The following is a 112874-nucleotide window of genomic DNA, read 5'->3' as shown; positions in this document are numbered from 1 at the left end:
ATCTCGTCCGTCCTCGTCCTCACCACCACGCGATCGCCCTTGCGGATCGGTGCATCGGGCGAGACCAGGATGATGTCACCGTGGCGATAGGCCGGCAGCAGCGCATCGCCGGAAATCTCTAGCGCGAAAGCGTGGCCGTCCTCGGCGCTCGGCAGCGTGATCTCGCTCCAGCCCTTGCCGGATGGATGGCCGGCTTCGTCGAAAGCGCCACTGGTGGCGGCCAGCGCGAAGCCGAGCAGCGGTATCGAGCGGCCGTCGACGGCGTCGTCGTCGATCAGCCGCGCAAAGCTGTCGATCGAGCAATCGGCCGCGGCCAGCGCCTTCGCGATCGATTCGGTCGAGGGCCAGCGCTCGCGGCCGTCGGCGGTGACGCGCTTCGACCGGTTGAAGGTGGTGGGATCGAGCCCGGCGCGCTTGGCAAGGCCCGATGGCGACAGACCGGCGCGCGCCGCCAGCCGATCCAGCGCGATCCAGATCTGGTCGTGGGTCAGCATCCTCGGCGCATTGGCCTGTTTGACCATGGAAGGTCCAGCCCGTCGCAACTCAGGAAAACTGTCCTCAAATCAACCGGTTTTCCGTTTTTCGCGCAAGAGGCGGTGGCTAACTCTTGAGTTCGGCAGGGGCCGCCTTTACGGTCGCGCCAGGGCTTTTCGAGACCCGCACGAGACGAAAAAACCCAAAAGACTCAAAGAGCAAACAGGGCTGCGGAAGCGGTGGTCAAGATCTACAAAATCTGTCCGGCCTCGGCCTGGCGCGAGGCGGAACGGCAGGGTGTCTACCGCGGCAGCGCGGATGATGCGCGCGACGGTTTCATCCATTTCTCGACCGCCGCCCAGGTTCCCGAGACCTTGCGCAAGCACTATTCCGGACAGCGCGCGCTGTTCCTGGTCGAGGTCGAGGGCGATGCGCTCGGCAGCGAGCTGCGCTGGGAGCGCTCGCGCAACGACGAGCTGTTTCCGCATCTCTATGGCGAGCTCGATCTCGGCGCCGTGCTCTCGGTGATGAATCTCAACATGCGTTCCGACGGCAGCCACGACGTTCCGGAGCTTGCCCCGTGATCCGTGCTTTCGACGCCTTTTCACTGCCGGTGCTGCGCTGGCTCGATCCGGAGGATGCGCACCGTCTCGCGATCCAGGGGCTGCGCTTTCTGCCGCCGGTCAAGCCGCGTGCGGACGATCTCAAGCTCGCGGTGCGCGCCTTCGGGCTCAACTTTCCCAATCCCATCGGCATGGCCGCGGGCTTCGACAAGAGCGCCGAGGTGCCGGATGCGCTGCTGCGGCTCGGCTTCGGCTTCGTCGAGATCGGCTCGGTCACGCCGAAGCCGCAAGCCGGCAATCCGCGGCCGCGGCTGTTCCGGCTCGAGCGCGACGAGGCCGTGATCAACCGCATGGGCTTCAACAATGACGGCGCCGAGGTCGCGTTGCGCCGGCTCGCTGCGCGCGCGCAGCATGGCGGCATCGTCGGCGTCAATGTCGGCGCCAACAAGGATTCGCCCGATCGCGTCGCCGATTACGTCAAGCTGATCGAGACCTTTGCGCCGGTTGCGAGCTATTTCACCGTCAACGTCTCCTCGCCGAACACGCCGGGCCTGCGCAATCTGCAGGAAGGCGCGCTGCTCGACGATCTCCTCGCACGCGTGATCGACGCCCGCGAGCGTGTCAGGCAGAAGGCCGGCGACACGCCGGTGCTGCTCAAGATCGCGCCCGACCTCAGCCTCGCCCAGCTCGACGACGTCGTGCAGGTCGCGCGATCGCGCCGGGTCGACGGCATGATCGTGTCGAACACGACCATCGCGCGGAACAGCACGTTGCGCGAGACGACGCGGGCCAAGGAGCAGGGCGGCCTGTCCGGCAGGCCGCTGTTCCGCCTGTCGACGCGCATGGTCGCGGAGACCTATGTGCGCGTCGAAGGCGCATTCCCGCTGATCGGCGTTGGCGGTGTCGATTCAGGCGGCGCCGCGCTGACCAAGATCCGCGCCGGTGCCAGCCTGATCCAGCTCTATTCGTCGCTGGTCTACAAGGGCCTCGGCCTCGTCGACGAGATCAAGCGCGACCTCGCCTCGACGCTGCTGCGCACGGGACGGGATTCGCTCTCCGAGATCGTCGGCGCCGACGCCGCGACGCTGACGGCGGAAGACTGGCCGGGGATGTAAGACGGTCTCCTGCCCCGGACGCAGCGCAGCGCGCCACCTTCGGCGTGGTGCGCTGCAGTGCCGGGGCGCATGCTCGCCGCAAACTGGATCCCGGCTCTGCGCAGCAGCGTTTCACGCTGCAGCGCGTCCGGGACACGATCGTTAGATTTTCGAGAACGTCGCCCGGTACAGCGCCGGATACCTTGCCCCCTGCAATCCGCCGCGTGCCACATAGAACGCGATCAGCGCGCACCAAAGTCCGGTATTGCCGAACGATTGCAGTGCCAGCCAGACGCAGAAGAAGATCGCGAGCGAGGCCAACATCAGATTGCGCATCTCGCGCGCCCAGGTGGCGCCGACATAGACGCCATCGAAGCCGAACGCGAACACGCCGGGGATTGGCGCAAGCACGATGAACGGCAGGAACTCGCGCGCGGAGCGGCGGACGTCCTCGCTCGCGGTCATGAAATTGATGATATCGGGCCCGAACGTCGCGAACAGCGCCGCGACGACCGTGGCGAAGCCGAGGCCCCATGTGAGCACCAGCCGGGTCGAATCCGCAAATCCCCTGGCGTCGCGTGCGCCAAAAGTGCGGCCGCAGAGCTGCTGGGCCGCGTTGGCGAGGCCGTCGAGGAAGAAAGCGCTGACCAGCAGGAAATTGTTGAGCACGGAATTCGCGGCGAGCGTGACGTCGCCCGTGCGCGCGCCCTTGGCGGTGAAGAACAGGAACACCGTGATCAGCGCTGCGGTGCGGATCAGGATGTCGGTGTTCACCGCCAGGAGCCGCATCAGCTTGGCGCGATCCAGCAGAATTGCGCGGGGCACCTTGAAGCCGCCGACGGCATAACGGCGGCAGACGATCACGCCGAGCACGAACCCTGACGTCTCCGACAGCAGCGCCGCAATTGCCGCACCTGCGATGCCGAAGTCGTAGACCAGCACCAGCAGGATCGTGGCTGCCATGTTGATGAGGTTGATGACGACCTGGAGCGCGAGTGCCGGATTGGCGCGGGCCTGTCCCACCAGCCAGCCGAGCACGACGTAATTGGCGAAAGCGAAGGGCGAGGACCAGATCCGGATCATGAAATAGGTCTTTGCGGCGCGCGTCACGCCCTCGCTGCCGCCCATCAGGTCGAACAGCGCGGCGGCCAGCGGCAATTGCAGCACGATCAGTCCGGCGCCGATCAGGCCGGCGACGATGAAGCCGCGCACCAGGATCACGGTCTGCTCGCGCGTCTCGCCGGCGCCCATCGCCTGCGCCGTGAAGGCGAGCGTGCTCATGCGCAGGAAGCCGAACAGCCAGAACAGGCAGTCGAAGATCACGGAAGCCATCGCAACGCCGCCGAGCAGCGCGGCATCGTCGAGCCGTCCGATCGCAGTGGTCGAGACCACGCCGATCAGCGGCGTGGTGAGGTTCGCCACCATCGCAGGGCCGGCGATGGCGAACACCTGGCGGGAGCCGATCTTGAGGGGAATGGGGGCGTGCATGTCAGAACACGAGCACCATGCCGTCTTCGGCGGCGAGATGGTCGATGTCGTCGAGGCGCGACAGCACGTCGTCGCTCATATGGGTGAGGACGAGGCGCTTGGCGCCGATCTCGGGCAGATGCTGTTCCAAGGTCTTCAGGCTGAGATGGTTCTTGACCACCTTCTCGTACATATAGGCTTCCGCAATGAAAAGGTCCGCGCCATGCGCCAGCGGAATGAGCGTCTCCGTCCATTCGGTATCGGCGCTGTAGGCGAGCGTGCGGCCCTCGGCTTCGACGCGATAGGCCAGGAACGGCCCGCCGGATTCGCCGTGCACGACCGGATAGGGCGTCACCGTCACCGTGCCGAAGCTTTGGCTTTGCCGAGGCGCTAGTTCGACCACGTTGAGCTCGAAACGCTGCTTGGTCTTGGAGGAGTGCTCGAACAGCGCTTCCATCACTGCGCGGAGCCGCGTCTCGGTGCCTTGCGGGCCCGCAATCGTCAGCGGCCGCGTCCGCCGCGAGAATTGCGCATCGAGCAGAAAAAACGGCAGCCCGGCAAAATGGTCGCCGTGGAAATGCGTGATGAGGATGAGATTGATGTCGTCACAGTCGATCTCGAGCCGCTTCAGCGCCGGCAGGGCCGACGCGCCGCAATCGATCAGGAAATTGCTCTCGCGCCCCGAGATGTGGAAGCAAGTGTTGAGCCTGCCACCCGAGCCGAAGGCGTCACCGCAGCCGACAAAGCGCAGTTGCATCGGCTGCGGGCTCCCTAACTATGATCCGGAATCAGCGTCGCGGCGAACCGAACACGCGCGAGAGCAGCCAGATCGGGATCACGATGACAGCGCCGAGCAGGAAGTAGCGCCACAGCCAGTTGATGGTGTCGAAGCCGAGATCCCAGAGCCGCTGGAACAGCAGCTGGATGCTGTAGAGGATGTTCCAGGGATCGAAACCGATCGCCGCCAGCACGACGCCGACCAGGATCGAGAGCAGGACCAGGCGAAACGCGACTGCCAGCGGCGTGCCGCCGAGAAAGCGGTTCAGGCCATCGCTGCGGCCGGCCGGCAAATCTCTGACGTCTTGGACCATCTCAAACTCCTCGCGGGGATTCGTCCCCATTATAAGTCACGGCGGGGCACATGGGGAACCCGGGTCCGGCCGTCAATCGGGTTACGGGAGTTTAATTCGCGAGTCATCTCTCCCGCGGCCTGATAAGAGTGTTTTCCCGGCCGCCATGCTTCGAGACGCCGGCTTTCGGCGGGCTCCTCAGGATGAGGACGGAGTGCGCGGCAGCAGTTCAAACAGGCGCCGGCGCCGATTAGCCTCATCCTGAGGAGACCGCGAAGCGGTCGTCTCGAAGGACGAGGCGCGCGCTCAGGCGCCGCCAAAATCCGGCGCAGCACGCGCCTCACATCTCCACCTCCGCCGGCTCCGCCTTCAGCATCCGCTCCAGCGTTTCCAGCCTGTCCGCTTCCCGCGGCGGCTTGTCCCAGCGCAGGCGGCTGATGCGGGGAAAGCGCATGGCGACGCCGGATTTGTGCCGCGGCGAGCGCTGCAGCCCCTCGAACGCGACCTCCAGCACGAGACCCTTGTCCGGCTCGTGCACGACATGGCGGACAGGGCCGAACTTTTCGGTGGTGTTGCGGCGGACGAAGCGGTCGATCTGCAACAGCTCCTCGTCGGTGAAGCCGAAATAGGCTTTGCCGACCGGCACCAGCTCGTCGCCGCCATCGCCGCCGGTCCAGACGCCGAAGGTGTAGTCGGAATAATAGGACGAGCGCTTGCCGTGGCCGCGCTGCGCATACATCAGCACGGCGTCGATGATGTGCGGGTCGCGTTTCCACTTCCACCATTGCCCCTTCGGCCGCCCCGGCAAATACGGCGCATCGCGCCGCTTCAGCATCACGCCTTCGACCGCGTCGGCGTCCTCGCCGGCGCCGGCACTGGCGGGATCGGCGCGCGCGGCGGTCAGCGCCTCCCAGCTTGCGAAGGGCACGGTGGTCGACAGGTCGATGCGGGGATCGTCGAGCTTTGCGATGAAGGTCTCGAGCCTCTCGCGCCGCTCCGCGAACGGCAGCTCGCGCAGGTCGTTCTGGTCGTCGCCGAGCAGGTCGTAGGCGCGCAGATGGATCGGAAATTCCTTGATCAGCTTTGGCGAGACCACCTTGCGGTTGAGACGCTGTTGCAGCACGTTGAAGCTCTGCACGCGACCCTCGCGCAGGATCAGGAGCTCGCCGTCGATGGCGCCAGGCAGGCGCAGCGACGGCACGAGATCCGGAAAGCTGCCGGTGATGTCTTCGCCGGTGCGCGAATAGAGCCGCGCGGTAATGTGCCCGCGCTCATCGCGGCCTGCCACCGCCTGCACGCGAATGCCGTCCCATTTCCATTCGGCGATATAGTCGGCGGGATCGAGCGAAGCGAAATCCGTGTCCTCGATCGCATGCGCGAGCATCACCGGGCGGAACGGCGCGGGATCGCGATTGACCGGCTTGTCGCCGCGGCCTTCGAGCCAGGCGAACAGGTCGAGATAAGGCGGCGCAAGCCCCGGCCAGATCAGCTCAACCTCATGCGGGTCCTTGTCGCCCAATGCTGCGGCAGCAGTCTTGGCAAGGCGCGCGGAAATGCCGATGCGAAGCGCGCCGGTCACGAGCTTCAGCAGCGCCCAGCGGCCGGTCTCGTCGAGCTCGTCGAGCCAGCGTTCGAGCTGCTTTGGCAGCTCGGTCTTGCCGAGCGTACGCAGCGTGGTGACGACTTCGGTGAGGGACGGAGGCGGCGGGTTGTTATGGGCGGCCAACGGCGCCTTCGGCCACATCAGCGCCACCGTCTCCGAGAGATCGCCGACATAGTCGTAGGATAGCCCGAACAGCACCTCATCCGTGCGCGCCGCGATGAGGTCGCGGATCAATGCGGGCTTGGCATGCTTGAAGCTGAGTGCGCCGGTGAGCGCGGCCAATGCGTAGCCGCGATCGGGGTCGGCGACCTCGCGGAAATAGCCGGTGATCAGCCGCAGCTTGTTGTTGCGGCCGGGCTCGTAGGCGAGGCGATCGAGCAGCTCGGCGAAGCGGTTCATGCCTCGGCCTCGTTTTGGATCGACGTCTCGCTCTCCTCCTCGTCGCCATAGCCGACGAGATCCAGCGGCTGCGCTTTGAGGCCCTTGCTACGGCACCAATGCACCAGCGCGTCTTCCTGGCCGTGCGTGACCCAGATCTCGCCGGCGCCAGTCGCTGCGATCGTCGCGGTGAGGCCGTCCCAATCGGCATGGTCGGAGATGACGAGCGGCAGCTCGATGCCGCGCTGCCGCGCGCGGGCGCGCACGCGCATCCAGCCCGAGGCGAAAGCGGTGACCGGGTCGGGAAAGCGCCGTGTCCAGAGATCTGATGTCGCCGACGGCGGCGCCAGCGTGATGGTGCCGGCAAGCGACGCCTTCTTCATGCCCTTCGCCGGCCTGAGCTCGCCGAGGTCGATGCCGCGGGTCTGATAGTAATGCGTGATCGTCTCCATTGCGCCATGCAAGTAGATCGGCGCCTCATAGCCGGCCTGGCGCAGCAGCGCGATGACGCGCTGTGCCTTGCCGAGCGAATAGGCGCCCACCAGATGGGCGCGCTCCGGAAACAACGCGACCGAGGCCAGCAGCTTCTTCACCTCGTCGCCGGCATCGCCATGCCGGAACACCGGCAGGCCGAACGTCGCCTCGGTGATGAAGACGTCGCAGGGCACCAGCTCGAACGGCGTGCAGGTCGGGTCGGGTGCGTCCTTGTAGTCGCCGGAAGCGACGATGCAGGTGTCCTTGCAGGTCACGGCGATCTGCGCCGAGCCCAGCACATGGCCGGCCGGGTGAAACTTCACCCGGATATCGCCGAGCCGGATTTCCTCGCCGTAAGCGATCGCCTGTGTCGAGCCGGCAAAATTCTCGCCGTAGCGCAGCCGCATCATGTCGAGCGTTTCCTGCGTCGCCAGCACCGCGCCATGGCCGGCGCGGGCATGGTCGGAATGCCCGTGGGTAATCACCGCCCGCTCGACCGGGCGCACAGGATCGATGTGGAAGCCGCCCGGCTTGCAGCACAGGCCGGCAGCAGTTGGCAGCAGGATGTCTTGGGGGCGCATCGTGGTCATATAGGGAGCTATCACCTCCAATTCACCGGTCATGCGCGGGCTTGACCCGCGCATCCATCCTCTTAAAGAGTTTCATTTTTTGATGGATTGCCGGGCCTACGCCGCGCCGGGGGGGCTTCGGCCCCGCAGGCGGGTCAAGCCCGACAATGACGAGTGGTTCCCCGATGCCCCTGCGCTTGTTCCTGACCTCCGGCGATCTCATGGCCGACCGCCGCTTTGAGTTCGCGCGCGACCTCCAGCTCAAGGGCGATTTGCCTGCAGCCGCGGACCTCGTCGAACAGGCGCTCGAGCTCGCGCCCGATTTCACCTCGGCTTGGTTCACGCTCGGCGAACTCCGTCAGCAGCTCGGCGAGCGCGACAAGGCGCTTGCCGCGTTCCGGGAAGCGCTCCGGTGCGATCCGGCGGACCAGCACGGCGCCGGCCTGCATTTGATGCGGCTGGGCGATGCGCAAGTTGCGGAGATGCCCAAGGCCTATGTGCAGGCGCTGTTCGACCAATACGCGCCGCGCTTCGAGCATACGCTGATCAACGATCTCGGCTATCGCGCACCCGCGCTGATCTTCAAGGCGGTGCTGGCCGCGCGCGTCGCCGCGAAGAAGCCGGCCTACTTCAAGCGAACCATCGACCTCGGCTGCGGCACCGGCCTTGCGGCGGCCGCCTTCGCCAAGCAGGTCGACCATTTCATCGGCATCGACCTGTCGCCCGGCATGATCAAGGAGGCGCGTGCGACTGAGCTCTATGCCGAGCTCGAAGTCGCCGACATGATCGAAGGCCTGCGCGGCAAGGCGGATGCGAGCGCGAATCTCGTCGTCGCCGCCGATGCCTTCGTCTATCTCTCCGATCTCGCGCCGGTGCTCACCGAGGCAAAGCGCGTGCTCGTCTCGGGCGGCGTGCTCGCCTTCACGCTCGAGACGCATGACGGTAGCGGCGTCGTGCTCGGCGCCGGCCTGCGCTATGCCCATTCGGCGGAATATGTGCGCAGCGCGCTGGCGAAGGCCGGACTGAAGCTCCTCACGCTGGAGCCGGCCTCGCCGCGCAACGAGAACAACGAGCCGGTGCGCGGCCTCGTCGTCGTCGCCGAGAAAACTTGAGTCTAGGCGCTGCATCTGCAGCAATTTAAGCGTCATTGCGTCGCAAAGCTGCGACTTCCCACTTGCGAGCTGCGCTGCGATGTCAGCACAATGCGCGCACCAGGGAGAAAACAATAATGACCAAGAATCCATCGCGGCGCGATTTCAGCGCCGCCGCGCTCGCCACCATCGCCGCATCCACTCTGCCCGCGCCCTATGTCTGGGCCGCGGAGAAGAAATACGATGCCGGGGCCAGCGACACCGAAATCAAGATCGGGCAGACGGTGCCTCATTCCGGCCCCGGCTCGCTCTACGGCGTGCTCGGCCGCATCGGCGAAGCCTATTTCCAGATGCTGAACGAGAAGGGCGGCATCAACGGCCGCAAGGTCAAGTTCCTCACCATGGACGACGCCTACAGCGCGCCGAAATGCGTCGAGGCGACGCGGCGCCTCGTCGAGCAGGAAGAGGTGCTCGCGCTCTACGGCTCGCTCGGCACCGCGCCGCAGACCGCCGTGCACAAATACCTGAACTCAAAGGGCGTGCCGCAGCTGCTGCTCAACACCGGCGCCTCGAAGTGGAACAACCCGAAAGAGTTCAAATGGACCATGGCCGGCCTGCCGCTCTATCCGACCGAGGCGCGCATTCTCGCGCGCCACGTCGTCAGCGTGAAGCCGAATGCCAAGATCGGCATCCTCTACCAGAACGACGATTTCGGCCGCGACTTCCTCGGTCCGTTCAAGAAGGTGCTGGCTGACGCCGGCGGCACCGCGCAGGTGATCATGGAGCAGACCTATGATCTCACCGAGCCGACCGTCGATTCCCAGCTCGTCAATCTCTCGAAATCGGGCGCCGACGTCTTCTACAACATCACCACGGGCAAGGCGACGTCGCAGTCGATCCGCAAAGTGGCCGAGCTCGGCTGGAAGCCGCTGCAGCTGCTGTCGGCCGGATCGACCGGCCGCTCGATCCTCAATGCCGCGGGCATGGAGAATGCGACCGGCATCGTCGCGATCCGCTACAACAAGGAGGTCGGCCTGCCCAAATGGGAGAAGGATCCCGATGTGATGGCGTTCGAGGAGCTGCGCAAGAAATACACGCCGGCGATCGATTCCGACAACACCATCGCCTTCGCCGGCTACGGCCAAGCCGCGACCATGGCCGAGATCCTGCGCCGCTGCGGCAACGAGCTCACCCGCGCCAACGTGCTCAAGCAGGCCTCGAACCTCAACGGTTTCCACTCGCCCTATTTCCTCGACGGCGTCAGCTACAGCTACACGCCCGAGGATTACACGCCGATGAAGACGCTGTTCATCTCCACCTTCACCGGCAAGGACTGGGACATCTCCGACAAGCCGATGTCGGAGTAGGGAAGGGCATGGTGCCGTAGGGTGGGCAAAGGCGCTCTTGCGCCGTGCCCACCATCTTCCTGACGACGACCGCGGTGGGCACGCTCCGCTTTGCCCACCCTACGAGAGCATCCACCCCTCGACGAACCCGGCCCCACGGCTTACCTGTCATGCCGTGCCGCCCCGCATCCGCAAATCCCCGGCCGAGCCCGCCGCACTGCTGCCCGACCGCTTCAATGCGTGGTTCGCGGCGCGCGGCTGGTCGCCGCGCGCGCATCAAGTGGCGCTGCTGGAGAAGGCGCGCGAGGACAGGTCCGCGCTGCTGATCGCGCCGACCGGCGCCGGCAAGACGCTGGCAGGATTTCTGCCGACGCTGGTGGAGCTTTCCACGCAGGCGGCCGAGCGGAACGCAGGTGAGAAGAAAAGCCTCGTCTCCACCGGCCGCGACGTGCGGCGCGCCGGCGGCCTGCACACGCTCTACATCTCGCCGCTCAAGGCGCTCGCCGTCGATATTGCGCGCAATCTGGAGCGGCCGATCGCCGAGATGGGTCTGCCGATCAAGGTGGAGACCCGTACCGGCGATACGCCCGTCTCACGCCGCCAGCGCCAGCGGCGCTATCCGCCGGATGTCCTGCTGACGACGCCCGAGCAGCTCGCGCTGCTGCTGTCCTCCGACGACGCGCCGTTCCTGTTCTCATCGCTGAAGCGCATCGTGCTCGACGAGCTGCACGCGCTGGTGACGTCCAAGCGCGGCGATCTGCTCTCGCTCGGCCTCGCGCGGCTCTGGCGGCTAGCGCCGCATCTGCGCGCCATCGGCCTGTCGGCGACGGTCGCCGAACCCGATCAGCTCGCGCGCTTCCTGGTGCCGCAGCCCGACGGCAAGGAAGAGGCGGCCGACATCGTCGTCGCCGGCGGCGCAGCGCCGCCCGAGGTCGAGATGCTGGATACGCGCGAACGCCTGCCCTGGGCCGGCCACAGCGCGCGGCACGCACTCCCTGAGATCTACGAACTGATCAAGGCCAACAAGACCACGCTGGTCTTCGTCAACACCCGCAGCCAGGCCGAGATGCTGTTCCAGAATCTCTGGAGCATGAACGATGACGGCCTCGCCATCGCCCTGCATCACGGCTCGCTCGATGTCGCCCAGCGCCGCAAGGTCGAGGACGCGATGTCGGCGGGACGCTTGCGCGGCGTGGTCTGCACCTCCTCGCTCGACCTCGGCGTCGACTGGGGCGATGTCGATCTCGTCGTCAATATCGGCGCGCCCAAGGGATCCTCGCGCCTGATGCAGCGTATCGGCCGCGCCAACCATCGTCTCGACGAGGCCTCGCGTGCAGTGCTGGTGCCCGCGAATCGCTTCGAGGTGCTGGAATGCCGCGTGGCCATCGATGCCATCGCCGAGAATGCGCAGGACACGCCGCCCTTGCGCACCGGTGCGCTCGACGTGCTCGCCCAGCACGTGCTCGGCTGCGCCTGTGGCGAGCCGTTCTTCTCCGATGAACTCTACAATGAGGTCCGAACCGCCGCGCCTTACGCAAATCTCTCGCGCCAGGATTTCGACGATGTCGTCGACTTCGTCGCCTCCGGCGGCTACGCGCTAAAGACCTATGAGCGCTTCGCCCGCATCAAGCAGGACAAGGAGGGCCGCTGGCGCGTTGCCAATCCCAAGGTGCGGCAGAGCTACCGCATGAATGTCGGCACCATCGTCGAGGACGACATGCTGAAGGTGCGCCTGGTGCGCTCGCGCGGCGGTGGTGCGGGATCGACGGGCGTGATCGCGCGCGGTGGCAGGCTGCTCGGCGAGATCGAGGAGGCCTTCATCGAGGGCTTGAGCCCCGGCGACACTTTCGTGTTCTCAGGCGAGGTGGTGCGCTACGAGACCGTGGTCGAGGACCAGGTCTATGTTTCGCGCGCCCATGACAAGGATCCCAAGGTGCCGTCTTACATGGGCGGCAAATTCCCGCTCTCGACCTATCTTGCGGAGCGCGTCCGTCGCCTGCTCGATGACTTCAGCGCATGGGGCGGTCTGCCGGAGCAGGTGCGCGACTGGCTGTCGCTGCAAAAGGACGTTTCGCAGGTGCCCGCCGTGCGCGAGCTCTTGGTCGAGAGCTTTCCGCGCGCCAACAAGCATTATCTCGTCTGCTATCCCTTCGAAGGCCGCCTCGCGCACCAGACGCTCGGCATGCTCCTGACGCGGCGCTTGGAGCGCGCCCGCGCGCGGCCGCTCGGGTTCGTCGCCAACGAATACGCCATCGCGGTCTGGGCGCTCGGCGACATGTCGTTCATGATCCGCGATGGGCGGATCGATCTCGACGCGCTGTTCGACCCCGACATGCTCGGCGATGATCTCGAAGCCTGGCTGGCCGAGTCCGCCTTGATGAAGCGCACTTTCCGCAACTGCGCCATCATCTCCGGCCTGATCGCGCGCCGCCACACCGGCGAAGAGAAGAGCCGCCGCCAAGTGCTGTTCTCGACGGATCTCGTCTACGACGTCCTGCGCAAACACCAGGCCGACCACGTCCTCCTGCGCGCCGCGCGCGCCGATGCCGCCACCGGCCTGCTCGATCTGCGCCGCCTCAGCGACATGCTGATGCGCATCAAGGGCCGAATCTCATTCCGGGAACTCGACCGCGTTTCCCCGCTCGCGGTGCCCGTGATGCTGGAAATCGGCCGCGAGTCAGTTTATGGCGAAGCTGGAGACGAGCTGTTGGCGGAAGCCGCCGACGAGTTGGTCAAGGAAGCGATGGGATAGAGGCAGGTTTCGACGTGACGGCAGGCGCGCTGATTTCGGGAGATATCGAGGACATGCGCGTTTCCAGCGTCACCATCAACGAAGTGACGTTCGCGGCCGATCTCTCCGGCGCGCTGTTCTGGGACGAGCAGCGCCTGCTCGTCGTCTCCGACCTGCATCTGGAAAAAGGTTCCAGCTTCGCCATGCGCGGCGTGCTGCTGCCGCCTTACGACACGCTGGCGACGCTTGGCCGCCTCGCTGCTGTCATCTCCCGCCATAACCCGCGCACCGTGATCGCGCTTGGCGACAGTTTTCACGATCGCAGCGCGCATGAGCGCCTCTCCGCACAGGACCGCGACGCCGTCGCCGCGCTCCAGTCGGGCCGCGACTGGATCTGGATCTCGGGCAATCATGATCCCATGCTGCCGCGCGATCTCGGCGGCACCGTCGCCGAGGAAGTCGCGATCAGCCCGATCACCTTCCGCCACGAGCCGACCGGCGCGCATGGCGAGATCGCCGGCCATCTGCATCCCAAGGCCCGCGTCTCCGCGCGCGGCCGTTCGATGGAGCGCCGCTGCTTCGCGTCTGACGGTATGCGCGCCGTGATGCCTGCCTTCGGCGCCTATGCCGGCGGCCTCAGCATCCGCGATGCCGCGTTTGCAAGGATCTTTCCGAAGAACGGCTTCGTCGCCCATCTCCTCGGCGACCGCCGCGTCCACGCCATCGCCGCATCGCGGTGCTATTGAACGCTAGAGAGCTTTGTTGCGGCCATCCTTCGAGACGCCCGCCTTCCGGCGGGCCCTCAGGATGAGGACGGAACGCGTAGCAGCAGTTTCAACGTGCACGTCGCTCATGAGCCTCATCCTGAGGAGACCGCGGAGCGGTCGTCTCGAAGGACGAGGCGCTTGCTCGAGCCGCGACCGTGGTCGCAGATCGAAGCCGCAGTAGCAGCTTAAGCCGCCTTCGTCTGCACATTGTCGCAGAATTCGGCGAGCCGCTCGGCCAGCCGCAGCGTCGCCGGGCTGGCATCCGGCGAGGCCATCAGCGCCACCTCGGTCTTGTTGATTGGCGCAAAGCCGTCCTTGGCGGTCAGTACGCGATGGTCGGACTGGATTGCCATCTCCGACAATATGCTCAGCCCCATGCCGGCGGCGACGGCGGCCTGGATGCCGGAGAGACTGGATGACGTGTAGGCGGTGTGCCACGCGCGGCCCGCGCTTTCCAGCGCGTGGATGGCGCCGGCGCGATAGATGCAGCCGAGCGGAAAGCCGATCAGCGGCACGGACGACACGTTGACGTCGACCGGATGGCTCTTGCTGGTGACCCAGTGCACCCGCTCCGGCCACACCGCGATCGCGTCCTTTGCGCCGGCTTCGCGCTTGTACAGCGCAAGGTCGAGCTCGCCGCGTTCGAGATCGCGGGCCAGATGCTTGCTCTGGTCCGCGCGCACGTCGAGCCGCAGCCGCGGATGCGAGCGCGAGAACGCGCCCAGCAGCTTCGTCAGCCGGTAGGCCGCGAAATCCTCGGGAATGCCGAGCCGGATCGCGCCTTCGCCGCCCGGCTGCCGCAGCACGTCGCGCGCTTCTTCCGCGAGCGAGAGCAGCCGCCGCGCATAGGACAAGAGCCGCTCGCCGGCCTCGGTCGGACGCACGTCCTTGCCGTCGCGGTGCAGCAGCACCTGTCCGACATCCTCCTCCAGCCGCTTGATCTGCTGGCTCACGGTCGACTGCGTGCGGTGGACGCGCGCGCCGGCGCGGGTGAAACCGCCGGCCTCGACCACCGAGACGAAGCTGCGCAGCAGCTCGAGATCGAGCATATCAGCCTCCATTCAAAAATCCACTTATCGGCAGTTAATCATTTAATTTCCAAATGACAAGCCGTCTCCCTAGATCGAGGGTTCCAGGAGAATGCCCTCATGTCGCTCGCCCCCTCGCTTCCCGTTCCCCGCAGCCGCTTCAACACGCTGCCGCTCGCTATCGGCCTGTTCTGCCTGCTCTGGAGCTACGCCTTCGTCGCCGGCAAGATCGGCGTCACCCATTGCCCGCCGCTGATCCTGCTCGCGGCGCGCTTCTCGCTGGCGGGCATCCTGATCCTGGGCGCGACGCTGATCCGCGGCGACGGTTGGTCATTGTCCTGGCGCGATGTCGCGATCTTCGCGGTGCTCGGCATTGCCAACAACGCGCTCTATCTCGGGCTGGGCTATACCGGCCTGCAATCGGTCTCCGCAGGCCTCGGCGGCCTGATCGTCTCGGCCAATCCGGTGTTCACGGCGGCGCTGGCCGCGCTTCTACTTGACGAAGGCATGACCTGGCGCAAGGCGAGCGGCCTCTTGCTCGGCATCATCGGCGTGACCGCGATCGTGTGGCATCGCCTGTCGGTCGGCACCGACAGCCTGCACGGCATCGTCTTCACGCTGGCCTCGCTCGCGTCCATCGTTGCCGGCACCATCCTGTTCAAGCTGCTCGCACCGAAGGGCTCGTTGTGGATCGGCAACGGCGTGCAGAACCTCGCCGCGGGCATCGTGCTGACGCCGGTCGCGCTCACCTTCGCCGACGTTCATGCGATCGACTATACGCCGGGCCTGATCGGCGCCTTCGCCTTCCTCGTGCTTGGCGGATCGATCCTCGCCTATTGGCTCTGGTTTCATCTCCTGAAAGTGTGTGGCGCCACAGCCGCCAGCGCCTATCATTTCCTGATGCCGCCGCTCGGCATGCTGTTCGCGTTCCTCGTGCTCGGCGAGCGTGTGGAGGCCCGCGATCTGCTCGGCATCATCCCGGTCGCGCTCGGCATCTATCTGGTGACGCGCCCCGCAAAGCCCGTCTCGTAACAGGAGTTTGTCATGCCCGTTTCCATCACGTTGATCGGCGGCCCGACCGCGCTGATCGAGATCGACGGCTTCCGCCTACTTACCGACCCGACCTTCGATGCGCCCGGCGCCTATCAGCTGCCGCATGTGAAGCTGGAGAAGACGATCGGGCCTGCCATGCGGCCCGACGCGATCGGCCCGGTCGATGCGGTGCTGCTCAGCCATGACCAGCACTCCGACAATCTCGACAATTCCGGCCGCGAATATCTCTTCACGGTCAAACGCGTGTTCACGACCGAGGTGGGCGCAAGGCGCCTCGGCGGTCAGATCGAGGGCCTTGCGCCCTGGGACACCGCGAAGCTGAGGGACGGTGACGGCAATTCGCTGACCATCACCGCAACGCCCGCGCGCCACGGCCCGGCCGGCATCGAGCCGCTGTCGGGCGACGTCATCGGCTTCGTGGTCTCGTCGAGCCGCAAGGACACGCGTCCGATCTATATCAGCGGCGACACCACCTGGTTCGACGGCGTCGCCGAAGTCGCGCGCCGCTTCAAATGCGGCGTGGTGCTGCCCTTCGCGGGCGCGGCGCAAACGCGCGGCCCGTTCCATCTCACCATGGACACCAACGACACCATCGAGACCGCGCGCGCCTTTCCCGATGCGATGATCGTGCCTGTTCATACCGAAGGCTGGGCGCATTTCCGCCAGAACGGCGAGGACCTGCGCAAGACCTTCGACGTGCTCGGCTTCGGGACACGGCTGCGCCTGCTGGAGCCGGGCGTGCCGACGGTGATCGAGGCACCGTGAAGGAGGGTGCCGGCCTCAATCCTTCCTGAACACGATCGACGCCATCCATCCCGACATCAGCGCCATTGCGACCGTGGCGAGGCCGTAGAGCAGGCCGTGGTGGCGCGCACTGGTGGCGACGAATTGCTCGAAGCCGATCTTGACGATCTCGAACGCTGTCTCGGTCTTGCCGATGAACGCGCCGTTGGCAAACAGCTTGATCTCGATCTCGTAGGTGCCGATCGGCACCTCGCCCGGCAACGGGATGCCGGTGCGGAACAGCGTCGGCGTCAGGAACGTCACCGCGCTTGCATCCTCGCGATAGAGCCCGCGCTGGGTGCGCAGGCGGATGAAGGCGGAGCGGAACGCATCGTTCGGCACCACGTCGGCATAATCGCCGCTGACGCGCTGGGTCAGCAGCACGTTGTTGAGCCCGATCTGCTGCCGCCGCGCGATCTCGGGCGAGGTGATGGCCTCGAAGGGACGGTTGGCGAACAGCGCCAGATAGCTCGGCACCTCCAGGAACTGGCGGTAGTCCGTGTTGATCCAGATGCCGAAGGTGCGTTCCTTCCGCCGCGTCACCAGGTCGGCGCGCGGGCCCATCACGGTGACGACGAGATCGTAATTGGTTCGATCGGCCGGTGTGGACGCATCCTTCTCGACCGAGCCGAACAGCACCAGCTCCTCGCCGGAATAGTTTGGCGTCACGGTGACGCGGTGGTTGGAGACCGACACGATCAGCCGCTCGGCGCGCGCTGCGCCGCCGATCAGTAGAACGAGAAGAGCTGCCAGAAGCATGCGCGTCATCCGGTCACCCCCAGCTCACGGATGGTGAAGAGGTCCGCGGGGCGGATCACCAGCTCGACCGCGAAGCGGATTCCGACCGAGAGAATGAGAAGGCCAAGCAGCAGCCGCAACTGCTCGCCGCGGATCTTCTGGCCGGCCCTTGCGCCGAACTGCGCACCGGTGACGCCGCCGACCATCAGGATCAGCGCCAGCACGGCATCGACGAGATGATTGGTCACGGCATGCAGCATGGTCGCGAACAGCATGGTGACGACGGTCAGGACCATCGAGGTCCCGATCACGGTCGAGGTCGGCACCCGCAGCAGATAGATCATGATCGGCACCAGGATGAAGCCGCCGCCGATGCCCATGATGGCGCCGATGAATCCGATCACGGTCCCGACGACCACGACCGGAATCACTGACAGATAGATCTTGGAGCGCTTGAACCGCATCTTCAGCGGCAGGCCGTGGATCCAATTGTGGGTGCGGCGTGGCGGCAGCGCGCCGCGCCTTGTCCGCATCAGGGCGCGCAGGCCTTCGGAGAACATCAGGCTGCCCACGGTGGTGAGCAGCACCACGTAAGACAGCGCGATCATCAAATCGAGCTGGCCGAGCGCGCGAAGCTGCGTGAAGGTCCACACGCCCAGCGTCGTCCCGGTCACGCCGCCGCATAAGAGAACGCTCGCCAGCGCCGGATCGATCGCACGACGCCGCCAGTACGACAGCGCGCCGGAAAAGGAGGAGGCCGCGATATGACTTGCCACGGAGGCGACCGCGACCGCCGGTGTGATGCCGATGAAGATCAGAAGCGGCGTCATCAGGAAACCGCCGCCGATCCCGAACATGCCGGACACGAAGCCGACCGCGGCGCCCATGGCGAGCACCAGGAAGACATTGACCGGAAGGTCGGCGATCGGAAGGTAGAGCTGCATTGAACCACGCGCCGGCGGGACGGATCGATTGCCGCGTCTCTCAATAGCGGAATTCGGCGCGGTGAGGGACCGGGAATGTCAGGCGTGGTGAATGGGGCGAGAGTGTGAATGAGGCTCGATCGTTGCGATGGCAGTGGTGCGCTCCCTCCCCCGCTTGCGGGGGAGGGCCAGGGAGAGGGTTGTCTCCGCAGTGGGACTCCCCCAGAGCAGCGAACCCCCACCCGCCGCGCTTCGCGCGTCGACCTCCCCGCAAGCGGGAGAGGTGCACCGAGCGCGCGGCGCGTTCTGCCTGCCTAAAGCTGTTCGCTGCTCAATGCGCCGCGGAGGCCGAGCGCTTGGTCGCGACGGCCTTCGGCGCCGGCTTTGCGGCCGCCTGCGGCGCGCTGTCCCAGCCGCCGGGCGGGGTCATGACGTTGACGGCATCGTCGGGCTGCGGCTCGGCGCTGAAGGTCTGGATGGCGAGCTTGGCGGCGGCGAGCGATTGCGAGTCAAGGCGCTTGGCGACGTCGTCGCGCTTGCCGGACGCATCCGTGTCGCCCTGCGCGGCTGCGAGGCTGAACCATTTGTAGGATTCGGCGAGGTTCTGCTCCACGCCGATGCCACGGGCATAGAGAATGCCGAGGTTGAACTGGCTGTCGGCGACGCCGCGATCGGCGGCCTTGCGGAACCACTGCGCCGCGCTCTTGTAATTGGCGCCGCGTCCGCCGCCATCGGCATCGAGCACCGCGAGATTGTGCATCGCCTTGGCGTTGCCGCGCTCGGCGGCCTGCGTGTAGTAGCGACGGGCGATGTCGGCGTCCTTCTTCACGCCGAGGCCCTTCTCGTAGAGCGTGCCGAGGCGGAAGGTCGCGGGAACGACGCCGGCCTGCGCGGCGCGGTCGTACCATTTGGCGGCTTCGTCATAGTTCGTGGCGACGCCCTTGCCTTCCGCAAAGCGCATGCCGATCTCGTAGGCCGCCGTCGCATCGCCCTTCATCGCGGCGGTGCGCAAGGCGGGGCCGCCGATGGCCTCGGGCAGCTTCTCGCTCGGCGGCACCTGGATGAGACCGAGCTTGGCGCGGCTCGTGCCCGACAGCGCGCCGGTGACGTCGCTGGAGGCAGGCGGCGGGGCCGCGGCAGGCGCCGGCGGGATCTCGACCGAGGCCGAGTTGCCCGGAGTGGGAGCGGGCACTGGGGCGGCATTGTTCTGGGACTGCCGCCCGATCGGCGTCGGCGAGGTCATCGACGGCGTGATCTGCTCGGGCGCGGCTGGCTTGGTCTCGACCGGGGGCGGCGCCGGAGCGGGCGATACCGGGTCGCTCGGGACATTCTGCATCGCCTGCGGCGCCGGCGGGCTGCCGCCGTCGAGTAGGTTCATCGCCATCTTGAAGGTGCCGAGCACGATCACCACCACGCTCGCGCCGACCAGCAGTGAGCGGATCTTCGACGTGATGGTCGAGCCACCTTCCTGGCCTTTATCCTTGCCACCTCTCACCGACGCCTTGGCAGCGCGGCCGGCTTTCTCGGGCGGCGCTGCGGCGGCCGCCTGGGCCGCGCGACGCGCGGCGGCGATGAAGCTCGACGACGACACCGGTTCTTTCGGCGCGGCGGGAATGTCGCTGATCGCGCTCTCGGACGCCGCAATGCGCTCCGACGGCGTGGCAGCGCGCCCGCCCGGACGGGTGCCCGGCTCGAGCGGATGATCCGGCGGCAATTCCGGCGCCAGCGCAGCGCGCGCAGGCGCGGTGTGCGGCTCCAGGATTTCGCTGATCGCGCGCGGCGGCAAGGGCGGAGCGGCTTGCTGTGCCGTCGGCACCGGCGGTGGGGCGGCCGGGGTGACGGCGTGGAAGTCGCGCGGCGCTGCGACGAAGGCGGCCTGCGCCGCCTGCGCGGCGGCGGGATTGGGCAGCTCGGGCTTCGGATCGTATTTCGGCGGCTGCGGCTGCGGCTGTGCCTGCGGCCGCGGCTCGCGCGCCATCGGCGCCGGCTCCATCGGAGCGGCCATTGGCATCGGCATCGGGGCAGGGGCCAGCGGCGCGCTGCGCACCGCACGCAGATCGCCTTCGATCATCGAGAGACGATCGACGACATGGCCGAGCGCGCTATGGACCGCGTCGAGCGAGTCCTGGGTGCTGCGATTGGTCTCGGCCTGGCTGAAGCGGATGTCGGAGAGCTCGCGCTTGACCAGATCGACCATGCCGGAATCGGGCGGCGCCGAGCTGCGGCTCTCGGCCAGCGCGGAATACGTCGCCTGCTGCCGTTCCAGGTGCCTGAGGATGTCGTGCAGCCCGTCCTCGACGCGGCTGAGATTGCCGTTGCGGGGATCGGAGGCAGCTTCGATCCGTTCCAGCAGATAGGAGACGCGCTGCTCGAGATGCGCGAAGGTCGAGGCCGAGTCGTTGCCGACCTGCATGCGGTCGAAGCGGTCCGACAGCGCGCGGATCGCAGCTTCCAGATGCTCGGTGCTCTCGGCCGGCTGCGGCCGCTCGCGCGTTTCCAGCGCGGCGGTCAGCGCCGCGATGCGCTGCTCCAGCACCGCGAAGCTGTCGCTGTGCCCGGAGGCGCGGGTGATCTGGTCGACCTTGGACGACAGCAGCTGCACGTCTTCGGACAGACGCGCGAGCGCTTCGTTGGAGGCGACGTTGGAGACGATGGCGCGCAGCGCGGAGATCGCGCCTTCGAGCTGTTGCACCGTCGAGGGATCGTCATTGGCGCGCAGGATCAGATCGAGCTTGGCGCCGAGATTGCGGATCGCCTCGTCATAGCCGGTGAGCTGCTCGGCCGGCGTCAGCGTGCGCAGCACCTGCTTGATGTCGGACAGCGCGCGTTCGATGCCGGAGAGAACCTGGCCGTCGGTGCCGTTGGAGCGGGTCTCGTCGATGCGACGATGCAGCGAGCGGATCTCGTTCTCGATCGATTCGATCGCGCGCCGCGGCATCGCCTCGGTGATGGCGGCGCGGATCTCGGCCAGCTCGCTGCGGAACGCGGCGATCGCCTGCTCGGTATTGTCCGGCCGCTGCAGCGATTCGATCTGGCTCGTGATCTTGAGCAGATGGCGCTCGAGCGACGAAAAATCTGGTCCCGGTTGCTGCGCGGGCGGCGGCGCGTAGGCGGGCGCAGGTGGCGCCATCGGCGGCGCGAAGGGAGCTGGCGCGGGTGCAATCGGCGGCGCGGCGCGCGGCGGCATCTGCCTGGGCGCAAAGCCGTCAAGTTCGCTCTGCCGCGCGGTGATCTCGGCGACCGCGACGTCGAAGGATGCGGGGCTTAGAGGTGGCGAGCTGCGATAGACCTGGGCGGCCGCGCGCTCGACCGCATCGGCTTGGCGCTGGCGTGTCTCGACCGGCGATGGGGCAGGGGCCGGCCGCGCGGCCTGATGCGGCTGCTGGTGGGATTGCTGCGGCTTGGAGATTTGCGACAGCCGTGCATCGAGCCGCGAGATCGCATCGTTCAGCTGACGCGCGACGCCCTGCTCGCGCGAGACGTCCTGGCGCGCTGCGTCTTGTCGCGAAGAATCCTGGCGCTGCGCGGGCTTCGAGATGCGTTCGATCTGCTGGGTGATCGCGTCGAGCCGCTGATGAATGTCCGCGACTTCGCGGCTTTCCTGGCTCGGTGCTTGCGGCATGTGGTGCGGACGCTGCTCGTGAGGTCCGCGGAAGTTCGGCGGGGCGGTGTCGCCGAGGGTGGAGTTCAGCCAATCGTTGAGCGACATTCCGGCGCGACGCGCAGCAGCCTCGGCCCGCTCCCGAACGGATGGATCGATGCCGTCAACACTCCACGATACGCGCGAATTCATGACTCTGTCCGGTTCCGACTCCGGCGCCCCACCCGGCGCCTCCAGCCTTCCCTCGCGTCCCGGTTGCAAACACAACCGAATTTGGCGCGGGTCGTCTGCCTCGAAAACCGACTTTTTCCTGTTACGGTAAATAACGGGTTAAGGAATGCGGCGCGGGTGTCTTAAAGTTGGGCGGGGGGACCGACCCGAGCTTGGCTCAGGCCCGTCCGCGATTCACGTCGTGGGCGATCTGGGCCTTCAGCCAGACCACGAAGCTACGCGCCTTGCGGGTCATCGGTCGGCTCTTCGGCCAGGCAAGGTAATGAGCGGAGGCGCGTTCCAGCGGCGCGTTGAACAGCGGGACGAGCGTCCCGTCCTCGATCTCGTTCCGGAGCAGGAAGAGCTGGCCCATGGCGACGCCGACGCCTTCGGCGGCTGCCTGGTAGGTCAGCACGGAGCTCTGGAAACTCACGCTGCGATCGGTCAGCAGGTCCGGCCGTTTCACTGCCATGAGCCAGTCCGGCCAGTCCGAGCGGCGATAATGGGAGTGGAGCAGCTGGATCTTGCGGAGGTCGTCGAGTTCGGCAAGCCGCGCCCGTTTCAGGAGCTTCGGGCTGCAGACCGGCTGGATGACGTCACGGAACAGCAATTCGGTCTCGGCGCCGGGCCATTCGCCCGAACCGAACTGGACGGCGAGGTCGACCTTGTCGTTCTCGAAGTCCACCGGCGCCACCACATTGCTAATGTCCAACCGGATATTGGGGTAGCTGACATAGAACGACGGCAGCCGCGGGATCAGCCATTTCGCGGCAAAGGTCGTGTAGACCCTGATCTTCAGCGGCTGGGCCTTGCCGGTCGCGGTGAGGCCCGTGGTGGCCTGGGCAATGATGCGGAACGCCGGCGCGATCTGGCGGTGGAACTCGTCACCCTCCGAGGTCAGCCGCAGTCCTGTCTTGTCCCTTTCGAACAGCCGTACGCCGAGAAAGGCTTCGAGGATCGTGACCTGGCGGCTTACGGCCGGCTGGGTGACGCGTAGTTCCCGCGCCGCGCGCGTGAAGCTCAGATGTCGAGCCGCCACGTCGAAGGCGTGCAGGGGGTTAAGCGGAGGTATCATGTCGGGTCATTACAAAATGTAATCGCGACATAACTTTTACGCAGTTGTTTGTCAAAGCCCCCGCTGGGAAGACGGCGTCGCTCCAGCGATGTGATGGCCCCATGGATTTTGAACTGAATGAAGAGCAGCAGGCGTTCGCCAATTCGGTGCGCCGCTTTGCCGAAGCCAACCTGAGGGAGGGCTCACTGGCGCGCGCACACGATCCGCGCTTTCCGCGCGAGGTCGCGCAGATGCTGGGCAAGCAGGGCCTGATGGGCATCTCGTTCGACCCGGAGGATGGCGGGCAGGGCGGCACGCTCTTGGATTCGGTCATCGCGATCGAGCAGGTCGCGTCGGTATGCCCGCGCAGCGCTGATGTCGTGCAGGCCGGCAATTTCGGGCCGATTCGCACCTTCGTGGAATACGCGACGCCGGAACAGAAGCAGCGCTGGCTGCCCGATCTGCTCGCCGGCAACATCTGCATCAGTCTCGGCATGAGCGAGCCGGAAGCCGGCTCCGCGGTCACCGAACTCAAGACCTTGGCGAGCGAGGACGGTGACGATTACGTCATCAACGGTAGCAAGGTGTTCGGTACGCACAGTCCCGATGCGGCGATCTACCTCGTCTATGTCCGCTTCGCGCCCGGGGTCTCCGGCATCGGCTCCGTGATCGTCGAGCGCGGCACGCCCGGCTTCACGATCGGAAAGCCGACCGCCTTCATGAGCGGCGAAGAGTGGAGCCAGCTTTATTTCGAGAACTGCCGGGTCCCGAAGCGGAACGTTCTGCTCGGAATTGGTGGCTTCAAGAAGCAGATCGCTGGCTTCAACGTCGAGCGCCTCGGCAATTCCGCCCGTTCGCTCGCGCTCGGCCGCTACGCCTTCAAACTGGCGCGCGATCACGCCGCCGTGCGCAAGCAGTTCGGCCGTCATCTCTGCGAATTCCAGGGCCTGCAATGGAAGTTCGCGGACATGGCGCTGAAGCTCGAATCCGCGCAGATGCTGCTGTATCGCGCCGCCAATGTCCGTGACGAACTGCCATCGCCGTACCAGACCGCGATCGCCAAGCTGGCCTGCAACCAGGCCGGTTTCGAGGTGGCCAACGAGGCGGTGCAGATCATGGGCGGCCTCGGCTACAGCCAGGAATCGCTCGCGGAATATTGCATGCGCCGGACGCGCGGCTGGATGATCGCCGGCGGCTCCACGGAAATCCTCAAGAACCGGATCGCGGAATCGGTGTTCGACCGCCGGTTCGATCAGCGTGCGCAGGTCGGACGTGGCAACTGAGACGACCAGACCCTCGCTGGCCCAGGCGCTGTTCGCACCGCGCAGCATCGCGCTGGTCGGCGCCTCCGACGATGCGTCGAAGACGTCGTCGCGCCCGCTGCAATATCTGCGGCGCGCCGGCTATGAGGGCGCGATCTATCCGATCAATCCGGGTCGCAAGACCGTGCTCGGCGAACCGGCGTGGCCTTCGCTCGCAAGTCTGCCCGTCGTTCCCGACCATGCCTTCATCCTGACGCCGACAGAAGATGCCGTGGACGCCGCCGAAGAATGCGCGCGGCTCGGCCTCTCCGTGGCCACCATCCTGGCGTCCGGCTATTCGGAGGCCGACGAAGCGGGCCGCAAGCTGCTCGCTCGGCTGAAGGCGCTGCGAGCGAACGGATTGCGCATCCTGGGCCCGTCGAGCCTCGGCGCCATCAATCTGCACAGCAGGGCCATCGTCACTGCCAACGCCGCATTCGCCGAGCCGGACCTGCCGCGCGGCGGTATCTTCGTCGCCTCGCACAGCGGCAGTTTGCTCGGCGGCCTGATCTCGCGCGGCAAGGCGCGCCATCTCGGTTTCGCGGGTCTCGTCTCGGTCGGCAACGAGATTGATCTCAGCCTCGGCGAGATTTGCGCGGCGACGCTCGACGATCCCACCATCACCGGCTACATGCTGTTCCTCGAAAGCATCCGCCACGCCGACGATCTGCGCGCCTTCGCGCGCGGTGCTGCCGACCGTGGCAAGCCGGTCGTCGCCTACAAGCTCGGCCGTTCCGCAGCCGCCGCCGAACTGGCGCTGACGCACACCGGGGCGCTGGCCGGCGAGGACGACGTCGCGGCCGCCTTCCTCGCCGATTGCGGCATCGCCCGCATCTTCAACTTTGAAACGCTGCTTGAAGCGCTGCCGTTGGTCGCGCGTGTGCCGGCGCGTCGGGAGGGTGCCGGCGCTCCCCGCGTCGGCATCGTGACCACCACCGGCGGCGGTGCCGCCATGGTGGTCGACGAGCTGGCCCTGCGCGGCATCGATGTGGTCGCACCGAGCGACCAAACCTACGCGCGTCTCGGCGCTGCCGGCGTCAAGGCGGGGCACGACCGAATCACCGACCTGACGCTGGCCGGCACCCGGTACGACGTGATGAAGGCGGCGCTCGACACTCTGCTGGGCGCCCCGGAGTTCGATGCCGTCATCGCGGTGATCGGCTCGTCCGCACGCTTTCAGCCGGAGCTCGCCGTCAAGCCCGTCATCGACAGCGGCGGGCATGCCAAGCCGCTGGCCGCCTTCCTGGTTCCGGAAGCGCCCGAGGCGTTGAACATGCTGGCCGCGGCCGGGGTGCCCGCATTCCGCACCCCGGAATCCTGTGCGGACGCGATGAGCGCAGCCTTGCGGCGCCGGCCGGCCACGGCACTCGCTCCATCCCCGCGGCCGAGCGCGGCTGGATCGGCGCAGCAGCTCGACGAAATCGAAGCCTATGCGCTGCTGGCGAATCTCGGCATCTCCCATGCGCCCGCCGTTGCCGTCGCGATCGATGCCGAAGGCCCCTTCGATCTTCCCTTCGCCTATCCGGTGGCCGTGAAGATCCTGTCGGCGACAATCGCGCACAAGACCGAGATCGGCGGCGTGGTGCTGAACGTGCGCAGTGACGCCGAGCTCAGCTCCGCGATGCGCCGCATTGTCGGGAATGCCATGGGCAAGGGCCACGCGGCATCGCATGTGATCGTGCAGCCGATGACGGCAGGCCTCGGCGAGTTTCTGCTTGGCTATCGCGTCGATCCCGATGCCGGGCCGCTGGTGCTGCTCGCCGCCGGCGGCATCTACACCGAGATTTATCGCGATCGCAGCATCCGCCTCGCCCCGGTCGATCTCGACACCGCCCGCAGCATGATCGCCGAACTCGCCATCAGCCGCATCTTCCGGGGATATCGCAACAGGCCGCATGGCGATATGGAAGCGCTGGCACGGGCCATCGTGGCCCTGTCGCAACTGGCAATCGAGGAGAGCGTTCAGGTGGTCGATGCGGAGATCAATCCGCTGATCGTCGGGCCGGTGGGCGAGGGCGTCATCGCCGTCGACGCCCTGGTCGCGCTCGCCCGAAGGGAGGACACATGATCGAAGACCTCAAGGACAGGGTCAACGCGGACGTGAATCTGGTGCGGCGCGGTCGCTTCCTGTCGACGACGTTCCTGCTCGAGATCGGAGCTGCGGCCTGGCTGATCACGATCGCCGACGGCAAGATCGTCGCAGTGACCCGCGGCCCCTTCGTGATGCCGTCATGGTCGTTCGCGCTGCGCGCCTCCGAGGAGGAATGGACGAAGTTCTGGAGCGCGAAGCCGCAACCCGGGTCGCACGACCTCATGGCGCTGATCAAGCGGCGCACCCTCAAGGCCGAAGGCAATCTGCAGATCTTCATGGCCAACCTCCGCTACTTCAAGGAAGCGCTGGTGAAACTGCGTGCAACGGGAGTCGCAGCATGAGCCCGCGTTTCGAAGCCACGATCGGCCGTTATCTTCAGCTCGATCTGTTCGGCCGCAGCCACCGTCTGTATGTCGAAGAGGCCGGCCAGGGCATTCCGCTGCTGTGCCTGCATACCGCGGGCGCCGACGGCCGCCAATATCGCGCGCTGATGAACGATCCGCGCGTAACGTCGAAATTTCGCGTCATCGCTTTCGACATGCCCTGGCACGGCAAATCGTCGCCGCCGGCCGGCTGGCACGACGAGGAATACCAGCTGACCTCGGCCCAATACACCGGAATGATCCTGAGCGTCGCCGAAGCGCTCGAACTCGACAGGCCGGTCGTGATGGGCTGCTCGATCGGCGGACGCATCGTGCTGCATCTGGCGCTCGACCATCCCGAACGCTTCCGCGCCATCATCGGCCTGCAGGCCGGCGCTCATGTCGATCCTTATTACGACCTCAACTTCCTGCACCGTCCGGACGTGCATGGCGGCGAGGTCTGCGCGGCGATTGTCTCCGGCCTCGTCGGCCCCGAAGCACCCGATGCCGATCGCTGGGAAACGCTGTGGCACTACATGCAGGGCGGTCCCGGCGTCTTCAAGGGCGACCTGTATTTCTACAAGCTCGACGGCGACATCCGAGATCGCGTCGCGCAGATCGATACGTCGCGTTGTCCGCTGTTCCTGCTGTCGGGCGAGTACGACTATTCGTGCACCCCACAGGAAACGCTCGCGGTCGCCAACAGCATCAAGGGCAGCCACGTGACCATCATGAAGGGCCTCGGCCACTTCCCGATGAGCGAAGATCCCGAGAAGTTCCTCGGATATCTGCTGCCCGTTCTGCAGGCCATCGACTGAATGGTTCAAGAAAAGCAAGGGAGGATATTCGTGAAGACGAAAGCTTTGGTTGCGGCTCTGGCAGCGCTGTCCGTATGGGGACCCGCGCAAGCGGAGATCGCCAAGGGCACCGTGAAGATCGGCGTGCTCACCGACATGTCCGGTCCCTATGCCGACAATGTTGGCGCGGGATCGGTCCTGGCGGCGCAGATGGCGGTGGAGGATTTCGGCGGCAAGGCCGGCGGCATGCCGGTCGAGATCGTCTCGGCCGACCATCAGAACAAGGCCGATGTCGGTCTCGGCATCGCGCGGCGCTGGTACGACACTGAAGGCGTCGATGCGATCACCGAGGTAGTCTCGTCGGGCGTCGCGCTGGCCGTGCAGCAACTGACCCGCGAAAAGGACAAGGTCTTCCTCGCCACCGGCCCCGGAACGCCCGACCTCACCGGCAAGGCCTGTTCGCCGAACGGCATGCACTGGGCCTACGACAATTACGCGCTGGCGAATGTCGCGACCGCGCCGCTGGTCAAGAAGGGCCTGAAGAGCTGGTTCTTCCTGACCGCCGATTACAGCTTCGGACAGGCGCTCGAGGCGGAAGCCTCCAAGGTGGTGCTCGCCAATGGCGGCACGGTGCTGGGTGCGGCGCGGGCGCCGCTCAACACGCCGGACTTCTCGTCTTTCCTGTTGCAGGCCCAGGCTTCGAAGTCGCAGGTGGTCGGACTCGCCAATGCCGGCGCCGACATGATGAATTCGTTAAAGCAGGCGAACGAGTTCGGCCTCACCGCCGGCGGGCAGAGCATCGCGGCGCTGCTGGTCAATCTGCCCGACATTCACGGTCTCGGTCTCGCCAACGCCAAGGGGCTCATCTTCGCCGACAGCTTCTATTGGGATGCCAATGACAAGACCCGTGCCTGGAGCAAGCGCTTCATGGAGCGCTTCAAGGGCAAGGCGCCCGGCAGCCTGCAGATCGCGGTGTATGGCGCGGTCACGCATTACCTGAAGGCAATCGATGCGAAGAAGAGCGAGTCGGGTGCGGCTCTGGTCGCAGAGATGAAGAAGCTGCCGATCAACGACGTCTACACCACCAACGCTTCGATCCGCGAGGATGGGCGGGTGATCCGCGACATGTATTTGCTGCAGGTCAAGGATCCTTCGGAATCGAAATATCCCTGGGACTATTACAAGATCCTCGCCACGGTACCGGGCGACCAGGCGTTCCGTCCGCTCAAGGACGGCAATTGCCCGCTGGTCGCCAAGTAGCACGCGAACCGCAGTCGGATCGCAGCCATGCTGCGGTCCGTCCTGCTCAGAGGGCCACATGATCGACTATCCTGCGCTCGCACTCTTCATCGATGGCCAGGGGCGAGACGCCGCCGGGCGCGCCACCGTTCCGGTGCGCAATCCTGCAACAGGGCAGGTCATCGGGCAGCTGCCCTGTGCCGGCGCAGAGGATCTGGAGGAGGCGCTCGCATCGCTCGCGCGGGGGCATGAGCAATGGCGCCGGATGTCGCCCGGCGACCGGGGCGGCATCCTGCAGCGCGCCGCGGCGCTGATCACCGAGCGGCGCGAGCAGATCGCAAGCCTGATCACGCTGGAGCTCGGCAAGCCGATCGCCGAAGCCCGCACCGAGGTCGAGACCGCGGCCGCGCTGTTCGTGTGGAATGGGGAGGAGGGACGCCGCGCCTATGGCCGGGTCATTCCCTCTCGCCATCGTGCCATCCAGCAGGTCGCGATCCGTGAGCCGCTCGGTCCGATCGCGGCCTTTTCGCCCTGGAATGCGCCGGCCATCACGCCGGCACGCAAGATCTCCAGCGCCCTCGCAGCGGGCTGTGCCGTCGTGATCAAGCCGGCGGAGGAAACACCGGCGACGGCGCTTGCCATTGCCGCCGCGGTCAACGACGCCGGGCTTCCGGCCGGCGTGCTCAACGTCGTGTTCGGCGACCCCGCGCTGATCTCGCAGACGCTGCTGCGTTCGCCCGTCATCCGCGGACTCACCTTCACCGGATCGACCGAGATCGGCCGGCAGCTCGGGGCGCTTGCCGTGCAGGGCCTGAAGCGGATGACGCTGGAGCTCGGCGGCCACGCGCCCGTGCTGATCTTCGACGACGTCGATCCCGAAGCTGCCGCGCTGTCGGCGGTCACCGCCAAGTTCCGCAATGCCGGCCAGGTCTGCACCTCGCCGACGCGCTTCTTCGTGCATGAATCGATCCACGACCGCTTCGCGGCCAGACTGGCCGAACTCGCCGAGGCCATCGTGGTCGGAGATGGATTCGATGCATCGACCCAGATGGGACCGCTAGCCCATGCGCGGCGCGTGGAGAGCATGGAGCGTTTCGTGGACGACGCGCGGGCGCGCCAGATCCGCGTCGCGGCGGGCGGCCGGCGCTGCGGAGAGACCGGATATTTTTACCGCCCCACCGTGCTCTCCCATGTCGACCAGGAGTGCCTCGCCTCCAACGTCGAGCCGTTCGGCCCGCTGGCGGCGACGGCTCCGTTCCGCACCGTGGACGAGGCGCTGCAGCTCGCCAATCGCCTGCCTTTCGGGCTCGCCGCCTATGTGATGACGCACGACATGCGCAACGCCTCCGCCGCATCCGAGGCGATCCAGAGTGGCAACGTGATCGTCAATCATTGGCAGGCATCGCTGCCGGAAACGCCGTTTGGCGGCTACAAGGACAGTGGCATCGGCAGCGAAGGCGGCATCGAGGGCCTTCAGGAGTTCCAGACCCTCAAATACGTCAGCCAGCTGGCGGCCTGACGAGGCCGGGCGCGCGGCGACGACCGCCGGTTCTTAGAGGCATTCAGCCCTGCTCGCGCTTGCCCTCGTCCAGCGGCACGACCGTGGCCTTGCCGCTCATCGCCGAGAGCGCCGCCAGCGCCTCCTCGCAGAAATCGGCCACCATCTGCTCGTGCCGGGCCCCCAAACGAAGCAGCAGCAGATTGCCGAGATCGAGCCGGCCCTCCGCGGTGCCGTCCGGAAAGCGCTTCTTCAGGATGCGCTCGTAATTGGCGTGGCGGTCGCGATGGTGCTCCAGGCGGGCCATCAGATCGGTGCGCAGCGGCTCGATATCGATGCTGTCGAGCGCATGGAGACGGACCAGGAGGTCGTCCTTGGTCGAGGCTGGCGTGCTCGGTCGCGCGGCCCAGTGCCGCAGCGCTGTTCGCCCCTCCGGAGTGAGCGTATAAACCAGCTTGTTGGGCTTGCCTGTCTGCACGACCTCGCGGCCCTGGATGAAGCCGCGGTCGCGCAGCTTGGAGAGCTCGCGGTAGATCTGCTGATGGTCGGCCTTCCAGAAGAAGCCGATCGAGGAATCGAACGTCTTGGCGAGCTCGTAGCCCGTCATCGGACGTTCCGTCAGGCATGCGAGGATTGCGTCACCCAGTGCCATGACCGGCCTCCCTTCTTAGGCTTGACCAAGTTGCTTGACTTTATGCGCATCGGCGCATATGCGTCAATGTGCATATGAGGCGGCGTGCAGGCGGGCTCAAGGCCCGACTGAAAGAATCAAGCGAAATCAATTACATCGCTACTGTGCATGGGGTTGTTTTCGCACTTTGCCCTTGGCCTTAGGGAGGCATCTGAGAATGACCGGCCTCGATTCCTGGTACGCCTACATGAAGTCTCACGATCGCGCCGCGCTCTGGGACCTCCTGCACCCCGACGCCGTGTTCGAAAGCCCCGTGGTGCATTCACCGCAGCGCGGCCGCGACATCACCTTCAAATATCTCTCCAGCGCCGAGAAGGTGCTCGGCGGCCCCGGCTTCACCTATGTCGGTGAATGGCGCAGCGATAATGGTGCGGTGCTCGAATTCAAGAATGTCATCGACGGCATCGAGATCAACGGTGTCGACATCATCAGCTTCGATGCCGACGGACGCATCACCCATTTCAAGGTGATGGTGCGTCCGCTCAAGGCGATCAACATGCTGCACCGCCTGATGGCGGAGCAGCTTGCCGCCGCACAATCATAAGCCCAACATCGTCCCACCAGGCCACGCCGGGAGACCCCCATGCCGATCTATAAAGCCCCCGTCGAAGACGTGAACTTCCTGCTCAACGACGTCTTCCAGATCGACCGCTACGACAATCTGGCCGGCTTCTCCGATGCCTCGAGCGACGTGCGCGAGGCGATCTTCGGCGAGGCCGCCAAGCTCGCCGAAGAGGTGCTGCAGCCGCTCAACCGTGTCGGCGATCTCGAAGGCTGCAAGCGCGCGGACGACGGCAGCGTCACCACCCCGAAGGGTTTCAAGGACGCCTTCAAGCAGGTCGCCGAAGGCGGTTGGCTCGGGCTGTCGGCGCCGACCGAGTTCGGCGGCCAGGGCCTGCCGGTGACGCTCTCCCAGGCCGTCAACGAATTCCAGATCTCCGCCAACATGGCGTTCTCGATGTATGGCGGCCTCACCATGGGCGCGACCGCGGCGCTTCTGGTGCACGGCACGCCCGAGCAGAAGCAGACCTACGTGCCGAAGATGGTGGCCGGCGAGTGGACCGGCACCATGAACCTGACCGAGCCGCATTGCGGCACCGACCTCGGCATGCTCCGCACCAAGGCGGTGCGGCAGGCTGACGGCAGCTTCAAGATCACGGGCACCAAGATCTTCATCTCGGCCGGCGAGCATGATCTCGCCAACAACATCATCCACCTCGTGCTCGCCCGCATCGAGGGCGCGCCCGCCGGCATCAAGGGCGTCTCGCTGTTCGTGGTGCCGAAATTCCTGGTCAACGCCGACGGTTCGGTCGGGCAGCGCAACGGCGTCGTCTGCGGCTCGATCGAGCACAAGATGGGCATCCACGGCAATTCCACCTGCGTGATGAACTACGACAACGCCACCGGCTGGCTGATCGGCGAAGAGAACAAGGGCATGCAGGGCATGTTCGTGATGATGAACGAGGCGAGGCTCGGCGTCGCCGTGCAGGGCCTGGCGCAGTCGGAGGTCGCCTATCAGAACGCGGTCGCCTATGCCCGCGAGCGCATCCAGGGCCGCGCGTTGACGGGTGCTAAGGCGCCGGACAAGCCGGCCGATCCGATCATCGTCCATCCCGACGTGCGCCGCACGCTGCTCTCGATCCGCGCCTTCAACGAGGCCGCGCGCGCCTTCGTGATGTGGACCGCGCTGAAGAGCGACGTCGCTCACCGCTCCGAGGACCCGAAGGACCGCCAGGCCGCCGACGACCATATGGGCCTGATGACGCCGGTGCTGAAAGGCTTCCTCACCGATTACGGCTTCGCCAACGCGGTGCAGGCGCAGCAGATGTATGGCGGCCACGGCTACATCGCCGAGCAGGGCATGGAGCAGTTCGTGCGCGATGCGCGCATCGCGATGATCTATGAAGGCGCCAACGGCATCCAGGCGCTCGACCTCGTCGGCCGCAAGCTGCCGCGCGACGGCGGCCGCGCCATCATGGCCTTCTTCGGCGAGGTCATGGCCTTCGCCAAGGAGAACGGCGGCGACGAGGCGCTCAAGCCCTTCATCACGCCGCTCTCGACCTCGCTGGGTCACCTGCAGCAGGCCACGACCTGGCTGATGCAGAACGCGATGGCCAAGCCCGACAATGCGGGCGCGGCCGCAACCGACTACCTGCATCTCTTCGGCTTCGTCGCGCTCGGCTACATGTGGGCGAAGATGGCCAAGGTGACGAATGCCAAGATTGCCGAGAGCGGGGCGACGCCCTATCTCTCGACCAAGCTCGTCACCGGCCGCTTCTTCATGGAGCGGATGCTGCCGGAGACCGCGGCCAATCTCGCGCGCATCCAGGCCGGCTGCGCCACCATCATGGAATTGCCGGCGGAAGCGTTCTGACTCTTTCGCCCCACGAATGATCGCGACCGCGCAGCGGTCGTCACCAAGATAACTGCAATCAGGAGGCTCCCCATGGCAGATGCCTATATCTACGACCACGTCCGAACCCCGCGTGGCCGCGGCAAGGCCGACGGCGCGCTGCACGAAGTGACCGCGCTCGCGCTCGCCACCGTGCCGTTGAAGGCGCTGAAGGACCGCAACAACCTTCCCGAGGATTCGGTCGATGACGTCGTACTCGGCGTGGTCGATCCGGTCGGCGAAGCCGGTTCCGACATCGCGCGCTTTGCCGCGCTGAAGGCCGGTCTCGGCGAAGCCGTGCCCGGCGTGCAGATCAGCCGCTTCTGCGCCTCCGGCCTCGATGCCGTGAACTTCGCTGCCGCGCAGGTGATGAGCGGCCAGCATGAGCTCGTGATCGGCGGCGGTGCCGAATCGATGAGCCGCGTCGGCATCGGCGCCTCCGGCGGCGCCTGGCCGATGGACCCCTCGATGGCGGTGCCGGCCTATTTCATGCCGCAGGGCGTGTCGGCCGATCTGATCGCCACCAAATACGGCTTCTCCCGCGACGATGTCGACGCCTATGCGGTGCAGAGCCAGCAGCGCGCAGGCAAGGCCTGGGACGAGGGCCGCTTCAACAAGTCGGTCGTGCCGGTCAAGGACATCAACGGCCTCACCATCCTCGCCAAGGACGAGCATATGCGGCCCTCGACGACGATGCAGTCGCTGGCGCAGCTGCAGCCGTCGTTCACGATGATGGCGCAGATGGGCGGCTTCGACGGCGTTGCGGTGCAGTCGCATCCCGAGATCGAGCGCGTCAACTACGTGCATCACGCCGGCAATTCCTCCGGCATCGTCGACGGTGCCGGCGCCGTGCTGCTCGGCAGCAAGGAAGCGGGTAGCAAGTATGGTCTGAAGCCGCGCGCAAAGATCCGCGCCTTCGCCAATGTCGGCTCGGAGCCGGCGATGATGCTGACCGGTCCGGTCGACGTCACCGAGAAGCTGTTCGCGCGCTCGGGCATGAAGAAGTCGGACATCGACCTGTTCGAGCTCAACGAGGCCTTCGCCTCGGTGGTGCTGCGCTACATCCAGGCCTTCGACATCGACAACGCCAAGATCAACGTCAATGGCGGCGCCATCGCGCTCGGCCATCCGCTCGGGGCGACCGGCGCGATGATCCTCGGCACCGTGCTCGACGAGCTCGAGCGCACCAGTAAATCCACCGCCCTGGTCACGCTGTGCATCGGCGGCGGCATGGGCACCGCGACCATCATCGAGCGCGTGTAAGGGTAGGGAGCAACCAACATGTCGTACAAGAACTTCAAGGTTGACACCGATTCCGACGGCATTGCGCTCGTCACCTGGGACATCCCGGGCCGCTCGATGAACGTGCTCGACGAGACCTCGACTAGCGAGCTCGATGCGATCGTCAAGGCGACCACCGCCGACGCCGCGGTGAAGGGCGTCGTCATCACCTCGGCGAAAGAAGCGTTCTGCGCCGGCGCCGACCTCTCCATGCTCGAAGGCATGAACCAGGCTTACGCGAAGGTTCTCAAGGAGCAGGGCGAGACTGCAGCGAACCAGATGCTGTTCGACCAGAGCCGCAGATTCTCGCAGGTGCTGCGCTCGATCGAAACCTCGGGCAAGCCGTGGGCGGCGGCGATCAACGGCCTCGCGCTCGGCGGCGGCTTCGAGATTACGCTGTGCTGCCATTATCGCGTCGCGGCGGAGAATCCCAAGACCCGTCTCGGCCTGCCCGAGGTCAAGGTCGGCCTGTTCCCCGGCGCCGGCGGCACGCAGCGCGTGCCGCGCCTGGTGCCGCCGCAGGACGCCATGACGATCCTGCTCAAGGGCGATCCGGTTACGGTCGACAAGGCCAAGGCGCTGAACCTGATCCACGCCATCGTTCCCGCCGCCGACCTCATCAAGGCCGCGAAGGACTGGATCAAGGGCGGCGGCAAGGCCGTCGCGCCCTGGGACGAGAAGGGCTTCAAGCTACCCGGCGGCCCGGTGTTCTCCAAGGCCGGCATGATGATGTTCCCGGCCGGCAACGCGATCTATCGCCGCGAGACCTATGACAACTACCCGGCCGCGCGTGCGATCATGAGCTGCGTCTATGAGGGGCTGCAGCTGCCGATCGACGCGGCGCTGCGCGTCGAGTCGCGCTACTTCACCTCGGTGCTGCGTTCGAAGGAAGCGGCCGCGATGATCCGCAGCCTGTTCCTGTCGATGCAGGAGCTGAACAAGGGCGCGCGCCGTCCGAAGGACGTGCCCGCCACCAAGGTGAAGAAGATCGCCGTGATCGGCGCCGGCTTCATGGGCGCGAGCGTCGGCTACGTCTCGGCCCGCGCCGGCCTCGACGTCGTCCTGATCGATCGCGACCAGGAGAGCGCCGACAAGGGCAAGGCGCATGCGCAGAAGGTGATCGAGGAGCAGATCAAGAAGGGCCGCGCCAAGCCGGGTGATGCCGAAGCGCTGCTCGCGCGCATCACGCCGACCGCGGACTACGCTGCGCTGAGGGACGTCGACCTCGTCATCGAGGCCGTGTTCGAGGACCGCAAGGCCAAGGCCGAGACATTCGCCAAGGCGCAGGAATACCTCAAGCCCGACGTGATCTTCGCGTCCAACACCTCGACGCTGCCGATCACCTCGCTGGCCGAGAGCTTCAAGGACCAGGGCAAGTTCGTCGGCATCCACTTCTTCTCGCCGGTCGAGAAGATGATGCTGGTCGAGATCATCCTCGGCAAGAACACCGGCGACGTCGCGCTCGCGACCGCGCTCGACTACGTCCGCCAGATCGGCAAGACGCCGATCGTGGTCAACGACTCCAGAGGCTTCTTCGCCAATCGCTGCGTCGGCCGCTACGTGGCCGAAGGCAACGAGATGTTCCTTGAAGGCGTGCCGCCGGCGATGATCGAGAACTGCGCCAAGATGGCCGGCATGCCGGTGGGCCCCCTCTCGCTCTCGGACGAAGTCGCGCTCGACCTTGGCCTCAAGATCATGAAGGCGACCGAAGCCGATCTCGGCCCCAACGCCATCAACCCCGATCAGAAGAAGCTGATGGTGGAGATGGTCGAGAAGCAGGGCCGCCTGGGGCGCAAGAACAGCAAGGGCTTCTACGACTATCCCGAGAAGGGCAAGGGCCAGAAGAGCCTGTGGCCGGGCCTCTCGGCCTTGCAGCCGAAGCAGCTCGACCCCGACACGCTCGACATCGAGGAGCTGAAGCAGCGCTTCCTGGTGGTGCAGGCGGTGGAGGCCGCACGCACGGTCGAGGATCACGTCATCACCGATCCGCGCGAGGCGGATGTCGGCTCGATCCTCGGCTTCGGCTTTGCGCCGTTCACCGGTGGCACGCTGTCCTACATCGACTTCATGGGCACGAAGAAGTTCGTCGAGCTCTGCCACAAGCTGGAAGCGAAGTACGGCTCGCGCTTCACCCCGCCGAAGCTGCTGGAGGAGATGGCCGCGAAGGGCGAGACCTTCTACGGCCGCTTCGCGCCGAAGAAGGCTGCGGCCTGACGAAGCATCGGGGCTCCGCAGCAACGAAAGGCCGGATCATCGATCCGGCCTTTTTACTTGCCCTCGCCGAACGGTGCCATGGGCCCAGCGCCTTGACTGATTCCCGATCGGCGATCATCTGGACAATCACCGGGCCTTCGGTCACGATCCCGCCGCTGTCGAGGCCCAGCGCAGGGACCTGACCCTGAGTCCAGCTTCAACTAATCCTCTTCGTTTTCGAGCTTCTTGGCCCGGGTCCACCTTGATCAGCTCATAGGGCAGGCCAGCTTCCAGGGGCGCGATGTGGGGAGCAGGGGCAGGGCGCCGGGCGAATAATCCAGTTTCATGGAATTTCCTCCTCGTGGCGCTTGGTTGGAGCGAAAGAACGACTACATGCACCTGCATTGAATAGCAAGATTGATGCAGGTGCATCGAGTGGGGTAAAGAGCGGGCGACGAGCTTGAGCGGGACCATGAAACGCAAACCATCGACCGAGGCGACTTCGGCCTGGATCCGTCTGATGCGGGTGCAGAGCCGCGTGCTCGATTGCGTCGAGCAGGACCTGAAGAAGGCGGGGTTCCCGCCGCTGGCCTGGTACGACGCGCTGCTTGAACTGTCCCGCGCCCCTTCCGGCGAGCTGCGGCCGGTGGAGCTCGAACGCCAGATGCTGATTCCGCAATACTCGACCTCGCGGCTGATCGACCGCCTGGTCGACGAAGGCCTCGCCTCGCGGCGCGAATGCAAGATCGACAAGCGCGGCCAGTTCGTCGAGATCACCGAAGCCGGCCGCGAGTTGCAGAAGCGGATGTGGGGGGCCTATTCGGCGGCAATCGAGAAATATGTCGGTTCGAAGCTGTCGGATGCCGACGCCGTCAAGCTAAGCACGCTGCTCGATCGTCTGGGCTGCTCGTGCGGCGAGATGAAATTGCCGCCCGTCGCCAACGTCAACGAAAGCACACCGTCGCGATGATCGCGGCAAGCCAGCACGTCCGCGCGCCCGGTGGGTTCGCGGACCCTCCCCGTCACCCGCGCGCGTTCGGTCGAAGCGCTTTTGATTAGAGTTTGATATGGCGCGAGACCAGATCGACATGACTCCACTGCAATCGCGCGACGAGCTCGTCGCGTGGTTCGAGGCCGGCTGTAAGCCGCCGTCCGAATGGCGCATGGGCACCGAGCACGAGAAGACGCCGTTCACGCTCGAGGGGCACCGTCCCGTGCCGTACGAGGGCGCGCGCGGCATCGGCGCGCTGCTCGAGGGCATGAAGCTCCTGCTCGGGTGGGAGCCGATCATGGAGCAGGGCAACATCATCGGCCTCTACGACGTTACCGGCGGCGGTGCCATCTCGCTCGAGCCCGGCGGACAGTTCGAGCTTTCCGGGGCCCCGGTCGAGAACGTGCACCAGACCCAGAGCGAACTAATGGCGCATCTGGCGCAGGTGCGCGAGATCGCGACCCCGCTCGGCATCGGCTTCCTCGGGCTCGGCATGACGCCATCCTGGTCGCGTGCGGACATCCCGGTGATGCCCAAGGGCCGCTATAAGATTATGACCAATTACATGCCGAAGGTCGGTCAATACGGCCTCGACATGATGTACCGGACCTGCACGGTGCAGACCAATCTCGACTTCTCCTCCGAAGCCGACATGGTCAAGAAGCTGCGCGTCTCGCTCGCGCTCCAGCCGGTCGCGACCGCCTTGTTCGCCAATTCGCCGTTCACAGAGGGCAAGCCGAACGGCTTTCTCTCCTTCCGCTCCGAGATCTGGCGCGACACCGACAATGCGCGTTCGGGCATGATGCCCTGGGCGTTCGAGGACGGCATGGGGTTCGAGCGCTATGTCGACTATGCGCTCGACGTGCCCATGTATTTCGTCAAGCGCGGTGAGCACTATATCGACGTATCGGGCTCCTCGTTCCGCGCCTTCTTCGACGGCCGCAACAACAATCTTCCCGGTGAGCGTCCGACGCTGTCGGACTGGGCCAACCACCTCTCGACGATCTTCCCGGAGGTCCGGCTCAAGCGCTATCTCGAGATGCGTGGCTCCGACGGCGGCCCGTGGGGCCGGTTGCCGGCGTTGTCGGCGTTCTGGGTCGGGCTGCTCTATGACGATGCCTCGCTCGATGCCGCCTGGGAGATCGTGAAGCACTGGACCGCGCATGAGCGCCAAGCCCTGCGCGACGACGTGCCGCGCTTCGGCTTCAAGTCGCGGATCAGGGATCGCTATCTCTTCGAGATCGCCAAGGAGTGCCTCGTTCTGGCGCATGCCGGCCTGCGCCGGCGTGGCCGGATCGACCAGCTCGGCCGCGACGAGACCCGCCATCTGGAGCCGCTCGATCGTATCATCGATTCCGGCCGGACCCCGGCCGAGGAGATGCTCGACAAGTTTAATGGTCCCTGGAAGGGCTCGGTGGAACCAGCCTACGCGGAATACGCTTTCTAGATCAGGGCCAGCGACGGGGATTTTAGCCGTTCATCGGCCGTACAGGTTTGCGGCGATCAAATGATCGGCTGAAAAAATCTGAGCGTCGTCAATAACTCGAAAGCTGTTCCGATGGGGAAGGGCCGCCTGCGCGGTGTCATCGCAAAGGTCCTGGCAAGCGTCGTGGCATGCGCCGCGTTGCTGTCGCTCGCGGTTGCGAGCGTGCCGGCGCGGGCTCAGACGGCGTTCGACCGCCCGGGTGGCGATTATTTCAGCACGCCGGTCACATCAGGCGATCCCGAGGATTGCGCGCTGCTCTGCGAGCGTGACCGCCGCTGCCGCTCCTGGAGCTTCAATTATCCGGATGTGGAAGGCGGCTCGGCCGTCTGCTGGCTCAAGAACACGGTGCCGGCACGCGTTCCCGGCAGTTGCTGCATCTCCGGCGTGCGCGGTGCCGGCGTGATCGAGCCGCGCGTCGAGGGCGTGGAAACGTCGATCGATCGCCCGGGCGGAGATCTGCGCAATTTCGAGCTCAAGAGCGGTGACGGCGAGGACGCCTGCAAGGCCGCCTGCACCGCCGACAACAAATGCCGCGCCTTCACCTATGCCCGGCCCGGCTATACCGGGCGCGAGGCGCGCTGCTTCCTGAAGAAGGAAATCAAGCCGCCGCGGCGGAAGGCGGGGTTTACGTCGGGGGTGGTGAGATAGATCTGTGCCCCGGACGCAGGTGCCGTAGGGTGGGCAAAGGCGCAAAGCGCCGTGCCCACCATCCCTCCGCAGTCGCCACGAGAAGTGGTGGGCACGCTTCGGTTTGCCCACCCTACGGCTCTCACTCCGCCGCAATCACCGTGATCTCCGGCCACAGCGCCTTCCATCGCGCAGTCTTCGCCGCGTAATTTGCAGCGGAGAAATTCAGCGCTCGATTAGGCCGCACGATCAGTTTCGCGACTTCGTCGAATCCGTGCGGCGCATAGACCTTGAAATCACCGTCGGCAGGTCGGATGCCCAGCTGTGTATTCTCCGTGAGGAAGCGGTCGATACCGTCGGTCGAGCGCGTCAACGGCGGATATGGAAGACCGTGCTTGTCGGGGTACCACAGATGCACGCGAGCCTGGTTGCGGATCTCGACCTTGACGCCGAGGTGCGCGAGCCGCGCATGCAGGGTGCGGATCACCGCGTCCTCCGCCCCCCACGACGTGTCGGCATCGAAATAGAACACGTCGTAATCGGCAATGCCGTAATCGATCGGGCGTCCCGTGAGCGCGTTCCACACCGACTGCACCAGGCAACCTGCGACCAGCCACGCATCCGGCAGCGCCAGCCGGCGCAGCTCATCGATGATCGCGGCGTTGACGGGATTTTGCAGGGCGAGAGCGAGGAATTCGTCGCGTGTCATCGGAAATCGTAGGGTAGGCAAAGGCGCGCTCTTCGCGCGCCGTGCCCACCATCACACTGCGCCAGGACACGGTCGACGCTTCATTCAATGCACGGCGGTGAAGAACCGCGCGAGCCTGAAGCCGGAGAGCCAGGTCCACACCGGCTGACTGCGCATGCCGAGATCCCAGGAGCCGAGCACGGCATCCGCACGGCCGACCAGATTGTCGATCGGCAACAGGCCGACACCGCCGGAGCGCAGCGGCACGCGGCTGTCGGCGGAATTGTCGCGGTTGTCGCCGAGCACGAAGAGGTGGCCTGGCGGCACCGTCATTTCCGGCGTGTTGTCGAGCGGGCCGTTGTCGCGCATCTTGAAAATCAGGTGCGAGACGCCGTTCGGCAGGGTCTCGACATAGCGATAGGCCGGTTCGGTGCCGCCATTGTCGTCCTCGGCAGCGCCGACGCCGTCGGGCTTCAACTCGGCCGGGCGGTCGTTGATGAAGAGCTGGCCCTGCCGCATCTGGATGCGGTCGCCGGGCAGACCCACGACACGTTTGACCCAGGCCTGCGAGCGATCGCCGGGCCAGCGGAACACGACGACGTCGCCGAGCTTTGGCGTCTCCGCGAACACGCGGCCGGTCTCAGGCAGGTTGATCTGGATCGGCAGCGACGACGTGCCGTAGCCATAGGGGAATTTCGAGGCGAGCAGCGCATCGCCGATCAGCAGCGTCGGCTCCATCGAGCCCGACGGCACGTAGAACGGCTCGGCGAGTGCGCCCTTGGCGATGAACACGGCGGCGACGATGCCGGCGAGCTGCACCAACTGACCGCCCCAGCCGCTGCTCTTTCGTTTGGGGGTGACAGTGACCTTTTCTTCCACGCTCATGCGCCCGTCCCGCCCACCGTGATGCGCTCCATCAGAAGCGACGGCTGGCCGACGCCGACAGGCACGCCCTGGCCGTTCTTGCCGCAGGTGCCGATGCCGGTGTCGAGCGCGAGGTCGTTGCCGATCATGCGGATGCGGTGCAGGTCGGTCGGCCCGTTGCCGATCAGCATGGCGCCCTTGAGCGGCGCGCCGATCTTGCCGTTCTCGATCTTGTAGGCCTCGGTGCACTGGAACACGTATTTGCCCGAAGTGATGTCGACCTGGCCGCCGCCGAAATTCGCGGCGAACACGCCGTTCTTCACCGAGGCGAGAATCTCGGCAGGATCGCGGTCGCCCGCGAGCATGTAGGTGTTGGTCATGCGCGGCATCGGCACGTGGGCGTAGCCCTGGCGACGGCCGTTGCCGGTCGGCTTCATGTTCATCAGGCGCGCGTTCTGGCGGTCCTGCATGTAGCCGACCAGGATGCCGTCCTCGATCAGCACGGTCCGGTTGGTCGGGGTACCCTCGTCGTCGATCGACAGCGAGCCGCGGCGCGAGGCGATGGTGCCGTCGTCGACGACGGTGACGCCCTTGGCCGCGACCTGCTGGCCCATCAGGCCGGCGAAGGCAGAGGTCTTCTTGCGATTGAAGTCGCCTTCGAGGCCGTGGCCAACCGCTTCATGCAGCATCACGCCGGGCCAGCCGGCCCCTAACACGACGTCCATTTCGCCGGCCGGAGCCGGAATCGATTCCAGATTGACCAGGGCCTCGCGCAGCGCGCCGTCGGCAGCGTCGCGCCAGTTCTTGCTCTCGATGAATTCGGCATAGCCGGCGCGGCCGCCATAGCCCTTGCTGCCGCTCTCCTGGCGGTCGCCTTGGCCGGCGACGACGGAAATATTGACGCGCACAAGCGGGCGGATGTCGCGATAGCTCTCGCCGTCCGGCCGCAGGATCTCGACCACCTGCCAGGTCGCGCCCAGGCTGACGCTGACCTGCCGCACGCGCGGATCCTTGTCACGCAAATATGCGTCGATCTCGGCGAGCAGCTTGACCTTGGTCTCGAAGCCCGGCGCATCCAGCGGATTATCGTCGCCATAGAGGCGGACGTTGGTATGCGCTGGCGGGGCGGCAAAGCTGCCGGAATAGCCGCCGCGAACGGCCGCGACGGCATCGGCGGCGCGAATCAGCGCCGGCAGCGAGACGTCGGAAGAATGCGCATAGCCGACGGCGTCGTCCTTGACGGCGCGAAGCCCAAAGCCCTGCGAGGTGTCGTAGGTCGCCTGCTTCAGCCTCCCATTGTCGAACATCAGCGCTTCGGTCTGGCTGTATTCCAGGAACAATTCGCCGTCGTCGGCACCAGCGAGGCCGCGCGCGACCTCGTTGCGAACCTGGTCGCGGTCGAGATTGGCACGGTCGAGCAGGGAGGTCGTGGCAGGGTTGGTCATGCGTCCGTCCATTATGGGGGGGCTGTGGGGCAAGATAATGGTTTCGGACCGGTTCCGCGAGGGCGACAAGCCTCACATTACGGAAACAATAGGATCGCTCACCGGCGGTCAGGCCTCCTACGGCAGCTTGTCGTAGCCCTCGCCGAGCCCGTTCAGGCTGAGCGGGAAGCCGATGCCTTCTTCCGGCGTCTCGAAGATGATGAAGGTCGCGGTCTTGGCGCTGCGGAGCTGGCCGAGCAGCTTGTCGTCCATCACGACCTCGGCAACGCAGCCGTTGGGCAGGCAGCGAACGAATCCGGCGCGGCCGACGTCCTGGTTGTCGAGCTTGAGACCGAGGCCGGAGGGCAGGAGCACGCCGAGCGGGGCGACCACGCGCATCAGGCGGCTCTTCTGGTCGGCGGTCTTCAGCACGATGACGGTCAGTCCGGCATTGGAGCGGTCCTCCGCTACCACGCTCTGGATCAGGGCGCATTGCTCGCTCTGGGCGCCCGGCGGGGTGTCACAGCGGATCTGCCAGTCGCCGTGGACGGAGCGCACCGCGCCCTGCGCATGGGCAAGGCCCGGCAGCGCCAGGACGGCGATCGCCGCCAGCAGGGCGGCCAGCATCGTGGGGCGGCCAGCCCGCCGTGCCGTGCATCTCGAAAGCCCCATCGGGTCGGTCCCTCTGCTCGCCTGGGTCGCTCGCGCCCGGCGGAGTGATACGGGAATGACGGCGTCTTGAAGGCAATTCCCAAGCAAATTCCGCGCCGCCGCGCACCGCCATCGCCCGCACGAATCAGCTTTCTGCGCGGCTGTCTGCCAGTGCCTACCGCGGGCAATTCCGCTGTCAAGCCGCAGCATGCCGGGAAACGGTATTTTTGTCTGATGTTACTGGGAAATATCTTGCGGGTGACGCGTGGCCGATGAGGCCCAAGACTGCATTGCGATAGATCAAGAATTATGGTTTGAGAGGCTTGATTTCGGCGTTCTAGCGATCTGGCCCCAGTTCCTCTTAGAGGTATTCTTGCGCGGCGGTTTGTCAGGCGGGCGGATCGAATAAGCGTTTCCCGCAACTTCAGGGAACGCATTCGGGGTGATTTCCTAAGGGGAGCGCGAACGGCATGAGGATGTCGATGGGCCGGATGGGCCGGCAGTTGCTGGGATTGGCCGTGGCGGGTCTGACGCTGGCGACGGGCGGCGCGGCTTATGCCGAGCTCGGGCAACCGAAGCCCTGGGAATGGACGCTTCAGGAGTCCGGCTCCCCGGTGATGGACAACATCGTCTGGTTCCACAACTTTCTGTTCGTGCTGATCACCTTGATCACGCTGTTCGTTCTCGCGCTGCTCGTGATCGTGGTCGTCAAGTTCAATGCGAAGGCCAATCCGGTGCCGTCGCGGACCACGCACCACACGTTGATCGAGGTGGTGTGGACCCTGGTTCCGGTGCTGATCCTGGTCGGTATCGCGGTGCCGTCGTTCCGCCTCCTGTTCCTCGAGCTCGACATTCCCAAGGCGGACCTGACCATCAAGGCGACCGGCAAGCAGTGGTACTGGTCTTATGCGTATCCGGATAACGGCAAGTTCGAGTTCGACTCGCTGATGGCCCAGGACAAGCAGCCCCGGCTGCTCGGCGTCGACAATGAGATGGTCGTGCCGGTGAACAAGGTGGTTCGTGTCCAGGTTACCGGCGCAGACGTCATCCACGCCTTTGCGCTGCCGGCTTTCGGCGTCAAGATCGACGCCATTCCGGGCCGGCTGAACGAGACCTGGTTCAAGGCCACCAAGACCGGCATGTATTACGGCCAGTGCTCGGAATTGTGCGGCAAGGATCACGCCTTCATGCCGATCGCGATCCGCGTGGTCGACGACCAGGAGTTCGCCTCCTGGGTCGAGGCGGCGAAGAAGAAATATGCGAGCGGCGGCACCAGCACCTACGCCTCCGCGGCCGGCCCGACGCAGTAAGCGCCGGTCGGAGGCTCTGGGGACTGAAAGCGCCATGAAGGGCGGGACCGCATCAGGTCCGAACGGGACGCAAGGCAGGATTTGAAAATGGCAACGAGCGCAGCGGCACACGGCGATCACGCGCATGACCACGAGCACGCCCATCCGACCGGATGGCGGCGCTACGTCTATTCGACCAATCACAAGGACATCGGCACGATGTACCTGATCTTCGCGGTCGTCGCCGGCATCATCGGTGCCGCGATGTCGATCGCGATCCGGGCCGAGCTGATGTATCCGGGCGTGCAGATCTTCCACGAGGCGCACACCTACAACGTCTTCGTGACCTCGCACGGCCTGATCATGATCTTCTTCATGGTCATGCCCGCGATGATCGGCGGTTTCGGCAACTGGTTCGTGCCGCTGATGATCGGCGCGCCCGACATGGCGTTCCCGCGCATGAACAACATCTCGTTCTGGCTGCTGCCGGCCTCCTTCGCGCTGCTGCTGATGTCGACCTTCGTCGAGGGTGAGCCGGGCGCCAACGGCGTCGGCGCCGGCTGGACCATGTATGTGCCGCTGTCGAGCTCCGGTCATCCGGGCCCGGCCGTCGACTTCGCGATCCTGTCGCTGCATCTGGCGGGCGCCTCGTCGATCCTCGGCGCCATCAACTTCATCACCACCATCTTCAACATGCGCGCGCCTGGCATGACCCTGCACAAGATGCCGCTGTTCGTGTGGTCGATCCTGGTGACCGTGTTCCTGCTGCTGTTGTCGCTGCCGGTGCTCGCCGGTGCGATCACCATGCTGCTCACCGACCGCAATTTCCACACGACGTTCTTCGCGCCCGAGGGCGGCGGCGATCCGGTGCTATTCCAGCATTTGTTCTGGTTCTTCGGCCACCCCGAAGTGTACATCCTGATCCTGCCCGGCTTCGGCATGGTCAGCCAGATCGTCTCGACCTTCTCGCGCAAGCCCGTGTTCGGCTATCTCGGCATGGCCTACGCCATGGTCGCGATCGGCGGCATCGGCTTCGTGGTGTGGGCGCACCACATGTACACGGTCGGCATGTCCTCGGCGACGCAGGCCTATTTCGTCGCCGCCACCATGGTGATCGCGGTCCCGACCGGCGTGAAGATCTTCTCCTGGATCGCCACGATGTGGGGCGGCTCGATCGAATTCCGCGCGCCCATGATCTGGGCGGTCGGCTTCATCTTCCTGTTCACGGTCGGCGGCGTCACCGGCGTCGTGCTGGCGAATGCGGGCGTCGACCGCGTGCTCCAGGAGACCTACTACGTCGTCGCGCACTTCCACTACGTGCTGTCGCTCGGCGCCGTGTTCGCGATCTTCGCCGGCTGGTACTACTGGTTCCCGAAGATGTCGGGCTACATGTACAATGAAGGGCTGGCCAAGCTGCACTTCTGGGTCACCTTCATTGGCGTCAACCTGGTGTTCTTCCCGCAGCACTTCCTCGGCCTGTCGGGCATGCCGCGCCGCTATGTCGACTATCCCGATGCGTTCGCGGGCTGGAACCTGATCTCGTCGCTCGGCTCCTACATCTCCGGCTTCGGCGTCCTGATCTTCCTCTATTGCGTGCTCGACGCCTTCATGAAGAAGGTGCCGGCGGGCGACAATCCGTGGGGTGCAGGTGCCACCACGCTGGAGTGGACGCTGTCTTCACCGCCGCCCTTCCATCAGTTCGAAGTGCTGCCCCGCGTGCAGTAAGCCATCCTCCGCGGCGCCTTGACGGGCGCCGCGGCTCTATCACGAAGCGAGTTGAATTAAGTGTCCGTCCTCGACCACCACGCCATCGACATCAATCCCCGCATCTCCGAAGCGGAGGTCGGCGATTACATCGCGCTGCTCAAGCCGCGGGTGATGTCGCTGGTGATCTTCACCGCGCTGGTCGGGATGGCGATGGCACCCGGACATTTCCACTGGGTGCTGGCGATCACCTCGCTGCTCTGCATCGCGGTCGGTGCCGGCGCCTCGGGCGCGCTCAACATGGCGCTTGAAGGCGACATCGACGCCAAGATGTCGCGCACCGCGAACCGGCCGATCCCGCGCGGCCGAATCACCCGGCCCGAAGCCATGGCGTTCGGCCTGACGCTCGCCTTCTTCTCGGTGATGACGCTTGGCATCCTCGTCAACTGGATCGCAGGCGGCCTGCTCGCCTTCACCATCTTCTTCTACGTCGTGATCTACACGATGTGGCTGAAGCGCTGGACCGCGCAGAACATCGTGATCGGCGGCGCCGCCGGCGCGCTGCCGCCGGTGGTGGCCTGGGCCGCGGTGACGGGCACGGTCGACGTCGAGCCGCTGCTGCTGTTCGCCATCATCTTCTTCTGGACGCCGCCGCATTTCTGGGCGCTGGCGCTGTTCCGCTCCGACGATTATGCGCGCGCCGGCATTCCGATGCTGCCGAACGTCGCCGGCCCCGATGCGACGCGCCTTCAGATCCTGCTCTACACCATCGTGCTGATCGCGGTCGCCGCGGCGCCCTGGGCGCTCGGCTATTTCGATGCCGTCTACGGCATCGTCTCGCTCATCCTCGGCGCCGGCATGCTGGTGCTCGCGATCAACGTCTACATGCGCCGCGAGCGCAGCCAGTCGCTGCGTGCGACCCGCAAGCTGTTTGCCTTCTCGATCCTGTACCTGTTCGCGCTGTTCGCGACCCTGCTGGCCGAGGTCGTGTTCCGGGCGCTTGCTCCGGTGGCATGGGGCGCATGAGGCAGGAATGGCCGACAAACCCGAGCCAGATGGAATCGTCCTCACCGAGGCGCAGCGGAAGAGCCGTCGTCAGCGCTCAATTGCCATCGCGCTGGCGCTCGGCGTGCTCGTGGTGCTGTTCTTCGCCGTCACCATGGTCAAGGGACCGGCGGTGCTAGTGCGGCCGATGTAGGAAACATGGATCACGAACCGACCATATCGCAGGACGTCAGCGCCAAGCCGGCACATCGTAAGCCGGCCAAGGGCCGTGGCCTCGGCCGCGATGTGGTGGTCGCTTCCATCTGCGGCGTCGTGGTGGCGCTGATGGTCGGCGCCTCCTACGCGGCGGTGCCGTTCTACAATTGGTTCTGCCGCGCCACCGGCTTCAACGGCACCACCCAGGTCGCGACCTCCGCGCCGGCCACCGGCCCGATCGCGCGCAAGATCCTGGTGCGTTTCGATTCCAACATCGCGCCCGGTCTGCCCTGGAAGTTCGAACCGGAGCAGACCGAGATCGAGGTCAATATCGGTCAGGTCACGACCGTCTACTACACCGTGACCAACCAGGCCGCGCGCACCACTGCGGGGCAGGCCGCCTACAACGTCGCGCCGCTGACGGTCGGGGCCTACTTCCAGAAGATCAACTGCTTCTGCTTCACCGAGCAGACCATGGCGCCGGGCGAGAAGCGGGAGATGCCGGTCGTGTTCTACGTCGATCCATCGATCGCCGATGACCACGAGAACGACACCCTGAACACGATCACGCTGTCCTACACCTTCTATCCGGTGAAGGATCCGGTGGTGAAGCCGCTGGCGTCGGGCGAGGGCGACAAGCGCAAGGGAAATCTCTGATCGACGGGGCTCGCGCCCGGTCGGTTGGACACGAGGGGATAAGTGCCTGACAGGCACCGGATTGAGGAGAGAGACCGCAATGGCAACGGCGCACACCAAGCATCACGACTACCATCTGGTCGATCCCTCGCCGTGGCCGGCCGTCGGCTCGTTGTCGGCCTTCATCATGGCTGTCGGCGCGGTCGCCTGGATGCACCACATGTTCTCGGCCGCACCGATCGTGTTCGGCGTCGGCACCGTCGGTGTGCTCTACACCATGGCGAGCTGGTGGGCCGACGTGATCAAGGAAGCCCAGTACAAGGGCGACCACACCCGCGTCGTTCAGCTGCATCACCGCTACGGCATGATCCTGTTCATCGCCTCCGAGGTGATGTTCTTCGTGGCCTGGTTCTGGGCCTATTTCAATGCCGCGTTGTTCCCGGCCGACGCCGTTCACGCCACGCGCGATGCGGTGTTCGGTTGCGGCCTCGGCACCCAGGCGGGCGCCTGCTCCGTCCCCGGCACCTGGCCGCCCAAGGGCATCGAGACCTTCGATCCCTGGCACCTGCCGCTCCTGAACACGCTGATCCTGCTCACCTCCGGCACCACCGTGACCTGGGCGCACCACGCGCTGCTCGAGAACGATCGCCAGGGCCTGAAATACGGCCTGATCCTCACCGTCGTGCTGGGCGCGCTGTTCACCTGCGTGCAGGCCTATGAGTACGGCCACGCCGCGTTCTCCTTCGGCGGCAACGTCTATGGTGCGACCTTCTTCATGGCGACCGGCTTCCATGGCTTCCACGTGCTGGTCGGCACCATCTTCCTGCTGGTCTGCCTGTTCCGCGTCTATGCAGGGCACTTCACGCCGAAGCAGCATCTCGGTTTCGAGTTCGCCGCCTGGTACTGGCACTTCGTCGACGTGGTCTGGCTGTTCCTGTTCCTCTGCATCTACGTCTGGGGACACGGCGCCGAGACCATGGCCCACGGCGCGCACTGAGCTCCGCAAGACAGATGATCAGAAAGGGCGGCCCCAGGCCGCCCTTTCGCTTTTCAGCTGCCGGAAGCTTCGGCGGAAACTGTGATAGAGTTTGCCATCATGAACGACACAGCTGCCCCAACCGAGTCCGAGACCACGGTCCTGCAAAGCGCGCTGCGCGGGCTCGCCTGCAAATGCCCGCGCTGCGGCGAGGGCAAGCTCTATGCGGGCTTCCTGACGCTTGCGCCGCGCTGCGACCGCTGCGATCTCGACTACGCGTTCATCGATACCGGCGACGGCCCGGCGATCTTCATCATCATGCTGGCCGGTGCCATCGTGGTCGGCTGCGCGCTCGTCGTCGAGGTCAAGTATCAGCCGCCGTTCTGGCTGCATGCGTTGCTCTGGCTGCCGTTGATCCTCGCCACCACGCTGTTGCCGCTGCGCGCGATGAAGTCGCTGCTGATCGCATTGCAATTCCATCACAAGGCGGCGCCCGGCCGGCTGGTCGACCGCGCGAAATGAACGGGACTGTGCGCAAGCCTCGCGTGGCCGGCTTCGCGCTGTTCACGCTGTTCCTGACGGCCGTCTTCGTCGCACTCGGCGTCTGGCAGTTGCAGCGCCGAACGGCCAAGCACGACCTGATCGCGGCGCTTACCGAGCGCCTGGCACAGGCCCCCGTCGCGCTGCCGCCGGCGTCGCAATGGGCGACTCTGAATCCCGCGCGCGATGAATTCCGCCGCGTCAGCTTCACGGCGGTCTACGCAGCCCTGCCCGATGCGATGGTCTATTCCTCCGGCTCGGCCGTGCGCAAGGACGCCTCCGGCCCCGGCACCTGGGCATTCCTGCCGGCGCGGCTTCCGAGCGGCGAGATGGTGGTGATCGATGCCGGCTTCGTCGAGAATACGATGCAGGATCGCAGCGTCGAGGATCGCGCGGTGAAGAAGCTCGTCACGGGGCAACCGGTGGAGCTTACCGGCTATCTGCGCTTTTCGGAGGCGCCGGGATGGCTGACGCCGGCGGAGAACCGCGACAAGCGGCTGTGGTTCGTGCGCGATCATCTGGCAATTGCGCGTGCGCTCGGTTGGGGCGCGGTTGCGCCGTTCTACGTCGATCTCGAGCGCCCGGTGCCCGAGAACGGCATTCCGCGTCCCGGCCCGCTCGACGTGCATCTGAAAGACGATCACCTGCAATACGCGATCACCTGGTTCACGCTCGCAGGCGCTGTGTTGATCGCTTTTGCGGTGTGGTTGCGAGGGCGGCGGCAAAGCGGAACGCATCCGTAGATATCCCGAGGGGAACCCGGTATCGCCCGGGCTTTACCGTTCAGCCCACATTCACGAGTGTGGTCCTAAGCCGCGATGGATGGTCCGCGGCAGAGGATTGCGGCGTGAGCGATTTTGATCAGATGGGACTTGTCGTCGATTGGGTGGATGCCTGCCGCCAGGGCGACCTCGCGATGCTGCTCGACCTCTATGCCGACAACGCCGAGCTCGAATGCACCTGCAACGGCAGGCACCGCTATCACGGCCGCAGCGAGCTCGAAGCCTATTGGCAGCCGCGGCTCAGCACCTTCTCGTCGGCGGGTTTCGGGCTGGAGGAGATCCATCCCGTGCTCCACGGCGTCGATCTCGAATATTCCGTCGCCGGAGCTCTGCGCATCCGCGCGTCGTTTCGCTTCAGCTCGGAGGGCAAGATTCGCAGCACGATATGCGAGCCGGCGCTGCAAGATGCGCATGACGGTTGCGCATGCTAGCCCGATGACGCTGCGTCCCGTGTCGCCTGCATCGGCAAACGACATCGCACATAGGTTCGTTCGTGCGCACGCAGCAGTGACAGTGATCCGCTGAGCGCGCGCACGCGCTCATGCATACCGGTCAGGCCACGGCCGAAGACGTTGTCGGGGGGAAAGCCGCCGCCGTCGTCGGAGATCTCGATGACGAGCGTGTCCTCGACGACCACGGCCTGCACCTGGACATTGTTGGCCTCGGCATGGCGCAGCACGTTGGTCAGCGCCTCCTGGATCACGCGATAGACGGTCTGGGCCAGCGGTCCGCCGATCGCGTTGAGACCGGGATCGATCGTGTCCGTCAGGCCGATATGCGGTGCCTGCTTGTGAAAATTCCGGAGCAGCGTCTGCACGCTGGTCTCAAGACCGAGGTCCTCGATATAGAGCGGCCGCAGCCGGTCGAGGATACGGCGGTTGGTGTGCTGAAGCGCTTCGACCGATTGCAGCACATCCTGCGCAGACTTGCCGAGATTTCCCGCAGGCCGTGCGGCCTCGATGAGCGCGATCGTGCCGGCGCGGATGCTGAACAGAAGAGGCCCAAGCTCGTCGTGCAGCTCGCGGGCGAGATCGCGCCGCTCGTCGTCCTGGAGCGATACCAGGCGGTGCATCAGGTCGCGATTGTCCTGACTGAGTTGCCCCAGTGTCGCTGCCAGCGCATTGGCTTCCTCGCAGCTTTTCCGGATCTCCGGAGGTCCTCCGACCGGGATCGGCTTCGCGTAGTCGCCGCGCCGCATCCGCGTCAGACCTTCGCCTAGATGTTGCAGGGGCCGGAGGGCCGAACCAGCGAAGGCATAGGCAACTGTGCCGGTGAGCACCATCAGGGCAGCGACCAGGCTCGTCAGCGCAAGGAAGCCCATCCACTTCTCGAACAGGTCGGCCGACATGTCCGGGAAGAACACGATATCGCCGACATGTTTACCGTCAATGACGACCGGAAACGCCGCTTCCATCTCGGGGATGGTGATGAGGTTGACGAACCATTGCGGAACCGACTTCAGGCTGCGCAAATCCTTCGGAGCGGGCGGAGGACCTCCCTCCATGCGGCGGAATTGGATATCCGTGGAGGCGTCCAAGGACTGAACGAATGCATCGAGGATCTTTTGTGGATCGTCCGATGCGCGCAGAGTGTTGTTGAGCGCGGCGGCGATGGTCTGGATCGAACGTCGAGCCGGCTCATGCTCGTCAGCCAGCTGTTTTGTTGCAAATGTTTGCAGCAATATGCCGCCCAGGATCAGGGCCGAGAGAAGGCCCGCGCCGAGCGGAAGAAACAGTTGCGTCCTGAATGAAAGTCGCCGCCACATTAGGTCAATTCTAACGCGCATCAGGGGAATTTTCTCTTTCCATTTGTTCCCGCCGGTCTATGAGTCGAAAAACACGAGAGCGCGCGATGCAAGATACCGCCAAACCCGCGACCCGGGTCCTGATCGTCGACGACCATCCGGTGGTGCTGTCCGGTTGCCGCACCCTGTTCGCGTCCGACCACTCGATCCGTATCGACGAGGCGACCGACGCCAAATCCGGGCATCGTGCCTATGTCAGCAAGCGGCCTGACGTTACCGTGATCGACATCAGCCTGCCCGATGTCTCCGGATTCGAGCTGATGCGGCGCATCCGCAAGGACGATCCGGACGCCAAGATCATCATGTTCAGCATGAACGACGATCCGGCCTTCGTGGTGCGGGCGGTAGAGCTTGGAGCCCAGGGCTATGTTTCCAAGGGAGACGACCCCAGGATCCTGCTGAAGGCTGTGCGCAAGGTGGTCGCGGGCGACAATTTCATCTCACCGCAGCTTGCGGAAGCCGTGACGTTTTCCGGCGCGGCAATCAAGGCCAATCCAGCCTCGCAGATGACGCCGCGGGAACTTGAGATTCTCCGCCTGCTCGGACGCGGCGACAAGATCGTCGAGGTCGCGGAAGCGCTCGGCATCTCCTACAAGACCGTCGCGAACACCACGTCGCTGCTCAAGCAGAAATTAGGGGCCAAGAACCATTCCGACCTGATCCGGATCGCCGTGGAAATCGGGATGAACTGACCTGCCGCCGACGAGCGAGCCGGCTGCTCGGGAGGCAGCGCCTCGGTCGACGGACGGCGTCACCATCGGCCGGGCAATGCATGGACGATGGCGGGCACCATCCGCCGACCCAATGGGTAGCCACGGCCTTCGTTCCTCATGGAGCTCGTGCTTCAGGAAGAAGCGGTAATTTGAGGCGTGCTATGCCTAAGCCCGCAGGCGACGGAGCCGGCTTCGCCGGGAAAAACTGGAACATCTTGCGCTGCCTGACGTTTTGGCTCTTGACGACCCAACGACGGCAGTCGAAAGCTCGGACGAACAGTTTCAACGGGGGCGAAACCCCGAACGAGGCAAACCGGTCTGCACACAACGACAGACCTTCCAAGAGAAGGGCTGCGGCGACGCCGCAGCCCTTTTTCATCGCGCCAAGTAGCGATGGGGAAGCGGTTTCCCGATGCCGCAAAACGCTTTATGGTGGCCGAAGGCCTCTGGCTGGTAACAAGTAATTTCGTAAGATCAAAGGCTTAGCGGGCGAGTCTGGCTCGGGCGGCCTTTGGAGGGCAGTTTGACTCGTTATATCTCGACCCGGGGCGAAGCCCCCGAACTCGGCTTCTGCGACGTGATGCTGACCGGGCTCGCCCGTGACGGTGGCCTGTATGTGCCGGCCACCTGGCCGCAGCTTTCGGCCGAGACGATCGCCGGCTTCTTCGGCCGTCCCTATTGGGAGGTCGCGGTCGACGTGATTCGCCCCTTTGCCGGCGGAGAGATTTCGGACGCCGAGCTCGGCCGCATGGCCAACGAGGCCTATGCCACCTTCCGCCATCCGGCCGTGGTGCCGCTACGGCAGATGTCGCCACACCAGTTCGTGCTCGAGTTGTTCCACGGGCCGACGCTGGCCTTCAAGGACGTGGCGATGCAGCTGATCTCGCGGCTGATGGATCACGTGCTCGCCAAGCGCGGCCAACGCACCACCATCGTGGTCGCAACGTCCGGCGACACGGGCGGTGCCGCAGTCGATGCCTTCGCGGGCCTCGAGAATGTCGATCTGATCGTGCTATTCCCGCACGGCCGCATCTCCGAGGTGCAGCGGCGGATGATGACCACGACGGGGGCAGGCAACGTGCACGCGCTCGCCATCGAAGGCAATTTCGACGATTGCCAGGCGCTGGTGAAGGGGATGTTCAACAATCATCGCTTTCGCGATGCGACCTCGCTCTCCGGCGTCAACTCGATCAACTGGGCGCGCATCGTCGCCCAGGTCGTCTACTATTTCACCTCGGCCGTTGCCGTCGGCGCCCCGGCCCGCGCGGTGGATTTCGTCGTGCCGACCGGCAATTTCGGTGACATCTTTGCCGGCTATGTCGCCAAGCGCATGGGGCTGCCGGTGCGGACCCTGCGCATCGCCGCCAACGTCAACGACATCCTGGCCCGCACGCTCAAGACCGGCATCTACGAGGTGCGCGAGGTGCACGCCACGGCGTCCCCGTCGATGGACATCCAGATCTCCTCGAATTTCGAGCGGCTGCTGTTCGAAGCCGGCCGACGCGATGCGGCGGGCGTGCGCCGCCTGATGGAACAGCTGAAGCAGTCCGGTCGCTTCGTGCTGCCCGATGCGACGTTGGCGGCGATCCGGGAGGAGTTCGACGCAGGGCGCGCCGACGAGACCGAAACCGCGGCGGCGATCCGCGCCGCCTGGCGCGAGGCAGGCGAGCTGGTGGATCCCCATACAGCGGTTGCGCTCGCGGTCGCCGACCGCGACACCACCGACACGGCGGTGCCGAACATCGTGCTCTCCACGGCCCATCCGGCCAAATTCCCCGACGCAGTCGAGGCGGCCTGCGGCCAGCGGCCGCAACTACCCGCCTGGCTTGACGGATTGATGACCAAATCCGAGCACATGAAGGTGGTGAAGAACGATCAGGCTGAGGTCGAGCGGTTCGTGCTGTCGGTCAGCCGCGCCGCAAAACAGGGAGTTGCCGGATGAGCGTCGAGATTTCCAAGCTTGCCTCCGGCCTGACCGTCGTCACCGACAAGATGCCGCATCTCGAGACCGCAGCGCTCGGGGTGTGGGCCGGCGTCGGGGGGCGTGACGAGAAGCCGAACGAGCACGGCATCTCGCATCTGCTCGAACACATGGCATTCAAGGGAACGACCACGCGCTCCTCGCGCGAGATCGTGGAGGAGATCGAGGCGGTGGGCGGCGACCTCAATGCCGGCACCTCGACCGAGACCACGTCCTATTACGCTCGGGTGCTGAAGGCCGACGTGCCGCTCGCGCTCGACGTGCTCGCCGACATTCTCGCCAATCCTGCCTTCGAGCCGGACGAGCTGGAGCGCGAGAAGAACGTCATCGTGCAGGAGATCGGGGCAGCGCAGGACACGCCCGACGACGTCGTGTTCGAGCATCTCAACGAGCTCTGCTATCCCGACCAGCCGATGGGCCGCTCGCTGCTGGGTACGGCCAAGACGCTGCGCGGCTTCAACCGCGACATGCTGCGCGGCTATCTGTCGACCCATTATCGCGGGCCCGACATGGTGGTGGCCGCCGCGGGCGCGGTCGACCACAGCCAGGTGGTTGCCGAGGTCGAGAAGCGTTTTGCGAGCTTCGAGGCGACGCCGGGACCCAAGCCGCAATCGGCCCAGTTCGGCAAGGGCGGCGCCAAGGTGGTTCACCGCGAGCTCGAGCAGGCGCATCTGACGCTGGCGCTCGAAGGGGTGCCGCAGACCGACCCCTCCCTGTTCTCGCTGCAGGTCTTCACCAACATCCTCGGCGGCGGGATGTCGTCGCGGCTGTTCCAGGAGGTGCGCGAGAAGCGCGGCCTCTGCTACTCCATCTACACCTTCCACGCGCCCTACACCGACACCGGCTTCTTCGGCCTCTACACCGGCACCGATCCCGCCGACGCGCCGGAGATGATGGAGGTCGTGGTCGACGTCATGAATGATTCGGTGGAGACGCTGACCGAGGCCGAGATCGCGCGGGCCAAGGCGCAGATGAAGGCCGGCCTCTTGATGGCGCTGGAGAGCTGCTCGTCCCGTGCCGAGCAGCTCGCCCGCCATGTGCTCGCCTATGGCCGACCGCAGACGGTGCAGGAGCTGGTGGCCCGGATCGAAGCCGTCAGCGTCGAATCGACCCGGGATGCGGCACGTGCGCTGCTTTCGCGCAGCCGCCCTGCGGTTGTCGCATTGGGCAGCGGCAGGGGTCTGGACACGGCGGTGTCTTTTGCGGAAGGATTGACCCGGGCGCGCGCCAAGGCGCGACTGCATTAGGAGTCGCCAAGGGCGCCCGCGCCGGGAAGCATCACCATGGCTCTCTTTCGCCTGCCTTCCAGTGGACCCGCCGCCCTCGCGCCGCGCGGCAACGGGCTGCTGCTGCGCGCCCCGCAGATGTCGGACTTCCTGCAATGGGCCCATTTGCGCGAAAGCAGCCGCGATTACCTCACCCCCTGGGAGCCGATCTGGCCGTCGGACGATCTCACCCGGTCCGGCTTCCGCCGCCGCCTGCGCCGCTATTCCGAGGACATTGCCGCGGACCGTTCCTATCCGTTTCTGATCTTTCGCGAGCTCGACGGTGCCATGATCGGCGGCATCACGCTGGCCAATGTCCGCCGTGGCATCGTGCAGGCCGGCACGATCGGCTACTGGGTCGGGCAGCCTCACGCCCATCGCGGCTACATGACGGCTGCGCTGCGGGTGCTGCTGCCGACGCTGTTCGGCGAGCTCAACCTGCATCGCGTCGAGGCCGCCTGTATTCCCACCAATGCGCCGTCGATCCGGGTGCTGGAGAAGTGTGGCTTCTCCCGCGAAGGGCTGGCGCGCCGCTATCTGTGCATCAACGGGATCTGGCAGGACCACCTCCTGTTCGGCCTGCTGCATGAGGACTTCCGCGGCTGAGCCGCCCGATTGGTGCGGCCAAGTCCCCCTTTTTGCTGCCTTGGGTTCGCCGATTTTGGCGATATAACCCGCATGCCCCGGCTGGCGATCGGGCCGGACAATGTCATGGAGTACGGGCGTCGATGGTGCAGGAGCTTCGGTCATCGCGGAATACGTTGCGGCGGGGGACGGCGATCGCGCTGGCATTGTCGATTGGGCTCGCCTCTGTCTCGCCGGTGGCGGCTCAGTCACTGACCGACCGCTTCAAGAGCCTGTTTGGCGGCAAGTCCGACGAGCCGAGCCCGCCGAAGCCGCCGCCCGCGCCCGGCCAGCCGCCCGAAGACGAGGTCGATTGCCCGCAGGTCACCGTGCGTGCCGGCGCCTCGACCTACGCCGTCGGCGCCTCCGGCAAGCCCGCCGTCGGCAATGAGATTCGCTTCCAGGCCTCGATCACCAAGATGGCGCGAGAATGTTCGCGCAGCAGCGCGGGCATCACGGCCCGGATCGGCATCCAGGGCCGCGTGATTGCCGGCCCCGCCGGCGCGCCTGCGACCGTCGAGGTGCCCTTGCGCATCGCCGTGGTGCAGGGCGGCGTCGGCGAGAAGGTGATTGCCTCGAAAGCTTATCGGACCACGGTCGAGATGTCCGAGGGCGGCAGCGTGCCCTTCACGTTCGTGATTGAGGATATGACCTATCCGGAGCCCGCCCCCGCGGTCGCCGATAGCTACATCTTCTATGTCGGCTTCGACCCGCAGGCCCTCTCGCCCGAACCGAAGGGGCGGAAGAAGAAGTAACGCACAGCCTCGTGCCCCGGACGCGGCGCAGCGCGCAGCGGTGCGACGCAGAGCACAGGAGCCGCGGATGCGTGGGTCCCGGCTCTGCGGCGCGTCATTTCATACCGCACCGCGTCCGGGACACGAGGGGCTTTCGCTCAGCCAACAAAAAAGCCGGCGCTCATCGCGCCGGCTTTTTTGATTGATGAAGGCGGAACCCTCAGTTCAGCTTCTGCCTGACTTCGTTGATGCCTTTGGCGAGCAGGTCGTCGGCGACCTGGCCCTTGACCGACTGCGACAGGATCGTCGAGGCGGCCTGGACGGCAGCCTCCGCAGCGGCGGCACGGACATCAGCCAGCGCCTGGGCCTCGGCGAGCGCGATCTTGCTCTCCGCCGTCTTGGTCCGGCGGGCGACGAAGTCTTCCATTTTCGCCCTGGCCTCTGCTGCAATGCGCTCCGCTTCGGCGTTGGCGTTGGCGATGATGTCGGCGGCCTCGCGCTCGGCGCTGGCGGTACGCACCTTGTAGTCGGCCAGCACCTTGGCTGCCTCCTGCTTGAGGCGCGCCGCCTCGTCCAGCTCGGCCTTGATGCGAGCGGCACGATGATCGAGTGCCGACATCGCCGTCTTGAACACGCCGACATAGCCGAAGATCACCATCAGGATCACGAAGGCGACGGCGACCCAAAACTCAGGTGTGAAGAACATCTCGACTAACCCTTCAAGGACGCGTCAACGGCGGCATTGATCGAGGCTGCATCCGGAACGACGCCCGTGAGCTGCTGAACGATGGTGCCGGCCGCATCGGCCGCGATGCCGCGCACGTTGCTCATGGCCGTCGTGCGGGTCGAGGCGATGGTCTTCTCGGCCTCAGCGAGCTTGGCGGCGAGTTGCTCTTCCAGCGCCTTGCGTTCGGCTTCCGCCTGCGCGTTCGCCTTCTCGCGGGACTCGTTGCCGATCGCCTGCGCACGCGCGCGCGCCGACGCGAGCTCGCCTTCATAGGCTTTCAGCGCCGCCTCGGATTGATCCTTCAGCTTCTGCGCTTCGGCGAGGTCACCCTCGATCTTGTTCTGACGCGCCTCGATTGCACCGCCGACACGCGGCAGCGCGAACCGGGAGACGATCAGATACAGCGCGACGAAGGCGATCGCGAGCGACACCAGCTGCGAAGCAAAGGTGCTGCTCTCGAACGGCGGAAAGCCACCGCCGTGGTGACCGCCATCGGCCTCGGTGTGAGCGCCGGTAGCCTTGGCGCCGCCATGACTTTCAGCCATGGAGTTCTCCTGTTGCTGTCAGACGCGCCGCCTCCGACGAGGAAGCGGCGCGGAACGCGTTCAGAGCGGGACGAACAGCAGCAGCAGAGCGATCAGCAGCGAGAAGATGCCGAGCGCTTCGGTCACGGCGAAGCCGAAAATCAGGTTGCCGAACTGGCCCTGGGCAGCTGCCGGGTTGCGCATGGCTGCTGACAGATAGTTGCCGAAGATGAAGGCCACGCCGATGCCGGCGCCGCCCATGCCGATGCACGCGATGCCCGCGCCGAGAAACTTAGCTGCTTGCGGATCCATTTTTGACTCCTTCGAAGAAAGACAGGTGTGGGTGGAAAAGCACCCGGATCACTCAGTGTCCAGGGTGAATGGCGTCGTTGAGGTAGATACAGGTCAAGATCGCAAACACATAGGCTTGCAGGAACGCGACCAGCAGTTCGAGCGCGGTGAGCGCGACGGCAAGCGCCAGCGGCATGACGCCGCCGATCCAGCCGACCACGCCAAGAGACGCACCGAGCATGGCGACGAAGCCGGCGAACACTTTCAGCGCAATGTGGCCGGCCAGCATGTTCGCGAACAGTCGAACGCTGTGCGAGACCGGTCGCAGGAAGAACGACAGCACCTCGATAGCCATGACCAGCGGCAGGATGTAGCCCGGCACGCCCGAGGGCACGAATACTTTCAAGAACTTCAGGCCGTTCTTGTAGAGGCCGTAGATCAGGACCGTGAAGAACACCAGCAGCGCGAGCGCCGCCGTGACGATGAGGTGGCTCGTCACGGTGAACGTGTAGGGAACGATGCCTACGAGGTTCGAGACGCAGATGAACATGAACAGCGAGAAGATCAGCGGGAAGAACCGCATGCCATCCGCCCCGGCCGTGCTCCGGATCATGCTGGCCACGAACTCATAGGAGAGCTCGGCCACCGACTGCAGGCGCCCCGGAACCAGCTGCCTGCCGCTGGTGAGCAGGAGCAGCGCAATGATCCCTACCGCGACGAACATGTAGAGAGAGGCATTGGTGAAGGCGATCGTGTGATCGCCGATACGGCCGATCGTGAAGAGCGGTTCGACGTTGAACTGGTGGATCGGGTCGATTTTCATCCGCGCGGCATCTCTCGTCTGCTGAACAAGCCGACCGGTCAAGATCGGTCAGCCAGCTGTGCCGGCGAGCGGCACGACAGTTAACCTGGCCAGGCCAATTACGAACCACCGCGCCTGTTCGAACCCGCGCCTGCCGTTCTCACCACATTCACCACGCCGGCGACGAAGCCCAGCAGCAGGAACGCGATAAATCCGAAAGGCGACGTCGACAGCAAGTGGTCGAACCCCCAGCCAATCCCCGCTCCGACAGCGACTCCGGCGATCAACTCCGAGGATAGCCGGAAACCAAGCGCCATCGCCGATGCTCTGGCCGCTCCGTCTCCACCGTCACCTGTGGGTTGCTCGGTCTTGATCCGGCGGTCGCGAAATTCGGACAACCTCTGATCAAGACTTCCGAGCCGTTCGGAAAGCGCAGCTTCCTCGGACGATCTATCGCGATCTCCATTCTCGCCGTGCCCCGTGCCCTGTGTCATGCAACGAAGACCCGAAACGCAGCGGCTGAATGGAAATTACGCCCGCCACCCTCAAAAGCCGCGCGGACCATACTGATGGCTTATAATCAAGTCAAGCCAAGTCACGATTTGTCGCTTTCCCGTATGTAACTGATTTATTTGACATTATTGACGAGCACAGCAGCGCTGCACACAGCGTGACGCCGCACCGCAGCACCAGCTGTCTGCATGAGGATGCAGCCGCCATTTCGCCGCGCTGGCGGGATCAAAGGGACGCTCGCCATCGTTGATCTCGAATAATGCGTTTTGGACGACTGATGACCGCGGCGGGGTGTAGAATTGCGGAAAGTGCCACCTGCGCGTCGACGGAGAGCGCAATGAGACCTGTGACGTCATCCACAACATCATGGCTCGCGGCCGCGACATTCGCCGGGGTGATCGTCCTCAGCGGCGGCTTCGTCGCCGCGCAATCCGCGCCGGACGGCGAAAACGGCCGTTACAGCATGACGCCGATCCCTGAGGGCGTGTTGCGGCTCGACACCCGCACCGGCACGGTGTCGACCTGCACCAGAAACGGCGGCGGCTGGGCCTGCTATGCGGTGCCTGACGAACGGTCCGCACTTGATGCCGAGATCGGCAGGCTTCAGGCCGAAGTGGAGAAGCTGAGGGGCCAGCTCGCGGCCGGGCCGAGCGTGTCGGGCAAGATCGACGAGCCGATGCCGAAATCTGATTCGCTCAAGAAGCCCGAGCCGAAGATCGCCGAGGGCGAGCGCAGGATCGAGATCCCGTTGCCGAGCGACCAGGATATCGACCGCGCGATGTCGTTCCTGGAACGGGCCTGGCGCCGGCTGATCGACATGGCCAACCGCGTGCAGAAGGACGTGTCGGGGAAGATTTGAGAGAGCTCTCTCTCGGTGTCGTCCTGGCGGAAAGCCAGAACCCATACGCCGTGGCGGCACTGTGTTTCGCGATGTCCGTTGCCACCTCTCGTCACAACGAGCGTTTGGGGTAATGGGTCCTGGCTTTCTCCTGGACGACTCTACGAGAGGCCTTTGATGACATCAGGCAAATCCGTCACGCGCTCGGCACCATCATCCGTGCAAGCCACCACCGTCACATCGTCGCTGCTCACCGTGCAGACGCCGGGCCGCGGCTTCACCGATCTCACGGGCGAGGCAGCCAAGTTCGTCAATGAAGCCCACGCCCGAGACGGCGCGCTGACGCTGTTCATCCGCCACACCTCAGCCTCTCTGACGATCCAGGAGAACGCCGATCCTTCCGTGCTCGTCGATCTCACCACGGCGTTGTCCCGACTCGCGCCGGAAAATGCGCCCTGGACTCACGATACCGAGGGGCCCGACGACATGCCCGGGCATATCAAGACGATGCTGACGCAGACTTCGCTTCAGGTCCCGGTCCTGAACGGCAAGCTCGCGCTGGGGACCTGGCAGGCGATCTATCTGATCGAGCATCGTGCTCGTCCGCACCGTCGCGAGATCGTGCTGCAATTCATCGGCAGCAATCGGTGACCCCATAAATAAAACCGGCCGCGGAGACCGCGGCCGGTTCGTATGGCTTGAGATCGGTGTCGTCGATCAGTTCGCCTTGATGTCGACGTCCTTGGTTTCCGGCAGGAACAGGGCGCCGATCACGACGGTAATCGAGGCGAAGATGATCGGGTACCAGAGGCCGGCATAGATATCGCCGGTCGAGGCCACGATGGCAAAGGCGGTCGCCGGCAGGAGGCCGCCGAACCAGCCGTTGCCGATGTGGTAGGGCAGCGACATCGAGGTGTAGCGGATGCGGGTCGGGAACAGTTCGACCAGCATCGCGGCGATCGGGCCGTATACCATGGTGACGAACAGCACCAGGACGAACAGCAGTCCGATGATCGCCGCCACCTGCGGACGGAAGACGTCGAACGGATGCGACATCTTCACGATGCCGGTGTCACCTGCCTTCGGGTAGCCAGCTGCCTGCACCGCCGCGAGGACGGCCGGGTTGCTGTCCTTGGCGTTGGCGTAGGGCACTTCCTTGCCATTGACCATTACCTTTACGCCGGAGCCGGCCGGGCCAGGCGTGGTCGAATATTTGACCGACGACTGGGACAGGTAGGCACGTGCGGTGTCGCAAGGCGAGGTGAAGACGCGGGTGCCGACCGGGTTGAACAGATCGCCGCAGCCCGCCGGGTCGGCCACCACGTCGACCTTGACCGTCTCGATGGCCTTCTCCAACGCCGGGTTGGCGTTGGTGGTGATCATCTTGAATATCGGGAAGAAGGTGAGGGCCGCGATCAGACAGCCGCCGAGGATGATCGGCTTGCGGCCGATCTTGTCGGAGAGCATGCCGAACACGATGAAGAAGCCCGTGCCGAGCAGCAGCGACCATGCAATCAGGAGGTTGGCGGTATAGCCGTCGACCTTCAGGATCGATTGCAGGAAGAACAGCGCGTAGAACTGGCCGGTGTACCAGACCACGCCTTGGCCCATCACGCCGCCGAGCAGGGCGAGCAGCACGAGCTTGCCGTTCTGCCAGTTGCCGAAGGCCTCCGTCAGCGGCGCCTTCGAACCCTTCCCCTCTTCCTTCATCTTCTGGAAGATCGGCGATTCGTTGAGGCGGAGCCGGATCCAGACCGAGATGCCGAGCAGCAGCACCGAGACCAGGAACGGAATGCGCCAGCCCCACGCTGCGAAGTCGGCCTCACCGAGCGCGGTGCGGGTGAACAGGATCACCAGCAGCGACAGGAATAGGCCGAGGGTTGCCGTGGTCTGGATGAAGGAGGTGTAGAAGCCGCGCTTGCCGTTCGGCGCATGCTCCGCGACGTAGGTCGCCGCACCGCCATATTCGCCGCCGAGCGCCAGACCCTGGGCCAGACGGAGCACGATCAGGATGATCGGGGCCGCGATGCCGATGGTCGCCGCGTTGGGCAGCAGGCCGACGATGAAGGTCGACAGGCCCATGATGAGGATGGTGACGAGGAAGGTGTATTTGCGGCCAACGATGTCGCCGACGCGGCCGAACACGATCGCGCCGAACGGGCGGACCAGGAAGCCCGCGGCAAACGCCAGCAGCGCGAAGATGTCGCGGGTTGCCGGCGGATAGGCCGAGAAAAACTGTGCGCCGATGATGCCGGCCAGCGAGCCGTAGAGATAGAAATCGTACCACTCGAACACGGTACCGAGCGAGGAGGCGAGAATGACGAACCGTTCGTCCTTCGTCATCCCTCCCGCGCTCGTCTGAGATACAGCCACTGTCGACATGTTGAGTCGCTCCCCAAAAAAATGCGTTTCCCTCGCGCCCCAGACGTCCGGACGTGCCGGATCAACCCAGGTCTTGGCGACAAGGTAACATCGCCGTGAAACCCGCCCCAATACGACTTTCGGCCTTGCGCACGGACGCGCACCGGCATTCTGGAAGTGAGGGCCCGGCGCACAATCCGTGACGCCGGGGATTAACCCCTTTGCAGCAAAGGGATAATGTGCACTTGCATGCCACGGCCGGTCGGGGAAGAATTGAGGTCTGCCGGTCTGTTCGCCGGCCCGGCGTGAACGACAGCAAGAGAACGATGAACGCTCCTTCCACCCATCTCGTCATCGCCGATGACCATCCCCTGTTTCGCGACGCGCTGCGGCAGGCGGTGGCTGGCGTCCTGACCTCGGCCAGAATCGACGAGGCCGGATCATTTGAGGATCTGACCAAGCTGTTGGAACAGACCCCCGACGTCGATCTGGTCCTGCTCGACCTCTCGATGCCCGGGATCTCCGGCTTTTCCGGCCTGATCTATCTGCGGGCGCAATATCCGGCGATTCCGGTCGTGATCGTCTCGGCGTCCGACGACATCGCGACGATCCGCCGCTCGCTCGATTTCGGCGCCTCCGGCTTCATCCCGAAGCGCTTCGGCGTCGAGACCCTGCGCGACGCCATCCTCAAGGTGATGGAAGGCGACGTCTGGGTTCCCGCGGACACCGATCTGTCGGCCGCCGCCGACCCCGACATGACGCGCCTGCGCGACCGGCTGGTGACGCTGACGCCGCAACAGGTCCGCGTCCTGATGATGCTGTCGGAGGGCCTGCTCAACAAGCAGATCGCCTACGAGCTCGGCGTCTCCGAGGCCACCATCAAGGCCCACGTCTCCGCTATCCTGCAAAAGCTCGGCGTCGAGAGCCGCACCCAGGCCGTGATCGCCGCCGCGAAAATCGCCGGCGGCCAGTGGAAGCAGGGCACGCCGACGGGGTGAGAGGCGCTACAACGTCATCAGACGCGCGTTGGCGGCCCGGATATCCGCCGTTTCGGCGCCCTCGCTAAGACCTTCGAGCGCTGATCGCAGCAATCGCTTCGCTTCTTCGCGCTGCCCGCGTTCGGCAAATAGCGCGGCGAGATCGATTGCAGCCCGCATCTCCCAGGCTTTTGCGCCTTGGCGACGGCTCAAATCCAGTGACTGCATGAAACGGGCTTCGGCCTGATCGGCCCCGGGCTCTGGCAGCAACAACAGGACTCTGCCCTTCATCCGCAGCAGCTCGGGCATGTAGAGATGATCGCCGCTTCTCTCGACGAGACGGATCGCATCGTCGATCAGGCATGCGCTCTGCTCGGTCTGTCCGAGTGCCAGCAAGCCCTGCACCATCGCGATGTTGAACGTCGTGGTGAGCAGCTCGTAACCGGAATCGTGGAGCTCGCGCAGGCAGGACTTGATCGTCTCGACGCCATCGGCGGCCTCACCCCGCCGGATTGCCAGCTCGCCTTTGACGCCTCGGCCGACCGCAAGGTACGGGCCCATCGAGCGCGCCTCGGCAAGCGCGATGAATCGGTCGATGCTCTCCTCAGCTCCATCGAGGTCACCGTCCCAGAGATCGATCGACACCGCCCAGATCAGCGCGATGCAAAGTGTGATCGGATGATCCATCTGCGCGGCCTCCGCGACCGTCTGCCGCGCCAGCTGCCGCGCATCTGCCGGCCGGCCCTGCAGCCAATACTCTCGCGCGAGCGAGATGCCGGCCCGGTTACGATGATCGAAGCCGTAGACCGTGCTGATCCGTTCCGTGCCGGGTCCATGCCAGGCGGCCTCCAGCATCGTCAGCGCGTCGCGATGCTCGCCGGCCAGGTGCAACGAGACGCCCAGAAGCGAATGGGCGAGCGCAGCCGAGGCCGCGTCGCCGAGGGCCTCGGCGACGATGAGGCTCTGCTGGGCATAACCGAGCGCGGCGTCGAACTCGCCCATCCGCTCGTGGAAGATGTGCATGCGGCCGAGCAGCTGGAGCTGGTTCGGCGCGTCGCCACGCGCCTCGGCGATCGCAAGGCTCCGGCTCAGGGCGGCGCGTGCCGCTTCGCTGCCGCCGCGCGTGAACATCAAGGTGAGGCCGAGGGCCGCCTGGATGTGCATCTCCTCGGCACTCCCCTGCGAGGTGGGGCCGATCGCACGCAGCGCCCGTTCCGACCAGCGCCGGCATTCGATCAGCAGCGACATTGCGAGAAAGATCGGTGCCGCTGCGGCGGCGAGCGCGATGCCGATCTTGATGTCGCCGCCCGTGCCGAAGCACCAGTCCAGCGCGGCGCGCACGTTGTGAAGGGCGGAGAAGTGCACCGCCCGCTCGTCGGCGCTCGGCACCGTCGCCCATGTCGAGCCGGCCTGCTCCAGCCATTGCCGGTAATAGTTGGCGTGACGCGCGGCGAGCGCCGCGTCATCAGGCGCGATCTCGAGCAAATAGGCGCGCGTGGTGTCGAGCAGCCGGTAGCGCATCATGGCGCCGATCGGCCGCGGCGCGACCATGGACTTGGCGACGAGGCTGTCGATGGCGTCGAACAAATGGGAGCGGTCGACGCGATCGTCCGGCACGACTTCGAGCGCGGCGTCGATGGTGAAGTGCCCGGCGAATACCGCAAGCCGTCGCAGCACCTGGCGCTCGGTGTCGGACAGGAGCCCGTAGCTCCAGTCCAGCGTCGCCTGCAGTGTCTTCTGTCGCGGCGGCGCGGTGCGTTGTCCCTGCCAGAGCAGATTGAGCCGCTCGTCGAGCAGCGTCGCCGTCTGCTGCAGGCCATAGGCTTCGACCCGGCCGGCGGCGAGCTCGATCGCCAGGGCCATGCCGTCGAGCTTGCGGCAGATTCTCGCGATGATTGCGGTGTTGGCATCGTCGAGCGCGATCTGCGCGCCGCTCGCCCTGGCGCGTTCGAGGAAGAGTTGAAGTGCGGGATAGGTTCGCGCCGCAGCGACAGTCAGTCCGGACTCATCAGGCGGAACGGCGAGCGGCGCCAGTCGATAGACCTGCTCGCCCTCGACCCGCAGCGCTTCGCGGCTCGTCGCCAGGATATGGACATGCGGCGCGGCGTGGAAGATCGCCGCAGCCAGCGGCGCCACAGTGGCGATGACGTGCTCGCAATTGTCGAGGATCAGCAGCATCTTCTTGTCGCTGACATGCGCGAGCAGCGCGGGCAGGGGATCATCGGTCTGCGCCGGCAAGCCCAGCATCAACAGAATCGAGGTGATCACGAGATCGGGATCGCTGAGCGCGGCGAGATCGACAAAGTGCGCGGCGTCGTCGAAGGTTCCGAGCAGGTCGTGTGCAATCGCGACCGCGACGGCAGTCTTGCCGACGCCGCCGGGGCCGACAATCGCGACGAAGCGCGAGGTGATGAGCTTGTCGGAGATCGCCGCGATCGCATCGTCGCGCCCGACCATCCGTTGCAGCCGGTTCGGCAGCTTCACGGGCGGCAGGTCGAGCTGGGGCGCCGGGCTCCGCTCTGTCCGGCTGGCCGCCTGCGAGATCGGCGCCACGAAGCAATAGCCGCGACCGGACAGCGTGGTGATGTAGCGTGCGCCGTCCTTGCCGTCGCCGAGCGCCTTGCGAAGGGCTGCGATGTGAAAGCGGAGGCTGGCTTCTTCGACGGTCAGGCCCGGCCACACCAGTGCCATCAGATCCCATTTGCTGACGACCTGGTTCGGCCGCGACATCAGCGCGATCAGAATATCGAAGGCTTTCGCGCCGAGCGGTAGCGCGACGCCATCGCGCGTGATCAGCCTTTCATGCGGCGTCACATTGAATGGCCCGAACGATAGGGTTCCCGTCGCAGGCCGGGCCGGCTCAGTCATCACGAAATCCTGATCCTTTCGGGGGTCTCGATAGCCAGACGGGTGCGATCAGGCAAGTCGTGGCTCCGCATCGGCATCAGACCGTGGATGCAGGCCTTATGAGCCGCGCGAGGTGAGACCTCACAACTTCTCACAACTCCCAACGGGTGTCCTGGAGCAGCCGCTGCTAGTCAGTTACGCAACGGAAAGGACAGCCTCATGACGCAAGCGGCAAAACTGGTCTACACGGGCAGGACACACACCAGCGGCGGTCGGCACGACGGCACATCGCGCAGCTCCGATGGTCGCCTGGATGTCAAATTATCGCCGCCGGGCGGCGCAGGCATCGGCACCAATCCCGAGCAATTATTCGCGGCGGGCTGGTCGGCGTGTTTCGAAGGTGCGATGGAGAAGGCGGCGCGCAATCGGAAGATCGACCTTCCCAGGAAGACCGCGATCGATGCGGAGATCGATCTCGTGCTCGACGACGGTGGCTACGCGCTGAGAGCGCGCCTTAATGTCAGTCTCCCGGGTCTCGACCCCGAGATCGCGCGCGGCATCATCGATGACGCGCATCAAACCTGTCCCTACTCCAAGGCCGTCCGCAGCAACATCGACGTCACGGTCGCGCTGATCTGACGCACCCCTCCCACCATCAAACAAGGACCAGCACCATGAACCAGATCATCGACCAGCACCGCCGCAATTTCTTTGGTGTCGCCGCCGGAACCGTTGCCATGGGGCTCGGCGTGATCGACCTCGCCCGCGCCGAGACGGGGGCGCCGCGATCTTCCGCATCGAATGCGTCGTTCGGCGCGATCAAGCAGATCGATGCCGGTGTCCTCAATGTCGGATATGCCGAGGCGGGTCCCTCGAACGGTCCGGTGGCGATCCTGCTGCATGGCTGGCCCTACGACATCCACGCCTTCGTGGACGTCGCGCCGATCCTGGCAAAGGCCGGCTATCGCGTGATCATCCCGTACCTGCGCGGTTATGGCAGCACGCATTTCCTCTCCGGCGAGACACCGCGCAACGGCGAGCCTGCTGCGATGGCCGCCGACATCATCGCGCTGATGGACAAGCTCGATATCAAGAAGGCCGTCGTCGCCGGCTTCGACTGGGGCGCGCGCACGGCCGACATCATCGCTGCGCTATGGCCGGATCGCTGCCGGGCATTGGTGTCGGTCAGCGGTTATCTGATCTCCAGCCAGGCCGCGGGCAACGCGCCGCTGCCGCCGTCGGCCGAGCTGCAATGGTGGTATCAGTTCTATTTCGCCACCGAGCGCGGCCGCGCCGGATACGAGAAGTACACGCATGATTTCGCCAAGCTGATCTGGAAGCTGGCATCGCCGCAGTGGAAGTTCGACGACGCCACCTTCAATCGAAGCGCCGCGGCGCTCGATAACAAGGATCATGTCGCGATCACGATCCACAATTATCGCTGGCGCCTGGGGCTCGCGCAGGGCGAGGCAAAATACGACCATCTCGAAAAGAAGCTCGCGGCGGCTCCCGTCATCGACGTGCCGACGATCACGATGGAGGGCGACGCCAACGGCGCCCCGCATCCCGATCCGAGCGCCTATGCCAAGAAGTTCTCGGGCCGCTACGAATTCCGCCTGATCACCGGCGGCATCGGCCACAATCTGCCGCAGGAAGCACCGGAAGCCTTCGCCAAGGCCGTCATCGACGCCGATGGCGCCTGAGCATCTGTCAGCACCTCGGTCCAGCCAGGCTGGACCGAGGATCGCCCGTTGTAACCAGCTTGATGAGACGTCATGACACCCGCCGAACCCGAGACAAAGAAATCTCCTTACGCCACGCTGATCGTGCTCGCCGCGATCCTGATCGTCGTGCTCCTGACCTGTGTGCCGTATCTCGTCACGATCGCGTCTGCGGAGGGCCCGGGGGAAAAGAGCGCCGCCGATGCCTCGCCGATCTTCGGCGTCACGATTCCTCCCGGCTACAAGCAGTGGGAGCTGATCGCGCCGGCCGAAGAGGCGGCGCCGCTCGACGAGCTTCGCGCCGTGATCGGCAACCAGACTGCGATCGATGCGTATCAAGCCGGCAAGCTTCCGTTCCCTGATGGCACCATCCTGGTCAAGCGTGCCTGGAAGCGGAAACAGTCGCCGGAGTTCGCGTCCGCGACGATTCCCGGTGCCGCCACCACCGTCCAGGTGATGGTGAAGGATTCCAAGAAATATGCCGCGACAGGCGGCTGGGGCTTCGGCCGCTTCATCAACGGCAAGCCGGTGGACGAGGCCCAGCACCGCACCTGCTTCGCGTGCCATGAAGCGCGGGCCAAGGCACGCGATTACGTCTTCACGCGGCTCGCGCCTTGAGGCGACCGTCATGAAGACATGGTTCGTCAGCGGCGCCTCGCGTGGACTTGGCCGCTCCATCGTGGAAGCCGCACTCGGGGCGGGGAATCGCGTGCTCGCGTCGGCGCGGGACCCAAAGCCGCTCGAACCGTTACTTGGGCGTTTCGGTGAAAGGCTTCGACTGGCAACACTCGACGTGACCGATGAGGCGGCAGCGCATGCGGCGGTCGGTCTCGCCGTGGAGACGTTCGGCGGCGTCGATGTCGTCGTAAACAATGCCGGTTACGGCGATCTCGGGTCGGTCGAGGACACCAGCCTGGACTCGTTCCGGCGGCAGATCGAGGCGAATTTGATCGGCACCATCATCGTCACCAAGGCGGCGATCCCGGTGCTGCGTCGGCAGCGCAGCGGGCATATCGTGCAGGTCTCGTCCGTCGGCGGCCGGATCGGTGCCCCGGCACGTGCGGCTTATTCAGCCGCGAAATGGGGAATCGAGGGCTTTTCGGAATCGCTAGCGCGCGAAATGGCGTTGATCGGCGTGCACGTGACGATCGTCGAGCCCGGCGGTTTCCGCACCGGCTTTGCCCAGGCCGCGCACGCAGCGGACGAAGGACGCCCGGAGTACGATGCCGTGGTCGGTGCTGCGATCAGGATGCAGCGCGATTACGATGGCCGCCAGCCCGGCGACCCCGCCAAGGCCGCGGCCGTCGTGTTGAAGCTTGCGGACATGAACCGTCCGCCTCTGCGGATCGCGCTCGGCAGCGATGCCGTGAATGCGATCGCCGCGGCCGATAGGCTTCGTCTCGAAGAGCTCGAGACGTGGCGACCGCTCAGCGTCTCGACCGACTACTGATCTCCGCGCCCTCACTCCGCCGCCACCATCTGCTGCGTGCGCCACTGGCCGAGCAGGGCGCGGAGCGAGGCCGGCTTCACCGGCTTGTTGAGCACGGCGACCTTCTCGTCGCGCGCGGCAATCTGCACGGCGGGGCTGCGGTCGGCGGTGATCAGGATCGCGGGAATGCCGTCGCCGAAGCGGCGGCGGATCTCGCGGATCGCGGCGATGCCGTTACCGCGGTCGAGGTGATAGTCGACGAGGAGGCCGGTGACGCGACGACCGGCTGCTTCGATCGCGGCGATCGCGCCTTCGGGATCGGCGACGGCGATCACCTCGGCATCCCAGGCCTTCAACAGCGTGCGCATGCCGTCGAGGATCGCCGCATCGTTCTCGATGCAGACGATCAGCGCGCCCGAGATCGGCGTGCGCGCCAGCGGCGTCGCGCTGGTCACGGCCGCGGTGTGGGTGACCGCCTTCGCCGTCGGCACCGTCACGGAGAACACCGAGCCGCCGCTTCTATTGCTGTCGATGGCGATGCCGTGCTTGAGCACCCGCGCCAGCCGCTCGACGATCGAGAGCCCGAGGCCGAGGCCGCGTGCGATTCGCGCGCCCTGCTCGAGGCGATGGAATTCCTTGAAGATCTCGCCGCGCTTGACCGGCGGGATGCCGACGCCGGTGTCGTAGACGGAGATCTTCAGCGACGAACCCCGGCGGCGGCAACCGACCAGCACCCGCCCGCGCGGGGTGTATTTGATCGCGTTGGAGATCAGGTTCTGGAGCAGGCGCCGCAGCAGCAGCCGGTCCGACTCGACCGGGAGCGAGCAGGGCACGAAGGTGAGCTCCAGGCCCTTGGCGCGCGCAATCGGCGCGAACTCGATCTCCAGCGAGCGCATCAGATCGGCCATCTTGAAGCTCGTGATCGAGGTCGTCATCGCGCCGGCGTCGAGCCTGGAGATGTCGAGCAGCGCGCCCAGGATCTCCTCGATTGCCTGCAAAGATTCGTCGATGTTCTCGGCCAGCCGCGTCTCCTCGCCATTGTGCTGGCGCTCGACGAGGCTGGTGACGTAGAGCCGCGCCGCGTTCAACGGCTGCAGAATGTCGTGGCTGGCGGCGGCGAGGAAGCGCGTCTTGGAGATGCTGGCATCCTCCGCCGTGCTCTTGGCCTGCGCCAGCTCCGAATTCAGCCGCGTCAGCTCCTCGGTGCGATCGCGGACACGCTTTTCCAGCGTCGCGTTGGCCCGCTCCAGTGCTTCCGCCGCCTCGAATGTCGGTGTGACGTCCGTGAAGGTGATGACGAAGCCGCCGCCGGGCATGTGGTTGGTGAGCACCTCGATCACCATGTGGCGATCCGGCAGGCGTTCGAGATAGGGCTCGCTGTCGGTGGTGTAGGCGGCCAGCCGCCGCTCCAGCATGGATTCGCGCTCGACCGGGTCGTCCGGATCAGCGACGCCGATGAATTCCAGGATTTCGCGAAGCGGCGTGCCGAACTGGACGAAATGCGGGGGAACGTTGAGGAGGTCGCCGAACTGCCGATTGGAGCAGATCAGCTGCAGATCGGCATCGAACACCGCGATGCCCTGGCGCACGTGATTGAGCGCGGTCTGGAGGATCTCGCGGTTGAAGTGCAGCGCCGCATGGGAATCGTCGAGCAGCTTCAGTGCGGCCTTCGCCGAGACTGTCCGCTTGCGCAGCAGCAGCGACATCACGAGTCGCGAGGAGGCCGCGCCGATCGAGGAGGCGATCAGGTGCTCGGCGTGCTGCAACAGCTCGAAATCCGCGGGCGCCCCCGGCTCGAGCCGGACGTTACGCCGCGCCGAGAAGGCCTCGAACGAATGCCGCGCGCGGTCGGGCCCGAGATATTGCGCCACCGTGGTCTGGATGTCCTGCACGGTGACGGTGGTGCGCCAGCGGCGGAAGCTCGGCGTGATGGGCGCGAGTGTGTTGGGCACGAACAGATCGGCCTGCACGAGCTCGATGGAAGACGGCCGGCGTGCCAGCGAGAGCAGCACATAAGTGAGGACGTTGAGAGACAGCGACCAGATGACGCCGTGCATCAGCGGCGGCAGGTCGGCGCCGAACAGCGCCTGCGGCCGCAGCGCCTCGATCCCGAACGGGCCGTGCTGGAGCCACAGGATGCCTGACGTCGAGGCGTCCATGAAGCTCGGCAAGAACAGCGTGTAGAGCCACACCAGGAAGCCGACCAGCATGCCGCCGATCGCGCCCCGCGCGGTCGCGCGCCGCCACAACAGTCCGCCGAAGAAGCTCGGTGCGAGCTGGGCGATGGCGGCAAAGGACAACAGGCCGATCGCGGCAAGCTGGGTGTTGCCGAGGGCGCGGTAGTAGAAATACGCCATCACCATGATGGCGAAGATTGCAAGCCGCCGCGAGCGCAGCAGGAAGTCGCTGAAATCGGCGCCGCCGGTGCGACCTTCCGGGCGCCGTTGCAGCACCAGGGGCACCACGAGGTCGTTCGAGACCATGATGGAGAGCGCGACGCATTCGACGATCACCATGGCGGTCGCGGCCGACAGCCCGCCCACGAAGACCACGACGCTGAGCAGGTCCGCGCCGTACTCGATCGGCAGGGCGAGCACGTACATATCGGGATCGGCGGCGCCGAACGGGAAGGTGACGAGACCGGCCAGCGCGATCGGGATCACGAACAGATTGATGGCGACGAGATAGAGCGGGAACAGCCAGCGCGCGCGGCCGACCTCGGCGTCGGACGAATTCTCCACCACGCTGACATGGAATTGGCGCGGCAGCAGCATGATCGCGCACAGCGACAGCAGCGTCATGGTGAGGAAGTTGCCGATCGACGGCGAGTAGTTGATGGCGCGCACCGCCTCCGGCGTCTTCATCGCGCGCTCGATCAATTCCTGCGGCGAGAACATCCAGAAGGTGACGAAGATGCCGGCGGCGAGGAAGGCGACCAGCTTGATGATGGATTCGGTTGCGATCGCCAGCATCAGGCCGTGCTGGTGCTCGGTGGCGTCGGTCTGGCGGGTGCCGAACAGCACCGCGAAGGCCGCCATTGCCAGCGTCACCATCAGCGCCATGTCGCCGAGGATCGGGATGTGGGAGAAGGCCTGGTCTTCGCTCAGGATCGTACCGAGCGAGGAGGCCACCGCCTTGAGCTGGAGCGCGATGTAGGGCACCGAGCCGATGATGGCGATCAGCGCTACGGTGGCCGCTACCGCCTGGCTCTTGCCGTAGCGTGCGCCGATGAAATCGGCGATCGAGGTGATGTTGTGGGCCTTGGCCAGCTGGATCACGCGCCGGAGCACGCCGGCGCCGAGCCCGATCATCAGGATGGGGCCGACATAGATCGCCAGGAAGTCGGTCGAGGTGCGGGTGGCGAAGCCCACCGAGCCGAAGAAGGTCCAGGAGGTGCAGTAGATCGCCAGCGACAGCGGGTAGATCAGCCCGGACGCACGGCCAGGGCCGGCCAGCGAGCGGCGGTCGCCGTGGCTCGCCACCAGGAACAGAAAGCCGATGTAGCCGAAGGCGGCGGCGATCACGCCCCAATCGTGCAGCATGGCGAGCGTGTGTCTCCCTGGGCGCGCGCGCCCGATCCCATTTTCCCTGCAAATCTAGCGCGTTGGGCGGGGGGAGGCGACAGCGAAATACCGTGTAGGCGGAGGAACTGGGGTTGTCGTTAAGGTGGGAAGTCCGGGTGTTCCTCGCGGAAAGCCAGGACTTGTAACCACAGGATGCCGTCTGTGGGCACGCGATAGCTCCAGCGGCCTGGACAATCCGCAATCGGGGTAATGGGTCCTGGCTTTTCGCCAGGACGACCCGGAGCTACTCCGCCGCCAGCGACTTCTGGCGCAGCGGCAGGCCGAGACGATCCCAGACTTGCAGCAGGGCCTCGGCGAGCTGATCGATCAGGCCGTCGTCGTGGTAGGGCGAGGGCGTGATGCGCAGCCGTTCGGTGCCCTTGGCGACGGTCGGATAGTTGATCGGCTGGATGTAGATGCCGTGCTCCTCGAGCAGCAGGTCGGAGGCTTGCTTGCACTTTTCGGGATCGCCGACGAACAGCGGCACGATATGGGTGTCGCTCGACATCACCGGCAGGCCCGCCGCATTGAGGATCGCCTTGACCCGGGCGGCGCGGTCCTGGTGGCGCTCACGTTCCCAGTTCGAGGTCTTCAGATGCTTGATCGCAGCGGTCGCGGCCGAGCAGATCGCCGGCGGCAGCGCGGTGGTGAAGATGAAGCCCGGCGCGTAGGAGCGCACGGCGTCGATGATCTGGCCGTTGCCGGCGATGTAGCCGCCGAGGCAGCCGAACGCCTTGGCCAGCGTTCCCTCGAGGATGTCGATGCGATGCATGACGCCGTCGCGCTCGGCGATGCCGCCGCCGCGCGGGCCGTACATGCCGACGGCGTGAACCTCGTCGACATAGGTCATCGCGCCATATTTCTCGGCGAGATCGCAGATCTTCGCCAGCGGCGCGACGTCGCCGTCCATCGAGTAAAGGCTCTCGCAGGCGATCAGCTTGGGCCGGTTCGCACCCGCAGCCTTCAGCTTGTCTTCGAGATCGGCAAGATCGTTGTGGCGGAACACGACCCGCTCGCAGCCGGACTGGCGGATGCCCTCGATCATCGAATTGTGGTTGAGCTCGTCCGAGAGGATCAGGCAGTTCGGAATGAGTTTTGCGATGGTGGCGATGCCGGTCTGGTTCGAGACATAGCCCGAGGTGAACAGCAGCGCGGCTTCCTTGCCGTGAAGGTCGGCGAGCTCGGCTTCGAGTTGCACCAGCGGATGATGCGTGCCGGCGATGTTACGGGTGCCGCCTGCGCCGGTGCCGACGCGCGTTGCAGTCTCGACCATGGCGCCGACCACCTTCGGGTGCTGGCCCATGCCGAGATAGTCGTTCGAGCACCAGATCACGACGTCGCGCCGGCCCTTGGGCGAATGCCAGACCGCATGCGGGAACCGGCCGGCCGTGCGCTCGAGATCGGCGAACACACGGTAGCGCCGCTCGGTATGGAGACGGTCGAGGGCGGAATTGAAGAACTGGTTGTAATCCATCGGCAAAACCTGCAGCGGAACCTGGCCCGAGGCGGCCGTTCATTTTTTAGAGCTTTTCCAGCTCCGATGTCTATGCGCCTGCGCACATTTGAGGCGAGGCGGGCGTGCCAATTGATAACGCCCGGCCGGCGGCGATTGTTGATTTGCATCAAGCGCCTAGCACGGCCTGTGGGGGACCGGAGTTTCCCGGGGGTGGCAGGGGCTGGCATGGACATTTTGTCCATGGCGCGGCTGTCGTCCATGATCGCGGCGCCGGTCGCACCGACGCGGCCCAGATGAAAGCCGACATGTGAAAGGAAGCTCCGATGCAACGCGTGATGATCCTGAACGGTCCCAACCTCAACATGCTCGGCATCCGCGAGCCGCACATCTACGGCACCACGACGCTGGCGCAGATCAATGCGAGCTGCGAGGAAGTCGCCGCGAAGCTCGGGCTCGCGCTCGCCTTCCACCAGTCCAACCATGAGGGCGCGCTGGTCGATCTGATTCAGTCGGCGCGGCAGGATGCCGACGCGATCATCATCAATCCGGCAGGCTTTTCCTTCACCTCGGTGGCGATCATGGACGCGATCAAGACGTTCGAAGGCCCGGTGCTGGAAGTCCACATCTCCAACATCCACGCCCGCGACGAATATCACCGCCACTCGAAGATCTCGTTCGTAGCGACCGGCGTGATCTGCGGGCTGGGACCGTTCGGCTACATTGCGGCGCTGCACGCGATTGCAAATATGAAATGAGATCCGCTCCCTCACCTCGCTTGCGGGGAGAGGCGAAAAATCACGTTGTCCGAAACTGCAGCACGCCGTCTTGCGTCTCCGCCGTCAGCCGGCCCTCGACGATCATGTAGTTGACATGGGCGACGAGCTCGCCCGCGGCGAAGCCCATCTGGTGCTCGTCCAGCACGTGCTTGTTGAACACGACGGGCACGAGGGCGCGCGAGGTCTGCGGCACCTCGCGGCAGGCCTCCGCGATCAGGCGGCAACGCTCCTCGTGATGATCGGCGAGTTGCTTGATGCGGGTCTTGAGCCCATAGAACGGCACGCCATGGCCGGGCAGCACCAGCACGTCGTAGGGAAGCGTCGTGGTGAGGCTGGCGAGCGAGGCCAGATATTCGCCCAGCGAGTTCTGGTCGGGCTCGACCGCCCAGACGCTGACATTCGGCGAAATCTTGCTCAGCACCTGGTCGGCGGAGAGGAACAGCTTGTCGTCGGCACAATACAGCATCACCTGGTCGAGCGCGTGGCCGCCGCCGGTGATCACCTTGAAGCGGCGCGAGCCGATCACGACGTCGTCGCCATGGGAGATCCGTCGGTAGGACGGCGGCAGCACCGAGACGCGCTTGAGATAGTCCTGGCCGCGACCGAGCAGCTTTTCGGTGAGCGACTCGTCCATGCCATGACGGCGGAAGAACAGCCGCTGCGCCTCGCGCCGCTCTTCGGTGCCGCGGTTCTGGTGATAGACCGATTGCAGATATTCGACCTGCGACATCACCAGCGGGCAATTGAACCGTTCGACGATCCACCCCGCGAGCCCGACATGGTCTGGGTGCGAATGCGTGACGATCAGGCGCGTGATGTTGACGCCCTTCAGCGGCCCGTCGAACAGCTTCGTCCAGGCCTCGATCGTCTCTTCGTTGCCGAAGCCGGCATCAATCATCGCGTAGCCGTCGCCATCGGCGAGCAGGTAGATGTTCACGTGGTTGAGGCGGAACGGCAGCTTCAGCCGCGCCCACAGCACGCCGGGCCGCACCTCGACCACCTGTTCGGGGCCGGGATGCTGCTCCCAGGGGTAGCGCAAGGCCTCGGCCGAGGACTGCGCGATGTCGGTTTTCGCGTTCATGCTACCGGCTTAAACCCGCCGCGCGCGGCGCGCCAGCCGAAAAGGATGCCTGCCGGCGGCCGCATGGCCGTCATACCGGCAGGAATTTTCCGCGTCTCGGTTTGAAGCTGGTCGAAAACGCAGTCATTCCGGGGCGCGCATCAGCGCAAACCCCGGCTGACGATCAGGCTGCCCGCATGTTGTTGAGGAACGCGTCGATTTCCCCGCGCAGCAGGTCGGCCTCGCGGCGCAATGCGTCGGACGCGCCCAGCACCTCGGAGGCGGCGGCGCCGGCCTCGGCGGAGGCGGTGGAGACGCCGACGATGTTGCTGGAGACCTCGCTGGTGCCGCCGGCGGCATGCTGGATGTTGCGGGCGATCTCGCGGGTGGCGGCGCCTTGCTCCTCGACGGCGGCTGCGATCGTCGTGGTGACGTCGTTGATCTCGCCGATGATCCGGCCAATGCCCTGGATGGCGCCGACCGCCGTGGTCGTGATCTCCTGCATGCTGGCGATCTGGGTGCGGATCTCCTCCGTCGCCTTGGCGGTCTGGCTCGCGAGGCTCTTCACCTCGGAGGCGACCACCGCGAAGCCGCGGCCGGCCTCGCCCGCGCGCGCCGCCTCGATGGTGGCGTTGAGCGCGAGCAGATTGGTCTGCGAGGCGATGGTCTGGATCAGATCGACGACGACGCTGATGCGGCTCGCGCTGTCGGCCAGACTCTGCACTGTCGTATCGGTGGCGCCGGCCTCGTCGACCGCCTTCTTGGCGATCTCCGCCGAAGTGACCACCTGGCGGCTGATCTCGTTGATCGAGGACGACAATTGCTCGGTGCCGGCCGACACGGTCTGCACGTTGACCGAGGTCTCCTCCGCGGCGGAGGCGACCGCGTTCACCAGCGCGTTGGACTGGTCGGCGGTGGTCGACATGCTCTGCGCGGTCGACTGCATCGAATTGGCCGATTGCGCCAAATTGTCGAGCGCGGAGCGGACCGTGCTTTCGAACTCGGCGATCTTCGCCTCCATCCGCGCGGCACGCTCGGCCTTGGCGACGCGGTCCTTGTCCTGCTCGCCGGCGAGCGCCCGGGCCTCGATCATGCTGTCGCGGAATACGGTCAGCGTGTCATTCATCGCGCCGATCTCGTCATTGTGCTTGGAGCGCGCGATCTCGGTGTCGAGATCGCCGGCCGACAGCAGCTGCATGGCGCGATGAAGACCGCTGATGCGGCGCAGGATGTTGCGGCCGACATAGAGCCAGACGAACAGGGCCGAGCCGACCAGCATCAGGGCGCCCATCGCCAGCATCACCGTCGTCGCGAGCGAGATCTGCTGCCCTGCCTGGGCGGTCGAGGCGTTGGTCTCCTTCTGCACGCCGTCGACGAGCTGCTGCACGCTGATGCCGAGACCGACGTTGAGCTTGCGGGTCTCGTCCAGGATGGTCTGGCCGTAGTCGATGGAGTCGAGCTCCTTCTCACGCAGGTTGAACACGCCGGTCTTGCCGGTGCCGAGCGCGAGCAGCTTTTCCGCCGTCTCGCGCAGCATCTTGTTGCCCTGGTTGTCCGGCAACAGATCGAGGTTGGACCGCAGGCGCCCTTGCGCCGTCTTGAATTCCTTCTGAATGTCGTCGAGCTTGTCGCTCGTGTTCGCCGACAGCGCCGCGCTCATATTGGCAGCCGCAAGATTGCCGCTGGCGACGACGTTGCCGAGCTGGCCGACCGATTGTGCGGCGTCGGTGGCGTCTGCGGCGGACATGTCGGCCGAGCCGAGAATGGCGTTGACCCGGGTCTGCGCGTCCAGCATCGCCGGACTGGCGGCGCCGACGAACGCGCCCTGCGCGCTGCGCAGTGCGTCATACTGCTTGTCATGGAGCGCGGCGATATCCAGCCGTTCGCGGGCCGCCTTGGCCAGGCTCTGGGCCGCCTCGTTGATGCTCTTCATGGTCTCGCTGAGCCCGGAGACGATCGCCTTGTCGCCGCCGAGCTCGATGATCTCATTGAGCTTCTGCTGCGTCTGCTCCTGCAATTCCCTGAGCTTCTTGGTGCGCTCGTTCAGGGCATCCTCGCTCTGAGCTGCGAGCAGGGCAGGGCCCTGGGCCGCAAGGCTCGCGCTCAGGGCCGACAATTGCAGGCTGGCGGCCAGGCGCGGAATGTCCCGCCCGCTCAGTTCGGTCATGCGTCCGTTGAGATTCTGCAGCACTAGGCCGGCGCCGGCCGAGATCACGAGGCCCATGCCGGCGATCACCGCGAAGGCCGCGAACAAGCTCCCGCGCACGCCCCAAGTCGGCATTTTGAAGCGCGGCCGAAAACGGCCCAAACCCAAACGGATCGCCATCGAAAATTCCCCCAGCTCTATCTTATCTTTGTGGGCGGCAGTATCGGCGGTGCCGGTTAAAAAATCGCAATTGGCGCAAACGCTTGGGTTCGTTCCGCAGAGCGAAAAAAGAAGGGCCGGCGAGATCGCCGGCCCTGTTTCGCAGAAAGAACTTGGTAACCGCTCAGTAGCGCGCAACCGCCGGGCTGGCCCAGTTGAAGCGGTAGTTGACGCCCGCCTTGACGGTGTGGTCGTCGGTGGTGAAGTTGCCGGTACCGGCCAGCGGGCCCGCGACGAAGCGCGCGTCGCCGAAATTGTAGTACTGGTACTCGGCCTTGGCCGACCAGTTCGGGGCGAACATGTATTCGAGACCGGCGCCGACGGTGTAGCCGTTGCGGTGATCGCCATCGATGATGAAGCCGGTCGGCACGCCGCCCACCGTCACCCTCTCGTTGTTGTCCGAATAGGCATAACCGCCCTTCACGTAGACGAGGCCCGGACCCCAGGTGTAGCCGACGCGGCCGGTGATCGAGCCGAGGCCGCGCTGGTCGTTGATATAGGCCACGCCGCCCGGGAACACCGCGCCAACGCTGCCGGACAGCCAGGAGTACTGGCCTTCGACGCCGACGACGAAGTTCGGATTGACCTGCCAGTCCGCGCCGACCTGCACGCCGCCGAGGAAGCGGCCATTGCCGTTGTTGCCCGTCGACAGGCCGCTGAAATTGTTGTCGCTGGAGAATGCGCCGCCGAGATGGGCGCCGAGATAGAAGCCCGTCCAGTTGTAGATCGGCGCGGCATAGGCCGGCGCGGGCGTCTTGTAATAGTTGCGGTTTCCGAGATCAGCGCCCACGGCGGGCGCAGCCGCGCCCACCACGAGCAGCGCAACGGTCGCAAACAGAATCTTCTTCATCGTCTTGAACTCCAGCACTCAATGTCCCCGGCAGGCGCGCTTTCCGCGCTGCGTTGGTTTTGCAGATAGCCCGCTTTTGACGAAAATGCTGTCACATCCGTGGCACAGCGGCACTCAACCTAACTTGTTGGGCCGCAAATGCTTTTCGTGCTTAATGACGGCTTAAGAAGTGGTGAAGAAAGGCTTAACCTCACCCATCTCGGGTAACTTGCGCGCCGCTCTTGTTAACCAAGACGCCGCAGCGCCTCATCGCGCATCTGCGCGCGAAAGGCGGCGCGCTTCGCCGGCCGGTCTTGCTCGCGCACGTCGTGGCGATCGAAGATGTCGAACTTCTCCAGGATCGGATAGCGCTCGCTCGCCATTGCGAGCACGCGCAGCACCTTGGTCGCCGCTGGCGTCGGGCCGCTCACCTCCCAGCGCCGGATGGTGTCGGCGCCGCCCTTCTCGGGCAATCCGCACAGCTTGGCCATGTCGGCTGCGGTAAGCTTGCGATCGAGCGCGTCGGAGAGGTCGTTGCGAAGTTGCTTCAGTTCGGCGCCGGTCATGCTGCTTGGGGTCCAGGGAAGTCACTGAGCGCAATGCACTAGCGCTGATTCGGGTCCATCCGAAGGCGGCGTGCTCGCGCGCCCTTCGTTCCGGCACCTTCGTCCGCGCACGGAGTTATGAATGGAGGCCCATGGAAATTATCCCGACGAATGAACACTTGGCATATCGGGGTGCGAACCGGGCGAAAGGATCTGCCATGAAAACCATCAAACTCGCCATCGCCGCGCTCGTCGCGACCGGAGTTCTTGCCGCGCCTTTCGCGGCTGAAGCGAAGAAGGTCAGGTCGACGAGCCGATCTTACAGCACGGGTGTGGTGGCGCCGACCTATGGCGGTGCCGGAGCGCCGGCCGCGCAGCCGCGCGCGTCCTATGGATCGTCCGGACAGACGGCCGGCACCGTCACGGCGCCATCGATCGGCACCTACAATTGGCCCTCGGTCGGCGTGACCAACTCGGTTCCCACCTGGAGCAATACCACGAGGTAGAGAGCGTCAGCGTCCACCGCTCGCCGACCCCGAGAGCAGATAGAGCGCGATCAACAACGTCGCGACCGACAGCATCGTCGTGATCGAGACGGTCGCTGCAACCAGTCTCTCCTCGACCTTGTGCTCGTGCGCGAGGACATACACGGTTTTTGCCGTCGGCACGGCCGCGCAGACGACGGCGGCGACCGTGTAGAGAGGCGCGAGGCTCAGAACCACACAGAGCCCGTAGACGATCAGCGGCATGACCACCAGCTTCACGGCCGCGAGCGCAAACGAGGCCTTCAAACTGGATCGCAGGCCGTCGACGGACAGACCGAGTCCGATGGCGAATAGCGCGCAGGGCGTGAGCGCAGCGGCAATCATGTTCAGATAGACGACGACCGGCGGTGGAATCGGCAAGCCGGTAATCGCCCATACCAGACCGACGAGCGTCGACAGCACCATCGGATTGAGCAGGATCTGCTTCGCCAACCCTGCCGAATGCGCGGGACCGCGCGCGTCCCACTCCAGCAGGATCACCGTGATCGGAAACATCACGGCGGCCACGAACACCGTCGCCACTGCGGCGGGCAACACGGCGGGCTGACCGTAGATCGCGTGCAGGATCGGCAGCGCGACGAAGCCGGTGTTGGTCATCGCCGCCGCCATGCCATGGATGGTGCTGCTGGCAAGATCACGCTTTCCGCCGGCGCGGACTGCCAGGAAGACCAGCACGAAGCAGATCAGCGAACCGCCGCCGAATGCGAGCAGGAAGCGCCATTCCAGCAGATTACGTGCCGGCTCCTGGGCGATGGTGACGATCAGCAGCGCCGGCATCGCCACGTTGTAGGCGAAATGCACCAAGGCGTCGGCCAGCGCGCGCGAGAGATAGCCCAGCTCGCCCGCGAGCCAGCCCGTGACGATGATCGCGAACACGGGAAGAACGAGGCTGGCGACCTCCATCCGGCTTTCCCCTCTGCCAAGCAGCTGAATGCAATACTAGCTTGGAGAAGTGCCGCCGTCACGATTCACGCGATCGTGCCCTCCGGTGAGCAGCCCTTGACGCCCTTCGGACCTCAGATGCCCCTGCGGGCCTGCTGCCCGATCACGCAGCGCCACCCCGCCAAGCGCTCGGCCGGATGCTGGTTCATCCATTCGGCGAGCTGGGGCGCGCCCATCAGGCACGATTGCAGCGAGACGTCGGCGAAGTCCGACGTGGTGACGATCTGCTCGTGACAATTTCCCGGAGCCGAGAGACTGCACAGCACGGCGATGATCTTGATCACGCCAGATTTCCTACGTCGCCGCCGGTCGCGCTACCGATCGCCTTCTGCTGCGGGCTTCCTGCTGAATCAGCCGACGGGAAGATGCTGTCATAGATCGCGCGTGCCTCCTGGATGAGACGAATGCGCTCGCGCTCGGACTTCGAGACAAACTGAATAACCTGGCCCATGTCGGCTCCAATTAATCGCAACATCCATCATCAGATGATGGAAATCATTTCATTCGGATGTGGGGTGCCGACCTTGCGTTCGCTGCCGTCCGGTCGGTCACGAGGGATAAAATGCCCGTGATTGTTTCGTTCCTACAGCGGAGCCGGATACCGGAACGAAACCCGTCTCATGCCGCCGGTGCTCGTTCCTTTCGTCCCGGCACTGCCGCGAGCAACTCGCGCGTGTAGGCATGCTCGGGCGCGGCAAAGAGTTGCGCGGTGGGCTTCAGCTCCACGATGGCGCCGCGTTGCATCACTGCTATCCGATCACAGATCTGTGCGGCGACGCGCAAGTCGTGGGTGATGAACAGCATCGAGAGGCCGAGCCGCGCCTTGAGATCTTCGAGCAGATTCAACACTTGCGCTTGCACGGAGACGTCGAGTGCGGAGACGGCCTCGTCCGCGACGATGATCTCGGGTTCGAGCGCGAGCGCGCGCGCAATGCCGATGCGCTGGCGTTGGCCACCGGAGAATTCGTGCGGATAGCGTTCGAGCGCGCCGGCGTCCAGGCCGACCATCCTGAGGAGATCGCGGGCGCGGTCGAATGCAACCCGCGGATCGGTGCCGGCCGCGATCGGCCCGTCGGCGATGATGTGACCGATCTTGCGACGCGGATTGAGCGAGGCGAACGGATCCTGAAAGATCATCTGGATGCGATGGCGCTCGGCGCGCAGCGCCTTGCCGGACAGCGAGGTGAGGTCGGTCTCGCCGATCCGCACCGTGCCGCGATCGGCCTCGATCAACCGCATCACGAGGCGCGCGACCGACGATTTGCCGGAGCCGGATTCGCCGACGAGGCCGAGCGTCTCGCCCTTGAGGATGTTGAAATTGACCGCGCGCGCCGCATCGACGCGGCGGTCCTCGCGAAACCAGCCGCCTGAGGTGACATAAGTCTTGTCCAGCCCGATCACCTCGACCGCCCGCGCCTGGTCATCCAGCGGCGTGCGGACGGGCGGATCCATCGACGGCACGGCGGCGAGCAGGGCCTTGGTGTAGTCGTGCTGCGGCCCGCTGAATATGGTCGCCGCCGGGCCTTCCTCGACCACCTTGCCATGCCGGAGCACCACGACCTGGTCCGCGATGTCGGCGACCACGCCAAAGTCGTGGGTGATGAACATCACCGCCATGTTGCGGTTGCGCTGGAGATTGCGGATCAGCTTCAGGATCTGCGCCTGCGTGGTGACGTCGAGCGCGGTGGTCGGCTCGTCCGCGACCAGCACGGCCGGCTCGAGCGCCAGCGCCATCGCGATCATGGCGCGCTGGCGCTGGCCGCCGGAGAGCTGGTGCGGATAGGCACGCACGATGCGCTCGGGGTCGGGCAGGCCGACCTCGCGCGCCAAGGCGAGCGCTTTCGCGCGCCGCTCCTTCGGCGTCAGCAGGCCGTGCGCCTCGAACATCTCCGCCATCTGATCGCCGATCCGCATCAACGGATTGAGCGCGGTCATCGGCTCCTGGAAGATCATCGCGAGCCGGCGGCCGCGCAGGTCGCGCCAGCCGTCGTCGTCGAGCTTGAGGAGGTCGCGGCCCTCGAACTGTATCTCGCCTGATGTGACCGACACCGTGTCCGGCAGCAGGCCCATCAACGCATGCGCGCACATCGACTTGCCGGAGCCGGACTCGCCGACCACGCAGACGATCTTCCCGGGCCGCAAATCGAGCGAGACCCCGTCGACGGCGAACGGACGCTCGGCGCCCTTGGGCAGCGCGATCCTCAGGTTCCTGATCGAGACGGCGGGCGGAGCGGTCATCATCAACGGCCCTCCCGCGACAGGCGCGGATTGAGCGCGTCGTTGAGGCCTTCGCCGATCAGATTGAGGCCGAGCACCGAGATCAGGATGGCGACGCCGGGAAACACAGTGATCCACCAGGCCTGCCGGATCACCGTGCGGCCGGCGCCGACCATGTAGCCCCAGGAGATCAGATTGGGATCGCCGAGGCCGAGGAATGACAGCGAGGATTCCAGCAGGATTGCGGTCGCCACCATCAACGAGGCCAGCACGATCACCGGCGACAGTGCGTTCGGCAGGATCTCGCGCAGGATGATCCAGCTGTTGCTCTGGCCGGTAACCACCGCGGCCTGGACATATTCGCGCGTGCGCAGCGACAGCACCTCGCCGCGCACGAGGCGCGCCACCGGCGGCCAGCTCACCAAGGCGATCGAGGCCACGATCGAATAGATCGACGGCTGAAGGATTGCGACCAGGACGATCGCCAGCGCGAAGCTCGGAATGGTCTGGAAGAATTCGGTGAAGCGCATCAAGGCGTCGTCGACCTTGCCGCCGAAATAGCCGGCCATCGCCCCGATCGGCACGCCGACGACCAGCGCGACCAGCGTCGAGACCAGGCCGACCAGCAGCGAGACGCGTGCGCCGAAGATCATGCCGGCAAAGACGTCGCGGCCGAGCGCGTCGGTGCCGAGTGGCACGGTCGACAGCGTGAACGGCGGCAGGAACGGCCGCTGCACCATGCGCCAGGGCGAGTTCGGGAAGAACATCGGTCCGAACAAGGCGACCGCGATCGCGAGGAACAGGATGACGAGCCCGATGACGCCGCTCGGGCTCTTCAGCATCGATTTCCAGAACTGTTTCATGAGGCGAATTCGATGCGCGGATCGACCAGGCGATAGACGAGGTCGGTGATGAGGTTGAAGATCAGCACCATGGCGGAGCAGATCACGAAGACGCCGAGCAGCAGATTGTAGTCGCGTTGGAGCAGCGCGTCGTACATCAGGCGGCCGATCCCGGGCCAGGCGAACACGGTCTCGGTGATGACGGCACCGCCGATCAAGGTGCCGGAATGCACGCCGGCGAGCGTCACCACAGGCAGCAGCGCATTGCGCAGCACGTGGCGGCGCTGGATCACAGCATCCGAGAGACCCTTGGCGCGCGCCGTCTTGACGAAATCGAGCCGCTTCACCTCCAGCATCGAGGCGCGCGTCATGCGGGTATAAGTCGCCATGAAGAACAGGCCGAGCGTCATCGCCGGCATGATCAGGTGCTTTGCGACGTCGACCGCGTGGGCGAAGCCGGTGAGATTGGCGCCGACGGTCTCGTAGCCGAAGCTCGGCAGCCAATCCATGGTGACCGAGAACAGCAGGATGCCCATCAGCGCCACCCAGAAGATCGGCATGGCGTAAAAGATCAGCGCGAACACGGTGATGGCGGTGTCGAGGAAGGTTCCGGCAAAGCGCGCGGCGAAGCTGCCGAAGAGAATGCCGAGCATGAGCGAGATCGCAAACGCGGTCAGCGTCAGCAGCAGCGTCGCCGGCAGCCGTTCGCCGATCAGCTTTGCGACCGGCGCCTGCTGTCGGAAAGAGAAACCGAGGTCGAGGCTGACGACGCCCTTGACGTAGATGAAAAGCTGCTCCGGCAGCGGCTTGTCGAGGCCGAACTTTTCCCGGAGTTGCTTGACGAAGACCTGGTCGCTGGCGCCGGCCTCGCCCGCCATCACGATCGCGGGGTCGCCGGGCGCAAGCCGGATCAGGAAGAAATTGAGAACGACGATCGCGAGCAGGACGATCACGCCCTTCACGACACGCTGAGCGACGAAGGAGAGCATCTAGTGCGTCATATCTTGTGGCGTGAACTCGAGCCGGGGTGACGGTGAGCTCCCTCTCCCCGCAAGCGGGGAAAGGGAAAGGAGCACCCCCATCACTTGTCGAGCCATGCGTCCTTGAAGCCGTCATTGACCCCGATGCCCGTGGTGATCAGGTTCTTGACCTTGCACCGCGTGATCGTCGGGAATTGCAGCTCCAGCATCCAGGCCACCGGCACGTCCTCGACCAGGATCTTCTGCGCCTTCTCGTAGATCTCCTTGCGCTTGGAGTCCGGCGTCGCAACCGCGCCGTCGGCGAACAGCTTGTCGATCTCCGGGTTGGAATAGCCCTCGACGTTGTTGAAGACCTGTCCCTTCGCGATGTTGCTGGAGATGTAGTTGCGGCCGACGCCGAGCGCGGGATCGCCATACTGGTAGAGATAGGTGAAGGCGATGTCGTAGTCCCAGTCGCCGATCTTCTGGTTGCCGCCGGCAACGTCGGTGGCGATCGTCTCGATGTTGATGCCGACGTCCTGCAGGTTCTGCTTCACGGCCTCGCCCCAGCGTTGCCAGGTCTCGCCATAAGCGAGCGGCAGCAGGCGGATCTTCTCGCCCTTGTAGCCGGCTTCCTTCAGCAGCGCCTTGGCCTTGGCCGGGTCGTATGGGTATTTCTTCACGTCGTCGGTGTAGTATTTGATGGTCGAGGCCGACGGGCCGGTCGCGACCTTGCCGAGCCCGTTCCAGATCACGTCCTTGGCGAAGTCGCGATCGATCGCATACATGATCGCCTGCCGCACCCGCTTGTCGGCGAGCGGTCCCTGACGGTTGTTGAGCCACAGCCAAGCCAGCGGCGAGAAGAACTCCCAGCCGGCGCCGGTAACGCAGGTGTCCTTCAGCTTGGACAGGCGCGGCACGTCGAAATTCTCGACCGAGCCGCCGGGCAGCACGTCGACCTTGCCTGTCTCGAACGCCACCGAGCGCGCCGCGGCGTCGGGAATGATCTGCCAGTAGATCTCGTCGATATAGGGCTTGCCCTTCTCGTAATAGTTCGGGTTCTTGACCAGGCGGATGAACGAGCCCTTCTGCCATTCCCTGAACATGAAGGGGCCGGTGCCGATGGGCGCGTTGTTGTAGGGGTTGGTCTTCCAGTCGGTGCCTTCATAGAGATGCTTCGGCACCATCGGCATCGAGCCGACCTCGAAGATGCCGAGGAACGGGCCGAACGGCTGCTTCAGGGTGAAGACCACCGTATGGTCGTCGGGTGCCTCGATCTTGTCGACCTGCGCCAGGTTGGTGCGGGCGCGGGCATGCGTCTGCTTCAGCATCTCGATCGAGAACAGCACGTCGGCGGCCGTGAATGGCTTGCCGTCATGCCAGGTCACGCCCTTCCTGAGCTTGAAGCTGTAGGTTTTGGCGTCCTCGCTCACGCTCCAGCTCTCGGCAAGCTCAGGCAGAGGCTCGAGCTTGGGGCTGTAGCGCAAGAGCCCCTCGAAGATATTGCCCGACACCATCTGGGTCGGGCCGTTCTGGACCTGCGCAAGCATCAGGCCGGGCGGCTCGGGCTGGATCACGGCATTGATCACGCCTCCCGTTTTCGGCTCTTGCGCCAGTGCGGGCACCGTGAGGCCGCAAGCCAGGAGGAGACCAAGCAACACTCGTTTTGGCATGTCGTATCTTTCCCAAGCGAGACCAGCCGTAGACGCTTCGCAACGCTCGCGCGCAAAAGCGACGGCAGGCCCATCCCATTCCCCATCCAATGTCGAGGCTCACACAGTCCCGTTCGGCGCCGCAAGATGAAAGTCTCGACAGCGTTCGCACAAAAAATGTACAGCGCGTCCTATTTTGATGAATCGGCTCTTATCGCCGGGGCGGTCGTCGGGTCGGTCGTTGGCCGACATGGAGCCGCGACTAGCGACACAGCGTCGCGGCAAGCCGGCGGTGGTGCATTTGCGCGGCAAGCGCGCGACGTAGCTGGGCTTTCGGCGGTCTACCGCAGGCCCGCCCGGCGGAATCCTTCCAGATAGTGCTCGCGGTCAGCGTCATTGGCCCACGGCAATTGCGTCGCGATCCAGTGCAGCGAGATGCCGGGCTGGGTGCGGCGGAGCTCGCCCAGCGCCATCTCCGCCAGCATCCCGTCTCCGGTCATGCCGGCGGAGACCGCGAGCACGCGATAGGCGCCGGTGAGGTCGCCGCGGTGGCGGATGGCCTCGCGCGCCAGCGCGATCGCCTCGTCATAGTGCCGCTCGGTGAAGCGCGCATAGGCGGCGATGCCGTGATAGATCGCGAGCGAGGGATCGCGCGGCGAGAGCCGGATGGCCTTCTGCGCTGCCTCGAATGACTCCTTCGTGCGTCCGGCATAGGACAAGGCCAGCGCGTAATAGCCCTGCGCCAGCGAGAAGTTTGGATTGAGCGCGAGCGCCTGCTCGAACTCGGACAGTGCGTCGGGCAGCCTGCGGGTCGAGAAGCAGACGCTGCCGAGCGCGGCATGCGCCCAGGCGTCCTCATGGTCGCAGCGAACGGCCGCGAGCGCGGCGGCTTCCGCGGCCGGTGCCACCGCGGCAAGCTCGGCCCAGCCGAGATGCACGCCGAACATGTGGTTCGCTGCCAGCACCGAGAGGGCCTGGCCATAATTCGGGTCGATCCCGATGGCGCGCTCAAGCAACGCCCGGGCGGCCTCGTGATCCCCACGCGTTACGCGCCAGTAATGCGACAACGCCCGCATCAGCAGGTCCCATGCATCGAGGCTCGCCGGCGGCTTGCGCTTCGCGCGGAAATCCTCCGCAGCAAGGATCTGCGGCTCGATGGCTGCGACGATCGCGTTGGTGATCTCGTCCTGCACGGCGAAGACGTCGACCAAGTCGCGGTCATAACGTTCGGCCCAGAGATGGCTCCCTGACGCAGCGTCGTTGAGCTGGGCGGTGATACGCACCCGGTTTCCCGCCTTGCGAACGCTGCCTTCGACGATGTAGCGGACGCCGAGTTCCTCGGCGACCTGCCTGATGTGGACCGCGCGTCCCTTGTAGGTGAAAGACGAATTGCGGGCGATCACCATAAACCAGCGCTGTTTCGACAGCGCGGTCAGGATGTCCTCGCTGATTCCGTCGCCGAAATAATCCTGCTCGGGATCGCCGCTCATGTTCTCGAAGGCGAGCACTGCGACAGCCGGGCGGTCCGCCGCCGTGCGCGGCCGGGCAGGAGCCGATTCAGCCTGCGCAGGCGAAGCTGCCGGGTTTTCGCGGATGTCTTCACGGATGTCCCCGACGAAACGAAAACCCTTGCGCGGGATGGTCTTGATCAGCCGCTGGGTCACGCCGTCGTCACCGATCGCCTTGCGCGCGGCGTTGATCCGGCTGTTGAGTGCGGAGTCCGAGACGATGCGGTCGCTCCAGATCTGGCTGATCAGGTCATCCTTGCTGACCACTCGCGCGCGTTGCGCGACCAGATAGAGCAACAGATCGAACACTTGCGGCTGCAGCGGCACGGCCGCCCCGTCGCGCGTGAGCTCCCGCAAGTCGCCGTCGAGCACGTTGTTTTCAAAGCGAAATCGCACGTTCTTGTCGTCTCAAGCTAAAATCAAAGGCGTCTCAGGCGAAAATAAACCGTCCGCGAAAGTCTTGTCCCCGTCGCGGGTGCAGGGTGCGCCGACCAATGGATTGCCGCTGCTTTTGCACAACGGAGCTTTTCATGTCCCAGATTGAGCACCAAGTTCATTCGATCGGCCCGGAGGTTGCGGGCTCACGCATTTTCAAGTTCATCGCCTTTCTGTACGGAATTGCGGCATATGTCGTGTTTTTCGTGACCATTCTCTACGCTATCGGCTTCGTCATGGGGCTGGTGGTGCCGAAGACCATCGACACGGGAACCGCGACGCCGCCGTTTGAAGCTATCATCGTCAATCTCCTGCTGATGGCGCTGTTTGCGATCCAGCACAGCGTGATGGCGCGCCAGGGCTTCAAGGCGTGGTGGACGCAGTTCGTCCCGAGGCCTGTCGAGCGCAGCACCTATGTGTTGCTGGCGAGCCTGTCATTGCTCCTCCTGTTCTGGCAGTGGCGTCCGCTGCCGGCGGTCATATGGGAGGTCCAGAACCCCGATCTCGCCGTGACGGTGGTCACGCTGGCCTTTGCGGGCTGGGTGCTGGTGTTCACCTCGACCTTCATCATCAACCATTTCGAGTTGTTCGGCCTGCATCAGGTGACCAATCATCTCGTCGGCAAGGAGGCGGAGGCGCCGCGCTTCAAGACGCCGCTACTCTACAAATTCGTGCGCCATCCGATCTATCTCGGCTTCATCATCGCGTTCTGGGCGGCACCGGTCATGACCGCAGGCCATCTGCTGTTCGCCGTCGTGACCACGCTCTACATCTTCGTCGGCATCGCGCTGGAGGAACGCGACCTCGTCGCTCTCTTCGGCGACGAGTACCGGCAGTACAAGCAGCGGGTGTCGATGCTTATCCCCTGGCGCAGAACGGTATAGTCTTCGCCTCGCGCCCCGCGTCGATCGCAAGCAGACGCGTGGGCGCCCGACGTCCGATATCGATCCTGCATCAACGGAGAACCCAATGAAACATGTCGGAAACTGCTTCTGCGGCGCGGTCACCGTCGAGGTCACTGGCGCGCCGGAGGCGATGGGCTATTGCCATTGCCGCTCCTGCCGCTCATGGTCGGGCGGGCCGGTGAACGCCTTCAGCCTCTGGAAGCCCGAGGCCGTGCGTATCACCGAAGGCGCCCAGAATGTCGAGACCTTCGCCAAGACGCCGCTGAGCCAGCGCAAGTTCTGCAAGAAGTGCGGCGGTCATCTCATGACCAACCATCCGCCGCTCGGTCTGGTGGACGTCTTCACCGCCACCATTCCCACGCTCGCATTCACGCCCGGCGTCCACGTCAACTACGCCGAGACGGTGCTGCCGATGCGCGACGGCCTGCCCAAGCTGAAGGATTTCCCCGCAGAGTTCGGCGGCAGCGGCGAGATGATGCAGGAGTAGGGCACGGCTCTTTCCTACCGCATCCCCGCGCGCCGCAATCCCTCCAGATAGTGCGCGCGGTCCTCGTCTCGCAGCATCGGCAGCTCGCGGGTGATCCAGGCGAGCGAAATGCCGGGTTGGGCGCGGCGCAGGCCTTCCAGGGCGGACGCGGCAAGCGCCGAATTTCCCGACATGCCGGCGGCGGCCGTCAGCACGCGATGCGCGCCGACGAAATCGCCGCGTTGCCGGAGCGATTCGCGCGCCATCTGCATGGCGCCTTCGTAGTCGCGGCCGACGAAGCGGGCATAGGCCGCAACGCCACAATAGATCGCCGCGAGCGGATCGCGTGGACTGAGTCGCAGCGCTCGGCGCGCGGCAGCATCGCCGTCCTGCCAGCGTCCCGCATAGCACAGCGTCACGCCATAGAAGGCGTGCGCCATCGCGAAATTCGGATTGAGGCTCAGGGCCAGCTCGAACTCCGCCAGTGCATCCTCGAAACGGCGGCGGAACAGATAGGTATAGGCGAGACCGTGATGGGCCCAGGCATCGTCGCGATCGGCCTCCACCGCGGCCAGTGCCGCGCGTTCGGCGATCGGGATGGTCGCGGGCATGTCGGCCCAGCCCATATGGGCGCCGAAGATATGGCTGGTTGCGAGCAGGCCGAGCGCCTTGCCATAGCTGGGATCGATCGCGACGGCCTGTTCGAGCAGCCGTTGCGCGGCGGCATTGTCCTCGCGCGTGCTGCGCCAGTGATGCGACAAGGCGCGCATCACGAGGTCCCAGGCGTCCAGGCTGCCCGGCGGCTTGCGTTGGGCGCGAAAGCTCTCGGCGGCATAAAGCTGCGGCTCGATCGCGGCGACGATCGCCTCCGTGATCTCGTCCTGCACGGCGAAGATGTCGGCGAGCTCGCGATCGTAGCGCTCGGCCCAGAGATGGCTGCCGGTCGAGACGTCGTTGAGCTGGGCCGAGATGCGCAGCCGCTCACCGCTGCGTCGCACGCTGCCTTCGACCACGTAGCGCACGCCGAGCTCGCGCGCGACCTCGTGGAGGTGCACGGCGCGGCCCTTGTAGACGAAGGAGGAATTGCGCGCGACGACGAAGAACCAGCGCAGCTTCGACAGCGCGGTGATGATGTCCTCGCTGATGCCGTCGGAGAAATAGTCCTGCTCGCGGTCGCCGCTCATATTGGTGAAGGGCAGCACCGCGATCGCGGGCCGGTCAGGCAGGGCGAGCGTGGTCTGCGGCGTCTGCGCCGCAAGGCCGGGTTCCGGCGCGACCGCCCCGCGCTTTGCCTCGACGTCGCCGACAAAGCGAAAGCCCTTGCGCGCGATGGTGCGGATTAACGCCTGGTTGGCCCCGTTGTCGCCGATCGCCTTGCGCGCCGCGTTGATCCGGCTGGTCAGCGTGGATTCCGACACGCTGCGGCCGTGCCAGATCTTGTCGATCAGCTCATCCTTGCTGACCACCCGGTCGCGATTTTCCATGAGATGGACGACCAGATCGAAAACCTGCGGTTCCACGGCAATGGGAACCTGCTCGCGGCTCAGCTCGCGCCGGTCGGTGTCGAGAAGATGGTCCTGGAACATAAACTGCACGTCGAAAACTCTGGGCTCAGAAAGACAGCAGGCAATGACAAAATTCAAATGGACTTCGACTCGAAGTATGTAAGTCCGCCGAACGGTCAATCCGGTTCACCACGATTGCGTGATCGAGGTCACGCTGTTGGGACGGGAAGAGGGCCTCAAACAAGGTGGCTTTGGGCTCTGTCTGGTCTTCCGGGCCTGCTTCGGCGCCCCCGGAATGACCGGGGAATGCCTTTGTGCATTGCCGAACAGCGCGGCCTGCGTAAGCTGCCTTCAAGCGCACACATCAACCACGAAGAAACGCCATGCCCGCTTTTCCCGCCTCCACCACCGTGATCGACTCCATGCTTTTCCGCGACGCCTTCGGCACGCCCGAGATGCGGGAGGTGTTCTCCGATGTCGCGCTGGTGGCACGCTATGCCGAGGTCGAGGTGGCGCTGGCGAAGGCGGAGGCCAGATGCGGCGTGATCCCGCAGGACGCCGCCGACCGGATCGCGGCGCGGACCAATGTCGCCACGCTCGATTTCGAGCTGTTGCGGCAGGAGACCGACATCGTCGGCTATCCGATTCTGCCCCTGGTGCATCAGATGGTGAAGCAATGCGGCGAGGCCGGCCGCTATGTGCACTGGGGTGCGACCACGCAGGACATCATGGACACCGCCGTGGTCCTGCAGCTGCGTGCCGCGCTCGCGATCGTCGAAAGGGACATTGCCGAGCTCCGCCGCATTCTGGCCGATCTGTCGAAGCGATACCGCGACACGCCGATGGCGGGCCGCACCCATCTCCAGCAGGCGCTGCCGGTGACGTTTGGCTACAAGACCGCGATCTGGCTCGCGATGTTCGATCGCCATGCCGAGCGTCTGGCGCAATTGAAGCCACGCGTCCTGGTCGGTCAGTTTGCGGGCGCCGCCGGCACGCTGGCCTCGCTCGGCGACAAGGGATTCGAGGTGCAGGAGGCTCTGTGCGCCGAATTGAAGCTCGGCGTTCCCGCCTCGACCTGGCACGTCGCGCGCGACGGCTTTGCCGAGGCCGTGAACTTCCTGGCGCTCGTCACCGGTTCGCTCGGCAAGATCGCGCTCGATATCATGATCATGGCCTCGACCGAGTTCGCGGAAGTCTATGAGCCCTTCGTCAAAGGCCGCGGCGCCTCTTCGACCATGCCGCAGAAGCGCAACCCGATCTCCTCCGAATTGATGCTCGCGGCGTCCAAGGCGGTGCGCCAGCACGCAGGCCTGATGCTCGATGCCATGGTGCAGGATTTCGAGCGCGCCACCGGTCCCTGGCACGCCGAATGGATGGCGATCCCCGAAAGCTTCGTGCTGACGGCCGGCGCGCTGCACCAGGCGAAGTTCGCACTCGCGGGCCTCGTCGTGGACGAGGCGAAGATGAACGACAATCTCGCCGTCAGCCGCGGCCTGATCGTTGCGGAAGCGGTCATGATGGGGTTGGCGCCGCAGATCGGGCGGCAGGAAGCGCATGACGTGGTCTATGACGCCTGCCGGCTCGCCAATGACAAAGGCTTGAGCCTGGCGGATGCGCTCGCCTCCGACTCCCGCGTCTTGAGCCGCATCGACCGCGTCGCAATCGAGGCGCTCACCTCACCGAAAAATTACCTCGGCCTTGCGCCCGCCATGGTCGACCGGGTGCTGAAATCGGCAACGCGTTGAAAACCAATATGCGCGAAACTGCGTATCTTGTCGGTCTCGCAAGGTGCTCGCGCACTTGCGCCTCGCGATGCTAGACTTAGATTGAACGAGAGACTTCCGGCAGAGGGACCCGCATGACCGATCACCGCAATTCCGCTACTCCCATCGATCCCGCAAAACTCGACCGGCTGGCCGAGGTGGCGGTGAAGGTGGGCCTGGGCTTGCGGCCGGGACAGGATCTGCTTCTGACGGCGCCTGCGATCGCGCTGCCGCTGGTGCGGCGGATCGCCGTGCACGCCTACAAGGCCGGCGCCGGCATCGTGACGCCGATCCTGTCGGACGAGGAGATGACGCTGGCGCGCTACCGTCACGGCCACGATGACAGCTTCGACCGTGCCGCCGGTTGGCTGTACGAGGGCATGGCCAAGGCCTTTTCGGACAACACCGCACGGCTCGCCATCGTCGGCGACAACCCGATGCTGTTGTCCGGCGAGGATCCTTCCAAGGTGGCGCGCGCCAGCAAGGCCAATTCCATGGCCTATCAGCCGGCGCTCGAGAAAATCGTCAATTTCGACACCAACTGGAATATCATCGCCTATCCGAGCCCGTCCTGGGCCAAGCAGGTGTTTCCGAACGAGCCGGAAGACGTCGCGATCGGCAAGCTCGCGGACGCGATCTTCGCGGCGTCCCGGGTCGACCGCGAAGATGCGATGGCCAATTGGGCGAGCCACAATGCGGTGCTGCGCGAGCGCACCAACTGGCTCAACGGCCAGCGTTTTCGCGCGTTGCAATATTCGGGACCCGGCACCGATCTCACCATCGGTCTTGCCGACGGCCACGAATGGGAGGGCGGCGCCTCGCTCTCCAAGAATGGCATCAGCTGCAACGCCAACATCCCGACCGAAGAGGTCTTCACCACGCCGCATTGCCGCCGGGTCTACGGTCACGTCGTGAGCTCGAAGCCGCTGTCCTACCAGGGCACGTTGATCGACAACATCGCGGTGCGCTTCGAGGACGGCAAGATCGTCGACGCAAAGGCGTCGCGTGGTTCGGAGGTGCTGAACAAAGTGCTCGACACCGACGAGGGCGCGCGCCGCCTCGGCGAGGTGGCGCTGGTGCCGCATTCCTCACCGATCTCGCAGAGCGGGTTGTTGTTCTACAACACCCTGTTCGACGAGAACGCGGCCTCGCACATCGCGCTCGGCCAGTGCTACTCGAAATGCTTCGTCAACGGCGCGCAGCTCACGCCGCAGCAGATCGCCGCGCAGGGCGGCAACCAGAGCCTGATCCACATCGACTGGATGATCGGTTCGGCCGAGACCGACATCGACGGCATTCTCGCCGACGGCAGCAAGGTGCCGGTGTTCCGCAAGGGCGAGTGGGTGAAGTAGCGCGTACCTCCCTTCTGAGGAGGTGAACGCGGCGCGACATATTCCGTGGCCCATTCACCGGCCATTAGTCTTGCGCCGGTCCTTGAAGAACTCCCGCGCGCATCCCGCGCCGGAGCAACACGAGCGCGCCGCCGGAGTGACGACCAGACTCTGGAGCGTAGAGGCATGGGCTCCGTCCGTGCCTTCGCGCATTTTGTCGCACCCGGGAAAAAGACCGGGCATGTACGCGGATTTGCAAGGGAATTGCGACGTTAACCGTGAGCACGTGTCGCTTCCGACCGATTCTCGAAGTCGATGTAAGAAAGAATTAAAAACGGATGACTAGCGTCCCAATATCTTTCGAAACAATCCCGGCCCGGCTCGGCCGCAAATATCATTTCCCGAGGAAGCAGATGTCGCGCGCATTGATTGAAGTCGGTAGTTCCAATGTCGATCTCGAACTTCGGCCGATCGAGCCGTCCTGGGTCATCGAGGGTAATCCGGTCTCGCGCTCGCGCGTCCTGTCGACCAGCGCCGACGGCACCGCCCAGACCATCATCTGGCAATGCACCGAAGGGCGCTTCAACTGGTACTACGATATCGACGAGACGATCATGATCATGGAAGGATCGATCGTGCTCGAAAGCGACGGCATGCCGCCGAAGCGCTACGGCCCCGGAGACGTCATCTTCTTCCGCGACGGCGCGCATGCCAAATGGCATGTCGAAGGCCACGTCAAGAAGATCGCGTTCTGCCGCAAGACCAATCCCGTGATGATCGGTTTCCTGATCCGCGTCGTCAACAAGCTCAAGAAGATCTTCGCCTTCGGTGGCGAGCGCCGTCCGGCCTCGCTGATGGGCGCGGGCTAGAGCTCTCAACGTTTCAAGGACGCTTCCCAGCGGCTACGACGGAAGAGGGGTCGGGATAACATCCCGGCCCCTCTTCTCGTCATGACGGCAGTTCGAGCCGATAGACGTCGATCGCAGTCTGCGAGAACAGCGCGGTCTTCTCGGCCTCGCTCAGAGGCGATGCGATGCGCTTGAAGGCGTTGAAGATCACCTGGTAGCTGCACTGGCCCTTGTCCGGCGGGAAGTTGCTCTCAAACATCGCGCGCTTGGTGCCGAATGCCTCGATGCAGGTTTCGACATAGGGCCGCCAGGCGGCAGCGAGTTCCTCTGAGGATGGCGGCCTCTCGCGCAAATGGAAGTCATAGCCGAGCAGGCACATGGCGAGCCCGCCGAGCTTCACCACCACGTTCTCGCATTTGGCGATGTCCTGGATCGAGGCGCGCCATTGCGCAAACACCTCCTCGCGCCGTCCTGCGAAGCGGCCGACGCCGGCGGGGCCGCCGCAATGGTCGAGCACGATCCTGGTGTCGGGGAAGGCGCGGGCCAGTTCTGTCAGTTCGCCGATCTGCGGGTGGAACAGCCAGGCGTCGAAGCTGAGGTTGAGCGGCGCGAGGCACGCAAAGCCCTTGCGGAAGGCCGGATCCCGCAACAATCCCTTCGGCCTGTTCGCATACATGCCGGCGACGACGGGGTCCTCGTCCCAGGCCGAGGAATGCCTGATGCCGCGGAAGCGGCCATTGCCGGCCGCGATCTCCGCTTCCAGCACCGGCTTGGCGGCGTCGCCCAGCAGCAGATTGGCGTGGCTGACGATGCCGGCGCAGATCGCGGCCTTGCCGTAAGCACCGCTCGCGCTCATCGCGGCGACGCCGTTGGCGAACTCGACCTCTCCCACGGGCCGGAACGCCTCCGGCCCGTGCGCGCGGTACATCGAGCGGCAATCGACATAGACGGTGGCAATGACGTTATGGCCGGTCGCGATATCGGCCGCCATCTCCTCGATCAGATAGCGGTGCCCGCGATTCCAGAGATGGTGATGAGGATCGACGATCGGCCGTGACGGATCGATGATCTCCTCCTGGTGCAGCGCGAGCCAGTCCTCGCGCGGCTCGACAAACAGCCCGCTCGTATTGGCGGGCAACCCGCTTGCAGCCATCGACGTTCGCTCCCTCATTGTTTTTGTGTGGGGAGCCTAGCACCTCACGTCGTCATGCAGCAGCGCGCGCCGTGCAACCGCACCCGTCATCGCGAGCACAGCGACGCTGTCGTCAGCCCTTGCGCCGCTTTGCCCTCACATCGACCATCAGCCGCCAGTCCGCGGCCGTCGCAGGCTTGATCTCCCCAAGCCAATGGAAGGAATCGCCGGTGATCTCCGTAAAGCTCCAGCGCGTCAGTTCGCCCGTCTCGGTCGTGCCTTCCTGCACGATGTCATCGCCCCGCGGACGGCCGATCTGCTGGCGGAACAGGCTCCGGCCGGGATCGAACCAGGAAATCCGCCACGCGGCGATGGTGGGGTCATAGACCCGCAACGTCGTGCCGTACCAATTGCCGGCGATCGGAAAGGCCGGCGTGCCCGCGGGCCGGGGGATAATCCAGACGTCCTGCACGGCGCGTCCCTGCAGCACCCAGCCGAAATGGATCTCGCCGGGCGCCGTGTGCCTCGTTCCATCGGGGCCGTGAGCGGTGATCTCGGCATCCCAGTCCCCGACGAAGCGGCCATACAATTGGAGCGCCGCTGCATGCTCTGGGTTTGGTCCGTCCGCGTGCAGCAATCTGGCAAAGTCCACCATGGTGATCTCCTCTTGCGGTGAGATCAGCACGAGCGGGCTTCGGCAGACTTGGAAAAAATTGCGTCTCAGACCCCGTCAAGGATGATCACGGTGGGCTGCGACGGCAGCGCATCCCGCGACATCCGGAACGAGCGCTCCGAGCGGCGGTCGATCTCGAAGTCCTGTCCGATCCGGCGCATGAAATCGTCGAGCGGCGTGGCGAAGCGATGCATCGGCAGCACCACGGAGGCGCGCAGCCGCTTGGTGATCTCGGAGATGCCGCCCAGCGACATGGTGTAGGTGCCGTCGATCGGCACCATCACGATGTCGAGCCGCCCGATCTGGGCGAAATGGCTGTCGTCCAGCTTGTGGTGGAGATGGCCGAGATGCCCGATGCAGAGGCCGGCGACCTCGAAGATGAAGATCGAGTTGCCGTCACGGATCATGTCGCTACCGGCATCGTCGCCGAAATAGCGGCGGATGTCGGTGGTGACGTTGCGGATGATGGTGTCGCTGACGCGGGTCGACACGATGGCCGGCTTGCCGTCCTCGCTCCAGCCATGCAGCACATGGGGAATGCGCTTGTCCGGGAATAGTGTGTAATGGGTGCTGTGGGCCCGGTTCATGGTGACGACGTCGGGGAGCCGGCCGACCTGATAGGCGCCGCTATAGTCGGTGGCGATGCGCAGGCCGCCGGGCGTGTCGATGAAATAGGTGGAATGGCCGGCATAGGTGATCTCGACCCCGGGGGCCGCGGCGGCCTGCCGGAACGCGACTGGCATCGCGCGGGGCGCCGCGTTCGCCATCGCCAGGCATTCGCTGCGCTGTGGTGGCTGCTGGGCGAGAACAGGTGCGGCCAGCGAGCCGAGAAACGTAAAAGCCGTCAGCAGGAGTCGAAACATGAAAACCGTCCGCCGCTCATCAACGACCTGCTGAGTGTATCGACGAATTATCCTTGCGTCATGTGCCGCCGGCCAACCGCGCCAATCCGCCGCTTGCCTCGACCAGTTTCACGGCCCTTTTGTCGAAAGAAACGAAGGTATCGGCTCCAAGCCAATTGCCCTCATGAGCGATGACACCATCGGCGAAATCACCCCCGGCATCGAGGAACGCCAATCCGGCCTCGACCGCGGGCCGGTCAACAACCGTATTGGAGGCATTGATCAAGTGCCGGATCGAAGCCGAGATATTGGCAGCCGAAGTCTTGTAGCCTCGAGAGAGAACCCAGGTCAGCTCGCACAATGCGGGGATCGAAATAGCTATGAGATCTGCCTTCTTGAGAAGGGCTTCGGCCACCTTGCTCTGTTCGGCATGATCTCCGACCAGAACCCGCACCAGGACATTGGTGTCAGGTGTTATCTTCATCGCTTACCGGCCCAGCCATCAGCAATGACTTCGTTCATTTCCTCGATCGACAGTGATCGATCGTTCGTTTTTCCTTTCAGGAAGCCGAAGGCATCCGAAATCTTTCCGGTCGGCCGAGCGGCCTTCACCTCAACTCGTCCCCCTGGAAGTTTTTCTATCGAGATCTTGTCGCCCGGATGTACACCGAGGTGTTCCAGGAGATCCTTCCGGAGCGTGACCTGTCCCTTTGCCGTGACAGTAAGGATACTCATCGGAGCCTCAATTCTTGCTGCCTACAAGTAAGGCAATTTAGCCTTACTTTCAAGGGCGAGACGGGTACCACACCCGCTTTCTAGTCCCGCTTTGGGCTGAACTTCCACGTCATTGCGACGAGACCGGCCGTGATCAGGCCGCTGACGAGGCCGGCGATGGGCAGGGCCAGCAGCAGCGCGGCGGTGGCCGCCCAGCCGATCGAGGAGAAGGCCTCGGCAAAGGTCGCCAGCCGCGAGGAGGTCTGGCGGCGGCGGAATTGGCTGCGCCGGGCCTGCACCCGGAACCAGAGCTGGATCGCGGTGGCGGAGGCCGCGCTGACGATTACCGCGCCGGCGCTGATCGCCGCCTGGAATGGTGAGGCGAAGGCCAGCGCCGCCACCAGCGGGCAGAAGATCACGGCGATCGCGATCAGCACCACCTCGATCTTGGCGCGGGTGACGCTGGATGGCGTCAGCGGTGCGGTGGCGACGAGGTCGGGGGCGTCCTCGCCCGAGATCGTGAGCCAGGCCAGCCCGCCGGCGAGCTGTCCGGCCGCCATCACGATCACCGGTGTGATCAGCGTCAGTGCCGCGGAGCTCTCGGCGAAATTGCGCCAGAGCAGCAGCGCCGGCGGCACGAGGTAGAGCAGCTGCATCAGCGTCTGCGAGATCAGCCAGGGATCGCGCCACAGCAGCATGAACTCCTTGCGCCGCAATGCCTGCTGCCGCGATCCGCCGCGGAACGGGCGCTCCTTGGTACGCACGCGGCCGGATGCGCCATAGGCCGCCGCATCGATGGCGGTGTCGGCAAAGCGGCCGGACAAGATCGCCATGACGCTTCCGAGCAGCACCAGGCCGAGCGCCAGCAGCAGCAGCAACGCCTCGCTGTCGCCGAGGGCCGCGCGCGCCGGCCACCACCAGATGCTGTCGACGTCGGGCGCGTAGGCTTCGAGGCTGCCCGAGGTCAGGATGGTGAAGCGCGACAGCGTGCCGTAGGACATGATCGCGGCGACCTGGAGCGCGATCACGAAGCCGGCGCCGATGATCGCGGCGAGGATCTGGGCGATGAGACGGGTCCGCGCCGGGCCGATCAGCCGGAACAGCAGGATGGTGATGGCGATCGAGATCGCTGCGGCCGACAGGCCCATCGCGACCACGACGCCGAAGGCGCTGAGCCAGCGCGCGCCGCCGCCGATCACCAGCACGTCGATGAACGGCGTCGAGAACAACAGCGCCATCACCGTGACGGTGAGCGCGATCGCGGCGATGCGCACCGAGAACAAATTGGCCAGCCTCGCCGGCGAGGACATGATGAGGTCGAGATCGGCGCGGGCGTAGAACACCCGTGTCACCGATTCGATCGCCTGCGACAGCATCAAGGTCCAGGCCAGGAAGATCATCGCCGAGATCACGATCAGCGAGGATTTGTCGAGCGGCAGCTGCAGGTCGGCGAAACGACCGATCACGGCCCAGGCCGGCAGGTGCAGCAGCGCGGCGAAGCAGAGCAGGCCGATCACCGCAGCGCGCGTGCGTTTGCGCCGGCCTCCCGTCATCATGGCGAACCATTCGCGCCAGGCGAGCCGGAGCTCGTGGCGGGCGAACCAGGACAGTGCGGTCGCCGAGCTCATGCGGCGTCCGGAAGCGTCACCAGCGCAATGAAGAGATCCTCGAGGCTGGTATCGGCATGGCCGTTTTGCCGGCGCAGCTCGTCGAGCGTGCCTTCGGCGACCAGCTGGCCCGATGCGATCACGCCGATGCGGTCGGCCATGCGCTCGGCGACCTCGAGAATATGCGTGGTCATGATGACCGTGCAGCCGGCGCGGACGCGCGCGCCGAGCAGGCCCTTCACATGACGGGCGGAGACGGCATCGAGGCCGGTCAGCGGCTCGTCGAGGATGATGAGGCGGGGATCGTGCACCAGTGCGCCGGCGAGCGCCACCTTCTGGCGCATGCCCTTGGAAAAGCCCTCACAGCGCTCGTGCCGGTGCGGCGCGAGGCCGAGCGAACAGAGCAGCTCCTGCGCCACCGGCTCCGAGGCCGAGGGTGCGATGCCCCAGAGGCCGGCGACGAATTCGAGATATTCGAGCGGTGTCAGCTTGTCATAGATCATCGGCTCGTCGGATACCCACGCCATCACCTGCTTGGCGGCAACGGGGTTCTGGAGCGCATCGATGCCGAAGATCGAGACGCTGCCGGCATCCGGTCTGAGCAGGCCCGCAACCATGCGCAAGCTGGTGGTCTTGCCGGCACCGTTGGGGCCGACCAGCGCATAGAACTCGCCGGCATGAATCGTGAGATCGAGGCCGTCGACCGCCAAGCGGTCAAAACGCTTGGTTAACCCTCGGACTTCCAGCGCTGAGCTGTCCGGCTTCATGACGGCCATACCATCCGGTTTTGCATCGCCCGCGACCATGGCGTGAAGATGTTTCGGCACCGTGAATCTACGGTCGACTAATTTCGTCATCCGGGATCGGCCAAAGGCAAGTCACCCTTTGTTGACAGCGCATTGCGGTTCAGGCTGAATTGGTCTCGGGACAAATGGTGCTAACGCAGCGAAACGACTGCGTAGCGACTGGACACAAGATGCAGCAAGCGGTCACGAAGAACCGACGGCTGCATCGGGAGGACGCGCGTCGATGCTGGATTTTGTTCAGCAGCTGGTCAGCGGTGTTGCGCTCGGCTGCGTTTACGGCCTGATCGCGCTTGGCTTCGTGCTCGTCTACAAGGCCACCGAGGTCGTCAACTTCGCCCAGGGCGATCTGATGATGCTCGGCGGCTTCTTCGCATTCACCTTCATCGGCATGATGGGCCTGAACTACTGGATCGGCTTCGCCGGTGCAGTGGCCGCCATGGCGCTGTTCGGCATGGTGGCGGAGCGGGTCGTGGTGCGGCCGATCCTCGGCTATCCCCAGTTCTCCATCATCATGGTCACCATCGGGCTCGGCTATTTCCTGCGCTCGATCGCCGGCATGATCTGGGGCACCGACGACCTCAAGATCGAGACGCCGTTCAGCCAGGGCGTGCTGCGGATGGGCTCGCTGGTGCTCGCCTATGACAAGCTCTCGGTGATTGCGGCGACGATGATCCTGTGCACGCTGTTGTGGCTGTTCTTCAACAAGACCACGCTCGGCACCGCGATGCGCGCCAGCTCCGAGAACATGCTCGCCGCCTATTACATGGGCATTCCGGTGAAGCGCGTGGTGTCGATCGTCTGGGCCATCAGCGCGGCGGTCGCGACCTGCGCCGGCGTGCTGCTGGCGCCGATCACCTTCATCCATTCCAATGTCGGCCTCGTCCTCGGCCTGAAGGCGTTCCCGGCCGCGGTGCTCGGCGGCTTCGGCTCGATCCCGGGCGCCGTCGTCGGCGGCGTGCTGATCGGCGTGATCGAGAGCATGGCAGGCTTCTACCTGCCGGAGGGCTGGAAGGACGTTGCACCCTATCTCGTGCTGCTGGCCGTGCTGCTGTTGAAGCCCGAAGGCCTGTTCGGCCTCCACGTCCGCAAGAAGGTCTGAACGCCATGCGCTTCCTGTTCAAGACCGACTACGAAGACGACATCAAGCTGTTTCCGCATTCGGGCTACATCGTCTCCTACGGCGTCCTGCTCGCGCTGCTGCTGATCGCGCCCCATGTGCTGTCCAGCTATCTGATGAGCCAGCTCGTCTTCGTCTGCATCTACGCGATCGTCGGCGTGGCGCTCCTGATCCTGACCGGCTTCACCGGCCAGGCCTCCCTCGGACACGCCGCCTTCCTTGCGATCGGGGCTTACACCGCCGCTTACTTGCAGAAATACAACGTGCCGTTCCCGGTCTATTTCCTTGCCGCCGGCGCCCTGACCGGCATCATCGGCGCATTGGTCGGCTTTCCCGCTTTGCGCCTGACCGGCATCTATCTCGTCATCGCCACCATCTCCTTTGCCCTGATCGTCGAGGAGATCCTGGCGCGCTGGGAGAGCGTGACCCACGGCAACGAGGGCATGCGGGTCAAGACGCTGTCGCTGCTCGGCGTCACCGTGCCGCGCGACAGCCCGACCTTCTATTACCTCTGTCTTGCCGTTCTCGTGCTGACCATCGTCGGCACGCTCAATCTGCTGCGCTCGCCGACGGGCCGCGCCTTCGTCGCGATCCGCGACTCCGAGACGGCGGCGCGCAGCATGGGCGTCAATGTCGCGCTCTACAAGGTGAAGTCGTTCGCGATCTCGGCGGCGATCACCGGCTTTGCCGGCGTGCTGTTCGCGCACAAGCTCTCCTTCATCTCGCCGGAGATGTTCACGCTCCAGCTCTCGATCGAGTTCATCATCGTGATCCTGATCGGCGGTACCTTCAGCCTGCACGGCGCGGTGCTGGGCGCGATCTTCATCGTCATGATCGATCCGTTCCTGACCTATCTGAAGGACGACATGCCCGGCATCATCGCCGGCATCGCCGCGGCTTTCGGGGCGGGTTCGGCGACCGCGGCCGAGATCCAGTCCAAGGTCGCCGCCTTCGCCTCGCTCAACGGGCTGAAGGGCGCGATCTACGGCATCATCATCGTGCTGTTCGTGCTGTTCGAGCCGCTCGGGCTTTACGGCCGCTGGCTCAAGATCAAGCTCTTCTTCCAGCTGTTCCCGCTCTACAAGCGCGCCAGCTTCAAGCGGCAGAAGATCTACGTGAAGTCGGAGCGCAACCGATGAGCTATTTCCGCGCCGAGAACCTGTCGCTGCATTTCGGTGGCCTCAAGGCCGTCGATGCGGTGTCCTTCGCGGTCGAGAAGGGCGAGATCCTCTCGATCATCGGGCCGAACGGCGCCGGCAAGAGCTCGATCTTCAATCTGATCTCGCGGATTTACCGGCCGACCTCGGGCCGCATCTTCTTCGAGGACCAGGACATCACCGAGCAGCCGCCCTACGACATCGCCAAGCTCGGCATCGCCCGCACCTTCCAGAACATCGAGCTGTTCGAGAACGCGACCGTGCTGTCGAATCTGCTGGTCGGCCGTCACCGCCATTCCACCACCCAGCTCTGGCAGGAACTGCTGTTCCTGCCGAGCGTGCGGGCCAACGAGAAGGTGCACCGCCGCCGGGTCGAGCAGGTCATCGAATTCCTCGATCTCGAGCCTTATCGCGACAAGCTCATCTCGGGTCTGCCCTATGGCGTGCGCAAGGTGATCGAGCTGGCGCGCGCGCTGTGCTCGGAGCCGAAGCTGATCCTGCTCGACGAGCCGTCAAGCGGCCTCAATGTCGAGGAGACCGACGACATGTCGTTCTGGATCCGCGACCTGAAGAACGAACTCGGCGTCACCGTGCTGATGGTCGAGCACGACATGTCGCTGGTCAACCGCGTCTCCGACCGCGTCATCGCGCTGAACTACGGCCGGGTCCTGGCGATGGGTTCGCCGGCCGAGGTGCAGCAGCACCCCGATGTCGTCGCTGCGTATCTGGGAGCCTGAGGCGATGGACGCGACCGCGACACCCGAGACCATCCTGAAGCTCTCGAACATCGAGAGCTATTACGGGCCGATCATGGCGATCCGCGGCATCTCGCTGGAGGTGCCGCGCGGCCGCATCGTCACGCTGCTCGGCGCCAATGGCGCCGGCAAGACCACGGTGCTGAAGACGATCTCCGGCATCCTCGACCCGCAAAAGGGCGCGATCGAGTTCATGGGCAAGCCGATCCAGCGCATGGAGGCCGACCGGATCGTGCGGCTCGGCCTCAGTCATGTGCCGGAGGGCCGCGAAGTCTTCCCCTTCCTCTCGGTCCGCGAGAATTTGATGATGGGCGCCTATCCGCGCCGGGACCGCGACGGCGTCGCGGAGGATCTGGAGCGGGTCTACGGCTATTTCCCCCGCCTGAAGGAGCGCATCAACCAGCCGGCCGGCCAGCTCTCCGGCGGCGAGCAGCAGATGCTCGCGATCGGCCGCGCGCTGATGAACCGGCCGACGCTGCTGCTGCTCGACGAGCCTTCGCTCGGCCTGTCGCCGCTGCTGGTGAAGGAGATCTTCACCATCATCCGCCGCGTCAACGAGGAGCAGGGCATGTCGATCCTGCTGGTCGAGCAGAACGCCAAGGTGGCGCTGGAGACCGCACATTACGGCTATGTCCTGGAGATCGGGCGGATCGTGATGAACGACACCTGCGACCGCTTGATGCATTCCCAGGACATCCAGGAATTCTACCTTGGTGCCAAGGAAGCGGGCGCGCGCGGCGAGCGGCGCTGGAAAAAGAAGAAGACATGGCGGTGAGGACGAGCTGGCAGTAAGATGAGCTTGCCATCCGCAACGACAGACCGCCGGCAAGGCAGGCAGCGGAGGCAGGACGACGAGGAGGAGAGGTGCATGGCCCGACCGGCGGTGCTGACGGTCGCTGATACGATCGCGAAGAGCTTTTTGCGCGCCGCCGAGACGCGGGGCGACAGGCCGGCGATCCGCGAGAAGAAGTTCGGCATCTGGCAGCCGACGAGCTGGCGGGAATGGCTGGAGATCTCCAAGGAGGTCGCTTATGCGCTCCGCGCGATCGGCTTCATGCCCGGCGACGTCGCCTCCATCATCGCCAATGCCGTTCCCGAATGGGTCCACGCCGACATGGGCATCCTGTGTGCCGGCGGCGTCGCCTCGGGCATCTACCCGACCGATGCATCGTCCCAGGTCGAGTATCTCGTCAACGATTCCGCCACCAAGGTGATCTTCGTCGAGGACGAGGAGCAGCTCGACAAGGTGCTCGCCTGCCGCGCCCGCTGCCCGACCCTGCAGAAGATCATCGTGTTCGACATGGAAGGCCTCAGCGGCTTCTCCGACGACATGGTGTTGTCGCTCGACGAGTTTCGCGCGCTCGGCCGCAACCACATGGTCGGTCGCGAAGCGCTGTGGCAGGAGATGATCGACAGCCGTAGCGCCGGCGACCTCGCGATCCTCGTCTACACCTCAGGCACGACCGGCCCGCCCAAGGGCGCGATGCACGCCAACCGCAGCGTGACGCATCAGATGCGGCACGCCAACGACTTCATCCCGGCGCAGGAGGACGAGGAGCGGCTGATCTTCCTGCCGCTCTGCCATGTCGCCGAACGCATCGGCGGCTACTACATCTCGGTCGCACTCGGCTCGGTCATGAATTTCGCGGAAAGCCAGGAAACCGTGCCCGACAACCTGCGCGAGGTGCAGCCGACCGTCTTCCTCGCGGTGCCGCGTATCTGGGAAAAGTTCTATTCCGCGATCACCATCGCGCTGAGGGATGCGACGCCGCTCCAGCAATGGGTCTATGGTCGCGCCATCGACATTGGCTACCGCATGGTCGAGTGCCGGCTCGAGGGCAAGGCGCCGCCGCTGTCGCTGCGCATCGCCAATCGTCTCGCCTACCAGGTCGCGTTCCGCAACATCCGCCGCATGATCGGGCTCGACCGCTGCCGCATCGCCTTCACCGGCGCGGCGCCGATCGCACCGGAGCTGATCCGCTGGTATCTCGCGCTCGGCATCGACATCCACGAGGTCTACGGCCAGACCGAGAATTGCGGGGTGGCCACCATGATGCCGGCGGAGCGGACCAAGCTCGGCTCTGTCGGCACTGCCGTGCCTTGGGGCGAGGTCATGCTGTCGCCCGAGGGAGAGATCCTGATCAAGGGCGACTTCCTGTTCATGGGCTATCTGAACCAGCCCGAGAAGACCGCCGAGACCATCGATTCCCGCGGCTGGCTGCACACCGGCGACGTCGGCACCATCGACAATGAGGGCTTCGTCCGCATCACGGACCGGATGAAGGACATCATCATCACCTCCGGCGGCAAGAACGTCACGCCGTCCGAGATCGAGAACCAGCTCAAATTCTCGCCCTATATTTCCGACGCCGTGGTGATCGGCGACAAGCGGCCGTACCTGACCTGCCTCGTGATGATCGACCAGGAGAATGTCGAGAAGTTCGCGCAGGACCACGACATCCCCTTCACCAACTATGCCAGCCTGTGCCGGGCCGTCGAGATCCAGGACCTGATCTGGCGCGAGATCGAGCAGGTCAATCGCAATATCGCCCGCGTCGAGAGCATCAAGCGATTCTACCTGATCGAACGCCAGCTGACGCCCGAGGACGAGGAGCTGACGCCGACCATGAAGCTCAAGCGCGGCTTCGTGAACAAGCGCTACGCCGCCGAGATCGAGGCGATGTATCGCGAGCGCGCGGTGGCGTGAGGCGCCTGGCCCGCCAGCCAGGCGACGAGAAAATCAGCGAGGGAGCGATGGCCACGCCCTTCGCGCAACACTGGCCAGGGAGAGGAGACGTCAATGTCGAAATCGTTCAGGGCGTTCGGCCTTGCGGTGAGCGCAGTGGTGCTCACGCATCTGCCGGCCGCAGCGCAAACCAAGGTCACCAACGAGGGCATCTCGGCATCCGAGATCGTCATCGGCACGCACCAGGACCTGTCGGGTCCGATCAAGGGGTGGGGTGTTCCGGTCGCGAACGGCATGAAGATGGCGGCCGAGGAGATCAATGCGGCCGGCGGCATCAACGGCCGCAAGATCCGGCTGGTCGTCGAGGACAGCGGCTACGATCCGAAGAAAGCGGTGCTGGCGTCGCAAAAGCTGATCGAGCGCGACAAGATTTTCGCCATGGTGGGGCCGATGGGATCGCCGACGGTGCTCGCCGCGCAGGACATCTTGTTCGACGCCGGCGTGCTTCAGCTCTTCCCGCTGACGGCGGCCGAGTTCACCTTCAAGTTCGATCCGGCCAAGCCGCAGGAACGGCTGAAGTTCAACAACCTGCTGCCCTATGTCGAGAGCACGCGGGCCGCGGTGAAATACATGATCGAGTGGAAGGGCTTCAAGAAGCCCTGCATCATGCACCAGGACGACGAATACGGTAAGAACGTGCTCGACGGCTTCAATCAGCAGCTCACCGCGATGAAGGCGCAGCCGGCCTCGATCACGAGCTACAAGCGCGGCGCCTCCGATTTCAGCGCGCAGATCGCCAAGATGAAGTCCGATGGTTGCGATCTCGTCGTGCTCGGCACCGTGCTCCGCGAGACCATCGGGGCGATGACCGAAGCCAAGAAGCTCGGCTGGGACGTCACCTTCCTCGGGGCTACCCCTACCAACGTGATGGAGGTTCCGGCGCTGGGCAAGGAGGCGGTCGAAGGGCTCTATGCCGCCAGCGGCTTCGAGATTCCCTATGAGGACACCGCCAAGGGCAAGGTGAAGGACTGGCTCGTGAACTACAAGAAGATGTTCAACGCCGACGCCAACACCCAGGCCATCATCGGCTACAATGCGATGATGACGTTTGCGTTCTACGCGAACAAGGCCGGCAAGGAGCTGACGGGCCAGAAGATGCTGGACTCGCTGGAGTCGGGCGAGAAGTTCCTCGACATCTTCAACTCGCCGCCGACCAAGTTCTCCAAGACCGACCACCTCGCCAACACCATCACCCAGGTGCAGCAGGTCAAGGGCGGCCGCTGGGTGCTCGTGAAGGACAATCTGATGTTCTGATGCTTCGCTTCGCACTTGGGGTTCGAGAGCCTTCTCATCGTCATGGCCGGGCTTGTTCCGGCCATGACGTCTTACTACGCAGCACAAAGAACGTGGATGCCCGGGACAAGCCCGGGCATGACGACCTCTTGTAACAAATGCGATAGCCCTCCCCCTCCAGGGGATAGTGAAAGCTCAATGCGAGCCCGCCAGCGGAGAAAGCGTTTCACGATCCCCCGCCTGCCGTACCCGAATTCACCGGAGCCAGCTCGTCCTCGCGGCAGCGCCAGCCGTCGGCGGCTTTCACGAAGGCAAAATTCCGCTGGATCCGCAGGCGCCGCGTGACGTTGAAGGCTTCTGCGGAACGCTCCTTGTTTCCGGCTCCCGGCTGCGGACGGCCGGTCCTGCCGTCCCAGCAGGTGCCGGTGCAGGTGGAGGCGACCTTGCTGCACATGGTGAAGGGCGCCAGCACGACCATCTCGATCTCGCCCGTGACCTGCGCCTCCTGGTCGGTCACATGACTGTCGAGTGCGTAGACGCGGTTGATGCGCAGGAAGTTGCCGCAGGAATTGGCCGCGTGGATGCGCGCGGCGCAGAAGTCGACCGCGTCGGTGTCGGGTGAGCGGGCTGCGACCTGCCGGCCGAACACCTTCTTGGGATCGCCCTTCGCCGCACGAATCTCGTCGGTCCTACGCTTCAGATGGTCGGCAAGACAGTCTTCCGCAGTCTCCAATTCCTGGAGCGGCACGTTCTCCTTGCCGACGAGATTGCATTTGCGGTCGCGCTCTCGCGTCCACCTGCCGTATTCGGCGAAGGCAAAGCGCGCGGCGGTCGGGTCCAGCTTGCCGATCAGGCCGAGCACCAGGCCGTTGAGCTCGGTCTCGGCGACCGCCAGCGCAGGATCCGCGCAGATCAGCGCGCCGGCCGCGGTGTTGGCCGCGAGACAGTCGAAATCCGGATCACGCACGATCGCGGTGCGCTCCTCGGTCACCTTGAGCAGGCACGCCTTCACCCGGTCGAACTCGTCGGCGCGGATCGCTGTCTGGCCGACGATGCCGCAACCGAGGTTGCGCTGGCGGATCCAGATCGCATTCTCCTCAATGGCGGGCAGGCGATCGGGCAGGCGGGCGAGCCGCGCCTCGACCGCCGTGCTCAGCTTCTCGGCGGCGGCAGCCAGCTCGGTATCGCCGCAGAACAGCTGATTGCCGGGATCGCGAATCTGCTGGCAGTTGTTCTTGGCGAACAGCGGCAGCCTGTCGGCGATGGAGCGGTCGGATTGCGCGGAGCCAGGCGCCGTCGGCAACGCCAGCAGCGCAAGCACAGTCAGCACGATGAACCGCATTCTCTTCGTCCCTCAGCGTGGCCGCGGCCATGCTAGAGCGTTTTCGAGCGAAGTGGATACCGGTTCGCGTAAAGAAAACGCGTCAAAACAAGAATCTAGAGCTTCGGTTCTGATTCAATCAGAACCGATAATGCTCTAGCCGTCCGGATCGTGCAACGAAATGGCTTTATGGCGGGGCAGGCGACGCGAGAGCCGCAATCAACGCGACTCGGCGGCGATCGAGACCCGGATCGGTTCGTCGACATATTTCAGAACGGCCGACTGGTGAAGCACGAACAGCGGCCGGTAGATCTGTGCAGCCTCGTCCTCGACCATCGCCATGCGGCGATTGTCGAGCATCAGCCAGTGGCCGTCGAGCCGTGCGGCGGCCACCGCATGCGCTTCGCCGGCCCTGACGTCGCGCACCACGACGATGCGGAGGTCCTCGGCGGCAACGCCGGCGAGCCTCAGTGCGGCGAGCTTGGCAATGGCATAGTCCTCGCAATCGCCGGCGCCGCGCTGGAAGGTCGCAAGCGGCGAACTCCAGACGTCGTCGGTGCCGTCATCGGCGGCCTGGATCGCGAGGTTGATCGCGCGGTTGGCTTCGCCGAGGCGCGCACGGCCGTCGCGGCCGCGGACCTGGTCGACGATGGCGAGCAGCTTCAGGGCCGCAGGCGATGCGCAATTGTCCCGGTCGCCGTCGCACAGCGCGAGTTGCACCATGTCGTCGTCGAGCTTGTCCTTCAGCGCCAGCCATTTCTGCCGCAAATTGCCGACGGAGATGGAGAAGGCGAACACGCCGAAAGGTTCGGCGGATTTGCGCACGAGGACGCCGGCGCCCGGCGACAGCAGCGTGCCGGCGCGAAGCTCGGCGGCCGACCCGAGCAGGATCAATCCGCACATGACAAGGATTGCGCGCCAGGCGCGCGAGCGAGTAGCGGTCTCCATCTGACATCCCCTTCCCGGGCTTCGCGAGATCCCCCTCGATCTCGACGTGCCGGGCCTTGTTGCTTTCGCGGAGATAGTGCGGGATTGGCCGTTTTGTTCTGCTTAACGCGCTCGGCAGGGGTTCCAAAACCGGGAAACAGGCTGAAATGCGCCTGCTCAAATTGCGTAAAACTTTAAGAATCGGAGCTAGGAGATTGCCAGCTGCCGCGAAATGGAACCATTTGCAGGTCCTGGTTGTGCGCCCGTCGAATCTGCCTCCTATGGCTAACGGCCCGCTTTTTCAGGGCTTCTGTTAGTTAGGTCACAGATTTGGACCTGTATTTGCCGCAGTATGTTGCGGGGCACCACGAAGAAAAGATGACACGAGTATTCGCTGCCTGAACTATACGTTGGAATATTGTGGGGTGCTGAAAGTGGGCTCGAATAACCGCAATTATAC

Annotated in this window: 103 protein-coding genes and 1 pseudogene (1 of these 104 cut by a window edge); 55 read left to right on the top strand and 49 right to left on the bottom strand. The window is 65.2% G+C overall.

Features of this window, described 5'->3' with window-relative positions; all coding sequences use genetic code 11:
* Positions 1 to 521: the 5' portion of a S24 family peptidase gene (locus BCCGELA001_RS34135; protein WP_083543485.1), read on the bottom strand. It extends 133 nt beyond the left edge of the window; the window shows 521 of its 654 coding nt (coding positions 1–521); the start codon lies at positions 519 to 521; the stop codon falls past the left edge of the window.
* A gap of 192 nt (positions 522 to 713) precedes the next feature.
* Here BCCGELA001_RS34135 and BCCGELA001_RS34130 point away from each other — a divergent pair, with 192 nt between their 5' ends.
* Together BCCGELA001_RS34130 and BCCGELA001_RS34125 are read left to right on the top strand one after the other, a co-directional pair.
* A complete protein-coding gene (locus BCCGELA001_RS34130) occupies positions 714 to 1058 on the top strand; it encodes a DUF952 domain-containing protein (protein WP_008541127.1) in 345 nt (114 codons plus the stop codon).
* The gene (locus BCCGELA001_RS34125) at positions 1055 to 2152 is read left to right on the top strand and encodes a quinone-dependent dihydroorotate dehydrogenase (RefSeq protein ID WP_008541128.1); all 1098 of its coding nucleotides are present in this window, start codon (positions 1055 to 1057) and stop codon (positions 2150 to 2152) included. The genes BCCGELA001_RS34130 and BCCGELA001_RS34125 overlap by 4 nt, the downstream gene beginning before the upstream one ends.
* Positions 2153 to 2293: 141 nt before the next feature.
* On the opposite strand, the gene BCCGELA001_RS34120 is transcribed toward BCCGELA001_RS34125, so the two are convergent.
* The 5 genes from BCCGELA001_RS34120 to BCCGELA001_RS34100 form a co-directional block, all read right to left on the bottom strand.
* Positions 2294 to 3619 (bottom strand): MATE family efflux transporter, encoded by a 1326-nt coding sequence (locus BCCGELA001_RS34120; protein ID WP_060737295.1) that lies wholly within the window; start codon positions 3617 to 3619, stop codon positions 2294 to 2296.
* A gap of 1 nt (position 3620) precedes the next feature.
* Positions 3621 to 4355, bottom strand: a complete 735-nt coding sequence (locus BCCGELA001_RS34115) for an MBL fold metallo-hydrolase (protein ID WP_060737294.1) — start codon at positions 4353 to 4355, stop codon at positions 3621 to 3623.
* Positions 4356 to 4386: 31 nt separating this feature from the next.
* A complete protein-coding gene (locus BCCGELA001_RS34110; protein ID WP_008569045.1) occupies positions 4387 to 4689 on the bottom strand; it encodes a DUF6460 domain-containing protein in 303 nt (100 codons plus the stop codon).
* A 319-nt stretch (positions 4690 to 5008) separates the two neighbouring features.
* Complete coding sequence (locus BCCGELA001_RS34105) at positions 5009 to 6670, bottom strand: cisplatin damage response ATP-dependent DNA ligase (RefSeq protein ID WP_060737293.1); 1662 nt, start codon at positions 6668 to 6670, stop codon at positions 5009 to 5011.
* Positions 6667 to 7704: a ligase-associated DNA damage response exonuclease gene (locus tag BCCGELA001_RS34100; protein ID WP_008541144.1), complete on the bottom strand. Its 1038-nt coding sequence runs from the start codon at positions 7702 to 7704 to the stop codon at positions 6667 to 6669. Before BCCGELA001_RS34100 ends, BCCGELA001_RS34105 begins: the two co-directional genes overlap by 4 nt.
* A gap of 173 nt (positions 7705 to 7877) precedes the next feature.
* Here BCCGELA001_RS34100 and BCCGELA001_RS34095 point away from each other — a divergent pair, with 173 nt between their 5' ends.
* From BCCGELA001_RS34095 to pdeM, 4 genes are all read left to right on the top strand, one after another.
* Positions 7878 to 8804 (top strand): class I SAM-dependent DNA methyltransferase, encoded by a 927-nt coding sequence (locus BCCGELA001_RS34095; protein WP_008541145.1) that lies wholly within the window; start codon positions 7878 to 7880, stop codon positions 8802 to 8804.
* Positions 8805 to 8920: 116 nt separating this feature from the next.
* Positions 8921 to 10150 (top strand): ABC transporter substrate-binding protein, encoded by a 1230-nt coding sequence (locus tag BCCGELA001_RS34090; protein WP_008541146.1) that lies wholly within the window; start codon positions 8921 to 8923, stop codon positions 10148 to 10150.
* 154 nt (positions 10151 to 10304) lie between these two features.
* The gene (locus tag BCCGELA001_RS34085; RefSeq protein ID WP_060737292.1) at positions 10305 to 12881 is read left to right on the top strand and encodes a ligase-associated DNA damage response DEXH box helicase; all 2577 of its coding nucleotides are present in this window, start codon (positions 10305 to 10307) and stop codon (positions 12879 to 12881) included.
* Positions 12882 to 12934: 53 nt separating this feature from the next.
* On the top strand, positions 12935 to 13606 hold the full coding sequence (gene pdeM / locus BCCGELA001_RS34080) for a ligase-associated DNA damage response endonuclease PdeM (protein ID WP_060738004.1): 672 nt from the start codon (positions 12935 to 12937) through the stop codon (positions 13604 to 13606).
* 206 nt (positions 13607 to 13812) lie between these two features.
* On the opposite strand, the gene BCCGELA001_RS34075 is transcribed toward pdeM, so the two are convergent.
* Complete coding sequence (locus BCCGELA001_RS34075) at positions 13813 to 14676, bottom strand: LysR family transcriptional regulator (protein WP_008541157.1); 864 nt, start codon at positions 14674 to 14676, stop codon at positions 13813 to 13815.
* Positions 14677 to 14775: 99 nt separating this feature from the next.
* Between BCCGELA001_RS34075 and BCCGELA001_RS34070 the strand changes: the two genes are divergently transcribed.
* Both BCCGELA001_RS34070 and BCCGELA001_RS34065 read left to right on the top strand, forming a co-directional pair.
* Complete coding sequence (locus BCCGELA001_RS34070) at positions 14776 to 15687, top strand: DMT family transporter (RefSeq protein ID WP_008541158.1); 912 nt, start codon at positions 14776 to 14778, stop codon at positions 15685 to 15687.
* Between the two features lie 12 nt (positions 15688 to 15699).
* On the top strand, positions 15700 to 16473 hold the full coding sequence (locus BCCGELA001_RS34065; protein ID WP_060737291.1) for an MBL fold metallo-hydrolase: 774 nt from the start codon (positions 15700 to 15702) through the stop codon (positions 16471 to 16473).
* 15 nt (positions 16474 to 16488) lie between these two features.
* Here BCCGELA001_RS34065 and BCCGELA001_RS34060 read toward each other — a convergent pair whose 3' ends face one another.
* The 4 genes from BCCGELA001_RS34060 to gcvA all read right to left on the bottom strand — a co-directional run bounded on the left by BCCGELA001_RS34060 (position 16489) and on the right by gcvA (position 23038).
* Complete coding sequence (locus BCCGELA001_RS34060; RefSeq protein ID WP_008541163.1) at positions 16489 to 17259, bottom strand: TIGR02186 family protein; 771 nt, start codon at positions 17257 to 17259, stop codon at positions 16489 to 16491.
* Positions 17256 to 18173: a sulfite exporter TauE/SafE family protein gene (locus BCCGELA001_RS34055; RefSeq protein WP_060737290.1), complete on the bottom strand. Its 918-nt coding sequence runs from the start codon at positions 18171 to 18173 to the stop codon at positions 17256 to 17258. Before BCCGELA001_RS34055 ends, BCCGELA001_RS34060 begins: the two co-directional genes overlap by 4 nt.
* A 310-nt stretch (positions 18174 to 18483) precedes the next feature.
* On the bottom strand, positions 18484 to 21945 hold the full coding sequence (locus tag BCCGELA001_RS34050; protein ID WP_060737289.1) for a tetratricopeptide repeat protein: 3462 nt from the start codon (positions 21943 to 21945) through the stop codon (positions 18484 to 18486).
* Between the two features lie 196 nt (positions 21946 to 22141).
* Entirely contained in the window at positions 22142 to 23038 is an 897-nt protein-coding gene (gcvA, locus tag BCCGELA001_RS34045) for a transcriptional regulator GcvA (RefSeq protein WP_063921127.1), read from the bottom strand.
* 101 nt (positions 23039 to 23139) lie between these two features.
* Here gcvA and BCCGELA001_RS34040 point away from each other — a divergent pair, with 101 nt between their 5' ends.
* From BCCGELA001_RS34040 to BCCGELA001_RS34015, 6 genes are read left to right on the top strand one after another with little or no spacing between them, the layout of a single operon-like run.
* The gene (locus BCCGELA001_RS34040; RefSeq protein WP_008541184.1) at positions 23140 to 24300 is read left to right on the top strand and encodes an acyl-CoA dehydrogenase family protein; all 1161 of its coding nucleotides are present in this window, start codon (positions 23140 to 23142) and stop codon (positions 24298 to 24300) included.
* On the top strand, positions 24290 to 26386 hold the full coding sequence (locus BCCGELA001_RS34035) for an acetate--CoA ligase family protein (RefSeq protein ID WP_008541186.1): 2097 nt from the start codon (positions 24290 to 24292) through the stop codon (positions 26384 to 26386). Before BCCGELA001_RS34040 ends, BCCGELA001_RS34035 begins: the two co-directional genes overlap by 11 nt.
* The gene (locus tag BCCGELA001_RS34030) at positions 26383 to 26751 is read left to right on the top strand and encodes a hypothetical protein (RefSeq protein ID WP_008541187.1); all 369 of its coding nucleotides are present in this window, start codon (positions 26383 to 26385) and stop codon (positions 26749 to 26751) included. The genes BCCGELA001_RS34035 and BCCGELA001_RS34030 overlap by 4 nt, the downstream gene beginning before the upstream one ends.
* Positions 26748 to 27590 (top strand): alpha/beta fold hydrolase, encoded by an 843-nt coding sequence (locus BCCGELA001_RS34025; RefSeq protein WP_008541189.1) that lies wholly within the window; start codon positions 26748 to 26750, stop codon positions 27588 to 27590. Before BCCGELA001_RS34030 ends, BCCGELA001_RS34025 begins: the two co-directional genes overlap by 4 nt.
* Before the next feature lie 30 nt (positions 27591 to 27620).
* Positions 27621 to 28829, top strand: a complete 1209-nt coding sequence (locus BCCGELA001_RS34020; protein ID WP_442855162.1) for an ABC transporter substrate-binding protein — start codon at positions 27621 to 27623, stop codon at positions 28827 to 28829.
* A gap of 58 nt (positions 28830 to 28887) precedes the next feature.
* The gene (locus BCCGELA001_RS34015) at positions 28888 to 30327 is read left to right on the top strand and encodes an NAD-dependent succinate-semialdehyde dehydrogenase (protein WP_060737286.1); all 1440 of its coding nucleotides are present in this window, start codon (positions 28888 to 28890) and stop codon (positions 30325 to 30327) included.
* 43 nt (positions 30328 to 30370) lie between these two features.
* Here the strand turns inward: BCCGELA001_RS34015 and BCCGELA001_RS34010 are convergent, their stop codons facing one another.
* Complete coding sequence (locus tag BCCGELA001_RS34010; RefSeq protein ID WP_060737285.1) at positions 30371 to 30958, bottom strand: PadR family transcriptional regulator; 588 nt, start codon at positions 30956 to 30958, stop codon at positions 30371 to 30373.
* Positions 30959 to 31154: 196 nt separating this feature from the next.
* On the opposite strand from BCCGELA001_RS34010, the gene BCCGELA001_RS34005 reads away from it, so the two are divergent.
* From BCCGELA001_RS34005 to BCCGELA001_RS33990, 4 genes are all read left to right on the top strand, one after another.
* Positions 31155 to 31541, top strand: coding sequence for a nuclear transport factor 2 family protein (locus tag BCCGELA001_RS34005; RefSeq protein WP_008541207.1), 387 nt, complete (start codon positions 31155 to 31157; stop codon positions 31539 to 31541).
* 39 nt (positions 31542 to 31580) lie between these two features.
* A complete protein-coding gene (locus BCCGELA001_RS34000; RefSeq protein ID WP_008541208.1) occupies positions 31581 to 33371 on the top strand; it encodes an acyl-CoA dehydrogenase C-terminal domain-containing protein in 1791 nt (596 codons plus the stop codon).
* Positions 33372 to 33443: 72 nt separating this feature from the next.
* Positions 33444 to 34652: an acetyl-CoA C-acetyltransferase gene (locus tag BCCGELA001_RS33995; RefSeq protein WP_060737284.1), complete on the top strand. Its 1209-nt coding sequence runs from the start codon at positions 33444 to 33446 to the stop codon at positions 34650 to 34652.
* Positions 34653 to 34670: 18 nt separating this feature from the next.
* Complete coding sequence (locus BCCGELA001_RS33990) at positions 34671 to 36884, top strand: FAD-dependent oxidoreductase (protein ID WP_060737283.1); 2214 nt, start codon at positions 34671 to 34673, stop codon at positions 36882 to 36884.
* A 52-nt stretch (positions 36885 to 36936) separates the two neighbouring features.
* On the opposite strand, the pseudogene BCCGELA001_RS39215 reads toward BCCGELA001_RS33990, so the two are convergent.
* Positions 36937 to 37210 (bottom strand): annotated as a pseudogene (locus BCCGELA001_RS39215) (glutathione transferase GstA); the annotation flags it as partial.
* Positions 37211 to 37335: 125 nt separating this feature from the next.
* On the opposite strand from BCCGELA001_RS39215, the gene BCCGELA001_RS33985 reads away from it, so the two are divergent.
* The 3 genes from BCCGELA001_RS33985 (at position 37336) to BCCGELA001_RS33975 (ending at position 39988) form a co-directional block, all read left to right on the top strand.
* Positions 37336 to 37833, top strand: coding sequence for a MarR family winged helix-turn-helix transcriptional regulator (locus BCCGELA001_RS33985; protein ID WP_008541225.1), 498 nt, complete (start codon positions 37336 to 37338; stop codon positions 37831 to 37833).
* A gap of 97 nt (positions 37834 to 37930) precedes the next feature.
* A complete protein-coding gene (locus tag BCCGELA001_RS33980) occupies positions 37931 to 39301 on the top strand; it encodes a glutamate--cysteine ligase (RefSeq protein WP_060737282.1) in 1371 nt (456 codons plus the stop codon).
* A gap of 111 nt (positions 39302 to 39412) precedes the next feature.
* Complete coding sequence (locus BCCGELA001_RS33975) at positions 39413 to 39988, top strand: PAN domain-containing protein (RefSeq protein WP_008541232.1); 576 nt, start codon at positions 39413 to 39415, stop codon at positions 39986 to 39988.
* A 121-nt stretch (positions 39989 to 40109) separates the two neighbouring features.
* Here the strand turns inward: BCCGELA001_RS33975 and BCCGELA001_RS33970 are convergent, their stop codons facing one another.
* The 4 genes from BCCGELA001_RS33970 to BCCGELA001_RS33955 form a co-directional block, all read right to left on the bottom strand.
* A complete protein-coding gene (locus tag BCCGELA001_RS33970; protein ID WP_008541233.1) occupies positions 40110 to 40676 on the bottom strand; it encodes a nucleotidyltransferase family protein in 567 nt (188 codons plus the stop codon).
* Positions 40677 to 40760: 84 nt separating this feature from the next.
* A complete protein-coding gene (lepB, locus tag BCCGELA001_RS33965) occupies positions 40761 to 41540 on the bottom strand; it encodes a signal peptidase I (protein ID WP_060737281.1) in 780 nt (259 codons plus the stop codon).
* On the bottom strand, positions 41537 to 42964 hold the full coding sequence (gene tldD / locus BCCGELA001_RS33960; RefSeq protein WP_008541242.1) for a metalloprotease TldD: 1428 nt from the start codon (positions 42962 to 42964) through the stop codon (positions 41537 to 41539). Before tldD ends, lepB begins: the two co-directional genes overlap by 4 nt.
* 117 nt (positions 42965 to 43081) lie before the next feature.
* On the bottom strand, positions 43082 to 43615 hold the full coding sequence (locus BCCGELA001_RS33955; RefSeq protein ID WP_060737280.1) for an invasion associated locus B family protein: 534 nt from the start codon (positions 43613 to 43615) through the stop codon (positions 43082 to 43084).
* A gap of 449 nt (positions 43616 to 44064) precedes the next feature.
* On the opposite strand from BCCGELA001_RS33955, the gene coxB reads away from it, so the two are divergent.
* The 9 genes from coxB to BCCGELA001_RS33910 all read left to right on the top strand — a co-directional run bounded on the left by coxB (position 44065) and on the right by BCCGELA001_RS33910 (position 51152).
* On the top strand, positions 44065 to 44904 hold the full coding sequence (coxB, locus tag BCCGELA001_RS33950) for a cytochrome c oxidase subunit II (RefSeq protein WP_008541246.1): 840 nt from the start codon (positions 44065 to 44067) through the stop codon (positions 44902 to 44904).
* 87 nt (positions 44905 to 44991) lie between these two features.
* A complete protein-coding gene (gene ctaD / locus BCCGELA001_RS33945) occupies positions 44992 to 46608 on the top strand; it encodes a cytochrome c oxidase subunit I (protein ID WP_008541248.1) in 1617 nt (538 codons plus the stop codon).
* A 60-nt stretch (positions 46609 to 46668) separates the two neighbouring features.
* The gene (locus tag BCCGELA001_RS33940; RefSeq protein WP_008541249.1) at positions 46669 to 47613 is read left to right on the top strand and encodes a heme o synthase; all 945 of its coding nucleotides are present in this window, start codon (positions 46669 to 46671) and stop codon (positions 47611 to 47613) included.
* Positions 47614 to 47620: 7 nt separating this feature from the next.
* Positions 47621 to 47785 (top strand): hypothetical protein, encoded by a 165-nt coding sequence (locus tag BCCGELA001_RS33935; RefSeq protein WP_060737279.1) that lies wholly within the window; start codon positions 47621 to 47623, stop codon positions 47783 to 47785.
* A 5-nt stretch (positions 47786 to 47790) separates the two neighbouring features.
* Positions 47791 to 48444: a cytochrome c oxidase assembly protein gene (locus tag BCCGELA001_RS33930; RefSeq protein WP_060737278.1), complete on the top strand. Its 654-nt coding sequence runs from the start codon at positions 47791 to 47793 to the stop codon at positions 48442 to 48444.
* Positions 48445 to 48523: 79 nt separating this feature from the next.
* A complete protein-coding gene (locus tag BCCGELA001_RS33925; protein WP_008541255.1) occupies positions 48524 to 49420 on the top strand; it encodes a cytochrome c oxidase subunit 3 in 897 nt (298 codons plus the stop codon).
* Between the two features lie 99 nt (positions 49421 to 49519).
* Entirely contained in the window at positions 49520 to 49921 is a 402-nt protein-coding gene (locus BCCGELA001_RS33920; protein WP_060737277.1) for a DUF983 domain-containing protein, read from the top strand.
* Entirely contained in the window at positions 49918 to 50682 is a 765-nt protein-coding gene (locus BCCGELA001_RS33915; RefSeq protein ID WP_060737276.1) for an SURF1 family protein, read from the top strand. The genes BCCGELA001_RS33920 and BCCGELA001_RS33915 overlap by 4 nt, the downstream gene beginning before the upstream one ends.
* 104 nt (positions 50683 to 50786) lie before the next feature.
* The gene (locus BCCGELA001_RS33910; protein WP_060737275.1) at positions 50787 to 51152 is read left to right on the top strand and encodes a nuclear transport factor 2 family protein; all 366 of its coding nucleotides are present in this window, start codon (positions 50787 to 50789) and stop codon (positions 51150 to 51152) included.
* Here the strand turns inward: BCCGELA001_RS33910 and BCCGELA001_RS33905 are convergent.
* Positions 51149 to 52486 (bottom strand): histidine kinase, encoded by a 1338-nt coding sequence (locus BCCGELA001_RS33905; RefSeq protein ID WP_060737274.1) that lies wholly within the window; start codon positions 52484 to 52486, stop codon positions 51149 to 51151. The genes BCCGELA001_RS33910 and BCCGELA001_RS33905 overlap by 4 nt on opposite strands.
* An 86-nt stretch (positions 52487 to 52572) precedes the next feature.
* On the opposite strand from BCCGELA001_RS33905, the gene BCCGELA001_RS33900 reads away from it, so the two are divergent.
* From BCCGELA001_RS33900 to BCCGELA001_RS33880, 5 genes are all read left to right on the top strand, one after another.
* Positions 52573 to 53217 carry a response regulator transcription factor gene (locus BCCGELA001_RS33900; protein WP_008541266.1) on the top strand — a complete coding sequence of 215 codons (645 nt, stop codon included), beginning with the start codon at positions 52573 to 52575 and terminating at the stop codon, positions 53215 to 53217.
* Positions 53218 to 53761: 544 nt separating this feature from the next.
* A complete protein-coding gene (gene thrC / locus BCCGELA001_RS33895; protein ID WP_008541267.1) occupies positions 53762 to 55180 on the top strand; it encodes a threonine synthase in 1419 nt (472 codons plus the stop codon).
* On the top strand, positions 55177 to 56466 hold the full coding sequence (locus BCCGELA001_RS33890; RefSeq protein WP_060737273.1) for a M16 family metallopeptidase: 1290 nt from the start codon (positions 55177 to 55179) through the stop codon (positions 56464 to 56466). The genes thrC and BCCGELA001_RS33890 overlap by 4 nt, the downstream gene beginning before the upstream one ends.
* A gap of 36 nt (positions 56467 to 56502) precedes the next feature.
* Positions 56503 to 57090 (top strand): GNAT family N-acetyltransferase, encoded by a 588-nt coding sequence (locus BCCGELA001_RS33885; protein ID WP_060737272.1) that lies wholly within the window; start codon positions 56503 to 56505, stop codon positions 57088 to 57090.
* Positions 57091 to 57212: 122 nt separating this feature from the next.
* The gene (locus BCCGELA001_RS33880) at positions 57213 to 57863 is read left to right on the top strand and encodes a hypothetical protein (RefSeq protein WP_060737271.1); all 651 of its coding nucleotides are present in this window, start codon (positions 57213 to 57215) and stop codon (positions 57861 to 57863) included.
* A gap of 199 nt (positions 57864 to 58062) precedes the next feature.
* Here BCCGELA001_RS33880 and BCCGELA001_RS33875 read toward each other — a convergent pair whose 3' ends face one another.
* The 5 genes from BCCGELA001_RS33875 to BCCGELA001_RS33855 all read right to left on the bottom strand — a co-directional run bounded on the left by BCCGELA001_RS33875 (position 58063) and on the right by BCCGELA001_RS33855 (position 60680).
* Positions 58063 to 58548, bottom strand: coding sequence for a F0F1 ATP synthase subunit B family protein (locus BCCGELA001_RS33875; RefSeq protein ID WP_060737270.1), 486 nt, complete (start codon positions 58546 to 58548; stop codon positions 58063 to 58065).
* Between the two features lie 5 nt (positions 58549 to 58553).
* The gene (locus BCCGELA001_RS33870) at positions 58554 to 59114 is read right to left on the bottom strand and encodes a F0F1 ATP synthase subunit B (RefSeq protein WP_008541272.1); all 561 of its coding nucleotides are present in this window, start codon (positions 59112 to 59114) and stop codon (positions 58554 to 58556) included.
* Positions 59115 to 59174: 60 nt separating this feature from the next.
* Positions 59175 to 59405: a F0F1 ATP synthase subunit C gene (locus BCCGELA001_RS33865; protein WP_008541273.1), complete on the bottom strand. Its 231-nt coding sequence runs from the start codon at positions 59403 to 59405 to the stop codon at positions 59175 to 59177.
* A gap of 52 nt (positions 59406 to 59457) precedes the next feature.
* Entirely contained in the window at positions 59458 to 60207 is a 750-nt protein-coding gene (locus tag BCCGELA001_RS33860) for a F0F1 ATP synthase subunit A (protein ID WP_060737269.1), read from the bottom strand.
* A gap of 98 nt (positions 60208 to 60305) precedes the next feature.
* A complete protein-coding gene (locus BCCGELA001_RS33855) occupies positions 60306 to 60680 on the bottom strand; it encodes an AtpZ/AtpI family protein (RefSeq protein ID WP_008541282.1) in 375 nt (124 codons plus the stop codon).
* A gap of 356 nt (positions 60681 to 61036) precedes the next feature.
* Between BCCGELA001_RS33855 and BCCGELA001_RS33850 the strand changes: the two genes are divergently transcribed.
* Together BCCGELA001_RS33850 and BCCGELA001_RS33845 are read left to right on the top strand one after the other, a co-directional pair.
* Positions 61037 to 61558 carry a hypothetical protein gene (locus tag BCCGELA001_RS33850; RefSeq protein WP_060737268.1) on the top strand — a complete coding sequence of 174 codons (522 nt, stop codon included), beginning with the start codon at positions 61037 to 61039 and terminating at the stop codon, positions 61556 to 61558.
* 156 nt (positions 61559 to 61714) lie between these two features.
* A complete protein-coding gene (locus tag BCCGELA001_RS33845; protein ID WP_060737267.1) occupies positions 61715 to 62188 on the top strand; it encodes a secondary thiamine-phosphate synthase enzyme YjbQ in 474 nt (157 codons plus the stop codon).
* A gap of 66 nt (positions 62189 to 62254) precedes the next feature.
* Here the strand turns inward: BCCGELA001_RS33845 and BCCGELA001_RS33840 are convergent, their stop codons facing one another.
* Positions 62255 to 63880, bottom strand: coding sequence for an MFS transporter (locus BCCGELA001_RS33840; protein ID WP_193409752.1), 1626 nt, complete (start codon positions 63878 to 63880; stop codon positions 62255 to 62257).
* 344 nt (positions 63881 to 64224) lie between these two features.
* Between BCCGELA001_RS33840 and BCCGELA001_RS33835 the strand changes: the two genes are divergently transcribed.
* Positions 64225 to 64896 (top strand): response regulator transcription factor, encoded by a 672-nt coding sequence (locus tag BCCGELA001_RS33835; RefSeq protein ID WP_008541291.1) that lies wholly within the window; start codon positions 64225 to 64227, stop codon positions 64894 to 64896.
* Between the two features lie 6 nt (positions 64897 to 64902).
* Here BCCGELA001_RS33835 and BCCGELA001_RS33830 read toward each other — a convergent pair whose 3' ends face one another.
* The gene (locus tag BCCGELA001_RS33830) at positions 64903 to 67743 is read right to left on the bottom strand and encodes an ATP-binding protein (RefSeq protein WP_060737265.1); all 2841 of its coding nucleotides are present in this window, start codon (positions 67741 to 67743) and stop codon (positions 64903 to 64905) included.
* Between the two features lie 198 nt (positions 67744 to 67941).
* On the opposite strand from BCCGELA001_RS33830, the gene BCCGELA001_RS33825 reads away from it, so the two are divergent.
* The 4 genes from BCCGELA001_RS33825 to BCCGELA001_RS33810 all read left to right on the top strand — a co-directional run bounded on the left by BCCGELA001_RS33825 (position 67942) and on the right by BCCGELA001_RS33810 (position 70893).
* A complete protein-coding gene (locus BCCGELA001_RS33825; RefSeq protein WP_008541294.1) occupies positions 67942 to 68361 on the top strand; it encodes an organic hydroperoxide resistance protein in 420 nt (139 codons plus the stop codon).
* A 35-nt stretch (positions 68362 to 68396) separates the two neighbouring features.
* Positions 68397 to 69425, top strand: coding sequence for an alpha/beta fold hydrolase (locus tag BCCGELA001_RS33820; RefSeq protein ID WP_008541295.1), 1029 nt, complete (start codon positions 68397 to 68399; stop codon positions 69423 to 69425).
* A 72-nt stretch (positions 69426 to 69497) separates the two neighbouring features.
* Positions 69498 to 70061, top strand: coding sequence for a cytochrome P460 family protein (locus BCCGELA001_RS33815; RefSeq protein WP_008541297.1), 564 nt, complete (start codon positions 69498 to 69500; stop codon positions 70059 to 70061).
* 10 nt (positions 70062 to 70071) lie between these two features.
* Positions 70072 to 70893 (top strand): SDR family NAD(P)-dependent oxidoreductase, encoded by an 822-nt coding sequence (locus tag BCCGELA001_RS33810; RefSeq protein WP_060737264.1) that lies wholly within the window; start codon positions 70072 to 70074, stop codon positions 70891 to 70893.
* Positions 70894 to 70904: 11 nt separating this feature from the next.
* Here BCCGELA001_RS33810 and BCCGELA001_RS33805 read toward each other — a convergent pair whose 3' ends face one another.
* Together BCCGELA001_RS33805 and hemA are read right to left on the bottom strand one after the other, a co-directional pair.
* Positions 70905 to 74414: a PAS domain-containing hybrid sensor histidine kinase/response regulator gene (locus BCCGELA001_RS33805; RefSeq protein ID WP_060737263.1), complete on the bottom strand. Its 3510-nt coding sequence runs from the start codon at positions 74412 to 74414 to the stop codon at positions 70905 to 70907.
* Positions 74415 to 74679: 265 nt separating this feature from the next.
* The gene (hemA, locus tag BCCGELA001_RS33800) at positions 74680 to 75909 is read right to left on the bottom strand and encodes a 5-aminolevulinate synthase (RefSeq protein ID WP_060737262.1); all 1230 of its coding nucleotides are present in this window, start codon (positions 75907 to 75909) and stop codon (positions 74680 to 74682) included.
* A 305-nt stretch (positions 75910 to 76214) separates the two neighbouring features.
* Here hemA and aroQ point away from each other — a divergent pair, with 305 nt between their 5' ends.
* Positions 76215 to 76646, top strand: a complete 432-nt coding sequence (gene aroQ, locus BCCGELA001_RS33795; protein ID WP_060737261.1) for a type II 3-dehydroquinate dehydratase — start codon at positions 76215 to 76217, stop codon at positions 76644 to 76646.
* Positions 76647 to 76686: 40 nt separating this feature from the next.
* Here aroQ and BCCGELA001_RS33790 read toward each other — a convergent pair whose 3' ends face one another.
* The 4 genes from BCCGELA001_RS33790 to BCCGELA001_RS33775 form a co-directional block, all read right to left on the bottom strand.
* Entirely contained in the window at positions 76687 to 77748 is a 1062-nt protein-coding gene (locus tag BCCGELA001_RS33790; protein WP_008541309.1) for an MBL fold metallo-hydrolase, read from the bottom strand.
* A gap of 163 nt (positions 77749 to 77911) precedes the next feature.
* The gene (locus tag BCCGELA001_RS33785) at positions 77912 to 80053 is read right to left on the bottom strand and encodes a methyl-accepting chemotaxis protein (RefSeq protein ID WP_060737260.1); all 2142 of its coding nucleotides are present in this window, start codon (positions 80051 to 80053) and stop codon (positions 77912 to 77914) included.
* 163 nt (positions 80054 to 80216) lie between these two features.
* Positions 80217 to 80942, bottom strand: a complete 726-nt coding sequence (locus BCCGELA001_RS33780) for an outer membrane protein (protein WP_060738002.1) — start codon at positions 80940 to 80942, stop codon at positions 80217 to 80219.
* A gap of 224 nt (positions 80943 to 81166) precedes the next feature.
* Positions 81167 to 81487, bottom strand: a complete 321-nt coding sequence (locus BCCGELA001_RS33775; protein ID WP_008541320.1) for a hypothetical protein — start codon at positions 81485 to 81487, stop codon at positions 81167 to 81169.
* Between the two features lie 197 nt (positions 81488 to 81684).
* Between BCCGELA001_RS33775 and BCCGELA001_RS33770 the strand changes: the two genes are divergently transcribed.
* Positions 81685 to 81972, top strand: coding sequence for a hypothetical protein (locus BCCGELA001_RS33770; protein WP_008541324.1), 288 nt, complete (start codon positions 81685 to 81687; stop codon positions 81970 to 81972).
* Between the two features lie 6 nt (positions 81973 to 81978).
* On the opposite strand, the gene BCCGELA001_RS33765 is transcribed toward BCCGELA001_RS33770, so the two are convergent.
* The 8 genes from BCCGELA001_RS33765 to BCCGELA001_RS33735 form a co-directional block, all read right to left on the bottom strand.
* Complete coding sequence (locus tag BCCGELA001_RS33765; RefSeq protein ID WP_008541326.1) at positions 81979 to 82914, bottom strand: AEC family transporter; 936 nt, start codon at positions 82912 to 82914, stop codon at positions 81979 to 81981.
* Between the two features lie 113 nt (positions 82915 to 83027).
* Positions 83028 to 83237 (bottom strand): hypothetical protein, encoded by a 210-nt coding sequence (locus BCCGELA001_RS33760; protein WP_008541328.1) that lies wholly within the window; start codon positions 83235 to 83237, stop codon positions 83028 to 83030.
* Positions 83234 to 83404 (bottom strand): hypothetical protein, encoded by a 171-nt coding sequence (locus BCCGELA001_RS38560; protein ID WP_008541330.1) that lies wholly within the window; start codon positions 83402 to 83404, stop codon positions 83234 to 83236. Before BCCGELA001_RS38560 ends, BCCGELA001_RS33760 begins: the two co-directional genes overlap by 4 nt.
* A 167-nt stretch (positions 83405 to 83571) precedes the next feature.
* Positions 83572 to 85191, bottom strand: coding sequence for an ABC transporter ATP-binding protein (locus BCCGELA001_RS33755; protein WP_060738001.1), 1620 nt, complete (start codon positions 85189 to 85191; stop codon positions 83572 to 83574).
* 2 nt (positions 85192 to 85193) lie between these two features.
* Positions 85194 to 86033, bottom strand: coding sequence for an ABC transporter permease (locus tag BCCGELA001_RS33750; RefSeq protein WP_008541336.1), 840 nt, complete (start codon positions 86031 to 86033; stop codon positions 85194 to 85196).
* Positions 86030 to 87001 carry an ABC transporter permease gene (locus BCCGELA001_RS33745; RefSeq protein ID WP_008541337.1) on the bottom strand — a complete coding sequence of 324 codons (972 nt, stop codon included), beginning with the start codon at positions 86999 to 87001 and terminating at the stop codon, positions 86030 to 86032. Before BCCGELA001_RS33745 ends, BCCGELA001_RS33750 begins: the two co-directional genes overlap by 4 nt.
* Before the next feature lie 92 nt (positions 87002 to 87093).
* On the bottom strand, positions 87094 to 88644 hold the full coding sequence (locus BCCGELA001_RS33740; RefSeq protein WP_060737259.1) for an ABC transporter substrate-binding protein: 1551 nt from the start codon (positions 88642 to 88644) through the stop codon (positions 87094 to 87096).
* A gap of 320 nt (positions 88645 to 88964) precedes the next feature.
* Positions 88965 to 90527 (bottom strand): winged helix-turn-helix domain-containing tetratricopeptide repeat protein, encoded by a 1563-nt coding sequence (locus BCCGELA001_RS33735; RefSeq protein WP_008541345.1) that lies wholly within the window; start codon positions 90525 to 90527, stop codon positions 88965 to 88967.
* 134 nt (positions 90528 to 90661) lie between these two features.
* Here BCCGELA001_RS33735 and mddA point away from each other — a divergent pair, with 134 nt between their 5' ends.
* The gene (gene mddA, locus BCCGELA001_RS33730; protein WP_008541347.1) at positions 90662 to 91450 is read left to right on the top strand and encodes a methanethiol S-methyltransferase; all 789 of its coding nucleotides are present in this window, start codon (positions 90662 to 90664) and stop codon (positions 91448 to 91450) included.
* 85 nt (positions 91451 to 91535) lie between these two features.
* A complete protein-coding gene (locus BCCGELA001_RS33725) occupies positions 91536 to 91958 on the top strand; it encodes a GFA family protein (protein WP_008541349.1) in 423 nt (140 codons plus the stop codon).
* Between the two features lie 14 nt (positions 91959 to 91972).
* On the opposite strand, the gene BCCGELA001_RS33720 is transcribed toward BCCGELA001_RS33725, so the two are convergent.
* The gene (locus tag BCCGELA001_RS33720; protein ID WP_060737258.1) at positions 91973 to 93532 is read right to left on the bottom strand and encodes a winged helix-turn-helix domain-containing protein; all 1560 of its coding nucleotides are present in this window, start codon (positions 93530 to 93532) and stop codon (positions 91973 to 91975) included.
* Positions 93533 to 93825: 293 nt separating this feature from the next.
* Here BCCGELA001_RS33720 and pcaB point away from each other — a divergent pair, with 293 nt between their 5' ends.
* From pcaB to BCCGELA001_RS33705, 3 genes are all read left to right on the top strand, one after another.
* On the top strand, positions 93826 to 95187 hold the full coding sequence (gene pcaB, locus BCCGELA001_RS33715; RefSeq protein WP_060737257.1) for a 3-carboxy-cis,cis-muconate cycloisomerase: 1362 nt from the start codon (positions 93826 to 93828) through the stop codon (positions 95185 to 95187).
* 113 nt (positions 95188 to 95300) lie between these two features.
* Positions 95301 to 96557, top strand: coding sequence for an aminopeptidase (locus tag BCCGELA001_RS33710; protein WP_008541353.1), 1257 nt, complete (start codon positions 95301 to 95303; stop codon positions 96555 to 96557).
* Between the two features lie 392 nt (positions 96558 to 96949).
* The gene (locus tag BCCGELA001_RS33705; protein WP_008541355.1) at positions 96950 to 97405 is read left to right on the top strand and encodes a cupin domain-containing protein; all 456 of its coding nucleotides are present in this window, start codon (positions 96950 to 96952) and stop codon (positions 97403 to 97405) included.
* 79 nt (positions 97406 to 97484) lie between these two features.
* Here the strand turns inward: BCCGELA001_RS33705 and BCCGELA001_RS33700 are convergent, their stop codons facing one another.
* From BCCGELA001_RS33700 to BCCGELA001_RS33670, 7 genes are all read right to left on the bottom strand, one after another.
* Entirely contained in the window at positions 97485 to 98537 is a 1053-nt protein-coding gene (locus BCCGELA001_RS33700) for an amidohydrolase family protein (RefSeq protein ID WP_008541356.1), read from the bottom strand.
* A gap of 112 nt (positions 98538 to 98649) precedes the next feature.
* Positions 98650 to 99171: a hypothetical protein gene (locus BCCGELA001_RS33695; RefSeq protein ID WP_060738000.1), complete on the bottom strand. Its 522-nt coding sequence runs from the start codon at positions 99169 to 99171 to the stop codon at positions 98650 to 98652.
* Positions 99172 to 99236: 65 nt separating this feature from the next.
* Complete coding sequence (locus BCCGELA001_RS33690; RefSeq protein WP_060737256.1) at positions 99237 to 100052, bottom strand: MBL fold metallo-hydrolase; 816 nt, start codon at positions 100050 to 100052, stop codon at positions 99237 to 99239.
* Positions 100053 to 100110: 58 nt separating this feature from the next.
* A complete protein-coding gene (locus BCCGELA001_RS33685; protein ID WP_008541360.1) occupies positions 100111 to 100515 on the bottom strand; it encodes a type II toxin-antitoxin system VapC family toxin in 405 nt (134 codons plus the stop codon).
* Positions 100512 to 100766, bottom strand: coding sequence for an AbrB/MazE/SpoVT family DNA-binding domain-containing protein (locus BCCGELA001_RS33680; protein ID WP_008541362.1), 255 nt, complete (start codon positions 100764 to 100766; stop codon positions 100512 to 100514). The genes BCCGELA001_RS33685 and BCCGELA001_RS33680 overlap by 4 nt, the downstream gene beginning before the upstream one ends.
* Before the next feature lie 80 nt (positions 100767 to 100846).
* Positions 100847 to 102373, bottom strand: a complete 1527-nt coding sequence (locus BCCGELA001_RS33675; RefSeq protein WP_060737255.1) for a hypothetical protein — start codon at positions 102371 to 102373, stop codon at positions 100847 to 100849.
* A complete protein-coding gene (locus tag BCCGELA001_RS33670) occupies positions 102370 to 103119 on the bottom strand; it encodes an ABC transporter ATP-binding protein (RefSeq protein ID WP_060737999.1) in 750 nt (249 codons plus the stop codon). The genes BCCGELA001_RS33675 and BCCGELA001_RS33670 overlap by 4 nt, the downstream gene beginning before the upstream one ends.
* A 262-nt stretch (positions 103120 to 103381) precedes the next feature.
* On the opposite strand from BCCGELA001_RS33670, the gene BCCGELA001_RS33665 reads away from it, so the two are divergent.
* The 6 genes from BCCGELA001_RS33665 (at position 103382) to BCCGELA001_RS33640 (ending at position 110187) form a co-directional block, all read left to right on the top strand.
* Positions 103382 to 104257, top strand: a complete 876-nt coding sequence (locus BCCGELA001_RS33665; RefSeq protein WP_060737254.1) for a branched-chain amino acid ABC transporter permease — start codon at positions 103382 to 103384, stop codon at positions 104255 to 104257.
* Between the two features lie 5 nt (positions 104258 to 104262).
* Positions 104263 to 105414 (top strand): branched-chain amino acid ABC transporter permease, encoded by a 1152-nt coding sequence (locus tag BCCGELA001_RS33660; RefSeq protein WP_008541381.1) that lies wholly within the window; start codon positions 104263 to 104265, stop codon positions 105412 to 105414.
* Positions 105411 to 106169, top strand: a complete 759-nt coding sequence (locus tag BCCGELA001_RS33655) for an ABC transporter ATP-binding protein (RefSeq protein ID WP_060737253.1) — start codon at positions 105411 to 105413, stop codon at positions 106167 to 106169. Before BCCGELA001_RS33660 ends, BCCGELA001_RS33655 begins: the two co-directional genes overlap by 4 nt.
* A gap of 4 nt (positions 106170 to 106173) precedes the next feature.
* Complete coding sequence (locus BCCGELA001_RS33650) at positions 106174 to 106962, top strand: ABC transporter ATP-binding protein (RefSeq protein WP_008541389.1); 789 nt, start codon at positions 106174 to 106176, stop codon at positions 106960 to 106962.
* 93 nt (positions 106963 to 107055) lie between these two features.
* Complete coding sequence (locus BCCGELA001_RS33645) at positions 107056 to 108894, top strand: AMP-dependent synthetase/ligase (RefSeq protein ID WP_060737252.1); 1839 nt, start codon at positions 107056 to 107058, stop codon at positions 108892 to 108894.
* Positions 108895 to 108987: 93 nt separating this feature from the next.
* A complete protein-coding gene (locus BCCGELA001_RS33640) occupies positions 108988 to 110187 on the top strand; it encodes an ABC transporter substrate-binding protein (RefSeq protein ID WP_060737251.1) in 1200 nt (399 codons plus the stop codon).
* Between the two features lie 205 nt (positions 110188 to 110392).
* Here BCCGELA001_RS33640 and BCCGELA001_RS33635 read toward each other — a convergent pair whose 3' ends face one another.
* A complete protein-coding gene (locus BCCGELA001_RS33635; protein ID WP_008541398.1) occupies positions 110393 to 111508 on the bottom strand; it encodes a lysozyme inhibitor LprI family protein in 1116 nt (371 codons plus the stop codon).
* 198 nt (positions 111509 to 111706) lie between these two features.
* The gene (locus BCCGELA001_RS33630) at positions 111707 to 112435 is read right to left on the bottom strand and encodes a transglutaminase-like cysteine peptidase (RefSeq protein WP_060737250.1); all 729 of its coding nucleotides are present in this window, start codon (positions 112433 to 112435) and stop codon (positions 111707 to 111709) included.
* Positions 112436 to 112874: the final 439 nt, after the last annotated feature.

Origin of the sequence: Bradyrhizobium sp. CCGE-LA001, from assembly GCF_000296215.2 — a bacterium.
Taxonomy (GTDB): domain Bacteria; phylum Pseudomonadota; class Alphaproteobacteria; order Rhizobiales; family Xanthobacteraceae; genus Bradyrhizobium.
Note: the sequence above shows the minus strand (reverse complement) of the source record. Positions and strands in the feature narration are given on the sequence as shown.

Bases quoted from the DNA above. Each gene is read 5' to 3' on its own strand.
- BCCGELA001_RS38560 (WP_008541330.1), bottom strand. From the start codon at position 83,404: ATGGGCCAGGTTATTCAGTTTGTCTCGAAGTCCGAGCGCGAGCGCATT.
- BCCGELA001_RS33840 (WP_193409752.1), bottom strand. From the start codon at position 63,880: ATGACGAAGGACGAACGGTTCGTCATTCTCGCCTCCTCGCTCGGTACC.
- BCCGELA001_RS33640 (WP_060737251.1), top strand. From the start codon at position 108,988: ATGTCGAAATCGTTCAGGGCGTTCGGCCTTGCGGTGAGCGCAGTGGTG.
- mddA (WP_008541347.1), top strand. From the start codon at position 90,662: ATGTCCCAGATTGAGCACCAAGTTCATTCGATCGGCCCGGAGGTTGCG.
- BCCGELA001_RS33670 (WP_060737999.1), bottom strand. From the start codon at position 103,119: ATGAAGCCGGACAGCTCAGCGCTGGAAGTCCGAGGGTTAACCAAGCGT.
- BCCGELA001_RS33765 (WP_008541326.1), bottom strand. From the start codon at position 82,914: ATGGAGGTCGCCAGCCTCGTTCTTCCCGTGTTCGCGATCATCGTCACG.
- BCCGELA001_RS33980 (WP_060737282.1), top strand. From the start codon at position 37,931: ATGGCGCGAGACCAGATCGACATGACTCCACTGCAATCGCGCGACGAG.
- BCCGELA001_RS33790 (WP_008541309.1), bottom strand. From the start codon at position 77,748: ATGAACGCGAAAACCGACATCGCGCAGTCCTCGGCCGAGGCCTTGCGC.
- BCCGELA001_RS34115 (WP_060737294.1), bottom strand. From the start codon at position 4,355: ATGCAACTGCGCTTTGTCGGCTGCGGTGACGCCTTCGGCTCGGGTGGC.
- BCCGELA001_RS33815 (WP_008541297.1), top strand. From the start codon at position 69,498: ATGACACCCGCCGAACCCGAGACAAAGAAATCTCCTTACGCCACGCTG.
- BCCGELA001_RS33780 (WP_060738002.1), bottom strand. From the start codon at position 80,942: ATGAAGAAGATTCTGTTTGCGACCGTTGCGCTGCTCGTGGTGGGCGCG.
- BCCGELA001_RS33890 (WP_060737273.1), top strand. From the start codon at position 55,177: ATGAGCGTCGAGATTTCCAAGCTTGCCTCCGGCCTGACCGTCGTCACC.
- lepB (WP_060737281.1), bottom strand. From the start codon at position 41,540: ATGAGCGTGGAAGAAAAGGTCACTGTCACCCCCAAACGAAAGAGCAGC.
- BCCGELA001_RS33985 (WP_008541225.1), top strand. From the start codon at position 37,336: ATGAAACGCAAACCATCGACCGAGGCGACTTCGGCCTGGATCCGTCTG.
- BCCGELA001_RS33810 (WP_060737264.1), top strand. From the start codon at position 70,072: ATGAAGACATGGTTCGTCAGCGGCGCCTCGCGTGGACTTGGCCGCTCC.
- BCCGELA001_RS33725 (WP_008541349.1), top strand. From the start codon at position 91,536: ATGAAACATGTCGGAAACTGCTTCTGCGGCGCGGTCACCGTCGAGGTC.
- BCCGELA001_RS33915 (WP_060737276.1), top strand. From the start codon at position 49,918: ATGAACGGGACTGTGCGCAAGCCTCGCGTGGCCGGCTTCGCGCTGTTC.
- BCCGELA001_RS33865 (WP_008541273.1), bottom strand. From the start codon at position 59,405: ATGGATCCGCAAGCAGCTAAGTTTCTCGGCGCGGGCATCGCGTGCATC.
- aroQ (WP_060737261.1), top strand. From the start codon at position 76,215: ATGCAACGCGTGATGATCCTGAACGGTCCCAACCTCAACATGCTCGGC.
- BCCGELA001_RS34105 (WP_060737293.1), bottom strand. From the start codon at position 6,670: ATGAACCGCTTCGCCGAGCTGCTCGATCGCCTCGCCTACGAGCCCGGC.
- BCCGELA001_RS33685 (WP_008541360.1), bottom strand. From the start codon at position 100,515: ATGAAGATAACACCTGACACCAATGTCCTGGTGCGGGTTCTGGTCGGA.
- BCCGELA001_RS34010 (WP_060737285.1), bottom strand. From the start codon at position 30,958: ATGGCACTGGGTGACGCAATCCTCGCATGCCTGACGGAACGTCCGATG.
- BCCGELA001_RS34025 (WP_008541189.1), top strand. From the start codon at position 26,748: ATGAGCCCGCGTTTCGAAGCCACGATCGGCCGTTATCTTCAGCTCGAT.
- BCCGELA001_RS33705 (WP_008541355.1), top strand. From the start codon at position 96,950: ATGTCGCGCGCATTGATTGAAGTCGGTAGTTCCAATGTCGATCTCGAA.
- BCCGELA001_RS34070 (WP_008541158.1), top strand. From the start codon at position 14,776: ATGTCGCTCGCCCCCTCGCTTCCCGTTCCCCGCAGCCGCTTCAACACG.
- BCCGELA001_RS34030 (WP_008541187.1), top strand. From the start codon at position 26,383: ATGATCGAAGACCTCAAGGACAGGGTCAACGCGGACGTGAATCTGGTG.
- BCCGELA001_RS33710 (WP_008541353.1), top strand. From the start codon at position 95,301: ATGACCGATCACCGCAATTCCGCTACTCCCATCGATCCCGCAAAACTC.
- BCCGELA001_RS33900 (WP_008541266.1), top strand. From the start codon at position 52,573: ATGCAAGATACCGCCAAACCCGCGACCCGGGTCCTGATCGTCGACGAC.
- BCCGELA001_RS33660 (WP_008541381.1), top strand. From the start codon at position 104,263: ATGCGCTTCCTGTTCAAGACCGACTACGAAGACGACATCAAGCTGTTT.
- BCCGELA001_RS33695 (WP_060738000.1), bottom strand. From the start codon at position 99,171: ATGGTGGACTTTGCCAGATTGCTGCACGCGGACGGACCAAACCCAGAG.
- BCCGELA001_RS34100 (WP_008541144.1), bottom strand. From the start codon at position 7,704: ATGCGCCCCCAAGACATCCTGCTGCCAACTGCTGCCGGCCTGTGCTGC.
- BCCGELA001_RS33690 (WP_060737256.1), bottom strand. From the start codon at position 100,052: ATGTTTCGACTCCTGCTGACGGCTTTTACGTTTCTCGGCTCGCTGGCC.
- BCCGELA001_RS33920 (WP_060737277.1), top strand. From the start codon at position 49,520: ATGAACGACACAGCTGCCCCAACCGAGTCCGAGACCACGGTCCTGCAA.
- BCCGELA001_RS34090 (WP_008541146.1), top strand. From the start codon at position 8,921: ATGACCAAGAATCCATCGCGGCGCGATTTCAGCGCCGCCGCGCTCGCC.
- BCCGELA001_RS33805 (WP_060737263.1), bottom strand. From the start codon at position 74,414: ATGCTGCACGATTGGGGCGTGATCGCCGCCGCCTTCGGCTACATCGGC.
- BCCGELA001_RS33675 (WP_060737255.1), bottom strand. From the start codon at position 102,373: ATGAGCTCGGCGACCGCACTGTCCTGGTTCGCCCGCCACGAGCTCCGG.
- BCCGELA001_RS34005 (WP_008541207.1), top strand. From the start codon at position 31,155: ATGACCGGCCTCGATTCCTGGTACGCCTACATGAAGTCTCACGATCGC.
- BCCGELA001_RS33630 (WP_060737250.1), bottom strand. From the start codon at position 112,435: ATGGAGACCGCTACTCGCTCGCGCGCCTGGCGCGCAATCCTTGTCATG.
- pcaB (WP_060737257.1), top strand. From the start codon at position 93,826: ATGCCCGCTTTTCCCGCCTCCACCACCGTGATCGACTCCATGCTTTTC.
- BCCGELA001_RS33635 (WP_008541398.1), bottom strand. From the start codon at position 111,508: ATGCGGTTCATCGTGCTGACTGTGCTTGCGCTGCTGGCGTTGCCGACG.
- BCCGELA001_RS33650 (WP_008541389.1), top strand. From the start codon at position 106,174: ATGGACGCGACCGCGACACCCGAGACCATCCTGAAGCTCTCGAACATC.
- BCCGELA001_RS34015 (WP_060737286.1), top strand. From the start codon at position 28,888: ATGATCGACTATCCTGCGCTCGCACTCTTCATCGATGGCCAGGGGCGA.
- BCCGELA001_RS34110 (WP_008569045.1), bottom strand. From the start codon at position 4,689: ATGGTCCAAGACGTCAGAGATTTGCCGGCCGGCCGCAGCGATGGCCTG.
- BCCGELA001_RS33655 (WP_060737253.1), top strand. From the start codon at position 105,411: ATGAGCTATTTCCGCGCCGAGAACCTGTCGCTGCATTTCGGTGGCCTC.
- tldD (WP_008541242.1), bottom strand. From the start codon at position 42,964: ATGACCAACCCTGCCACGACCTCCCTGCTCGACCGTGCCAATCTCGAC.
- BCCGELA001_RS33875 (WP_060737270.1), bottom strand. From the start codon at position 58,548: ATGTTCTTCACACCTGAGTTTTGGGTCGCCGTCGCCTTCGTGATCCTG.
- BCCGELA001_RS33680 (WP_008541362.1), bottom strand. From the start codon at position 100,766: ATGAGTATCCTTACTGTCACGGCAAAGGGACAGGTCACGCTCCGGAAG.
- BCCGELA001_RS33880 (WP_060737271.1), top strand. From the start codon at position 57,213: ATGGTGCAGGAGCTTCGGTCATCGCGGAATACGTTGCGGCGGGGGACG.
- coxB (WP_008541246.1), top strand. From the start codon at position 44,065: ATGAGGATGTCGATGGGCCGGATGGGCCGGCAGTTGCTGGGATTGGCC.
- BCCGELA001_RS33850 (WP_060737268.1), top strand. From the start codon at position 61,037: ATGAGACCTGTGACGTCATCCACAACATCATGGCTCGCGGCCGCGACA.
- BCCGELA001_RS33745 (WP_008541337.1), bottom strand. From the start codon at position 87,001: ATGCTCTCCTTCGTCGCTCAGCGTGTCGTGAAGGGCGTGATCGTCCTG.
- hemA (WP_060737262.1), bottom strand. From the start codon at position 75,909: ATGGATTACAACCAGTTCTTCAATTCCGCCCTCGACCGTCTCCATACC.
- BCCGELA001_RS33645 (WP_060737252.1), top strand. From the start codon at position 107,056: ATGGCCCGACCGGCGGTGCTGACGGTCGCTGATACGATCGCGAAGAGC.
- BCCGELA001_RS34055 (WP_060737290.1), bottom strand. From the start codon at position 18,173: ATGCAGCTCTACCTTCCGATCGCCGACCTTCCGGTCAATGTCTTCCTG.
- BCCGELA001_RS33955 (WP_060737280.1), bottom strand. From the start codon at position 43,615: ATGGGGCTTTCGAGATGCACGGCACGGCGGGCTGGCCGCCCCACGATG.
- BCCGELA001_RS33825 (WP_008541294.1), top strand. From the start codon at position 67,942: ATGACGCAAGCGGCAAAACTGGTCTACACGGGCAGGACACACACCAGC.
- BCCGELA001_RS33665 (WP_060737254.1), top strand. From the start codon at position 103,382: ATGCTGGATTTTGTTCAGCAGCTGGTCAGCGGTGTTGCGCTCGGCTGC.
- BCCGELA001_RS33970 (WP_008541233.1), bottom strand. From the start codon at position 40,676: ATGACACGCGACGAATTCCTCGCTCTCGCCCTGCAAAATCCCGTCAAC.
- BCCGELA001_RS34000 (WP_008541208.1), top strand. From the start codon at position 31,581: ATGCCGATCTATAAAGCCCCCGTCGAAGACGTGAACTTCCTGCTCAAC.
- BCCGELA001_RS33835 (WP_008541291.1), top strand. From the start codon at position 64,225: ATGAACGCTCCTTCCACCCATCTCGTCATCGCCGATGACCATCCCCTG.
- BCCGELA001_RS33855 (WP_008541282.1), bottom strand. From the start codon at position 60,680: ATGACACAGGGCACGGGGCACGGCGAGAATGGAGATCGCGATAGATCG.
- BCCGELA001_RS33830 (WP_060737265.1), bottom strand. From the start codon at position 67,743: ATGACTGAGCCGGCCCGGCCTGCGACGGGAACCCTATCGTTCGGGCCA.
- BCCGELA001_RS33905 (WP_060737274.1), bottom strand. From the start codon at position 52,486: ATGTGGCGGCGACTTTCATTCAGGACGCAACTGTTTCTTCCGCTCGGC.
- BCCGELA001_RS33860 (WP_060737269.1), bottom strand. From the start codon at position 60,207: ATGAAAATCGACCCGATCCACCAGTTCAACGTCGAACCGCTCTTCACG.
- BCCGELA001_RS34040 (WP_008541184.1), top strand. From the start codon at position 23,140: ATGGATTTTGAACTGAATGAAGAGCAGCAGGCGTTCGCCAATTCGGTG.
- pdeM (WP_060738004.1), top strand. From the start codon at position 12,935: ATGCGCGTTTCCAGCGTCACCATCAACGAAGTGACGTTCGCGGCCGAT.
- BCCGELA001_RS34095 (WP_008541145.1), top strand. From the start codon at position 7,878: ATGCCCCTGCGCTTGTTCCTGACCTCCGGCGATCTCATGGCCGACCGC.
- BCCGELA001_RS34050 (WP_060737289.1), bottom strand. From the start codon at position 21,945: ATGAATTCGCGCGTATCGTGGAGTGTTGACGGCATCGATCCATCCGTT.
- BCCGELA001_RS33975 (WP_008541232.1), top strand. From the start codon at position 39,413: ATGGGGAAGGGCCGCCTGCGCGGTGTCATCGCAAAGGTCCTGGCAAGC.
- gcvA (WP_063921127.1), bottom strand. From the start codon at position 23,038: ATGATACCTCCGCTTAACCCCCTGCACGCCTTCGACGTGGCGGCTCGA.
- BCCGELA001_RS33775 (WP_008541320.1), bottom strand. From the start codon at position 81,487: ATGACCGGCGCCGAACTGAAGCAACTTCGCAACGACCTCTCCGACGCG.
- BCCGELA001_RS34120 (WP_060737295.1), bottom strand. From the start codon at position 3,619: ATGCACGCCCCCATTCCCCTCAAGATCGGCTCCCGCCAGGTGTTCGCC.
- BCCGELA001_RS33995 (WP_060737284.1), top strand. From the start codon at position 33,444: ATGGCAGATGCCTATATCTACGACCACGTCCGAACCCCGCGTGGCCGC.
- BCCGELA001_RS33990 (WP_060737283.1), top strand. From the start codon at position 34,671: ATGTCGTACAAGAACTTCAAGGTTGACACCGATTCCGACGGCATTGCG.
- BCCGELA001_RS33740 (WP_060737259.1), bottom strand. From the start codon at position 88,644: ATGCCAAAACGAGTGTTGCTTGGTCTCCTCCTGGCTTGCGGCCTCACG.
- BCCGELA001_RS33700 (WP_008541356.1), bottom strand. From the start codon at position 98,537: ATGGCTGCAAGCGGGTTGCCCGCCAATACGAGCGGGCTGTTTGTCGAG.
- BCCGELA001_RS33885 (WP_060737272.1), top strand. From the start codon at position 56,503: ATGGCTCTCTTTCGCCTGCCTTCCAGTGGACCCGCCGCCCTCGCGCCG.
- BCCGELA001_RS33770 (WP_008541324.1), top strand. From the start codon at position 81,685: ATGAAAACCATCAAACTCGCCATCGCCGCGCTCGTCGCGACCGGAGTT.
- BCCGELA001_RS33820 (WP_008541295.1), top strand. From the start codon at position 68,397: ATGAACCAGATCATCGACCAGCACCGCCGCAATTTCTTTGGTGTCGCC.
- BCCGELA001_RS33930 (WP_060737278.1), top strand. From the start codon at position 47,791: ATGGATCACGAACCGACCATATCGCAGGACGTCAGCGCCAAGCCGGCA.
- BCCGELA001_RS34075 (WP_008541157.1), bottom strand. From the start codon at position 14,676: ATGCTCGATCTCGAGCTGCTGCGCAGCTTCGTCTCGGTGGTCGAGGCC.
- BCCGELA001_RS33925 (WP_008541255.1), top strand. From the start codon at position 48,524: ATGGCAACGGCGCACACCAAGCATCACGACTACCATCTGGTCGATCCC.
- BCCGELA001_RS33935 (WP_060737279.1), top strand. From the start codon at position 47,621: ATGGCCGACAAACCCGAGCCAGATGGAATCGTCCTCACCGAGGCGCAG.
- BCCGELA001_RS33785 (WP_060737260.1), bottom strand. From the start codon at position 80,053: ATGGCGATCCGTTTGGGTTTGGGCCGTTTTCGGCCGCGCTTCAAAATG.
- BCCGELA001_RS34065 (WP_060737291.1), top strand. From the start codon at position 15,700: ATGCCCGTTTCCATCACGTTGATCGGCGGCCCGACCGCGCTGATCGAG.
- BCCGELA001_RS33845 (WP_060737267.1), top strand. From the start codon at position 61,715: ATGACATCAGGCAAATCCGTCACGCGCTCGGCACCATCATCCGTGCAA.
- BCCGELA001_RS33870 (WP_008541272.1), bottom strand. From the start codon at position 59,114: ATGGCTGAAAGTCATGGCGGCGCCAAGGCTACCGGCGCTCACACCGAG.
- BCCGELA001_RS34060 (WP_008541163.1), bottom strand. From the start codon at position 17,259: ATGACGCGCATGCTTCTGGCAGCTCTTCTCGTTCTACTGATCGGCGGC.
- BCCGELA001_RS33750 (WP_008541336.1), bottom strand. From the start codon at position 86,033: ATGAAACAGTTCTGGAAATCGATGCTGAAGAGCCCGAGCGGCGTCATC.
- BCCGELA001_RS33755 (WP_060738001.1), bottom strand. From the start codon at position 85,191: ATGACCGCTCCGCCCGCCGTCTCGATCAGGAACCTGAGGATCGCGCTG.
- ctaD (WP_008541248.1), top strand. From the start codon at position 44,992: ATGGCAACGAGCGCAGCGGCACACGGCGATCACGCGCATGACCACGAG.